This window comes from Mycobacterium sp. NGS66, from assembly GCF_059812225.1.
The window spans coordinates 1-114,157 of sequence record NZ_JCALCG010000007.1; the positions used below are offsets into that span (position 1 = coordinate 1).

111 protein-coding genes, 5 tRNA genes and 1 pseudogene (1 of these 117 cut by a window edge) are annotated in these 114,157 nt (G+C 65.0%); 62 read left to right on the forward strand and 55 right to left on the reverse strand.

Annotation, left to right across the window (positions count from 1 at the left end; translation table 11 throughout):
- Positions 1-893: 893 nt before the first annotated feature.
- The 5 genes from AC5Y2L_RS14660 to AC5Y2L_RS14680 all read left to right on the forward strand — a co-directional run bounded on the left by AC5Y2L_RS14660 (position 894) and on the right by AC5Y2L_RS14680 (position 3,891).
- Entirely contained in the window at positions 894-1,532 is a 639-nt protein-coding gene (locus tag AC5Y2L_RS14660; protein ID WP_499935441.1) for a DUF8017 domain-containing protein, read from the forward strand.
- Positions 1,533-1,749: 217 nt separating this feature from the next.
- A complete protein-coding gene (locus AC5Y2L_RS14665; protein ID WP_499935062.1) occupies positions 1,750-2,130 on the forward strand; it encodes a cupin domain-containing protein in 381 nt (126 codons plus the stop codon).
- On the forward strand, positions 2,070-2,909 hold the full coding sequence (locus tag AC5Y2L_RS14670) for a hypothetical protein (protein WP_499935063.1): 840 nt from the start codon (positions 2,070-2,072) through the stop codon (positions 2,907-2,909). The genes AC5Y2L_RS14665 and AC5Y2L_RS14670 overlap by 61 nt, the downstream gene beginning before the upstream one ends.
- Positions 2,906-3,568, forward strand: a complete 663-nt coding sequence (locus tag AC5Y2L_RS14675) for a hypothetical protein (protein WP_499935065.1) — start codon at positions 2,906-2,908, stop codon at positions 3,566-3,568. The genes AC5Y2L_RS14670 and AC5Y2L_RS14675 overlap by 4 nt, the downstream gene beginning before the upstream one ends.
- Positions 3,569-3,570: 2 nt before the next feature.
- Complete coding sequence (locus AC5Y2L_RS14680; RefSeq protein WP_499935066.1) at positions 3,571-3,891, forward strand: hypothetical protein; 321 nt, start codon at positions 3,571-3,573, stop codon at positions 3,889-3,891.
- A 541-nt stretch (positions 3,892-4,432) separates the two neighbouring features.
- On the opposite strand, the gene AC5Y2L_RS14685 is transcribed toward AC5Y2L_RS14680, so the two are convergent.
- The 3 genes from AC5Y2L_RS14685 to AC5Y2L_RS14695 form a co-directional block, all read right to left on the reverse strand.
- Entirely contained in the window at positions 4,433-4,966 is a 534-nt protein-coding gene (locus tag AC5Y2L_RS14685) for a hypothetical protein (RefSeq protein ID WP_499935067.1), read from the reverse strand.
- A gap of 334 nt (positions 4,967-5,300) precedes the next feature.
- Complete coding sequence (locus tag AC5Y2L_RS14690) at positions 5,301-5,978, reverse strand: RES family NAD+ phosphorylase (RefSeq protein ID WP_499935069.1); 678 nt, start codon at positions 5,976-5,978, stop codon at positions 5,301-5,303.
- On the reverse strand, positions 5,975-6,370 hold the full coding sequence (locus tag AC5Y2L_RS14695; protein ID WP_499935071.1) for an XRE family transcriptional regulator: 396 nt from the start codon (positions 6,368-6,370) through the stop codon (positions 5,975-5,977). The genes AC5Y2L_RS14690 and AC5Y2L_RS14695 overlap by 4 nt, the downstream gene beginning before the upstream one ends.
- 858 nt (positions 6,371-7,228) lie before the next feature.
- On the opposite strand from AC5Y2L_RS14695, the pseudogene AC5Y2L_RS14700 reads away from it, so the two are divergent.
- Positions 7,229-7,393 (forward strand): annotated as a pseudogene (locus tag AC5Y2L_RS14700) (tyrosine-type recombinase/integrase); the annotation flags it as partial.
- Between the two features lie 99 nt (positions 7,394-7,492).
- Here AC5Y2L_RS14700 and AC5Y2L_RS14705 read toward each other — a convergent pair.
- The 3 genes from AC5Y2L_RS14705 to AC5Y2L_RS14715 all read right to left on the reverse strand — a co-directional run bounded on the left by AC5Y2L_RS14705 (position 7,493) and on the right by AC5Y2L_RS14715 (position 7,779).
- A tRNA-Phe gene (locus tag AC5Y2L_RS14705) sits at positions 7,493-7,566 on the reverse strand.
- A 26-nt stretch (positions 7,567-7,592) separates the two neighbouring features.
- A tRNA-Asp gene (locus AC5Y2L_RS14710) sits at positions 7,593-7,669 on the reverse strand.
- A 36-nt stretch (positions 7,670-7,705) separates the two neighbouring features.
- Positions 7,706-7,779 (reverse strand) — tRNA-Glu (locus AC5Y2L_RS14715).
- A gap of 125 nt (positions 7,780-7,904) precedes the next feature.
- Between AC5Y2L_RS14715 and AC5Y2L_RS14720 the strand changes: the two genes are divergently transcribed.
- The 3 genes from AC5Y2L_RS14720 (at position 7,905) to AC5Y2L_RS14730 (ending at position 11,323) form a co-directional block, all read left to right on the forward strand.
- Positions 7,905-7,977 (forward strand) — tRNA-Lys (locus tag AC5Y2L_RS14720).
- A gap of 193 nt (positions 7,978-8,170) precedes the next feature.
- Positions 8,171-10,444, forward strand: a complete 2,274-nt coding sequence (locus AC5Y2L_RS14725) for a serine/threonine-protein kinase (protein WP_499935073.1) — start codon at positions 8,171-8,173, stop codon at positions 10,442-10,444.
- 78 nt (positions 10,445-10,522) lie between these two features.
- Entirely contained in the window at positions 10,523-11,323 is an 801-nt protein-coding gene (locus AC5Y2L_RS14730) for a TIGR04255 family protein (RefSeq protein ID WP_499935074.1), read from the forward strand.
- A 5-nt stretch (positions 11,324-11,328) separates the two neighbouring features.
- Here AC5Y2L_RS14730 and AC5Y2L_RS14735 read toward each other — a convergent pair whose 3' ends face one another.
- Positions 11,329-12,231 (reverse strand): SAM-dependent methyltransferase, encoded by a 903-nt coding sequence (locus AC5Y2L_RS14735; protein WP_499935076.1) that lies wholly within the window; start codon positions 12,229-12,231, stop codon positions 11,329-11,331.
- 108 nt (positions 12,232-12,339) lie between these two features.
- Between AC5Y2L_RS14735 and AC5Y2L_RS14740 the strand changes: the two genes are divergently transcribed.
- Genes AC5Y2L_RS14740 through AC5Y2L_RS14750 form a run of 3 tightly spaced genes read left to right on the forward strand, consistent with a single transcriptional unit; the run spans position 12,340 to position 13,488 of the window.
- Complete coding sequence (locus tag AC5Y2L_RS14740; RefSeq protein WP_499935078.1) at positions 12,340-12,840, forward strand: nucleoside deaminase; 501 nt, start codon at positions 12,340-12,342, stop codon at positions 12,838-12,840.
- 44 nt (positions 12,841-12,884) lie between these two features.
- The gene (locus AC5Y2L_RS14745; RefSeq protein ID WP_499935079.1) at positions 12,885-13,259 is read left to right on the forward strand and encodes an ArsR/SmtB family transcription factor; all 375 of its coding nucleotides are present in this window, start codon (positions 12,885-12,887) and stop codon (positions 13,257-13,259) included.
- A gap of 28 nt (positions 13,260-13,287) precedes the next feature.
- The gene (locus tag AC5Y2L_RS14750; protein ID WP_499935081.1) at positions 13,288-13,488 is read left to right on the forward strand and encodes a zinc transporter Slc39a7; all 201 of its coding nucleotides are present in this window, start codon (positions 13,288-13,290) and stop codon (positions 13,486-13,488) included.
- Between the two features lie 10 nt (positions 13,489-13,498).
- On the opposite strand, the gene AC5Y2L_RS14755 is transcribed toward AC5Y2L_RS14750, so the two are convergent.
- Positions 13,499-14,515, reverse strand: a complete 1,017-nt coding sequence (locus AC5Y2L_RS14755) for an oxygenase MpaB family protein (RefSeq protein WP_499935082.1) — start codon at positions 14,513-14,515, stop codon at positions 13,499-13,501.
- A 67-nt stretch (positions 14,516-14,582) separates the two neighbouring features.
- Between AC5Y2L_RS14755 and AC5Y2L_RS14760 the strand changes: the two genes are divergently transcribed.
- The 5 genes from AC5Y2L_RS14760 (at position 14,583) to phoU (ending at position 20,550) form a co-directional block, all read left to right on the forward strand.
- The gene (locus AC5Y2L_RS14760; protein WP_499935083.1) at positions 14,583-15,224 is read left to right on the forward strand and encodes a TetR/AcrR family transcriptional regulator; all 642 of its coding nucleotides are present in this window, start codon (positions 14,583-14,585) and stop codon (positions 15,222-15,224) included.
- A gap of 127 nt (positions 15,225-15,351) precedes the next feature.
- The gene (locus AC5Y2L_RS14765; RefSeq protein ID WP_499935085.1) at positions 15,352-16,368 is read left to right on the forward strand and encodes an acyl-ACP desaturase; all 1,017 of its coding nucleotides are present in this window, start codon (positions 15,352-15,354) and stop codon (positions 16,366-16,368) included.
- A gap of 16 nt (positions 16,369-16,384) precedes the next feature.
- On the forward strand, positions 16,385-17,518 hold the full coding sequence (dusB, locus tag AC5Y2L_RS14770) for a tRNA dihydrouridine synthase DusB (RefSeq protein WP_499935087.1): 1,134 nt from the start codon (positions 16,385-16,387) through the stop codon (positions 17,516-17,518).
- A gap of 180 nt (positions 17,519-17,698) precedes the next feature.
- Positions 17,699-19,837 carry an LCP family protein gene (locus AC5Y2L_RS14775; protein ID WP_499935088.1) on the forward strand — a complete coding sequence of 713 codons (2,139 nt, stop codon included), beginning with the start codon at positions 17,699-17,701 and terminating at the stop codon, positions 19,835-19,837.
- Positions 19,838-19,893: 56 nt separating this feature from the next.
- Positions 19,894-20,550 carry a phosphate signaling complex protein PhoU gene (phoU, locus tag AC5Y2L_RS14780; protein ID WP_499935090.1) on the forward strand — a complete coding sequence of 219 codons (657 nt, stop codon included), beginning with the start codon at positions 19,894-19,896 and terminating at the stop codon, positions 20,548-20,550.
- 65 nt (positions 20,551-20,615) lie between these two features.
- Here phoU and pstB read toward each other — a convergent pair whose 3' ends face one another.
- The 4 genes from pstB to AC5Y2L_RS14800 form a co-directional block, all read right to left on the reverse strand.
- On the reverse strand, positions 20,616-21,392 hold the full coding sequence (pstB, locus tag AC5Y2L_RS14785) for a phosphate ABC transporter ATP-binding protein PstB (RefSeq protein ID WP_499935091.1): 777 nt from the start codon (positions 21,390-21,392) through the stop codon (positions 20,616-20,618).
- 60 nt (positions 21,393-21,452) lie between these two features.
- Complete coding sequence (pstS, locus tag AC5Y2L_RS14790) at positions 21,453-22,553, reverse strand: phosphate ABC transporter substrate-binding protein PstS (RefSeq protein WP_499935443.1); 1,101 nt, start codon at positions 22,551-22,553, stop codon at positions 21,453-21,455.
- A 131-nt stretch (positions 22,554-22,684) separates the two neighbouring features.
- Positions 22,685-23,608: a mycothiol synthase gene (mshD, locus tag AC5Y2L_RS14795; RefSeq protein ID WP_499935092.1), complete on the reverse strand. Its 924-nt coding sequence runs from the start codon at positions 23,606-23,608 to the stop codon at positions 22,685-22,687.
- On the reverse strand, positions 23,605-24,372 hold the full coding sequence (locus AC5Y2L_RS14800; protein WP_499935094.1) for a winged helix-turn-helix transcriptional regulator: 768 nt from the start codon (positions 24,370-24,372) through the stop codon (positions 23,605-23,607). Before AC5Y2L_RS14800 ends, mshD begins: the two co-directional genes overlap by 4 nt.
- A 165-nt stretch (positions 24,373-24,537) precedes the next feature.
- Between AC5Y2L_RS14800 and lmeA the strand changes: the two genes are divergently transcribed.
- The 5 genes from lmeA (at position 24,538) to AC5Y2L_RS14825 (ending at position 27,683) form a co-directional block, all read left to right on the forward strand.
- Positions 24,538-25,344: a mannan chain length control protein LmeA gene (lmeA, locus tag AC5Y2L_RS14805; protein WP_499935096.1), complete on the forward strand. Its 807-nt coding sequence runs from the start codon at positions 24,538-24,540 to the stop codon at positions 25,342-25,344.
- Positions 25,345-25,413: 69 nt separating this feature from the next.
- Positions 25,414-25,503, forward strand: coding sequence for an Ms5788A family Cys-rich leader peptide (locus AC5Y2L_RS14810; protein ID WP_499935097.1), 90 nt, complete (start codon positions 25,414-25,416; stop codon positions 25,501-25,503).
- A 238-nt stretch (positions 25,504-25,741) separates the two neighbouring features.
- Entirely contained in the window at positions 25,742-26,575 is an 834-nt protein-coding gene (locus AC5Y2L_RS14815; RefSeq protein ID WP_499935098.1) for a sulfurtransferase, read from the forward strand.
- Between the two features lies 1 nt (position 26,576).
- Positions 26,577-26,879, forward strand: a complete 303-nt coding sequence (locus tag AC5Y2L_RS14820; RefSeq protein WP_499935100.1) for a DUF1416 domain-containing protein — start codon at positions 26,577-26,579, stop codon at positions 26,877-26,879.
- Between the two features lie 138 nt (positions 26,880-27,017).
- Positions 27,018-27,683, forward strand: coding sequence for a heme-binding beta-barrel domain-containing protein (locus AC5Y2L_RS14825; protein ID WP_499935101.1), 666 nt, complete (start codon positions 27,018-27,020; stop codon positions 27,681-27,683).
- Between the two features lie 248 nt (positions 27,684-27,931).
- Here the strand turns inward: AC5Y2L_RS14825 and AC5Y2L_RS14830 are convergent, their stop codons facing one another.
- A complete protein-coding gene (locus AC5Y2L_RS14830) occupies positions 27,932-28,810 on the reverse strand; it encodes an aminodeoxychorismate lyase (RefSeq protein ID WP_499935102.1) in 879 nt (292 codons plus the stop codon).
- A gap of 57 nt (positions 28,811-28,867) precedes the next feature.
- Between AC5Y2L_RS14830 and ygfZ the strand changes: the two genes are divergently transcribed.
- A complete protein-coding gene (ygfZ, locus tag AC5Y2L_RS14835; RefSeq protein ID WP_499935104.1) occupies positions 28,868-29,950 on the forward strand; it encodes a CAF17-like 4Fe-4S cluster assembly/insertion protein YgfZ in 1,083 nt (360 codons plus the stop codon).
- A 148-nt stretch (positions 29,951-30,098) separates the two neighbouring features.
- Positions 30,099-30,284 carry a DUF3073 domain-containing protein gene (locus AC5Y2L_RS14840; protein WP_499935105.1) on the forward strand — a complete coding sequence of 62 codons (186 nt, stop codon included), beginning with the start codon at positions 30,099-30,101 and terminating at the stop codon, positions 30,282-30,284.
- A gap of 3 nt (positions 30,285-30,287) precedes the next feature.
- Here AC5Y2L_RS14840 and purM read toward each other — a convergent pair whose 3' ends face one another.
- The 6 genes from purM to AC5Y2L_RS14870 form a co-directional block, all read right to left on the reverse strand.
- Positions 30,288-31,373 (reverse strand): phosphoribosylformylglycinamidine cyclo-ligase, encoded by a 1,086-nt coding sequence (purM, locus tag AC5Y2L_RS14845; RefSeq protein ID WP_499935106.1) that lies wholly within the window; start codon positions 31,371-31,373, stop codon positions 30,288-30,290.
- Positions 31,374-31,436: 63 nt separating this feature from the next.
- Positions 31,437-32,963: an amidophosphoribosyltransferase gene (gene purF / locus AC5Y2L_RS14850; RefSeq protein WP_499935107.1), complete on the reverse strand. Its 1,527-nt coding sequence runs from the start codon at positions 32,961-32,963 to the stop codon at positions 31,437-31,439.
- A gap of 132 nt (positions 32,964-33,095) precedes the next feature.
- The gene (locus AC5Y2L_RS14855; protein WP_499935109.1) at positions 33,096-33,491 is read right to left on the reverse strand and encodes a sterol carrier family protein; all 396 of its coding nucleotides are present in this window, start codon (positions 33,489-33,491) and stop codon (positions 33,096-33,098) included.
- Between the two features lie 12 nt (positions 33,492-33,503).
- A complete protein-coding gene (locus tag AC5Y2L_RS14860; protein ID WP_499935444.1) occupies positions 33,504-34,133 on the reverse strand; it encodes an Rv0804 family intramembrane glutamic endopeptidase in 630 nt (209 codons plus the stop codon).
- Positions 34,130-36,394, reverse strand: a complete 2,265-nt coding sequence (gene purL / locus AC5Y2L_RS14865; RefSeq protein ID WP_499935110.1) for a phosphoribosylformylglycinamidine synthase subunit PurL — start codon at positions 36,392-36,394, stop codon at positions 34,130-34,132. Before purL ends, AC5Y2L_RS14860 begins: the two co-directional genes overlap by 4 nt.
- A 69-nt stretch (positions 36,395-36,463) precedes the next feature.
- A complete protein-coding gene (locus AC5Y2L_RS14870; RefSeq protein WP_499935112.1) occupies positions 36,464-36,811 on the reverse strand; it encodes a VOC family protein in 348 nt (115 codons plus the stop codon).
- A gap of 71 nt (positions 36,812-36,882) precedes the next feature.
- Between AC5Y2L_RS14870 and AC5Y2L_RS14875 the strand changes: the two genes are divergently transcribed.
- On the forward strand, positions 36,883-37,524 hold the full coding sequence (locus AC5Y2L_RS14875) for an acetyl-/succinyl-CoA transferase (RefSeq protein WP_499935113.1): 642 nt from the start codon (positions 36,883-36,885) through the stop codon (positions 37,522-37,524).
- Positions 37,525-37,528: 4 nt separating this feature from the next.
- Here the strand turns inward: AC5Y2L_RS14875 and AC5Y2L_RS14880 are convergent, their stop codons facing one another.
- Positions 37,529-38,791, reverse strand: coding sequence for a M18 family aminopeptidase (locus AC5Y2L_RS14880; RefSeq protein ID WP_499935446.1), 1,263 nt, complete (start codon positions 38,789-38,791; stop codon positions 37,529-37,531).
- Positions 38,792-38,901: 110 nt separating this feature from the next.
- Here AC5Y2L_RS14880 and AC5Y2L_RS14885 point away from each other — a divergent pair, with 110 nt between their 5' ends.
- From AC5Y2L_RS14885 to AC5Y2L_RS14905, 5 genes are all read left to right on the forward strand, one after another.
- Positions 38,902-39,921 (forward strand): Dyp-type peroxidase, encoded by a 1,020-nt coding sequence (locus tag AC5Y2L_RS14885; RefSeq protein ID WP_499935114.1) that lies wholly within the window; start codon positions 38,902-38,904, stop codon positions 39,919-39,921.
- Complete coding sequence (locus AC5Y2L_RS14890; protein WP_499935115.1) at positions 39,918-40,715, forward strand: family 1 encapsulin nanocompartment shell protein; 798 nt, start codon at positions 39,918-39,920, stop codon at positions 40,713-40,715. Before AC5Y2L_RS14885 ends, AC5Y2L_RS14890 begins: the two co-directional genes overlap by 4 nt.
- Before the next feature lie 980 nt (positions 40,716-41,695).
- On the forward strand, positions 41,696-42,379 hold the full coding sequence (locus AC5Y2L_RS14895; protein WP_499935448.1) for a haloacid dehalogenase type II: 684 nt from the start codon (positions 41,696-41,698) through the stop codon (positions 42,377-42,379).
- 77 nt (positions 42,380-42,456) lie between these two features.
- Positions 42,457-42,912, forward strand: coding sequence for a cupin domain-containing protein (locus AC5Y2L_RS14900; protein WP_499935117.1), 456 nt, complete (start codon positions 42,457-42,459; stop codon positions 42,910-42,912).
- A gap of 95 nt (positions 42,913-43,007) precedes the next feature.
- Positions 43,008-43,472 (forward strand): hypothetical protein, encoded by a 465-nt coding sequence (locus AC5Y2L_RS14905; protein ID WP_499935118.1) that lies wholly within the window; start codon positions 43,008-43,010, stop codon positions 43,470-43,472.
- Here AC5Y2L_RS14905 and AC5Y2L_RS14910 read toward each other — a convergent pair whose 3' ends face one another.
- Positions 43,473-44,552 carry an NAD-dependent epimerase/dehydratase family protein gene (locus AC5Y2L_RS14910; protein WP_499935119.1) on the reverse strand — a complete coding sequence of 360 codons (1,080 nt, stop codon included), beginning with the start codon at positions 44,550-44,552 and terminating at the stop codon, positions 43,473-43,475.
- Between the two features lie 147 nt (positions 44,553-44,699).
- Here AC5Y2L_RS14910 and AC5Y2L_RS14915 point away from each other — a divergent pair, with 147 nt between their 5' ends.
- Together AC5Y2L_RS14915 and AC5Y2L_RS14920 are read left to right on the forward strand one after the other, a co-directional pair.
- On the forward strand, positions 44,700-45,512 hold the full coding sequence (locus tag AC5Y2L_RS14915) for a lysophospholipid acyltransferase family protein (protein WP_499935121.1): 813 nt from the start codon (positions 44,700-44,702) through the stop codon (positions 45,510-45,512).
- A 3-nt stretch (positions 45,513-45,515) separates the two neighbouring features.
- Positions 45,516-46,943: a WS/DGAT/MGAT family O-acyltransferase gene (locus AC5Y2L_RS14920; protein ID WP_499935122.1), complete on the forward strand. Its 1,428-nt coding sequence runs from the start codon at positions 45,516-45,518 to the stop codon at positions 46,941-46,943.
- Here the strand turns inward: AC5Y2L_RS14920 and purQ are convergent.
- Together purQ and purS are read right to left on the reverse strand one after the other, a co-directional pair.
- The gene (purQ, locus tag AC5Y2L_RS14925) at positions 46,910-47,584 is read right to left on the reverse strand and encodes a phosphoribosylformylglycinamidine synthase subunit PurQ (protein WP_499935124.1); all 675 of its coding nucleotides are present in this window, start codon (positions 47,582-47,584) and stop codon (positions 46,910-46,912) included. The genes AC5Y2L_RS14920 and purQ overlap by 34 nt on opposite strands.
- Entirely contained in the window at positions 47,581-47,820 is a 240-nt protein-coding gene (gene purS, locus AC5Y2L_RS14930) for a phosphoribosylformylglycinamidine synthase subunit PurS (RefSeq protein WP_499935126.1), read from the reverse strand. Before purS ends, purQ begins: the two co-directional genes overlap by 4 nt.
- 105 nt (positions 47,821-47,925) lie before the next feature.
- On the opposite strand from purS, the gene AC5Y2L_RS14935 reads away from it, so the two are divergent.
- Entirely contained in the window at positions 47,926-48,564 is a 639-nt protein-coding gene (locus AC5Y2L_RS14935; protein WP_499935128.1) for an MBL fold metallo-hydrolase, read from the forward strand.
- A gap of 82 nt (positions 48,565-48,646) precedes the next feature.
- Here the strand turns inward: AC5Y2L_RS14935 and AC5Y2L_RS14940 are convergent, their stop codons facing one another.
- Both AC5Y2L_RS14940 and AC5Y2L_RS14945 read right to left on the reverse strand, forming a co-directional pair.
- Positions 48,647-50,305: an FAD-binding dehydrogenase gene (locus AC5Y2L_RS14940; protein WP_499935130.1), complete on the reverse strand. Its 1,659-nt coding sequence runs from the start codon at positions 50,303-50,305 to the stop codon at positions 48,647-48,649.
- A gap of 27 nt (positions 50,306-50,332) precedes the next feature.
- On the reverse strand, positions 50,333-51,037 hold the full coding sequence (locus tag AC5Y2L_RS14945; protein WP_499935132.1) for a DUF2334 domain-containing protein: 705 nt from the start codon (positions 51,035-51,037) through the stop codon (positions 50,333-50,335).
- 177 nt (positions 51,038-51,214) lie between these two features.
- Between AC5Y2L_RS14945 and AC5Y2L_RS14950 the strand changes: the two genes are divergently transcribed.
- A complete protein-coding gene (locus AC5Y2L_RS14950; protein ID WP_499935134.1) occupies positions 51,215-52,840 on the forward strand; it encodes a DHA2 family efflux MFS transporter permease subunit in 1,626 nt (541 codons plus the stop codon).
- Positions 52,841-52,877: 37 nt separating this feature from the next.
- Here the strand turns inward: AC5Y2L_RS14950 and AC5Y2L_RS14955 are convergent, their stop codons facing one another.
- Together AC5Y2L_RS14955 and AC5Y2L_RS14960 are read right to left on the reverse strand one after the other, a co-directional pair.
- Positions 52,878-54,989: a S9 family peptidase gene (locus AC5Y2L_RS14955; protein WP_499935136.1), complete on the reverse strand. Its 2,112-nt coding sequence runs from the start codon at positions 54,987-54,989 to the stop codon at positions 52,878-52,880.
- Positions 54,986-55,879 carry a phosphoribosylaminoimidazolesuccinocarboxamide synthase gene (locus tag AC5Y2L_RS14960; protein ID WP_499935450.1) on the reverse strand — a complete coding sequence of 298 codons (894 nt, stop codon included), beginning with the start codon at positions 55,877-55,879 and terminating at the stop codon, positions 54,986-54,988. Before AC5Y2L_RS14960 ends, AC5Y2L_RS14955 begins: the two co-directional genes overlap by 4 nt.
- A 54-nt stretch (positions 55,880-55,933) precedes the next feature.
- Between AC5Y2L_RS14960 and AC5Y2L_RS14965 the strand changes: the two genes are divergently transcribed.
- Positions 55,934-56,548, forward strand: coding sequence for a hypothetical protein (locus AC5Y2L_RS14965; protein WP_499935138.1), 615 nt, complete (start codon positions 55,934-55,936; stop codon positions 56,546-56,548).
- A gap of 362 nt (positions 56,549-56,910) precedes the next feature.
- Positions 56,911-58,833, forward strand: coding sequence for a serine/threonine-protein kinase PknD (locus AC5Y2L_RS14970; RefSeq protein WP_499935139.1), 1,923 nt, complete (start codon positions 56,911-56,913; stop codon positions 58,831-58,833).
- Between the two features lie 15 nt (positions 58,834-58,848).
- Here AC5Y2L_RS14970 and AC5Y2L_RS14975 read toward each other — a convergent pair whose 3' ends face one another.
- From AC5Y2L_RS14975 to purB, 3 genes are read right to left on the reverse strand one after another with little or no spacing between them, the layout of a single operon-like run.
- On the reverse strand, positions 58,849-59,835 hold the full coding sequence (locus AC5Y2L_RS14975) for a tellurite resistance/C4-dicarboxylate transporter family protein (RefSeq protein ID WP_499935140.1): 987 nt from the start codon (positions 59,833-59,835) through the stop codon (positions 58,849-58,851).
- Positions 59,832-61,070 carry a cytochrome P450 gene (locus tag AC5Y2L_RS14980; RefSeq protein WP_499935142.1) on the reverse strand — a complete coding sequence of 413 codons (1,239 nt, stop codon included), beginning with the start codon at positions 61,068-61,070 and terminating at the stop codon, positions 59,832-59,834. Before AC5Y2L_RS14980 ends, AC5Y2L_RS14975 begins: the two co-directional genes overlap by 4 nt.
- On the reverse strand, positions 61,067-62,485 hold the full coding sequence (purB, locus tag AC5Y2L_RS14985; RefSeq protein ID WP_499935143.1) for an adenylosuccinate lyase: 1,419 nt from the start codon (positions 62,483-62,485) through the stop codon (positions 61,067-61,069). The genes AC5Y2L_RS14980 and purB overlap by 4 nt, the downstream gene beginning before the upstream one ends.
- Before the next feature lie 113 nt (positions 62,486-62,598).
- Between purB and AC5Y2L_RS14990 the strand changes: the two genes are divergently transcribed.
- Positions 62,599-63,330, forward strand: coding sequence for a DUF429 domain-containing protein (locus AC5Y2L_RS14990; RefSeq protein ID WP_499935144.1), 732 nt, complete (start codon positions 62,599-62,601; stop codon positions 63,328-63,330).
- A 1-nt stretch (position 63,331) separates the two neighbouring features.
- On the opposite strand, the gene AC5Y2L_RS14995 is transcribed toward AC5Y2L_RS14990, so the two are convergent.
- The gene (locus AC5Y2L_RS14995; RefSeq protein ID WP_499935146.1) at positions 63,332-63,949 is read right to left on the reverse strand and encodes a TetR/AcrR family transcriptional regulator; all 618 of its coding nucleotides are present in this window, start codon (positions 63,947-63,949) and stop codon (positions 63,332-63,334) included.
- 72 nt (positions 63,950-64,021) lie between these two features.
- Here AC5Y2L_RS14995 and AC5Y2L_RS15000 point away from each other — a divergent pair, with 72 nt between their 5' ends.
- Positions 64,022-64,933 carry an alpha/beta hydrolase gene (locus AC5Y2L_RS15000; RefSeq protein ID WP_499935147.1) on the forward strand — a complete coding sequence of 304 codons (912 nt, stop codon included), beginning with the start codon at positions 64,022-64,024 and terminating at the stop codon, positions 64,931-64,933.
- A 5-nt stretch (positions 64,934-64,938) separates the two neighbouring features.
- A complete protein-coding gene (locus AC5Y2L_RS15005) occupies positions 64,939-66,528 on the forward strand; it encodes a gamma-glutamyltransferase family protein (RefSeq protein ID WP_499935149.1) in 1,590 nt (529 codons plus the stop codon).
- 7 nt (positions 66,529-66,535) lie between these two features.
- Here the strand turns inward: AC5Y2L_RS15005 and purD are convergent, their stop codons facing one another.
- From purD to AC5Y2L_RS15030, 5 genes are all read right to left on the reverse strand, one after another.
- A complete protein-coding gene (purD, locus tag AC5Y2L_RS15010) occupies positions 66,536-67,804 on the reverse strand; it encodes a phosphoribosylamine--glycine ligase (protein ID WP_499935151.1) in 1,269 nt (422 codons plus the stop codon).
- 152 nt (positions 67,805-67,956) lie between these two features.
- Entirely contained in the window at positions 67,957-68,394 is a 438-nt protein-coding gene (locus tag AC5Y2L_RS15015) for a carboxymuconolactone decarboxylase family protein (RefSeq protein WP_499935153.1), read from the reverse strand.
- Between the two features lie 2 nt (positions 68,395-68,396).
- On the reverse strand, positions 68,397-69,260 hold the full coding sequence (locus AC5Y2L_RS15020; RefSeq protein ID WP_499935154.1) for an NAD(P)-dependent oxidoreductase: 864 nt from the start codon (positions 69,258-69,260) through the stop codon (positions 68,397-68,399).
- 11 nt (positions 69,261-69,271) lie between these two features.
- Positions 69,272-70,018, reverse strand: coding sequence for an SDR family oxidoreductase (locus AC5Y2L_RS15025; RefSeq protein WP_499935156.1), 747 nt, complete (start codon positions 70,016-70,018; stop codon positions 69,272-69,274).
- 84 nt (positions 70,019-70,102) lie between these two features.
- The gene (locus AC5Y2L_RS15030) at positions 70,103-71,569 is read right to left on the reverse strand and encodes an aldehyde dehydrogenase (RefSeq protein WP_499935157.1); all 1,467 of its coding nucleotides are present in this window, start codon (positions 71,567-71,569) and stop codon (positions 70,103-70,105) included.
- A gap of 169 nt (positions 71,570-71,738) precedes the next feature.
- Here AC5Y2L_RS15030 and AC5Y2L_RS15035 point away from each other — a divergent pair, with 169 nt between their 5' ends.
- From AC5Y2L_RS15035 to AC5Y2L_RS15075, 9 genes are all read left to right on the forward strand, one after another.
- On the forward strand, positions 71,739-72,362 hold the full coding sequence (locus tag AC5Y2L_RS15035) for a TetR/AcrR family transcriptional regulator (RefSeq protein WP_499935158.1): 624 nt from the start codon (positions 71,739-71,741) through the stop codon (positions 72,360-72,362).
- Positions 72,359-73,576 (forward strand): cytochrome P450, encoded by a 1,218-nt coding sequence (locus AC5Y2L_RS15040; RefSeq protein ID WP_499935160.1) that lies wholly within the window; start codon positions 72,359-72,361, stop codon positions 73,574-73,576. Before AC5Y2L_RS15035 ends, AC5Y2L_RS15040 begins: the two co-directional genes overlap by 4 nt.
- A 1-nt stretch (position 73,577) precedes the next feature.
- Positions 73,578-74,402: an SDR family oxidoreductase gene (locus AC5Y2L_RS15045; protein ID WP_499935161.1), complete on the forward strand. Its 825-nt coding sequence runs from the start codon at positions 73,578-73,580 to the stop codon at positions 74,400-74,402.
- On the forward strand, positions 74,399-75,754 hold the full coding sequence (gene cyp51 / locus AC5Y2L_RS15050; protein ID WP_499935163.1) for a lanosterol 14-alpha demethylase: 1,356 nt from the start codon (positions 74,399-74,401) through the stop codon (positions 75,752-75,754). The genes AC5Y2L_RS15045 and cyp51 overlap by 4 nt, the downstream gene beginning before the upstream one ends.
- A gap of 11 nt (positions 75,755-75,765) precedes the next feature.
- Complete coding sequence (locus AC5Y2L_RS15055; protein ID WP_499935164.1) at positions 75,766-75,981, forward strand: ferredoxin; 216 nt, start codon at positions 75,766-75,768, stop codon at positions 75,979-75,981.
- 2 nt (positions 75,982-75,983) lie between these two features.
- Positions 75,984-76,529: a nuclear transport factor 2-like protein gene (locus AC5Y2L_RS15060; RefSeq protein WP_499935165.1), complete on the forward strand. Its 546-nt coding sequence runs from the start codon at positions 75,984-75,986 to the stop codon at positions 76,527-76,529.
- Positions 76,530-76,674: 145 nt separating this feature from the next.
- Entirely contained in the window at positions 76,675-77,802 is a 1,128-nt protein-coding gene (locus tag AC5Y2L_RS15065; protein WP_499935167.1) for an NDMA-dependent alcohol dehydrogenase, read from the forward strand.
- Entirely contained in the window at positions 77,799-78,227 is a 429-nt protein-coding gene (locus AC5Y2L_RS15070; RefSeq protein WP_499935168.1) for a nuclear transport factor 2 family protein, read from the forward strand. Before AC5Y2L_RS15065 ends, AC5Y2L_RS15070 begins: the two co-directional genes overlap by 4 nt.
- Before the next feature lie 46 nt (positions 78,228-78,273).
- Positions 78,274-78,678, forward strand: a complete 405-nt coding sequence (locus AC5Y2L_RS15075; protein WP_499935170.1) for an HIT family protein — start codon at positions 78,274-78,276, stop codon at positions 78,676-78,678.
- Positions 78,679-78,753: 75 nt separating this feature from the next.
- Here the strand turns inward: AC5Y2L_RS15075 and AC5Y2L_RS15080 are convergent, their stop codons facing one another.
- Both AC5Y2L_RS15080 and phoP read right to left on the reverse strand, forming a co-directional pair.
- The gene (locus tag AC5Y2L_RS15080; protein WP_499935171.1) at positions 78,754-80,178 is read right to left on the reverse strand and encodes a sensor histidine kinase; all 1,425 of its coding nucleotides are present in this window, start codon (positions 80,176-80,178) and stop codon (positions 78,754-78,756) included.
- 34 nt (positions 80,179-80,212) lie between these two features.
- Positions 80,213-80,932, reverse strand: a complete 720-nt coding sequence (phoP, locus tag AC5Y2L_RS15085) for a two-component system response regulator PhoP (protein WP_499935172.1) — start codon at positions 80,930-80,932, stop codon at positions 80,213-80,215.
- Positions 80,933-81,093: 161 nt separating this feature from the next.
- On the opposite strand from phoP, the gene AC5Y2L_RS15090 reads away from it, so the two are divergent.
- The gene (locus AC5Y2L_RS15090) at positions 81,094-81,816 is read left to right on the forward strand and encodes a hypothetical protein (protein ID WP_499935174.1); all 723 of its coding nucleotides are present in this window, start codon (positions 81,094-81,096) and stop codon (positions 81,814-81,816) included.
- A 185-nt stretch (positions 81,817-82,001) separates the two neighbouring features.
- Here the strand turns inward: AC5Y2L_RS15090 and AC5Y2L_RS15095 are convergent.
- Positions 82,002-82,077 (reverse strand) — tRNA-Thr (locus AC5Y2L_RS15095).
- 201 nt (positions 82,078-82,278) lie between these two features.
- Between AC5Y2L_RS15095 and AC5Y2L_RS15100 the strand changes: the two genes are divergently transcribed.
- Positions 82,279-83,346, forward strand: coding sequence for a cupin-like domain-containing protein (locus AC5Y2L_RS15100; RefSeq protein ID WP_499935175.1), 1,068 nt, complete (start codon positions 82,279-82,281; stop codon positions 83,344-83,346).
- 166 nt (positions 83,347-83,512) lie between these two features.
- Here AC5Y2L_RS15100 and AC5Y2L_RS15105 read toward each other — a convergent pair whose 3' ends face one another.
- On the reverse strand, positions 83,513-84,280 hold the full coding sequence (locus AC5Y2L_RS15105; RefSeq protein WP_499935176.1) for a DUF732 domain-containing protein: 768 nt from the start codon (positions 84,278-84,280) through the stop codon (positions 83,513-83,515).
- 154 nt (positions 84,281-84,434) lie between these two features.
- Here AC5Y2L_RS15105 and AC5Y2L_RS15110 point away from each other — a divergent pair, with 154 nt between their 5' ends.
- Complete coding sequence (locus AC5Y2L_RS15110; RefSeq protein ID WP_499935177.1) at positions 84,435-86,372, forward strand: prolyl oligopeptidase family serine peptidase; 1,938 nt, start codon at positions 84,435-84,437, stop codon at positions 86,370-86,372.
- A gap of 409 nt (positions 86,373-86,781) precedes the next feature.
- Here the strand turns inward: AC5Y2L_RS15110 and AC5Y2L_RS15115 are convergent, their stop codons facing one another.
- Positions 86,782-87,984, reverse strand: a complete 1,203-nt coding sequence (locus tag AC5Y2L_RS15115) for a cytochrome P450 (RefSeq protein WP_499944096.1) — start codon at positions 87,982-87,984, stop codon at positions 86,782-86,784.
- A gap of 12 nt (positions 87,985-87,996) precedes the next feature.
- Positions 87,997-88,656: a TetR/AcrR family transcriptional regulator gene (locus AC5Y2L_RS15120; RefSeq protein WP_499935180.1), complete on the reverse strand. Its 660-nt coding sequence runs from the start codon at positions 88,654-88,656 to the stop codon at positions 87,997-87,999.
- 180 nt (positions 88,657-88,836) lie between these two features.
- On the opposite strand from AC5Y2L_RS15120, the gene AC5Y2L_RS15125 reads away from it, so the two are divergent.
- Positions 88,837-89,610, forward strand: a complete 774-nt coding sequence (locus AC5Y2L_RS15125; RefSeq protein WP_499935181.1) for a spirocyclase AveC family protein — start codon at positions 88,837-88,839, stop codon at positions 89,608-89,610.
- A gap of 1 nt (position 89,611) precedes the next feature.
- Here AC5Y2L_RS15125 and AC5Y2L_RS15130 read toward each other — a convergent pair whose 3' ends face one another.
- The 3 genes from AC5Y2L_RS15130 to AC5Y2L_RS15140 are packed head-to-tail and all read right to left on the reverse strand — an operon-like array spanning position 89,612 to position 92,027.
- A complete protein-coding gene (locus AC5Y2L_RS15130) occupies positions 89,612-90,625 on the reverse strand; it encodes an aldo/keto reductase (RefSeq protein WP_499935183.1) in 1,014 nt (337 codons plus the stop codon).
- Between the two features lie 18 nt (positions 90,626-90,643).
- Complete coding sequence (locus AC5Y2L_RS15135; RefSeq protein WP_499935184.1) at positions 90,644-91,531, reverse strand: MAP_0585 family protein; 888 nt, start codon at positions 91,529-91,531, stop codon at positions 90,644-90,646.
- A gap of 25 nt (positions 91,532-91,556) precedes the next feature.
- A complete protein-coding gene (locus AC5Y2L_RS15140) occupies positions 91,557-92,027 on the reverse strand; it encodes a lipoprotein LpqH (RefSeq protein ID WP_499935185.1) in 471 nt (156 codons plus the stop codon).
- Positions 92,028-92,605: 578 nt separating this feature from the next.
- On the opposite strand from AC5Y2L_RS15140, the gene AC5Y2L_RS15145 reads away from it, so the two are divergent.
- The 4 genes from AC5Y2L_RS15145 (at position 92,606) to AC5Y2L_RS15160 (ending at position 98,397) form a co-directional block, all read left to right on the forward strand.
- Positions 92,606-92,794: a hypothetical protein gene (locus AC5Y2L_RS15145; protein WP_499935186.1), complete on the forward strand. Its 189-nt coding sequence runs from the start codon at positions 92,606-92,608 to the stop codon at positions 92,792-92,794.
- 36 nt (positions 92,795-92,830) lie between these two features.
- Complete coding sequence (locus tag AC5Y2L_RS15150; protein ID WP_499935188.1) at positions 92,831-94,318, forward strand: aldehyde dehydrogenase; 1,488 nt, start codon at positions 92,831-92,833, stop codon at positions 94,316-94,318.
- 80 nt (positions 94,319-94,398) lie between these two features.
- The gene (locus tag AC5Y2L_RS15155; protein ID WP_499935189.1) at positions 94,399-97,416 is read left to right on the forward strand and encodes a patatin-like protein; all 3,018 of its coding nucleotides are present in this window, start codon (positions 94,399-94,401) and stop codon (positions 97,414-97,416) included.
- 144 nt (positions 97,417-97,560) lie between these two features.
- Positions 97,561-98,397: an SDR family NAD(P)-dependent oxidoreductase gene (locus AC5Y2L_RS15160; RefSeq protein WP_499935190.1), complete on the forward strand. Its 837-nt coding sequence runs from the start codon at positions 97,561-97,563 to the stop codon at positions 98,395-98,397.
- A gap of 54 nt (positions 98,398-98,451) precedes the next feature.
- On the opposite strand, the gene AC5Y2L_RS15165 is transcribed toward AC5Y2L_RS15160, so the two are convergent.
- Entirely contained in the window at positions 98,452-99,078 is a 627-nt protein-coding gene (locus AC5Y2L_RS15165) for a TetR/AcrR family transcriptional regulator (protein WP_499935192.1), read from the reverse strand.
- Positions 99,079-99,168: 90 nt separating this feature from the next.
- Between AC5Y2L_RS15165 and AC5Y2L_RS15170 the strand changes: the two genes are divergently transcribed.
- From AC5Y2L_RS15170 to AC5Y2L_RS15180, 3 genes are all read left to right on the forward strand, one after another.
- On the forward strand, positions 99,169-100,374 hold the full coding sequence (locus tag AC5Y2L_RS15170) for a cytochrome P450 (protein WP_499935193.1): 1,206 nt from the start codon (positions 99,169-99,171) through the stop codon (positions 100,372-100,374).
- Between the two features lie 39 nt (positions 100,375-100,413).
- Positions 100,414-101,385 carry an SDR family NAD(P)-dependent oxidoreductase gene (locus AC5Y2L_RS15175; protein WP_499935194.1) on the forward strand — a complete coding sequence of 324 codons (972 nt, stop codon included), beginning with the start codon at positions 100,414-100,416 and terminating at the stop codon, positions 101,383-101,385.
- Between the two features lie 522 nt (positions 101,386-101,907).
- The gene (locus AC5Y2L_RS15180) at positions 101,908-103,458 is read left to right on the forward strand and encodes an LCP family protein (protein WP_499935195.1); all 1,551 of its coding nucleotides are present in this window, start codon (positions 101,908-101,910) and stop codon (positions 103,456-103,458) included.
- A gap of 70 nt (positions 103,459-103,528) precedes the next feature.
- Here AC5Y2L_RS15180 and AC5Y2L_RS15185 read toward each other — a convergent pair whose 3' ends face one another.
- The 5 genes from AC5Y2L_RS15185 to AC5Y2L_RS15205 all read right to left on the reverse strand — a co-directional run bounded on the left by AC5Y2L_RS15185 (position 103,529) and on the right by AC5Y2L_RS15205 (position 106,394).
- On the reverse strand, positions 103,529-104,320 hold the full coding sequence (locus AC5Y2L_RS15185; protein ID WP_499935197.1) for an SDR family NAD(P)-dependent oxidoreductase: 792 nt from the start codon (positions 104,318-104,320) through the stop codon (positions 103,529-103,531).
- A gap of 16 nt (positions 104,321-104,336) precedes the next feature.
- Positions 104,337-105,041 (reverse strand): alpha/beta fold hydrolase, encoded by a 705-nt coding sequence (locus tag AC5Y2L_RS15190; RefSeq protein WP_499935198.1) that lies wholly within the window; start codon positions 105,039-105,041, stop codon positions 104,337-104,339.
- Positions 105,042-105,111: 70 nt separating this feature from the next.
- On the reverse strand, positions 105,112-105,285 hold the full coding sequence (locus tag AC5Y2L_RS15195) for a hypothetical protein (RefSeq protein ID WP_499935199.1): 174 nt from the start codon (positions 105,283-105,285) through the stop codon (positions 105,112-105,114).
- A gap of 145 nt (positions 105,286-105,430) precedes the next feature.
- Positions 105,431-106,234, reverse strand: coding sequence for a glucose 1-dehydrogenase (locus tag AC5Y2L_RS15200; protein WP_499935200.1), 804 nt, complete (start codon positions 106,232-106,234; stop codon positions 105,431-105,433).
- Position 106,235: 1 nt separating this feature from the next.
- Positions 106,236-106,394, reverse strand: coding sequence for a hypothetical protein (locus AC5Y2L_RS15205; protein WP_499935202.1), 159 nt, complete (start codon positions 106,392-106,394; stop codon positions 106,236-106,238).
- 304 nt (positions 106,395-106,698) lie between these two features.
- Between AC5Y2L_RS15205 and AC5Y2L_RS15210 the strand changes: the two genes are divergently transcribed.
- A complete protein-coding gene (locus tag AC5Y2L_RS15210; RefSeq protein ID WP_499935203.1) occupies positions 106,699-108,990 on the forward strand; it encodes a molybdopterin-dependent oxidoreductase in 2,292 nt (763 codons plus the stop codon).
- A gap of 12 nt (positions 108,991-109,002) precedes the next feature.
- Here the strand turns inward: AC5Y2L_RS15210 and AC5Y2L_RS15215 are convergent, their stop codons facing one another.
- From AC5Y2L_RS15215 to AC5Y2L_RS15230, 4 genes are all read right to left on the reverse strand, one after another.
- Positions 109,003-109,833, reverse strand: a complete 831-nt coding sequence (locus tag AC5Y2L_RS15215; protein ID WP_499935205.1) for an SDR family oxidoreductase — start codon at positions 109,831-109,833, stop codon at positions 109,003-109,005.
- An 87-nt stretch (positions 109,834-109,920) separates the two neighbouring features.
- Positions 109,921-110,865, reverse strand: a complete 945-nt coding sequence (locus AC5Y2L_RS15220; protein ID WP_499935207.1) for an enoyl-CoA hydratase — start codon at positions 110,863-110,865, stop codon at positions 109,921-109,923.
- A gap of 2 nt (positions 110,866-110,867) precedes the next feature.
- The gene (locus tag AC5Y2L_RS15225) at positions 110,868-111,689 is read right to left on the reverse strand and encodes an ABC transporter permease (RefSeq protein WP_499935209.1); all 822 of its coding nucleotides are present in this window, start codon (positions 111,687-111,689) and stop codon (positions 110,868-110,870) included.
- Positions 111,686-112,354 carry an ABC transporter ATP-binding protein gene (locus tag AC5Y2L_RS15230; RefSeq protein ID WP_499935211.1) on the reverse strand — a complete coding sequence of 223 codons (669 nt, stop codon included), beginning with the start codon at positions 112,352-112,354 and terminating at the stop codon, positions 111,686-111,688. Before AC5Y2L_RS15230 ends, AC5Y2L_RS15225 begins: the two co-directional genes overlap by 4 nt.
- A 145-nt stretch (positions 112,355-112,499) precedes the next feature.
- Between AC5Y2L_RS15230 and AC5Y2L_RS15235 the strand changes: the two genes are divergently transcribed.
- Positions 112,500-113,981, forward strand: a complete 1,482-nt coding sequence (locus AC5Y2L_RS15235) for a multicopper oxidase family protein (RefSeq protein ID WP_499935212.1) — start codon at positions 112,500-112,502, stop codon at positions 113,979-113,981.
- Positions 113,982-114,000: 19 nt separating this feature from the next.
- On the forward strand, positions 114,001-114,157 hold the 5' portion of the coding sequence (locus tag AC5Y2L_RS15240; protein WP_499935452.1) for an Rv3488 family transcriptional regulator. The gene runs 146 nt beyond the window's last position; 157 of the gene's 303 nt are visible here — the first part of the coding sequence; the start codon lies at positions 114,001-114,003; its stop codon lies off the right edge, out of view.

A 114,157-nucleotide genomic window follows, 5' to 3' on the forward strand; every position in this document is an offset into this window, starting at 1 on the left:
CGCGATAACTGCGCCCACAACGGCTTTTTTAGTAAGGGGGTCCAAGCTTTTGAATTCCGTACAGGTCATAGTCAGAGCATTGGCTGGTGCAGCAGTGGGCGTAGATGCAGGTGTCGTCGTGGGTTCGGTGCCGCTGTCTCCTGCTGTCATGGTGACCGTGGGAGAAGGAATCATGCTCGTGGAGTCCGGCGACGGGCCGCTCGCCCGTGGGATGGGTGGTGTGGCTGTCGGGGAGTGCACACCACAGCCCGCAGCGGAAAGCGCATGCACGCTGAGCAGGATCGGTGCGATGAGACGCAATCGCAGCATAAGCGGGCATGTTATATCAGGCTCCCCGAAGCGAAGGTGGTGCGCAGCGATCACACCCATTCCGATCGCTGCTACCTGACAACCGTCCTCGCCAGACTTCGGCGCGGCCTGGGCGTCTCGATCACAGCGGCCGAGCTGCTAGGGTTCGGCGGCAGCCCGGATCGACTACTGCCCCTGGGCGTGCCGGCGCATGCCTACCACCGCTGTAAGGAGTGACGATGAGTGGCCCGCAGTCGCCGTTTGGTCCGGTGCCCTACCCAGAAAATGCCCCTTTCGGAGGGCATAGCCAGTTTGGCCCGCCGTACGGCCAAGCTGGCCAGGACGGCTTCGCGTATTACCAGCACCCGCCCTTCTACCCGAGTGGCTACCCACCACCGCCACCCCCTCCGCGGTTCCCGCCGCCCAAGCCGGAATACACCCGGTGGGTGATCGCCGGTATTGCCGCTTCCATCGTTGTTGCGTTGCTGGTCGCTGTGTTGGTGTGGAAGCTGGCCACGCGTTCACCGGCTGACACCGAAGCTCAAACGTCGACCACGTGGCCTAGCACGTCCGCGGCGCCAGCACCGAGCTCCTCGTCGCCGTCGATGCCGTCAACCGCGAGCATCCCGGGCCCGGCCGCGCCGCACGCTGGTAGCTGCAAAGGCCGGTCGGCTGGGCCAGGCCCGCAAACACCAGCGGGGTGGTCGACTGTTTTGAGCCCCCGTGGCCTGGTCTATGACGTGCCGCCCGGGTGGAAGGTCAACGAATGTACCTCCCTGGTCGGCTGGGAAAAGAAATGCTCGGACGGTCCGTTCGGCTACTGCCCGATTCGCGCGATGAGCGGCTCCGCCGAGCTTGCCAATCCGGCCTGCAAGGAGAACCTCGCTGTGACCGGTGTGCCGGGGGCCAGCACTGCCGACATCAACGAGGCGGTGCGCAGCGAGGGCGCACTGGTCAAGGACATTTACACCTCTGAGGACGGGGTGGTTCCAACCGTGAATCTCAGTTCACCACGCCCACTAACGGTGGGTGGCACTCCCGCTGTCGAAATCGTGGCGGCAGTGACCAACATCGGCCCGGGCAAGTGCAGCGCCCCGAGTGCACTACATGCGATGGTTGCCACCACGGTGCCAGATCAGCCCGGAACTGTGCTGTTCGTGGTGTCGATGAATCAGGGCAATCCTGGTGACCCGCCTGCGGAACTGGCTGACCAACTGATCGGAACTTTGCGCCGCGCTGCCTGAACGCCACAGCCGTTATTCGACCGTATGCGCTGGCGCACAAGGGACGTCGAAGCTAACAACTGGACCCACGTACACCGAATTTCGGATACTCCCGCGTTATCCCTCGCCGCTGAGTTGTCGGGGAGCGTCGTGCTGCCGGGAGTAGCGCCCTTTGGGCAGTACCGGCTCCTGCACTTGCGCGCCTGAATCGTCGTCTTTGACCTTTTAGGATGGGGTGGTGGTCGACGCGTCGATTCCAGATACTGCTCGGATCCTGGGATTGGTCCCTCACCCGGAGGGCGGCTGGTACCGGGAAACCTGGCGAAGCGACGTCGTCGTTGAGGTTCCTGGCCGGGGACATCAGCGTCCGAGTGGCACAGCCATCTACTTCTTGCTCGCGGCGGGTGAGGCGCGCACCTGCTGGCCAACAACAAAGACTTACTGGCCGCCCACATCCCCAACGGCCACGGCGGCTATGAGGGACTCGGCCAGCTCAACCCCGCACTGGTACAAACGGCGACCAAAAACCTCATCCCCTTCCTGGGCAACCTGGACGGAGTGCCCATCCCGGGCATCCAAAACGACGCGATCCGCGGGTTCACCAACGTCAACGACTTGAGCAACATGATCCAGGTGCTCGACTCCGACCCCGCCTCCGCCGAGGCGATCAACCGCGGCGCCGCGGCGTGGGAACAGCACTTCGCCCATAACTTCGGACTCACCGGTGACCCTGAACTGGGCCGCCACGCCGGCCAACTCACCCAAGCGGTCCATACCGCCGATAACGCCGAACTCGACGCGTTTAGAGCCAACAGCAACTGGGATGCCCTCCGCTCTTACCACGACCGCTCGGCACACTGGGACACCACCAAAGAAATCCTCAATGACGCCGCCGGATTCATCCCCGGCGGAAAGGCCGTCTCCCTCGTCCAAGATCTGGCCAACCTCGCCGCCGGCGAGGCCAAAGACGACATTCTCGGGCTTCCCGCAGACCCCACCAAACTGTCCGACACCGCCTGGGCCAAAGCCCTCGACAACACCAGCACCCTCTTCACCCAACTCGTGGACGGGCACTACCGCCAATTCAACATCGTGCAGGGCTACCTGGATGGACACCCCAGCGCGCTGGCACAATTCCAAAACTTCACCACCGCCGATGGTCGCATCGTCAATTTCGTCGACCCGAACGGAAAACTCAACTGGAACGCCGTAGTTAGAAATCAAGATGATTTCGACAGACTGTACGAGAGGCTTTCTTTGGCTAATGACCCCTCGGTGCACCTAGGTCAGGTGTGGGACAGTAAGGAACACGGCTATCAGAGCGGATTAACCGATCTCACCATCGGTCCCCTCCCTCTGTCCGCGCCCGAAGACGCCCGCCACCCCCCGACCCGATGACACACCGTTTTAAGCTTGCCCGCGAATCTGCGGTCGCGCTGGTCCTGCTGACCGGATGTGGGCATTCACCCCCACCACAGGCATCCACCACTCCCTCCGCCGCCGCCGGTTATCACCTGCCCGACACCATCCACTACTCGACTCACTGGGTCGCCACCCCCGCGCTGGACCTGATGAGCCCGGACGGCACCTTCATCCGCGCCTTCGCGGAAGGCATGCTCGTCCGTCTCTTCAACCTCGACAGCAGCAAAGGCTCCTACCCCGGATTCGTCCATGCCAACCAAACTGGCCGGGGGGAAAACGGCGGCGGCGGCGCCGTCTACGGATACGCCATGCACTGGGTTATCAATTTCACCGTCCAACCCGACAATTCCGTGATCGCCGATGTGTGCAGCTCTCAATCCATCACGCCGGACGGCAGCGAGTCCCCCGGCGGCGGCCTCGACGAAATTCGGTATGTCCGGGTCGGCACATCACCACCGGCCAATCAGAAAGGTCCCGCGCCTGCCCCAGTGGTGTCGGTTTTCGGGGATTGGTATGCCACCTTCTACAGCTATCCCGGCGACCACTACGATCCCAGTCCCTGCTTCCCCAGCGTGCCGCCGGTCGATAAGAGCCCCGTCTCAACACCGGGATGGCCCTCCCAAGAAAGCCTCTAACCGTGGCCGACACCTCTGATTTGCACCCGGACGTGCTCATCGCACTCAAAACCGGCAAACTCCCTGCCGGTGCACGCCGATCAGAAGATGAATCCGCCGATCAGCCAGACACCTCCCGTGCCAGCGAGCAAGAGCGATTCCGGCAGCTGTATCACGACATGGTCGAGGAACGAATCACCGATTGGCTCGACGACCATCCCGCCAACGGCAGAAGCATTCCACCAGAAGAACGAGAACGGATCGAGGACTACTGCCGCTCCCATGTGCAACACCAATGGGCCGCACACCTTCGCCGGCTTATGGACGACGACGAGCTGCTTTAACTGTGTCGTTTTGTTGCGGCTTAACTGTTCAGGCGCTGTTGGGGTGCCGCGCCGGAGCCGCAAACTGCAGCGCCGCCGCGAGCTGGGAGGCGAATCCCGGTCCGTCATTGACGAGCGCATAGCCCCCGGCGAGTCCGCCTTGGCCGCAGAGGAGCCGACGTCGCCGGACTTTTCGGCGGCGTGCCTCTCCGGTCGCGGTGTCCATTAGCTGGACGAGCTGGTGCGCTGTCCGTGGCGCGACACTGGTTAGCACTTCAAAGAAACGCGAGTTACCACAGACTGTCGATGACCAACGGCGATCCGCGCTCGTGGAAGCAATAGATAACGCCGTGGACAGACGGCGCGCAGGCGTCCTCGCATTCCTGCTTTAGGCCCGCTATTCCTACTTCTGCCTGCCATCGCCCTAGGAGTGAGCGCTGCCGTGGCGCTCGGCTCATTCCAGCGGCATTTCAGCGTGGACGAGTTCGAGGCAGTACAGGACTATAAACAAAATCCGAGCGGCCAACCGTAGCTTCACCATGGCCCTGCGTGGTCGTCTTCTCTACCGGGGCATGGCGGGAGACACGCCAGCCGCCATCGGCCGCAGCAAATCACATGCCGGGGTCGTGGACTGCTCCGAGCGGGTGCTTGCGTTAATGACAATGACATTGCCGTTTTGCAGATGGAACTCAAGACGGCAGTCGTGATCGGTCTTGTATGACTGATTGGCCTGCCGTCCATCGATGGTCACGACGCTGGCGTTCGGGTAGGGGGCTGATCCGAGCCCATGTTTCGCTGCGTAAGCCGCCCCGCTCCAGGTGGCGAAGGTGAGAGAGAGGTCTTTCGTGACCCGGTCACATGAGCGTGGATCGTCTCCCGATCCGTTTTGACTGTAGCCTCTCTCGAGTTCGTCCTTGCTAGGACTGACAAAGCCGGCTCGATGTTCAACGTCGGCCGAAAGACCGCCGCATACATCCCACTGCCCGTTCCTCATCGGTGTCGGTGGCGGGGAGGTGTTGGATGAGCGCCCGGGATGGCAGCCTGCGGCCACGGCGATGGCGATGATGGCGGCGGCGACACGGACGGTGCCTCTCATTTGCTGTGGCCGCCTTGGCCGTTCGTTGGCTGCAAGCAGACATGAGCCGTCGATCCGCATTGGTTCTCAGTCACTCTTTGGCCGTCCTGAAATCATGTGCTGGAAGCGGTGGAGATTGACTAACCTAACCCGGAACAAGATTCACTCCGTCGTGGACACGCGATTGCGCGTGTTGGTGGGATACGTACGGCAAAGGCGGGATCCAATGCCGAGTCGACTTCTTCCCTTGTCATCCAACAAACTTCGCGCGCTCGTGTGCTCGCCTCCCCTCCGCAGGATGCAAGCGGTCAACCTCAGCACATTGGATGTTCGTTAGCTACGCCACCCATGGAACTCAGTTGTCGCGGTTGGCCGCGGATGCGGGCTCGAGCTTGAGCCCCCACGTCTGTGCGACCGTTGTGAGCGCTTCGGGCGGCGGGTCGGTGAGTGGCATGGGGTCGCCCGCCGCGTTGACGGTGCCGCGCTTTTCGAAAAGCGCGACGCATGGATTGCCATCCAGGCGAGATGGAAAGCGCACGGCACTGGCGCCTCGGTCGAATAGGTCTGCGGCGATCGTCTGGGTGATCACGCGACGGCTGGTGGTGATCTCGTGCAGATCGAGGTGTTCCAATCCGTGCTCGACCAGCAACTCGACGTGACGTTCCTCGACCTTCTGGCGGGTGGGCACGTCGGTGAGATCGATCAAGGCGCCGTCGAGCCGCAAGTCGACGGGAACCAGGACGTGCTGTGCGCGCCACCGAGCGGTCACGGCCGCCGGGGCGAAGTCGTCGGCGCCCTCGGGCCCATAGCGCTTAACGTGGCGGCGCATCGCGCCGAGGTTGGGCCGAAAATCAGCGAGCACCTCGCGCAGACACGTTTCTGGCAAATCGGCGCAATAGAGCGTGCGGAAGCGGCGGTGAATGTCGTCAAAGCGGTGGTTGAACGAGTAAAGATCCAGCGGGGTGAAGCCGAGCGGATCGGCGTAGTAGCCCACCCGCCATCGAGCTGGCAGGTCGCTGGCCTTTTGGGTCACGACTGGAAGCTGGCGACCTGCCGCGCGGCGCGTACAACCATGGCGAACTGCGCGGTGTCGGATGCGGCGCCGAGTACCTCGATCGGAGCGCGGTCGTCGAGCCGAGTGTTGGTGCCGAACAGCCACGCGCGCGCTGTCTTGGCGTCGTAGGCGTCGACGATCATTTTCACGACCTTGTAGCCTTCGCGCAGCCGGCGTTCGGTCGCGCCGTGCGGCTCAGGACCGCTCTCCCGGGCGTAGCGGCCGATTTGCTTGGCGTCGGCCAGCCCCCCAATGGCCGCAGCTACCCGCTGACCAACCGCGTCCTGCAAGTACGCGGCGACCTCGCGAATCGAACGCGTCGCCGCCTCATCGTCGAGGCGCTGCGCTGCTGAGACTGTCAAGACGGGCATCGCACATCTCCAACTTCGCAATTCATCGCCTGGTCTTGCTGCAGACACTACCACGGACCTAGCCAATTATTCACCTAAAAACTACACCATAAAGCCTACCCAGACGCCCCAATCCTGGCAGGGTGCGATACCTCCGGGGCCTTGTCATTACGCAGGGTCACATTGGCGCAGACGTCTCTGCGACTGCCCTGTCGTTGTTATCAATCCACTCCATCAACCGGAGGTCGGGTCGGTTCCGGTGGATGAACCGATTCGGGTTCGTATGGCGCGAATGCGAGCCACATCTACTCCTGGGCATGCCGCCCGTCGATGACAGACCACAACCCGAGATTCCGTCGGACAGAGACAGCGGCCACATGCGTCAGGCAGTAGGACCACTATGGGCTCGGTACTCGAAAATGCCATGCTCGCAAAGGGACTGGGAGCGATGGCCATCGACGCACTGAGTCTTCGGACCCTGATCGCCAGGTCGGCATGACAAGCAGATGCACTGCGCGTGAGCTGATAGAGCTCTACAACGACGTTGTCTGGAGCCAACGCACCTTCGACCTCGGCAATCAATTGGTCGCCGACACAGTGATTCGCCACAACGCCTGTGAGGCGGTCACGCTGACACGCGAACAAAACCGACAACATGTCGAAGACACCTGCGCAAGCGGGACCGGATAGCTTTCTGCACAAGACCATTGGGAGTTCTGAGCCGCCCTGTCAGACCCGGTCATGAAGCGGTACCGGCCGGCTCATCGACATGCAAGAACTGCAGCAACGATCTAAGCTCGGTCCGGCCCAGACATGCTGCACAACGAACTCACCACGCACACACGGTGACTAACGTCTCCAAGATGGAGCGGCACCGCCCTATCGCGGAGGGCCGGCGCCGACCTCAGACTCCTCCAGACGGCGATGGGCCACGCGTCCATCCCCGTAACCGCGCACACGTATGCGGACCTACTTGACGACGAACTGGATGACATCGCCACCGCGCTCGGCTCCCTCGACGACTTTCATAAGTGCGGCGGCTGATCGAGTTTGGCCCCATTTTGGTCCCATACCAACGATTTCCAGCAACGATCGACGCGCCGCCGTAACGAGCTTTACGGCTCCGAACGCGGTAAATCCCGGTGGCCAGGGGCGGGATCGAACCGCCGACCTTCCGCTTTTCAGGCGGACGCTCATACCGACTGAGCTACCTGGCCGGAAGGCAGCGTGTGCCTCGCCGTGCTGGCGACCCTGACGGGACTCGAACCCGCGACCTCCGCCGTGACAGGGCGGCGCGCTAACCAACTGCGCCACAGGGCCTTGCTCTAGCTCCGCTCGGCGTTCCCGCGTCGCGGGTACCCCCTACGGGATTCGAACCCGCGTTACCGCCTTGAAAGGGCGGCGTCCTAGGCCGTCTAGACGAAGGGGGCCAGAACCGAATCTCTCCGGGGCACTCGCAACGTGGTCACCGTTGGGAGCCACGTCAGCTTAGGTTACCGCAGCCCCAATCCTCAAACGAGCGTCGCTGGGCAACGCAGTATCCTTGAGTCTCCGCGCCCCTATAGCTCAGTTGGTAGAGCTGCGGACTTTTAATCCGTAGGTCCTAGGTTCGAGTCCTAGTGGGGGCACCCAGACGCGCGAACGCGCACGAAACCAGTCCCGTGGCAAACGCCCATCAGCCGCAAAAAAGCCCTGCCAGCACATCGGCACGGTGGCAGCAAGCGGTTTAGGATGCCTCTACATTGTCCGCGCGGCAAACGGCGGTCGACTTGTCGTTCGGATGATGGCCGATGAGTGGGCGTCCGGACACAGGAGACGGCAATGAGCGATACAGGCCCGCAAATTGGGACGCAATTCGGGCCCTACCTACTCAAGCGGCTGATCGGCAGCGGCGGCATGGGAACCGTGTACGAGGCCCAAGACACCGTCATGGACCGAGTGGTCGCATTGAAGCTGATTTCCGGAACGTACGCGCAGGACCGGGATTACCGACAGCGACTGCAGCGCGAAGCGCGAATTGCCGGACGACTGCAGGATCCGCACGTGGTGCCGGTCCACTCCGCCGGCGAGATCGACGGACAGCTCTACGTCGACATGCGGCTGATCAACGGCACCGACTTGGACACCATGCTGAAGCAGTCCGGACCACTGCCGCCGGCAAAGGCGGTATCGGTGATACGCCAGGTCGCCTCGGCACTCGATGCGGCCCACGCCGCGGGGGTGCTGCATCGCGATGTGAAGCCGGGAAACATTTTGATCACGGCCGATGACTTCGTCTATCTGGTGGACTTCGGGATTGCCAACGCCGCGACCGAGCAGAAGCTGACGCAGGTGGGCGACACGCTCGGAACGTGGACATACATGGCGCCGGAAAGGTTTGCCGGCGACGAAACCAAGGTGACGCACAGCGTCGACACCTACGCGCTGGCGTGCGTGTTGTTCGAAGCTCTCACCGGATCGCCGCCATTTTCCGGCGACCGGGCAAGCCTGGTGGCCGCGCACCTGACCCAGCCGGTTCCACGAGCGAGCGCGCGCACGGGGCTACCGCCGCAACTGGACGACGTTATCGCGCGCGGGATGGCCAAGCGGCCGGAAGACCGCTATCCATCCAGCGGCGAGTTCGCCCGAACGGCGGAGGCGGCCGTCGCCGCCTTGGGCTCGCCGACTGCCAGCTTCAAGGTGCCGCAGACCGTCGCCCCGGCACCCACTGCCCCCGTGCAGCAGACTCCCCCGGTACAGCACACCCCGCCTGGGCAGCACACGCCGCCGCCCAACTTCGGGCCACCCTCGGCCCCTTACCAATTCGGTCCCGGCACCGGTCCTTTCGGCCCGCCGACCGGACCGCCATGGCCACCTGCACCCGCCCGCGGGAAGCGGGGCCGCTGGATCCTCATCGCCGCGGCCGTGGCCCTCGTCGTCGCCCTGGCCGCTGGCCTCGGCATCTGGAAGCTGACCAGCCACACCTCCCAAGCACACAGTCCCGATCTCAGCAAACTCGACGTGGGACGTTACGGGACCAAGCCGCGGCCTTTGCCAGGCCCGACAACCAAAGACGAGGGCGCGTATCTCGAGGCGTTTCGCCTCGCCGAGGGCATTGCAAATCCGTTCGACGTCGACCCCCAGCTGAGTTACCTCGTCGGACTACCGTCGCCGGACCGAAACAAAACCGCCTCGTTGCTTGCGGGCACCGGCACCCCGCTGGTGCAGCCAGTGCTGGAAAAATACGGCATGATCAGTGCCTATCTGGTCCAAGGCTTTTCAAAGCGCGTCCCCGAGTTTGCCCGGGAAAAGTCCGGAGACACGTTGATGGTCGTGTTGACGAGCTTTCCCAACGATGACGCGGCGGCACGTGCCGCGACCGAGATGGAAGAAATCGACTTCAACTACAACTCGGAAAACCGGCACCTTGCCATCCCGGGATATCCACAAGCCAAGGCGCACTACCGCCCCAATTGGGCTTCGATGTCGGCGACCATGGCCTCGGGCCGGGTGGTCGCCACGATTGCCACCGCAAGCAGCACCAACGGCGACTTGAACTACCTGGTGCAGCGCGTGAAGCGCACCTTCGACCTGCAAAAGCCGCTGGTAGGCAAGCTCATTCCGGCCGAGGACTACTCACTGACCTCGCTGCCGCTCGATCCGGACAACATGCTTAGCAGAATTCTCGTCGCGGGAGAGCTGCCCAAGGTGTCCGCAGAGTTCTGGAGCATGGGTCCGCGGGCGGCCACGCTGTGTTTCAGCGGACAGAGCCTCAAGGACGGGCTGCCCGGCCAGGCCGGGGTGGACCGGTGCGCCCACAGTAAGGACAGTGGATTGCTGCGGGTGAAAGACGAAAGCGCAGCGAGTGCGCTGGTGCCCAAGTGGGCCGAGTCAGATCGAGAGCAATACATCGACCACGACGTGGCAGGGCCCGACGGAGTCCCGAACGCCCGGTGCTACGAGCAGAAGCAAGCAATCTGGTCCGACGACGCCAACGAGCGCTTCGAGTGTTTGGTGTCCTACGGGCGATACGTCGCAGTGGTGTGGAGCAACGAGGAAAAAGACGTCCGCCAGCGTGCGGCGGCGCAGTACGCACTCTTGGTCAACGCCGCGTAGGCCGGTACCCGGCTTGCCGGTTAACCGGTCGTTCAGGCCACAGTTCGGTCGTCGGATCGCTTGGCTAAGCTTCCCGAGATGAATCCCGATGAGGTAAGCCCAACCGCGCCCATCGCCCTGGTCACCATGGAAATCCGCCACCCGGTAACGGATTCGCTGACCGACTCGTCGCGCTCGGAGATCAAACGTCTACTGATCGATCACCTGCCCATCGAACATCAGGCCCAGGACGTGAGTTGGGGCATGGTGGCCCCCGGCGCCGCCCCGCAGCCAACCGCAGAGCGCTTCATCCGTTACGTCAACCGCGACAACACCGTCGCCGCCTCGTTGAGAAGTCAGGCCATTATCGTCGAGACCACCGCCTACCAAAGCTTCGCGACATTCCTCGATACCGTGATGCGGGTCGTCGACGCCAGGGCGCAAGTCTCCTCGATCGCCGGCATGGAACGCATCGGACTGCGGTATGTGCTCGAAATACGTGTTCCGCCAAGCGAAGACGGCGGCATCGCATGGGGCAACTGGATCAACCCGGCGCTGCTCGGACCGCAGGCCATCGCGCCGGCCGGCATGGCGCTCACCGAATGGCAGGGTGCCGCGGTCTTCCGCGACCCGCAGCCCAACAAAGCGGTCATCGTGCGCTACGGCCCGGGTGTCGGTCAGGCGGTCGACCCGAATTACCACCTCCGCCGCGCCACGCCAGTCCAGCCGGGACCGTACTTTCATATCGATATCGACAGCTTTTGGACGCCGCCCGGCGTGATTCCGGAATTCAATCGCGATGCGCTGATGTCGATCCTGCAAGATCTGCACGGTCCGGCCCGCAACACATTTCACGGGATGATCAGCAGTCGTATCAAGGACGATCTGTTACCGCAGTAGGTATCTCACGTATCGCCTAGCACCGCAGTGCTGAAGGTTTGGTCGGCGAACGCCGACGCTATGCCGTCGTCGGGGTAGATAAAACCGTTGGCGGCGTGCAACTCTGCCGTCGTGCGCGACGACGTCCGCCAGCCGCGCTGGTTCAGATACTCGATGATGTGGCCCCGATGGCCGTGGTAGACCAGATCGTTGAAGTCGACTTCGAACCCGAGTTCGGCCATCCGATCGTAGTGGTCGCGCCACAGGTCTTGGGTGAAAACCGTTGTGTCTGGGACGAATTCGAAGGCAAGTCGGCTACCGGGGGCGCTGAGCTCGGTGATGTTGTCGAACAACGCGTCTTGGGCGTCATCCGGCAGGTAGACCAGCAAGCCTTCCGCGCTCCACACCGAACGGGCCCGCGGATCGAATCCCGCCGACCGCAACGCCGTGGCCCAGTCGTCGCGCAGATCGACGCCGACGGTCCGCCACTCCGCCGTCGGCGTGGCACCGAGATCCTGAAGCGTCTGCGTCTTGAACTCGATCACTTCCGGCAGGTCGACCTCGTAGACCACGGTGCCCGTCGGCCACGGCAGCCGGTAGGCGCGGGCGTCCAGACCGGACGCGAGGATCACCACCTGCTCGATGCCGCTGCGTGCTGCGCCGAGGAAATGTTCGTCGTAGAACCGCGTCCGGCAGGCCATCCCCCGGGCCATCCGGTCCGGATCGAACTCCGAGCCCTCAGGACGGGGAATCTCCCCATTCACCAGGCGGACGTAGACGTCCATGCCAACGGCACGCACCAGCGGCGCGGCGTACGGGTCGTCGATGAAGGAACGTTCGGAAGCCAATGCCCGCTGGGCGGCAACCATGGTCGCCGTCGCCCCGACACTCGTGGCGAGATCCCAGCGGTCCCGATCGGTGCGCGCCATCCCTACTCCCGCCCACATCACAAAAGATAGACAACCTAGTTAATAGCACACGGTGACGCACCGCAGGGCTACCGTGGCGAGTTATCGACTTCTCGCACCGGAGGACCCGTGACGGATTTTGCTCAGCGGACCATTGACCTTGCTCGCCAGAACGTCGCCGAGGGTGGTCGGCCGTTCGCGACGGTGATCGTGAAAGACGGCGAAGTCCTCGCTGAAAGCGCCAACAAGGTCGCCCAAACCCACGATCCAACCGCGCACGCGGAGATCCTCGCCATCCGGGAGGCCTGCATGAAGCTCGGCACCGAGCACCTGGTGGACGCCACTATCTATGTGATGGCGCACCCGTGTCCGATGTGCCTGGGATCGCTGTACTACTGCTCGCCGGCGGAGGTGATCTTCCTGGTGATGCGCGAGTCGTACGAGCAGTACTACCTCGACGACCGCAAGTACTTCGAGGTCGCCACCTTCTACGAGGAATTCGCCAAGAACTGGGACCAACGGCGATTACCCATGCGCTATGAGCCCAACGACGCCGCGGTGGACGTCTACCGACTGTGGAACGAGCGCAATGGCGGCCAACGCAGATCCACGGTGGTGCCGCCCGGCTGAAACCGGCGCTGGCCACCCGCCGGCCCTTTGGCTATTATCTGCGTATGCATGCAAATAGTGATACAGGTTGCTTGCCGGCCGACCAGGCCAGCCTGGTGGTCGAGGTGTTCCGCATGCTGGCCGACGCCACGCGGGTGCAGGTGCTCTGGTCACTGACACGTCGCGAGATGTCGGTCAACGAACTTGCCGAGCATGTGGGCAAGCCGGCGCCGTCGGTGTCCCAGCACCTTGCGAAGTTGCGGATGGCCCGGCTGGTGCGCACCCGTCGGGAGGGAACCACCATCTTCTACAGCCTGGAAAACGACCACGTCCGTCAGCTCGTCATCGATGCCGTCCACAACGCCGAGCACGCCGGCCCAGGCGTGCCGCGGCATCACCGCGCCGAAGGCGGACTTCAAAGCGTCACCGACGCCGGTTAAATCACCGCGCCACAGGAGGGAAAAGGAAATGACCGAGCACACCCACGACGTCCCGCACGCACACGAACACCAGCACGGCGACGAGGTTCACACGCACGCGCACACCACGCATGACCACGACCATGTCGCGCATGAGCACCAACACTCACACGACGACGGAACCGAGCACACGCACGAACACGTGCATCAGTCCGGGCTGGAAGACATCCACAGCCATATCCACGGCTGAACCGGGCGGATCAGACCGCCGGGCAGTAGTGCTTCGGGTTGTCGCGCTCGTCGAGCGGGGGCAGGTTACGCGCCGGCGTCTGGACCAGCGGTGCGTCGGCCGGGATCCTGCCCGATGCGCGATCGAAGCCGGCCCGGGCCCGCGGGTGCTTCCGGTACCGGAAGGGCACACAAGCAAAGATCAAGCGCACGACGTCGCCGAAGCGCCGATGCAGCCATTCATCGCGGCGCGACCACCGGTAGCCCATCAACTCGCGAACCGGCGGATCGTAAAGGCCGACGGTCAGCCAGACGAAGAACGGCGCCAGCAGTTTACGCTGCCCGGCCCAGAGCTTCTCCGGAATCCATTGGGCGAACGGCGGTTTGGGCAGTTCGGTCAGATCGAGCACCGCGCGCGCGGCAAAGTTGTCCTCTAACACGTTGCGGCACATGTGATCCCAATAGTCCTGAAACTCCTCCCAGGACGCCGGCACCGGCCGCATGCTCATGCCGTACATGCGATACCACTCCACGTGTTCGTCGAACAGCTGGCGCTTCTGCGCTTCGGTCAGTCCGCCGCAGAACCGCTCGGCCACATGAATGGTGCCGACAAAGAAGGTGGCGTGTGCCCAGTAAAAGACGTCGGGATTCAACGCGTGGTAGCGGCGGCCCTGGGCGTCGACGCCCTTGATCGCGGTGTGATAGTCACGGACCTCGGCGCCGGTAGTCGGGGCCCGGTCGCCGTCGAACACCACTCCGCCGATCGGATACAGCGACCGCATCAGCCGCGGCCAGCGTTCGCGGAAGAACGTCGAATGATCGATGACCGCCGCGCCCAACTGCGGGTGCATGTTCTGCATGGATCCCGCCCACGGCCCCTGCAGCATGCCGCGCCAGTCGCCGAAGTAGCGCCAAGTCAGGGAATCCGGCCCGAGCGGCATCGGCGGGGCGTCGTATCCCGACGGTGATGCGGGACATCCGCCCGCTAGTTCACTGAGGCCAGCTCTGTTGCTGGTCAGCGGGCACGCTGCGGACGTATCTTGAGTCACTGGTCAATTCCCTGTGGATATCGGAGATTCTGACTACATGCGTTGTCACTTTTAGCTTAGGAGCGATGTGCAATCCGGTCAACGACGCGGCCGTTGGTCCGGCGTCCCGCTGGAGAGTCGCCTCGCCCTTCGCCGGGACGATCTTCTGGCCGCCGGCGTCCAGCTGCTCGGCGGCGACGGGGGACCCGCGCTGACTGTTCGCGCGGTGTGCCGCAAGGCGGCGCTGACCGAACGCTACTTCTACGAAAGCTTCTCCGACCGCGACGAATTCGTCCGTGCCGTCTACGACGACGTGTGCTCGCGCGCAATGGCAACGCTGAATTCAGCGAAGACGCCCCGGGAAGCCGTCGAACAATTCGTCGCGCTGATGGTCGACGACCCGGTGCGCGGGCGCGTGCTGCTGTTGGCACCGGCAGTGGAGCCGATACTCACCCGATCCGGCGCGGAATGGATGCCCAACTTCATCGAGCTGCTGCAACGCAAGCTGTCCCGGATCGGTGACCCGGCGCTGCAAAAACTGGTCGCCACCAGCCTGATCGGCGGCCTGACCGGCCTGTTCACCGCATACCTGAACGGTCAGCTGGACGTCACCCGCGAACGGTTCATCGACTATTGCGTGGACATGCTGTTAAGCACGGCGGCTGCCTACGTTCCCCGCCGTGAGCTGCGCGAAGCCGACCAACCGGCGCAGTCCGCGCCCGGCGACTGACGCATCCCACCCCTAGGACGAGCCAGCCATTTGAGGCGCGCCACGCCGGGACCCGGGAAACTTGATGCTACTGGGATACACAGATATATTGACTGCAACCATCAGACACAGATAACTGGAGGGCGCCATGTCAGCCCGGCTGACTGACCTGCAGCTGTTGCACGAGCTTGAGCCGGTCGTCGAGAAGTACCTGAACCGGCATTTGAGCGTGCACAAACCGTGGAACCCGCATGACTACATCCCGTGGTCGGACGGCAAGAACTACTACGCGCTCGGCGGGCAGGACTGGGACCCGGAGCAGAGCAAGCTTTCCGATGTCGCCCAGGTGGCGATGGTGCAGAACCTGGTCACCGAGGACAACCTGCCGTCCTATCACCGCGAGATCGCGATGAACATGGGCATGGACGGCGCTTGGGGGCAGTGGGTGAACCGCTGGACCGCCGAGGAGAACCGGCACGGCATCGCGTTGCGCGACTACCTGGTGGTCACCCGCGCCGTCGACCCCGTCGAGCTGGAGAAGTTGCGTATCGAGGTGGTCAACCGCGGCTTCAGCCCCGGCCAGAACCACCAGGGTGAGTACTTCGCCCACCGGTTGACCGACTCCATCCTCTACGTCAGTTTCCAGGAGCTGGCCACCCGCATCTCACACCGCAACACCGGCAGGGCCTGCAACGATCCCGTCGCCGACCAGCTGATGGCCAAGATCTCGGCCGACGAGAACCTGCACATGATCTTCTACCGCGACGTCAGCGAGGCCGCGTTCGACCTCGCGCCCAACCAGGCGATGGAGTCACTGCACCTGATTCTGCGGCACTTCCAAATGCCCGGTTTCCAGGTGCCCGAGTTCCGCCGCAAGGCCGTCTTCATCGCGGTCGGGGGCGTGTACGACCCGCGCATCCACCTCGACGAGGTCGTCATGCCCGTCCTCAAGAAATGGCGCATTTTCGAGCGCGAGGACTTCACCGGCAAGGCAGCCGAGCTGCGCGACGACCTTGCCGTGCTGATCAAGGAGCTCGAGATGGCGTGCGACAAGTTCGAGGTGTCCAAGCAGCGCCACATCGAGCGGGAAGAACGCACCGGCAAGCGCATGACCGCCCAAGAGCTGCACAAGACCGCGGGCAAGCTGGCGATGAGCCGCCGGTAGCCGGCGCCCAGAAACCTTGCGCATCGGTCCGATCACGCTGGCCAGCCCGGTCGTGCTGGCTCCCATGGCCGGAGTGACGAACGTCGCATTCCGGACGCTGTGCCGTGAGCTGGAGCTGTCGAAGGTCGGTACCGTCAGCGGGCTCTACGTCTGCGAGATGGTCACCGCCCGAGCGCTCGTCGAACGGCATCCGGTCACCATGCACATGACGACGTTCGCCCCGGACGAGTCGCCTCGCTCCCTGCAGCTTTATGCCGTCGACCCGGCCACCACATACGCCGCCGCCCGGATGGTCGCTCAGGAAGGCCTGGCCGACCACATCGACATGAACTTCGGCTGCCCGGTGCCCAAGGTGACCAAGCGCGGAGGTGGGGCAGCGCTGCCCTATAAGCGGCGATTGTTCGGTCAGATCGTCGCCGCTGCGGTGCGCGCCGCCGAAGGCACCGAGGTACCGGTGACCGTGAAGTTCCGCATCGGCATCGACGACGACCACCACACCCACCTGGACGCCGGGCGCATCGCCGAAGCCGAAGGCGCCGCCGCCGTGGCGCTGCACGCCCGGACCGCGGCACAGCGTTATTCCGGCCACGCCGATTGGGACCAGATCGCCGCGCTCAAGCAGCAGGTGCGGACCATTCCGGTGCTCGGCAACGGGGATATCTACGACGCCAGCGATGCACTGGCGATGATGGCCGCCACCGGATGCGACGGCGTGGTCATCGGCCGGGGCTGCCTGGGCCGGCCGTGGTTGTTCGCCGAGCTGTCGGCCGCGTTCACCGGCAGCCCGCCGCCTGCTCCCCCGACGCTCGGCGAGGTCGCCGACATCATCCGTCGGCACGGGAAGTTGCTCTGCGAGCACTTCGGCGAGGACAAGGCCATGCGCGACATCCGCAAGCACATCGGCTGGTATCTGCACGGCTTCCCTGCCGGATCGGATCTGCGGCAAGCGCTGGCGCTGGTCAAGACGTTCGGCGAACTCGATTCGCTGCTGGACCGGTTGGATCGCAGTATCCCGTTCCCCAGCGCGGCGAACGGGCCGCGTGGCCGGCAGGGTTCACCGGCGCGGGTGGCATTGCCGGAGGGCTGGCTGACCGATCCCGACGACTGCACGGTGCCGACCGCGGCGGACGTCATGCACTCGGGTGGCTGAACCGAGACGCTCTCGAAATCGCGTCCGGGCCGATAACTCAGTACGATGTGAGCCTTGCATTGCGTTTCGGTTGCGGTGGTGCAAGCGGCGACGCTGACCCGGTCTGGGGCTGGCACGACACGTGACCGCAGCACTTGGTACCACTGACGTCCGCATCAAAGTTTCGGAGGCCGGCTGGACATGGGTGACGGCGAGTACGACGCCACTCTTGGCCGTCGGCGCACTCCAGGCGCCGGCAGCAATGGCCAACCAATTACTCCTAGTCCGCGGCGAACGCGAGCCCCGGCGCCGTGGGAGCGGTTTCCCGCATCGGAACCCGACAACGGGGCACACCTGTGGCAACCCGAGCCGCCCACCTTCGAGCCACCCGCGGCGGAGGCTGTGCAGCCATCCGCAGAGCCACAACCGGGCACGGAAAGAGGCGCTGCGCATGCCCACGGCGCACTCAGCGTCGCGGACCTGATCGCCAAAATCGGCGCGCCACCGCCGGACCGGCCCAGAAGCCGTCATCTCGCCGCGGATGCCGATACGTCCGATGACTCCGATGGCCTAGCCGACGGTCGGGACGAGTTGCTGGACACCCGCGTCATCGACACCCCGGCGTATTTGCAAGACCTCAGCTCGGAAATTCCCGAGGTCGGTGCCGCCGATTACCCGAACGACTTCGAATACGACGCCGCGTCGAGCGTCGAGCGCACAGCAGAATCGACGCCGGACGCCAAGGCCTCCCCGGCTCCCACAGACCCCGGGGAACAGCGCAAACGCCGCCGTCCGATGCTGCTTGCGGGCCGCTCGCTGGCGGCACTGTTCGCCGTGCTGGCCCTGGTCATGACCGGCTCGGCATGGCATTGGAGCAACTCCAAGAACGACCGCCTCAAAGCAGTCAGCGCGCTCGACCCGCAGTCGGCGGACATCATCGACCCGAACGGGCAGTACGGCGATGAGAACTTCTTGATCGTCGGAATGGACTCCCGCGCCGGCGAGAACGCCAACATGGGCGCCGGTGACGCGGACGATGCCGGCGGTGCCCGCTCGGACACCGTGATGCTGGTCAATATCCCGGCCAATCGTCAACGGGTGGTGGTGGTCTCGTTCCCTCGAGACTTGGCGATCACTCCGATGCAATGCGAAGCCTGGAATCCCGAAACCGGTAAGTACGGCCCGATCTACGATCCGAAGACCGGCAAGACGGGTCCGCGCATGGTCTACACCGAGACCAAGCTGAACTCGACGTTCTCGTTCGGCGGTCCCAAATGTCTGGTCAAGGAAATTCAGAAGCTGTCGGGGCTGAGCATCAACCGGTTCATCGCCGTCGACTTCGTGGGCTTCGCGCGAATGGTCGAGGCGCTCGGTGGCGTGGAGGTATGCAGCACCACCCCGCTGAAGGACTACGAGCTGGGCACGGTGCTCGACCACGCCGGCCGTCAGGTGATCAACGGGGCGACCGCATTGAACTATGTGCGAGCCCGCCAGATCACCACCGAAAGCAATGGCGACTACGGCCGCATCAAACGCCAGCAGCGGTTCGTCTCGTCCCTGTTGCGAACGCTGATCTCCTCGAACACGCTGCTCAACCTGAACAAGCTCAACAACGTCGTCAACATCTTTATCAGCAACAGCTACGTCGACAACGTCAGGACCAAGGACCTGGTCCAGCTGGGTCAATCGCTGCAGCATATAGCGGCCGGACACGTCACCTTCGTCACCGTGCCCACCGGCGTAACCGACCAGAACGGCGACGAGCCGCCGCGCACCGCCGACATGAAGGCGCTGTTCGCCGCCATCATCAACGACGATCCGCTACCACTGGAAAACGATCACAACGCCCAGAGTCTGGGCAGAACGCCCACCACCGCACCCAGTACCAAGGCGCCGGCACCCAGCGCGACGCCCGAAGGACGCCGCGAGCAGGTCTTGACGACCTCGCCGCATGAGGTCACCGTTCAGGTCTCCAATTCGACCGCCCAGGCCGGCCTGGCCGCCATCGCCAGCAACGAGCTGACGCGCAACGGCTTCAACGTGATGGCCCCGGACGACTATCCGAGCTCGCTGCGGGCCACCACCGTGTTCTTTTCCCCCGGCAACGAACAGGCGGCCGCCACGGTGGCTGCGGCATTCGGCACATCGAAGGTCGAGCGGGTCACCGGCATTGGGCCCGTCGTCCAGGTCGTCCTTGGTCCGGACTTCAGCTCGGTGACCGCTCCCCCGCCCAGCGGCTCGTCGGTGACCATGCAGATCGAGCGCAATTCCAGCAGCCCGACGACCCAGCTGCCCGGTGACCTTGCGGTCACCAACGCCGCCGACACCACTTGCGAGTAGGCGTTTCAGCGCGGCCTGACACTCCACTTCGATGCCGAGAACGTAGGCTTTACCGCATGCGGACCGCGTACCATGAGCAACTCTCGGAATTATCCGAGCGGCTGGGCGAAATGTGCGGCCTGGCAGGAATCGCCATGGAGCGGGCAACCCAGGCCTTGCTGCAGGCCGATTTGGTGCTGGCCGAGCAGGTGATCAGCGACCACGAGAAGATCGCTGCGCTCAGCGCGCGCGCCGAGGAGAGCGCCTTCGTCCTGCTGGCTTTGCAAGCGCCGGTCGCCGGCGACCTGAGATCCATCGTCAGCGCCATCCAGATGGTGGCTGATATCGACCGGATGGGCGCGCTGGCCCTGCACGTCGCCAAGATCGCCCGGCGGCGCCACCCCCAGCACGCATTGCCCGAAGAGGTTAATGGGTATTTCGCCGAAATGGGCAGGGTAGCAGTCGAATTGGGCAACAGCGCGCAAGAGGTGCTGTTGTCGCGGGACCCGGAGAAGGCTGCCCGGATCCGCGAAGAAGACGACGCGATGGACGACCTGCACCGGCATTTGTTCTCCGTGCTGATGGACCGCGAATGGCGCCACGGCGTGGCGGCAGCCGTCGACGTGACGCTGCTGGGCCGCTTCTACGAACGATTCGCCGACCACGCCGTCGAAGTGGCACGGCGCGTCATCTTCCAGGCGACCGGCAAGTTCCCGGAGGAAAGCAGCGGCTAAGGCGAGCAGACGCAAAATCCCCCGCACGAACGGCGTGTCGGGGGATTTTCCGTCTGCTCGCCGCACTAACCGAAGCGGCCGGAAATGTAGTCCTCGGTGGCCTTCTGGCTCGGGTTGGAAAAGATCTTCTCGGTCTCGTCGATCTCCACGAGTCGACCGGGCCTGCCCACCGCTTCCAGGTTGAAGAACGCCGTGTAATCGCTGACCCGAGCGGCCTGCTGCATGTTGTGCGTGACGATGACGATGGTGTAGTTCTGCTTGAGATCGCCGATCAGGTCTTCGATGGCCATCGTCGAGATGGGGTCGAGCGCGGAGCACGGCTCGTCCATCAACAGCACGTCGGGCTGCACCGCGATGGCCCGTGCGATGCACAACCGCTGCTGCTGCCCACCGGACAACCCGCCGCCGGGCTTGTGCAACCGGTCCTTGACCTCATCCCACAAATTTGCACCCCGCAGGGCGTACTCGGCGGTCTCATCGAGCACCTTGCGGTTGCGGATCCCTTGCAGCTTCAAGCCAGCCACCACGTTGTCACGAATTGACATGGCCGGGAACGGATTTGGCCGCTGAAACACCATACCGATCGCCCGGCGGACGCCCACCGGGTCGATGCCGGGGGCATAGATGTCTTCGTCGTCGAGCAGCACCGACCCGTCGACCCGGGCGCCGGGGATGACCTCGTGCATGCGGTTGAGCGTGCGCAGCACAGTCGTCTTGCCGCAGCCCGAGGCGCCGATGAAGGCCGTCACGCTACGCGGCAGGATCGACAGCGACACATCCGAGACCGCGTGAAACGACCCGTAATAGATGTTGACCTGTTTGAGGTCCAGTCGCTTAGCCACTAACTGCTCCTGCCCACGCCTCGGCTCCTCCGGTTGACGACACCGCGCAGCATCGTTTGCTCATTGCATTGCGTTGATCGCGGTAATCAGACGCTCCTTGACCTTATCGGGCAGCGGAACGTAGCCGTGCGAGGAAAGGCCGCTCTGACCGTCGTTGGCAGCCGCGGTGAGGAAGGATTTGACCGCCACCGCGGTGTCCGCGTCGTATCCGCCCGAGCAGACAATCTGGTAAGTGGCGAGGACAAATGGGTAGGCGTTCGGCTCGTGGATGCCGTAGACCGCGTACAGATCGAGCACCAGATCATTGCCGGAGGCGACGAACTTGGCGGCATTCGCGCCGTTGCGGGCCGTGTCGTTGGTGAGCGGAACCGCTCCGCGGCCATTGTCGATCTGGGCGTACGGCAGGCCGGCCTGATCGGCAAAGCCCTTCTGCACATACCCGATCGCGCCCGGCGTGGATCGGACCGCCTGGATCACGCCTTCCGGGCCGGCGGCCCCTTGGCCGGCGCCGCCCTGAAATTTGGTGCCGACCCCGTGGGTCCAGCTCTGTGGTGCGGCGACGGTCAAATACCTCTGCAAGTTGTCAGTGGTTCCGGACGGATCCGTCCGATAGATCGGCGTGATCCTGCCGTCGGGCAGGGGAACGCCGCGGTTGAGCGCCACCAGTGTCGGATCGTTCCAGCTGGTGATCATGCCGCTGAAGATCTTGGCCAGCGCGTCGCCGTTGACGACCAGAGTCGTAACGCCGGGCAGGTTGTAGACCAAGGCGACCGGACCGAACAGCAGCGGCAGATCCCATGCCGGATGCCCGTTACAGCGCTTGGCCGCCGGCGCAATCTGCGCCGAGACCAACGGCGAGTCCGCCCCCGCGAAATCGACATGACCGGCGATGAACTGCTCACGGCCCGAACCCGACGCACTTGCCGTGTAGGACACCTTCTTGCCCGGGCACAGCTGCGCCCAGGCCTGGTTGAACAACTCGATCGCCTTCAGCTGAGCGCTCGAGCCCTCGGCGGAGAGCGCACTTTTGCCGCCACAGTCGACCGAGGTGGTGTGTCCCGAGTTGGCGGCCGTCGACGCGCTGCGGCGGTTGCCGTCGCTGCTGCAGCCAGTCAACGATGCTGCAACGACGACGCTGGTGATGACCGCCGGCGCCAGCATCCGGCGGACCGTGTCGACTCTCACCAAACCTCGCTTTCGTCTCGCTATTGGCATGCGCCGGTGGCCGTCTGCCGGAGAGGACCCGGAGAGCACGTTGCCAACTCGACCCAAAGTATGCGTGCGGCGAGGGCTTATCCAGCGGTCGCAGGGATGGCTTGGGCCGCATAGGCGGTATCGACGCTGTAGGTGGTGAAGCCCAGGCGCTGGTAGGTGCGCAGCGCCGCAACGTTGTCCGACTCCACGTAGAGCATGACGGTGGGGTCGGGAAACCCGGACAACCGCTGCGCCAGCGAGGCGAGGCCGATCGAGGTCAGTACCTTTCCCAGGCCGCGGCTCTGCGCCGACGGGTCGACACCCAGCACGTAGACCTCGCCCAGCCCCGGGTGATCGGCGTGGATCTTGGTCCAGTGAAAGCCGAGCAGCCGGTGCGGATCGCCGCTTGCGTCGAACGCCAGAAACAGGCCCTTCGGGTCGAACCATGGTTCGTGACGACGTTCCTCGAGCTGCTCAACGGTCCAACCGCCCTGCTCCGGGTGGTATGCGAAGGCGGCGTTGTTGACCCGCAGCAGCTCGGCATCGTCGGCGGTTCCGGCATAGGTGCGCACCCGCAGTCCGGCCGGTATCGCCGGTTCGGGCGTATCGGTCAGCGAGCGGCGCATCTGAACCAGTTCGCGGACCTTGTGCAGACCCAGCGCCGAGGCGGTCGCGCGGGCCGGCTCCAGCGTGCCGTGTGCCCAGAAGTGGTTGCGCCCGGAGGTTCTGGCCAGTGCCGCGCGTGCCATCGCGATGCCGATGCCGCGGCGACGGGCCTGCGGGTGCACCACCATCTCGGCCATCGCGGCCTCGCCGTCGCGTGCCGGGCTGAGGTTGAGGTAGCCGCTGATCGTCTGGCCCGCTCCGGCGATCAGGTGCGCGGTGCGGTCCTGGCCGAGTTCGCGCAGCACTTGTTCGCCCACCGGCGCAACCTCATCGAATTCCGTTGCCGCGCTGACGAGTTCACGGACTCGTTGTTGCTCGTCAGCGGTCAGTGCGAAGCGCCACTCAAGTTCGGTCACTGAGTGTGCAACGGGTCGACCAGCGGCTCTTCGATACCGTCTCGCTCGGGCCCGGCGTCAGCGTCGTCGTCGGACTGCGTGATCGGCGCACGCCCGCGCGCAGGCCGGACCGCCTTGTACCCGACGTTGCGTACCGTGCCGATCAGGGCCTCGTGTTCGGCGCCCAATTTGGCGCGCAGTCGACGCACATGTACGTCGACGGTCCGGGTGCCGCCGAAGAAGTCATACCCCCAGACCTCATGCAGCAACTGCGCGCGAGTGAACACCCGCCCGGCATGTTGTGCCAGGTACTTCAACAGTTCGAACTCTTTGTAGGTGAGGTCAAGCGGACGACCACGCAGCCGTGCGGTGTAGGTGCCTTCGTCGATCACCAGCTCCCCGAGCGTGACCTTGCCCGCGCTTTCCTGGTCGGCAAGCCCCCCACGCCGGCCGATCACCAGCCGCAGCCTGGCGTCGATCTCGGCCGGGCCGGTGTTGGGCAGCAGGATGTCGTCGAGGCCCCAGTCGGTGCTGACCGCGACCAAACCGCCTTCGCTTACGACGGCTAGAACCGCGACCGATCGGCCGGCCGTGCTCAGCAGCCTGCACAGGCCACGTCCGGCCGACAGGTCCTGGCGCGCGTCGACGATCACCGCGTCCGCGCTCCCCGCCTCCAGCAACGACGACGGCTCCGGCGGCGCCGTCCGCACCGCGTGAGGGAGCAGCGACAACGCCGGCAGCACCGGGTCAGGATGCAGCTCCGAAGTCAACAGCAGTAACTCCAACGAGCCCCTCCAGCGCTTGTGGGGAAGGAATCTCCCGGGTGCACGTCATGCGGCCGTAGTGGCCAGGTCATCTAACGATAACTTGCCACCTGGTGTTTCGCCCTACGACGATGCGGCCGCGCGCTCGCGCAGCGGGCGGCAGGGCGGGTGAGCCACAATATCCGAATGCGCAGGATAGTGGTCGCTGTGACTGCGGTGGCGGTTGTCCTGGCGGTCGTCGTCGGGGGTGCCATCGCCGTCGACTACGGGGCGAGCATTTACGCCGAATACCGCCTGTCATCCAGCGTGCGCAAGGCGGCCAACCTGGGGTCTGACCCGTTCGTCGCCATCCTGGCGTTTCCGTTCATCCCCCAGGCGATGCGCCGCCACTACAACGAACTGGAGATCAAGGCCAACGCCGTCGATCACGCTCAGGTCGGCAAGGCCACCCTGGAAGCCACGATGCACTCGATCGACCTGACCGACTCGTCATGGCTGATCAGGCCGGAATCGAGGCTTCCGGTCGGCAAGCTGGAGAGCCGCATCATCATCAGCTCGACGCATCTGGGCCGCTACCTGGGCATCAGTGACCTGATGGTCGAGGCTCCCCCGCAGGAGACGAACGACGCCACTGGCGGCACCACCGAGTCGGGGATCTCCGGCAACCACGGGCTGGTTTTCAGCGGCACGCCCAAGTCCGCCCACTTCGATCATCGGGTCAGCGTCTCAGTGGATCTGTCCATCGCCCCCGACGACCCGTCCACATTGGTGTTCACCCCAACCGGTGTTCTGACCGGACCCAACACCGCCGACCAAGCCGTTCCGGACGACAAGCGAGACGCCGTACTCCATGCATTCGACGCCCGGCTGCCCGACCAACGGCTGCCGTTTGCAGTCCCCCCGACCACGGTGGGGGCGCGTGGCTCCGACGTCATCATCGAGGGCATCACGCGGGGTGTGACAGTCACGCTGGAAGGGTTCAAGCAGTCCTGAATAACGGCGCCCGTCCGCCGTGGTACCGCTGTTGGCTTCATCACTATGTGATTGGGTAAGCTGTCCGTCGTGTCATCCCGCATCGAGCCCCTGCTCACCAGGCGTCGCGCAGTCGATCTGTGCCGCATCGCGGGATGTTGTTGTTGCTGTAGCTGCTGAGTAGCCGCGCCCCAAAGCGTCGCGCTCGGAGCAGCCCCGGAGTCCTACCCGCGGCCCCGTCTCCCCTTGCGTCCCCGAATCGTCGTGCCACAGGAGTACCTAGGAGTAGCACCGTATCGAGCAATAACACCCCAGCCGCGCTGATCGCCCCGCCGGCAGTTCCATCCCCTGTCGCACGGCTGCACGAGCCCATCCCGCCCCACCAGGCTTAGGAAAGAAATCGAAAGGAACATCTACCATGGCACGCTCCGACGTCCTGGTCTCTGCCGACTGGGCTGAGAGCAATCTTGACGCCGCCGACGTCGTCTTCGTCGAAGTGGACGAAGACACCAGCGCCTACGACGGCGGCCACATCGCCGGCGCGGTCAAGCTGGACTGGCGCGCCGACTTGCAGGACCCGGTCAAGCGCGACTTCGTCGACGCAGAGCAGTTCTCCAAGCTGTTGTCTGACCGCGGCATCTCCAACGACGACACCGTGATCCTTTACGGCGGCAACAACAACTGGTTCGCGGCCTACGCGTACTGGTATTTCAAGCTGTACGGGCACGAGAAGGTCAAGCTGCTCGACGGGGGCCGCAAGAAGTGGGAGCTCGACGGCCGCCCCCTGTCCACCGACCCGGTCAGCAGACCCGCGACCTCCTACACTGCGGCGGCCCCGGACAACTCCATCCGGGCGTTCCGCGACGAGGTCATCGCGGCCATCAACGTCAAGAACCTGGTTGACGTACGGTCGCCCGACGAGTTTTCCGGCAAGATACTGGCGCCCGCTCACCTGCCGCAGGAACAGAGCCAGCGGCCAGGACACATCCCGGGAGCTATCAACGTGCCGTGGAGCAAGGCCGCCAACGAGGACGGCACCTTCAAGTCGGACGAGGAGCTGGCCAAGATCTACGCCGACGCCGGCCTGGACGGCACCAAAGAGACGATTGCGTATTGCCGAATCGGCGAGCGATCCTCGCACACCTGGTTCGTGCTGCAGGAATTACTCGGGCACCGGAATGTCAAGAACTACGACGGCAGTTGGACGGAATACGGCTCCCTGGTGGGCGCCCCGATCGAGTTGGGAAGCTGATATGTGCTCTGGACCCAAGCAAGGACTGACGCTGCCGGCCAGCGTCGACCTGGAGAAGGAAACCGTGATCACCGGACGCGTCGTGGATCGCGACGGCCAGGCCGTGGGCGGGGCGTTCGTGCGCCTGCTGGACTCCTCTGACGAGTTCACCGCCGAGGTGGTCGCGTCGGCGACCGGTGACTTCCGGTTTTTCGCCGCCCCTGGATCCTGGACCCTGCGGGCGTTGTCGGCCGTCGGCAACGGCGATGCTGTGGTGTCGCCTTCCGGTGCCGGCATCCACGAGGTGGACGTCAAGATCGCCTGACGGGCTGCCACGCGAGTCACTGCGGACGAATAGACTCGTCCCCGTGGTGCTCTTCTTCGAGATCATGCTGGTGGTGGCGACCCTCGTCATCACGTGGTTCGCGCTGTACACGCTGTACCGGCTGATCACCGACGAGTCGTGACCTCCGACGAGGGCCCCGTCGAGCCGGTTGGTCCCGCGGTCACCAGTGATGCGGTTCAGGCCGCCGCCGAGCGCGCCAAGGCGACCGCTGCCCGCAACATCCCAGCCTTCGACGATCTGCCACTACCGGCCGACACCGCCAATCTGCGCGAGGGCGCCAATCTGAGTAACGCGCTGCTGGCGCTGCTGCCGTTGGTCGGCGTATGGCGCGGCGAAGGCGAGGGCCGCGCTCCGGACGGCGACTATCGGTTTGGCCAGCAGATCGTGGTGTCCCACGACGGCGGCGACTACCTGAATTGGGAGTCCCGGTCGTGGCGGCTTGATGACGCCGGTGAGTATCAGGAACCGGGTCTTCGCGAGACGGGATTCTGGCGGTTTGTCGTCGACCCCGATGACCCGAGCGAGTCGCAGGCGATCGAGCTGCTGCTCGCCCATTCCGCCGGTTACGTCGAGTTGTTCTACGGGCGGCCGCGTACTCAGTCGTCGTGGGAGTTGGTCACCGATGCGCTGGCGCGCAGTCGGTCCGGCGTGCTGGTGGGTGGCGCCAAGCGGCTGTACGGCATCGTCGAAGGCGGCGACCTGGCCTACGTCGAGGAGCGCGTCGACGCCGACGGCGGACTGGTGCCGCATCTGTCGGCGCGGCTGTCCCGGTTCGTCGGATGATGCGGCCCGTCCAGACATGGAGCGACCCCCGAGCAAAGCTCCTGGTTGGACAAGACCGGAAGCTCGGGGGCCGGGTGGCTGCGGGGAATTCGCCAGCGCGCGTTGGCCGCTAGCTTCTCCGAGCCAGTGCTGCTAGCGCGCAGCCACCTCACATGTCCATGAAGCTAACAATTTCGCGGACCACCTCCTTCCTTGTGTACGGCCGACCGTACCTGTTCGCTCGCGTGGGCTCAACAGGATTCGCGGCCTCAGCGGTCGCTGATGATCGCGGCATCGATCAGTTCGCTGAATTCGGCGGCCATCGGGGAGGGCGGCAAAAGCCGGCCGTCGAGGGTGTGCACACGGGCGGCCAGGGTCATGCTCGATATCAGCCAGATGCCCTGCGCGGCAAGGAGATCCGCTTTCTTGAGGCCACGGTAGTCACAGTCGTACCCCTTGGCCCGGGCCACCTCGAAGAGCGCCTGCTGTGTGGTGCCGCGCAGGATCGGATACCACGGGGGCGGTGTAAACAGGCACGGGGTATCGCCTTCAGTGGTGGCGATCACGACCGTCGAGCGCGGCCCTTCCAGGACGTATCCGTCCGAACTGACGAAGATGACGTCGCCGGCACCCCGTCGGGCGGCATGCCGCAAGGCGGCCATGTTCACCGCGTAGGACAGCGTCTTGGCGCCTGCCAGCAGCCACGGCATTGCGTCGGCGCCGATCGCCGGTAGGCCACGATCCAGCGTCACCGCTGACACTCCGTTGCGCCGCACGGCGGCCACCCGCTCCGGGAGCGCGGTGACCATCACGTAGGCAGTCGACGCTGAGCCACTCTCCCGGCCACGGCTGTAGATCAGCCGCAACGCGCCCTCGTCTGCGGTGCTTGCCGTCCATCGCTGGGTCGCCGTGTCGATGGCGCGCCGCCACTGCGGCAGATCCGGGTCCGGCAGATCCATCAACCTGGCCGATTGGGTCAGCCGCTGCAGATGGGGTTCGATCAGACAGGCCCGGCCGTCGCGCACCAGCAGCGTCTCGAACACACCGTCACCCCGCACGACTGCCAGGTCGTCGGCAGACAACAACGGCGTTCCGGGAGCAACGATCTCGCCCTCGAGCGTGACAACAACGCCCGTGTTACCGGCCATAGAGGATCAGCCTAACCGCGAACGGCAATGCCGGGCACAGCACCGTAGAGTTGCTGTGTGAATGCAGTCCCAGCACCCGATTCCGGACCCGACGCCGGCGCAATCTGGCACTACGGCGATCCGTTGGGCGAGCAGCGCGCGGCAGAAACAGACGCCGTGCTGGTGGATCGCTCACACCGCGCGGTGCTCACCCTGACCGGCGGTGACCGGCAGACTTGGCTACACAACATCTCGACGCAACATGTCAGCGACCTGCCCGACGGCGCCAGCACGCAAAACCTCAGCCTGGACGGCCAAGGGCGAGTCGAGGATCACTGGATCCAGACCGAGCTGGGCGGCGTCACCTATCTCGACACCGAGCCGTGGCGGGGCGATCCGTTGCTGGCCTACCTGCGCAAGATGGTGTTCTGGTCTGAGGTCACGCCGGATACCGCGGACATGGCGGTGCTGTCGCTGCTGGGACCGCGGTTGGCCGACCCGAGCGTGCTCGAGGCGCTGGGCCTCGACGAGCTGCCGAGCGAAGCGGGTGCCGTTGCGTTGCCCGACGGTGGCTTCGTGCGCCGGATGCCCGCGAGCCCGGCCGACCAGATCGAGCTGGATCTGCTCGTGGCGCGTGGCCAGTCCGCCGCCTGGCAGCAACGCTTGGCACGGGCGGGCATCCGCCCCGCGGGCGTGTGGGCCTACGAAGCGCATCGGGTGGCCGCGCTGCGCCCGCGCCTGGGCGTCGACACCGACGAACGCACCATTCCCCACGAAGTCGGTTGGATCGGTGCGGCCGTCCACCTGGACAAGGGCTGCTACCGAGGGCAAGAGACCGTGGCGCGAGTCCATAACCTGGGCAAACCTCCTCGGATGCTGGTATTGCTCCACCTCGACGGCTCGGTGGAACGGCCGTCCACGGGGAATCCGGTGCTGGCCGGCGGTCGGGCCGTCGGGCGGCTCGGCACCGTGGTCGACCACGTGGATCTGGGACCGGTGGCATTAGCCCTGGTCAAGCGCGGACTGCCCGCCGACACGGAGTTGCGAACCGGGCCAGACGCGGGCGTTGCGGCGGCGATCGACACCGAGTCACTGCCGCCCGCCGACACGGTCGGCGCGGGCCGACTGGCTGTTGAGCGGTTGCGGGGTGGTAAGCGATGATTGACCACGAGTTCCGCCACACGGCGGACAGGGGCCACCGACGACCACCCGCGAGGCACGGTAAACTGTCGGCAGGACAATAACGACACCAGAGATCGGAGCCGCCTACTCGTTAGGCCGCTCCGTTATTGCGCGAGGGGGTTCCCCCATGGGCCGCGGCCGGGCTAAGGCAAAGCAGACCAAGGTTGCTCGAGAACTTAAGTACAGCTCCCCGCAGACCGACTTCCAACGGCTCCAGCGCGAGCTGTCCGGAACGGGTGCCGACGACTCCAACGATCTGGATGGCGACGGTCCGGACGACGCCTGGGACGACGAGCAGGACTGGCGCCGCTAACCTTCAGAATCGTGGATGCTGTCCCACCAGCTTGGCCCGAGGGCCTTCTTTTCCACCTTTGGCCACGGTGCCCAGCACCCAGCAGTCCAGGTGCCGAGCGGTCAGGATCGCCAACGCGCGGTCGGTGTCGTCGGGTGCGACGACGGCGATCATTCCGACGCCCATGTTGAACGTCTTCTCCATCTCCTCGCGCGTGACCCGTCCGCGCTGAGCGATCATCGCGAATACCGGGGCGGGCGTCCAGGTGCCGCGGTCGATCTCGGCGACCAGTCCGTGCGGGACGACGCGTTGCAGGTTGCCGGCCACTCCACCGCCGGTGACGTGGCAGAAGGTGCGGACATGGGTTTCGGCGGCCAACGCCAGGCAGTCTTTGGCATAGATGCGGGTGGGTTCCAGCAACTCCTCGCCCAGGGTGCGACCGAACTCCTCGACGTAACCGGCCAGGTTCATCCGGTCGATCTCCAGCAGCACCGAGCGGGCCAGCGAATATCCGTTGGAATGCAATCCCGAAGAGCCCATCGCGATGATCACGTCGCCGGGTTTGACGCGGTCGGGCCCTAGTACGTCGTCGGCCTCGACCACGCCCACCCCGGTGGCCGAGATGTCGTAGTGATCGGGTTCCATCAGCCCCGGGTGCTCGGCCGTCTCGCCCCCCAGCAGGGCGCAGCCCGCACGCACGCACCCTTCGGCGATACCACTGACTATCGCGCTCAATCGTTCCGGCACGGTTCGGCCAACTGCGATGTAGTCCTGCAGGAACAGCGGCTCGGCGCCGCAGACCACCAGGTCGTCGACCACCATCGCGACCAGGTCGAGGCCCACGGTGTCGTGCTTGTCCATCGCCTGCGCCACGGCGATCTTGGTGCCGACCCCGTCGGTGGAAGCCGCCAGTACCGGTTCGCGGTAGTCACCGCGCAGCGCGAACAGCCCGGCGAATCCGCCCAGCCCGCCGCGCACTTCGGGTCTGGTCGCCTTTCCCGCCAGGGGCTTGAACAACTCGACGGCGCGGTCACCGGCCTCGATGTCCACCCCCGCCGACGCGTAGGTGATGCCCTGACCTCTTGCGGAGCTTTTTGCGGGATCCGTCATCGCGATAAAGGCTACCGGGCGGCACGCATCTGCCGGGAGCAAACCAGTTTCAGCGCCAATAGTTCAGCGACTGACCGGCACGTCCTCGGGCGCCAGGTCGTCCATTCCGGCGCCCCGCGCCGCGTTGGCCAGCATGTGCTCGATGACGTTCTTACCCAACGCGGTCTCACTGGGCAGCTCGATGGGATAGGTGCCGTCGAAGCAGGCGCAGCATAGCCGCGAGGCGGGTTGCTCGCTGGCGGCGATCAGGCCACGCAGGGAGATGTAGCCCAACGTGTCCGCGTTGATGGCATGGCGTACCGCTTCGAGCATCTCGCCCTTGTCCTCGACGGCGTTGGCGATCAGCTCAGCCGGCGACGGGAAGTCGATGCCGTAGAAGCAAGGCCACTTCACCGGCGGTGAGGCGATGCGTACATGGACTTCGACGGCACCGGCTTCCCGCAGCATCCGCACCAGCGCGCGCTGGGTGTTCCCGCGCACGATCGAGTCGTCGACGACGATGAGCCGCTTGCCGCGGATCACCTCACGCAGCGGGTTGAGCTTGAGCCGGATACCGAGTTGGCGGATGGTCTGGGACGGCTGGATGAAAGTGCGGCCGACGTAGGCATTCTTCATCAGGCCTTGCCCGTAGGGAATGCCGGCTTCTTGCGCATATCCGACCGCGGCGGGAGTGCCCGATTCCGGCACGCCGATCACCAGGTCGGCGTCGACCGGGCATTCGCGGGCGAGTCGGCGGCCGATCTCCAGGCGGGCAGCGTGCACCGAGCGGCCCGCCAGCGTGCTGTCGGGACGGGCCAGATACACGTATTCGAAGATGCAGCCCTTGGGTGTCGGGTTGGCAAAACGGGTGGACCGCACACCGTCGGCGTCGATCGCCAACAGCTCGCCCGGCTCGATGTCACGAACGAACGAGGCGCCGACGATGTCGAGCGCCGCCGTTTCGGAGGCCACCACCCAACCGCGGTCCAGCCGTCCCAGCGACAGCGGCCGCACCCCGTGCGGGTCCCGGCAGGCGTACAGCGTGTTTTCATCCATGAACGTCAAACAGAACGCGCCGCGCACGGTAGGAAGCAATTCCAGCGCCGCTTGCTCCAGCGTGGAGTCGGCCGCACCGTGGGCCAGCAATGCGCCCAGGATGTCCGAGTCCGTCGTCGCCGGGGCGGGGCAGCGCCTCGCGATCAGCCCCGCGTCGCGGGCGCGTGCAGCGAGCTCGGCGGTGTTGACCAGGTTCCCGTTGTGCCCCAATGCAACACCCGTTCCGGCCGCGGTGTTGCGGAACACAGGCTGGGCGTTTTCCCAGGTGGTGTCGCCGGTGGTCGAGTAGCGGCAGTGCCCGATGGCGACATGGCCTTCCATGGCGGCCAAGGTCTGCTCGTCGAACACCTGGCTGACCAGTCCGAGGTCTTTGAAGACCAGCACCTGCGAGCCGTCGGCGACGGCGATCCCCGCGGCCTCTTGACCACGATGCTGCAACGCGTACAGGCCGTAGTAGGTGAGTTTGGCGACTTCTTCACCTGGGGCCCAGACCCCGAATACACCACATTCTTCGCGAGGCGAGTTCAGGTCTTGCTCGGGTTGCGGGACGGTCACGGCTTGGCGGCTCCCTGGGGCGCGGTTAGTGACGTAACGGAGTCTACGGCCACCACCGGCCCACTGCCGAATCAGGCACGCGTGTTGGGCGCCCAAATATTGGCTCTTTCACCCTAAACCTGCAGTTCAGGGTTATGTTTCGCCGACGTCGAACAGCGGCAGCCAGCGTTCGATTTCACCGGCCCGTGAGCCGGAAAGGGTGAGCGCTCCGGCGGCCTTGGCCGTTGCCGGCGATGACAATCCGGTGGCCAGCAGCAGCCAGGTCCGTGGGTCGGTTTCGACGACGTTGGGCGGTGTCCCCCGAGTGTGCCGGGGGCCGGGTATGCACTGCACCGCGACGAACGGCGGAACTCTGACCTCCACGCTGGCGCCAGGCGCCAGCGCTGCGAGGGTGCGGGCGGTGAGCCGAACCGCGGTCGCCAGCGCATCCCGCTCGGGCGCCGGGCGAGTCTCGTCGTGTAACCACTCCGCTATGGCCAGCACAGCCTGGCGAGCTTTACTCGGGTCGACGCGATCTCGGGCAGCCATAGCTGACGAAGCCTAGGGCTTGACCTGGTGCGCATGCCGCCGCTGCACCGCCACAGCGGCCACCGCGCCGGCTTCGTTGATAGCCAAGTGCACCAGCATGGGAGCGGCGAGGCTGCCGGAGCGCTCGGCCAGCCAACCGAACACCCAGCCCGCGGTACCGGTGACCAGGACGGTAGGCAGCACCGGTGCTCCGGTTGCGCGGGCGTCGGCGATGTGGGACAGACCAAAAGCGATGGCCTGCAACGACCTTCCGGTCGACGCGCCGAAACCTCTCGCGGCCACAGTCGCAAGTGCCGCGCGGAATGCGGCCTCCTCGGCCCAGACTGTGCCGACGGGAATCGACCACCCCAGCCAGATTCGGGCCGATCCGGGCCGGTCACGCGCGGTCATCGACAGCCGAACGACGGGCACCGCGGTGCTCGCCGCGATTGCGGTCGCCGCGAGCGCACCGGCCGCTGACCCGAGGCGCGCCCCCGCCCACAGCCGCGGTCCGGCCAAGCCCAACGGCGCCCGGGTCGCCACTACCAGCAGTCCACCGAGCCCGGCCTGCAGCACCACCCGCCACGACTCCGGAAGCCGTGGCCCGACGAAGCTCCAGCCAACCAGCGCGGCGGCCAAAGAGATTGCGCGAACCCGACTTATCCGAAGAATCGCGGCAACACCGCCTCGGACGTCGCACGCAGTTCCGCCAGGGACACCGTGAACAGTCCTTGGACCTCAAGCTCGTCCGACGCCTGATCGACGACGCCGATGCGGACGGCAGGCAGCCCGCGCGCCTCGCACATCGACCGGAAGCGGCTCTCTTCGGTGCGCGGGACGGCGACCAGCACTCGGCCCGCGGATTCGGAAAAGAGCATCACGAACGGATCTGCGTCCTCGGGAAGTACTATGCGGCAACCGGTTTCACCTGCCAGCGCCGATTCCACGATGGCTTGGGCCAGGCCGCCCTCGGACAGATCGTGCGCCGCCGACACCAGCCCGTCGCGCGACGCCGAGTTCAGCACATCGGCCAGCAACTTCTCTCGTTGCAGGTCGACGGCGGGGGGCAGACCACCGAGGTGGTCGGCGGTGACCTGTGCCCAGACGGAGCCGTCGAATTCGTCGCGCGTGTCGCCCAACAGCATGAGGGTTTCTCCGGGCTCGCTGCCGAACGCCGTCGGGATGCGCCGTTCGACGTTGTCGATGACGCCGAGCACGCCGACTACCGGAGTGGGTTGGATGGCAGTTGACCCGGTTTGGTTGTAGAAGCTGACGTTACCGCCGGTCACCGGAATCCCAAGGGCCGCACAACCATCCGCGAGGCCGCGTACCGCCTGCGCGAACTGCCACATCACGCCGGGGTCTTCGGGCGAACCGAAGTTGAGGCAGTTGGTAACCGCCACCGGGGTTGCGCCGGTGACGGCGACGTTGCGGTAGGCCTCGGCCAGCGCAAGCTGTGCACCGGCGTAGGGATCCAGCAAGGTGTAGCGTCCCGACGCGTCGGTCGACAGGGTGATCCCCCGCCCGGTGGCCTCGTCGACGCGCAGCATGCCGCCGTCGGCGTGCTCGGCCAGCACGGTGTTACCGCGCACGTACCGGTCGTACTGCTCGGTGATGAACGCGCGGCTGCACAAATGCGGACTGCCCAGCAGCGCAAGCAAAGTCGCACGCAGCTCGTCGCCGCTGACCGGCCGGGGCAGCGATTTCGAAGAGTCGGAGTTCAACGCGTCCTGCGATTCGGGACGGGCAACCGGACGCTGGTACACCGGGCCTTCGTGAGCCACCGTGCGCGGAGGCACGTCGACAACCGTCTCGTCGTGCCAGGTGATCCGTAACCGGTCGCCGTCGGTGACCTCACCGATCACGGTGGCCAGCACCTCCCATTTGCGGCATACGGCCAAAAACGCATCCACGTTCTCGGGTGCGACCACCGCACACATGCGTTCCTGCGATTCGCTGCAGAGCACCTCGGCGGGCGTCATCTCCTTGGCCCGTAGTGGGACGGTGTCGAGTTGAATGGCCATACCGCCGTCTCCGGCAGACGCCAATTCGGATGTGGCGCAAGATAATCCGGCGCCACCCAGGTCCTGGATGCCGATCACCAGGCCGTCCGCATAGAGCTCCAGGCAGCACTCGATGAGCACCTTCTCCATGAACGGGTCGCCGACTTGCACCGAGGGCAGCTTCTTACGGGACCCCTCGCTGTCAAAGGTGTCCGACGCCAGCACCGACACCCCGCCTATGCCATCCAGTCCGGTGCGCGCGCCGAACAGGATGATCTTGTTTCCGGGGCCCGAGGCGAACGCCAAATGCAGATCCTCCTGGCGCAATACGCCGACACACAGCGCGTTGACCAACGGATTGCCCGCATAACACGCGTCGAAAACCGTCTCGCCGCCGATGTTGGGCAAGCCCAACGAATTGCCGTAGCCGCCGATGCCGCGGACCACGCCGTCGAGCACCCGACGGGTATCGGGGGCGTCGGCGGCGCCGAACCGAAGCTGGTCCATCACTGCGACCGGCCGCGCGCCCATGGCCATGATGTCGCGGACGATGCCGCCGACGCCGGTGGCCGCACCTTGGTAGGGCTCGACGTAAGAGGGGTGGTTGTGCGACTCCACCTTGAACGTGACGGCCCAGCCGTCGCCGATGTCGACGACGCCGGCGTTCTCACCGATGCCGGCCAACATGCCGGCGCGCATCTCGTCGGTGGTGGTCTCACCGAAGTAGCGCAGGTGAACCTTCGACGACTTGTAAGAGCAGTGTTCACTCCACATCACCGAGTACATGGCCAGCTCCGTGTCGGTGGGCCGACGGCCCAGGATCTCGCGGATGCGCTGGTATTCGTCGTCCTTGAGGCCCAGCTCGTGAAACGGCTGGGGGTGATCCGGAGTGGCTGCGGCGTGCTCGACGGTGTCAATCACCTGGGTGCACCTAGGTGCCACGCGCTCGTCACGCCCGACAGTCTAAGTCGGGCCTTCGACGTGGGCGCGCTACTGCCCGGCCACGCAGAACTGGTTGCCTTCCGGGTCGGCCAGCACCACCCAACGGAAGTTGTCACCGATGCTGTGCCGGTCGACCTCGCTGGCGCCAGCCCCGGTCAGTCGCGACACTTCGGCATCCACATCATCGGCACCGAAATCCAGGTGCACGCGGTTTTTCCCCGGTGTTGGATCGGCCACCTTCTGAAATCCGATACGCGGCCCTTCCGGGCGCATCACCGCGATGAATTCACCAGGAATCAACTCGCGGGTCTCGCCGTCGAACTGTTCGGCCCACCAGCCGGCCAGCTTCGCAGGGTCAGTGCTGTCGAACGTGATCATCTCCACCTTGAGTGCCATAACCGGATGGTAGGTCAGTGCACCGACAGAATCCGATGGCCGCGAGTGTGCACGGTCTCGATAATGGGGCGATGTCGCGTCACTGGCCACTGTTCGATCTGCGCATCACCACCCCGCGTCTGCAATTGCGGCTGCCGACCGAAGAGCTGATGGATCAGCTGATCGACACCGCGCTCGGCGGAGTCCATGCGCCGGACCAGCGCCCTTTCCCGCGGCAATGGACGCTTGCGCCGCGCGAGGAATTGCCCTTCAACACCCTTTCGTATCTGTGGCGGACGCTGGCCGGATTCCAGCCGCACGATTGGAACTTGCCGCTGGCCGTCGTCATCGACGGGATGGCGGTAGGAGTTCAGGCGCTGATTGCCAAGGACTTCCCCATCACCCGTGCGGTAAAGTCCGGCTCCTGGCTGGGACTGCCCTATCAAGGTCATGGGTATGGAAACGAGATGCGTTCGGCTGCACTCTATTTCGTGTTCACAGCGTTGGGTGCGGAAGTGGCGACCTCAGAGTCGTTCGTCGACAATCCGGCCTCGATCGCGGTGTCCCGTCGCATGGGTTACCAAGAGAACGGCATCGAACGGCTGGTACGCGACGGCACGATGGCTGAGGTAATCCGGTTCCGGCTGACCCGCGACGACTGGCAGCGAAACCCCGCGCCCAATGTACAGGTACACGGGTTCGACAGATGTCGGCCACTATTCGGCCTGGACTAACGAATCACGCAATTTCGGGTGCGAGGAACGCGCGCATCGCAGCCGAGTAGGCGGCCACATCGTGTGCGCCCATCAGCTCACGCGCGGAGTGCATGGCCAGCTGGGGAGCGCCGACGTCGACGGTCGGGATGCCGGTGCGGGCCGACGCCAACGGGCCGATCGTCGTTCCGCAGGGCAAATCGGCGCGATGTTCGTAGCGCTGCAACGGAACACCGGCTTGCCGACACGCCAACTCGAACGCGGCCGCCGTGCGTCCATCGGTCGCATACCGAAGGTTCGGATGCACCTTCAGCACCGGCCCCGCGTTGACCTCGATCAGGTGGCCAGGCTCATGCCGCTCCGGGTAGTTGGGATGCGTCGCGTGCGCCATGTCCGCCGAGGCCAGCAGCGAAGCCGGAACCCGTCGCAGAAAATCTTCCCGAGAGCCGCCGGCGGCCAGCACGATACGTTCCAGGACGGTGCCCAACAGGTCCGACTGCGCGCCGTGGTCCGAGGACGAGCCGACCTCCTCATGGTCGAACAGCGCGAGCACCGGCAGTTCAGCGCGCGGCTCGGCGTCCAGCAGGGCCTCCAGCCCCGCGTAGCAACTGGCCAGGTTGTCCAGCCGCGGTGCGCTCAGCAGGCTGGCGTCGGCGCCGACCACCCGCGACGGCGTCAGATCGTGCGTCATCAAATCGGCGGCCAGCACGTCGGCGGCAGCCACGCCGGTGCGCTCGGCGACATAACCGAGGAAGGACTCGTTTTCGGCGCCCACGCCCCACACCGCGTTGACGTGCCGCTGCGGGTCCAACGTCAGCGACTTGCGGTCCTCGGCCAGATGGATGGCCAGCTGCGGCACCCGCAGTATCGGATCGTCGATCCGGAGCAGCCGGTGAGCTACGCCAGCACCATCCCGTACGGATAGCCGTCCGCTGATGCCCAGATCGCGGTCCAGCCAGGAGTTGAGCCACGCTCCTCCGTACGGCTGCAATGCCACCACCCGCCAGCCTGCGACCAGCCGATCCGGATGCTGCTTCACCCGCAGGTTCGGGCTGTCGGTATGTGCCCCGACGATCCGAAACGCGCCGTCTGGACGCTCGCTGTTCCAGGCCACCAGCGACCCGGCGCGGACGGTGAAGTATCGACCCGGCTGGTCCGGCCAGCGGTCGGCCTCGTCGAGTTCGGTGTAGCCGGCCTTTTCGAGACGGGCCGCGACCGTGGCACAGGCATGGAACGGCGACGGGGAGGCGTCGATGAACTCGCAGAGACCTGCGGCGCTGGCCGACATGTCCAACATCATCGCTGCCGGGGCCTGGCCTGGTCCACGCTGGGTCTGGCGCATGCCCGCTTACTCGCGCCGCTTCCGGCGCTCGCCGTCGCCACGCTAGGGTCTGCAGAGTGCCTCCGGTTCAGCCGCAACCCATCCTCGCGCCTTTGACGCCTGCCGCGATCTTCCTTGTGCTCACGATCGACGAAGGCGGCGAGGCGACCGTGCACGACGCATTGGGCGACGTATCCGGTCTGGTCCGCGCAATCGGCTTCCGCGACCCGACCAAGCACTTGTCAGCGATCCTCTCGATCGGTTCTGATGCCTGGGACCGGCTGTTCTCCGGTCCACGACCCGCCGAGCTACACCCGTTCATCGCGCTGACCGGACCGCGGCACACCGCTCCGGCCACGCCCGGCGACATCTTGTTGCACATCCGCGCGGAGTCCCTGGACGTCTGTTTCGAGCTGGCCGGCCGCATCCTCAAGGCGATGGCCGGTGCGGTGACCGTTGTCGACGAGGTGCACGGTTTCCGCTACTTCGACAATCGCGACCTGCTTGGTTTCGTCGACGGAACCGAGAACCCCGACGGCCCAATTGCCGTCAGCGCCACCACGATCGGCGACGAAGATCCCGACTTCGCGGGCTCGTGCTATGTGCACGTGCAGAAGTATGTGCACGACATGGCGTCCTGGGAATCGTTGTCGGTCACCGAGCAAGAACGCGCGTTCGGCCGGAGCAAACTCGAAGACATCGAGATGGACGATGACGTAAAGCCCGCCAACTCGCATCTGGCGCTCAACGTGATCACCGACGACGACGGCACCGAGCTGAAGATTGTGCGGCACAACATGCCATTTGGCGAGCTCGGAACCGGCGAATTCGGCACTTACTACATCGGCTATTCGCGCACGCCGCGGGTAACCGAGCGGATGCTGAGCAACATGTTCCTCGGTGATCCGCCGGGAAACACCGACCGCATTCTGGATTTCTCCACCGCGCTGACCGGCGGCCTGTTCTTCTCCCCGACCGTCGACTTCCTCGACGATCCACCACCCCTGCCCCAATCACCCTCGCCCACAACGACAGCCGCGTCCGATTCCGCGGACGGCTCACTCTCGATCGGCAGCCTGAAAGGAACCTCCCGATGAACAACCTCTATCGCGATCTGGCACCGGTCACCGAAGCAGCCTGGGCCGAAATCGAAGAGGAGGCGACCCGCACCTTCAAACGCCACATCGCTGGGCGGCGGGTGGTTGACGTGAGCGGTCCCGGCGGGCCCGTGACCGCGGCGGTCGGCACCGGGCGGTTGATCGACGTGCAGGCACCCACCCACGGTGTGGTGGCGCACCTGCGGGCCAGCAAGCCCCTGGTCCGGCTCCGGGTCCCGTTCACCTTGTCGCGCAACGAGATCGACGACGTCGAGCGTGGTGCGCAAGACGCCGACTGGGATCCCGTCAAGAAGGCCGCCAAGAAGCTGGCGTTCGTGGAGGACCGCACCATCTTCGAGGGCTACAGCGCCGCGTCGATCGAGGGCATCCGCAGCTCCAGCTCCAACCCCAAGCTGACCCTGCCCGAAGATCCGAAAGATATGCCTGACGTCATCTCGCAAGCGCTGTCCGAGCTCCGTCTGGCCGGCGTCGACGGCCCCTACTCGGTACTGCTGTCCGCCGACGTCTACACAAAGGTCAGCGAGACCACCGCACACGGATATCCGATCCGTGAGCACCTGAACCGGCTGGTCGACGGGGACATCATCTGGGCGCCCGCGATCGACGGCGCGTTCGTGTTGACCACTCGCGGTGGTGATTTCGACTTGCAATTGGGCACCGACGTCGCGATCGGTTACACCAGCCACGACGCGGAAACCGTCGATCTTTACATGCAGGAGACGCTGACCTTCCTGTGCTACACGGCGGAAGCTTCGGTCGCGCTCGGTTCGTAACTAGCGGTCTAACACCTGATCGCTTTGCGGGGCGGCTGAGGTGGTCAGCAGTTCCCCGCTGGCGGGATGTCGAAACGACAAATCCTAAATCCACTGCGGGATTGTCTCGGACGGTGTAGAACTTTGATGGCGGTCCGCCGCTGGAAGACACGCTGTCTTTGCGAAGTCAGAAAGCATTTACAGTGAAAGAGTCGTTGAGCAGGGGAATTATATTACTTGTGGCACTGGGGGTTACGTCGTGGGTAATCCTCGATTCCCCCGTGGCCTCGGGCGCGCCGGGGGGCAACGTTCCAGGCCCCGGTGTGTGCGACTATCCCGGTGTCGGCGGAAGTACTTTCGAGGCGGGGGCTTCGACGTACTACTGCGATTTTCCTATCGAAGAGAACAGCACCCATTGGCACTGCGAATACGGCGGATGGAACCTGGGTGGTCCAGCCGGAAACGGGCCCATCGGTGGAAGTTTTATGGGTTTTGGGTTAACCCTTCCCGCAGGGGATTTCGGGGGTGCTAGCGGTAGTTGTTCATGGCGCTGGCCGGATAACACTATTGGCCCTGCGCCGAATCCACCGGGCGCGTGGAAGAACTATTTGGTGCCGAAGCCGCCCCCGCCTGAACATCGGGGACCCCCGGCTCCACCGGAAGAGCCAGAGTCTGGACCACCACCAGTGGTGAATCCTAATCCCGGCGGTGAGCCACAGACACCGGCTTACACTAACCCATCGTTTCCGAATCCTGGCAGGACTCAGAACCCGCAAAGGTAGGCTGTGTCGCGGCCGTCTTCTAGTCTCTCTTGTTCGGAGACATAGATTGTTTCGGATGAGATCGTTCATCACCGTCGGGGTCTTTCTGACTGCCGCACTCGTGGCCCTCAAATGGCCGGCGATAGGAATGGTATTGATCTGCCTATGTCTGATCGCATACTTGCGGCCGGATATCCCCGAGCCGCGGAACGCTCACGAGTAGCCACGCCGGTGGACACCGTGCGAGCCCCCTCGGTGCTGTTATTCGACGTGAACGAGACGCTCGTCGACATCTATTGGATAGCACCGCTTTTCGAGGAGCTATTCGGTGATGAACGCGTGCTGCGGGAATGGTTCGGCCAGCTGATCACGTACTCGATGACCGCCACCCTGGCCGAACACTATGTGGACTTCTTCACGCTCGGCCAAGGTGTGTTGCACATGTTGGGCTCGATCCACGAGGCGGAAATCACCGACAACCACTTATTTCAGCTGGGCGAGCTGATGCGCACCATGCCGGCACATCCCGACGTCGTCGATGGGCTCACAGCGTTGCGCGACAACGGCTTTCGCCTAGCCACGCTGACAAATTCGCCGCGCCGTCCTGGCGTGCCGACGGTGCTCGAGAACGCCGGGCTGGCAGGCTATTTCGAGCAACAGCTGAGCGTGGATGCATGCCACGCCTTCAAGCCCGCGCCAGTTGTATATCGATATGCATGTCAGGTCCTCGATGTCGCGCCCACTGATTGCATGATGGTGGCCGCGCACGCGTGGGACACCCTCGGGGCGCAAGCTATCGGCTTCAGCTCTGCGCTGATCACCCGGCCCAGCAATGCGCCGCTGCCGGTCGATGCCCTGCCGCAACCGACACTGGTGGCAACCGATCTGCGCGACCTCGCCGGGAAACTCATGAGGCCACAATGAACACCGACGAGCCGACGCAAAATCCCCCAGTAAGGCGCTTTTCGGGCGATTTTGCGTCTCACCGGAGAGGAGGACCAATGGCAACCTCGGACGGATTCCATCCTGACTTCGACGACGCCAACCGCCAAGCGGCACGCAATCGCGTCCACCACATCAAGGCGTCGGAAATCAGCTCCGACACCGCGCAAACCGAGGGTCTGCGACGTTTCGCCGCGCTGAGTGGTCGCTCCGTTGGCGCAGAGAAGCTCTGGATGGGCGAGACACACGTCGCGCCCGAGACGGCGTCGGCCAATCATCATCACGGCGAGTCGGAGACGGCCATATATGTACGAAGCGGCAATCCGCAGTTCGTCTTTCACGACGGCAGCGGCGAAGTTCGGATCTCGGCACAGCCCGGAGATTACATCTTCGTCCCGCCGTATCTACCCCACCGTGAAGAGAATCCCGACCCGGACAACCCGGCGGAGGTGGTGATCGCGCGCAGCACCCAAGAAGCGATCGTGGTCAATCTGCCGGAGCTGTATCCGCTATAGCGGCCCGGTCACTCAGCAACTTCTCAACAGATTCTTCGGTCCGAGCCAGCTCGGCTCCAAGGATTCATCAAGGCAGAAGCCGCACCATAGCTCGCATGAACGAGCCACAGCCCCCGCTCGCCGACCTGATCGAACGCTACGTGCGTCAGCGCGGGCGCCGGTACTTTTCCGGCCAGCACGACGGCGAATACTTCTTCATCGCCAACGCCCATCCCGAGCGCCTGTATGTGCACCTCGGGATCTCCCGTTGGCACTCCGACGTGTTCACCATTCGCATCGCGCCCGCCCATTTCTTCCCGGCTGCCGCCGACACCCGACTGGCACAACTCACCGATGCGTGGAACCAGCAGAACCCCGAAGTCACGGCCGTCGTGCACGGCTCTTCCGACCCGCTGCGCGTCGGTGTCTACGCGACCAGCGCCCGGCGGATCAAAGATCGCATTCCCTTCGAGGATTTCGCGGCTTACGTGAATCGCACAATCGCTGCAGCAATCGAGTTCTTCAGCGAGCTCGCGCCCATCAGCGAGACGCAGCAGCCGTTGCTGCGCGACGCCGGCTAGTCACACGACCGCCAGACGCTTCTGCCTGACGTCTGGGCGCGGGTCGCCCATCCGGGACCCGATGGCGGCCCAAGGATCGGCGTAGCGTCCTGGTGCATTGCGGTACGCGGCACGACGCTTGAGCACGGCGCGGGCAAGCGGAGCCACCAACTGCATCGGATAGCGGCGCCAGCCGGTGGCGGCGCGCATCTCGTCGAGCATGTCCGGCCAGGAGTGACGCTGAAACGACAAGGCTTGCTGCGCGCGCGTGGTGTCCATCCAGTCGGTGACGAACCAATCGTCGTCGCTGTCGGGGTCACCCGGCCTGCCCTCGGGCAACACGTCGACCAGACCCCTGGCGGCGGCCAGCGCCTTACCGACCTCTCCCTGCCGCAACAAATGCGTCTCGTCGCCGCCGATCAACAGGATCTCGCCGACCACATCGGCCGTCGTCGCAGCGGCGAACGCGGCCGCGACATCGCGGACATCAACACTGTGCATGCGCCCATCGGTCGGCAGCGCGCTCTCGAAGTACAGCGCATCGAGACTAAGCGGCATGGCAGCGGGATCGACCGTCATCACCCCACCCAGACGCAAAATCACCCACTGCAGACCGGAGGACCGGACATGTTCTTCGGCTTCGGCCTTGTGGGCACCGTACAGATCCGACGGCCGCACCGGGGTGTCGTCGCGCAACAGCTCATGGTGCCGATGCGGGTTGCGGGAACCGTGCACGGCGTTGCTCGACGCGAGGATGAAGCGTGGCGGCCGCGGGCGTGCCGCTGCCGCACGCAGCAACGCCGCGGTGGCGTCGACGTTCACCCTGCGCGCCAGGTCGGGCTGGCGATAGATCACCGGGGGTATCACAGCGGCCAGGTGGATGATGACCGTCGGCGCGGTGTCGGCCAGCAGGCGGTCTACTTCACCAGGATTGGTCAGGTCGGCCCAGCGTGCCTCGACGCCGTCGGGCAGAGGCGCCGCCCGCTGCCGCTCGGTACCAAGGTCAGAGGCGATCACCTGGTGGCCATCCGCAGCAAGCCGGCGCACAGTCTGCGACCCGACCAGACCGAACCCGCCCGTCACAAGAATCTTCTCGGTCATCTGTTTCCCCTGACTGTGGGCTATTCCACAAGACTGGATATGGCATTCTCTTTATTCGAGAGTACCGTATTCTCTACGGATGTAGAGCGCCAAACAAGGTAATCTTCATCACCTGCGTACCGGCACGACGACCAACCGGAGAGAACCATGAACGGCGACCCGCCCGACAACCACGAGATCGCCAAATGGGATCCGACGTTCGTCAGGCAAGTCGCGAACACGGCCGGCTTCGTGGTCAAGCGCTGGTTTCGCGCCGAGGTCCGCAACGTCGAAAACGTCCCGCCAGTGGGCGGCGCGTTGTTGGTGTCAAACCATTCGGGCGGCATGACCACACCTGACGGGTTCATCTTCGTGCCGCCGCTTTACGAAAAGTTCGGGTATCAGCGTCCCGTTTACGTCCTGGCGCACTACGGGTTGCTGAAGCTCACCGGCCCGCTGCGCAGATATCTGCTGCGGCTTGGAGTCGTCGATGCGACCCGCGAAAATGCCGCGGCGGCACTGAATTCGGATGCTCTGGTGCTGGTATTTCCGGGCGGCGAGTACGACTCCTTCCGGCCCACGGTGGGCGCCAACACGGTCGACTTCAACGGCCACACCGGCTACGTCAACACTGCCATCGAAGCCGCTGTGCCGATCGTGCCGATGGTGTCGATCGGCGGACAGGAAACCCAGCTGTTCCTGGCCCGCGGCCACACCCTGGCGCGCCGGCTGGGCCTGACCAAGATCCGGCTCAACGTTGTGCCGTTGACCTTCGGATTTCCATTCGGCCTGACGCCGATCGTGCCGCCGAATTTCCCACTGCCCGCCAAGATCGTCACCGAAATTCTCGAGCCGATCGACGTCATCGCCATGTTCGGCGAAGACCCCGACATCGATGAAGTCGACGCGTACGTGCGGTCGGTGATGCAGCGCGCTCTCGACCGACTGGCCCGTCAACGTCGCTTCCCCTTCCTGGGCTGAGCCGTGAAGCGGCTCAACGGCATGGACGCCATGCTGATCTACAGCGAGACACCCAACCTGCACACGCACACGCTGAAGGTGTTGGTCATCGACGCGGCGGAGTTCCCCGAGTTCGATTTCGAGGCGTTCCGCGAGCATCTGCGCCGACGACTGCACCTGCTGGAACCGTTGCGCTACCGGCTGGTCAACGTCCCCGGGCGGCTGCATCACCCGGTGTGGCGCCCAGACTGCGCGGTCGACCTGGACTACCACCTGCGGCGCGTGCAGGTGCCGGCCCCGGGCGGTCGCCGGGAACTGGACGAGGTCATCGGGCGGGTGGCCTCGACACCGTTGGACCGCAGCCATCCGCTGTGGGAGTTTCACTTCGCCGAGAAGCTGGCCCAAAATCGGTTCGCGGTGATCGGCAAGGTGCACCACGCCTTGGCCGACGGCGTCGCGTCGGTGAACTTGCTGGAACGCTTGCTGGACCTGTCCGACGCCCGGATCAGCGACGAGCGCGCGGACCAGGTCGAGTCGACGGCCGATTTGGTGCGCGCCGCCTGCCGCGACCACGCCCGGCAGCTGGCCGAACTGCCCCGGCTGGTGCGCGATGCAGTGGTCGGCATGAGGCGGGTGCGCCGCCGGGCCAGGCAACGCGGGGAGCACCCGGAGCTGGCCGCCTCGTTCGACGCGCCGCCCACCTTCCTCAACCATGTGGTGTCGCCGCAACGCCGGTTCGCCACCACCATGCTGCCGCTGGGCGAGGTCAAAGCCACCGCCAAGGCGCTGGGTATCACGCTCAACGACGCGATTCTGACGATCGCGGCCGGCGGCTTGCGGAAGCTCTTGTTGGCCTACGACGGTAAGGCCGACCGGCCGATCATCGCCTCGGTGCCGACGGCAACCGACAAATCGGATCGCGTCACCGGCAACGAGATCAGCGGCCTGTCGGTGTCATTGCCCGTGCACATCGCCGACCCAACCCGGCAGGCGCGGCTGGTCGCGCTGGCGACCCGAACGGCCAAGGAGGACCACGAAATCCTCGGCCCAGCCCTCTACGGGCGACTGATGGCCTACCTGCCGCCGGCGATCGCGCCGGCCGCGTTTCGCTGGCTCGGCCGTCGCGACGCGCCGAACAAGATGATGAACGTGGCGGTGTCCAGCGTGATGGGTCCGCGCAAACGCGGCCACGTGGCAGGCGCACCGATCAGCGAGATCTACTCGACCGGGGTGCTCTCGCCCGGGGCGCCCGTCAATATCACCGTCTGGAGCTACGTCGACCAACTCGGCGTCGCTGTGCTCACCGACGATCAGACCTTCAACGACGCCCATGAAGCCACCGACGCGCTGCGGTCCGCCTTCGCCGAATTACGCAGCGCTGCTGGGGTTTACCGGTTGATCGGCTCGGGCGGCCGGCCTCACGCCGCCAAAACGGCGTCAAGGGCTGAGTAGAACAGGCCCAGTCCGTCGTCCGACGGGCCGGTCAATGCCTCGATGGCGTGCTCGGGATGCGGCATCAGCCCGACGACGCGGCCGTTGGCTGAGCTGATGCCGGCGATATCGTGCATCGAGCCGTTGACGTTGTCGTGGTAGCGAAACACCACCCGGCCCTGGCTCTCCAATTCGTCGAGGACATTCTTCGGCGCCACGTAGCGTCCTTCGCCGGACTTCAGCGGCACCAGCAGGTCGGCGTCGGGCTCGAAGCGCGATGTCCACGCCGTGGCGGTCGACGTCACCCGCAGCCACACATCGCGGCAGATGAAGTGCAATCCGGCGTTGCGAGTCAGGGCGCCGGGCAACAGTCCGGCCTCGCACAGCACCTGAAAACCGTTGCAAATACCCAAGACCGGCATGCCTCGGCTAGCCGCAGCGACCACTTCGCCCATCACCGGCGCGAATCGGGCGATGGCCCCGGCGCGTAGGTAGTCGCCGTAGGAGAACCCGCCCGGCACCACCACGGCATCGACACCCTTCAGGTCGGCGTCGGCATGCCACAGGTTGACCGCTTGCGCTCCCACCCGCCGGGCTGCGCGCGCGGCATCCACGTCGTCGAGGCTGCCCGGGAAGGTGATGACGCCGATCCGGGCCGTCACTGGGGTTCCCTGCTTATCGTCCAGTCCTCGATCACGGTGTTCGCCAGCAGCGATTCGGCAATTTCGGCCAGCTCGGAATCGTCGACGGCGTCGTCGACCTCCAATTCGAATCGCTTGCCCTGACGCACATCTGAGATGCCGGCATGTCCCAGCCGCCCCAGCGCCCCGACAATCGCCTGACCCTGCGGGTCGAGAATCTCCGCCTTGGGCATCACATGCACGACCACCCGGGCCACCGGCGCTCCTCCTCAAGTTCGGATTGCTCCACCCAGCGAGCGGGTCCGCGCCAACTCTACCGGCGAGCGCCGCCGCGACGTCAGATCAGGGCACAATCTATAGCCATGCAACTGACACATTTCGGCCATTCCTGCCTGCTCGCGAAATTCGGCAATACCAGGCTGCTCTTCGATCCCGGTACGTTCGCGCACGGCTTCGAGGGCATCACGGGCCTGTCCGCGATCGTGATCACCCACCAGCACCCCGACCACATCGACGCCTCGCGACTGCCGGCGCTGCTCGAGGGCAACCCCAATGCCGCGCTATACGCCGATCCGCAGACCGCCGAGCAACTCGGAGCGCCGTGCCAGGCGGTACGCGTCGGCGACACGCTGCCGGTCGGAGAATTGACCATCCGGGCGGTCGGCGGCCGGCACGCCGTGATTCATCCCGAAATCCCAGTGGTAGACAACATTTCGTATCTCGTCGGCGACGGCGAGCATCCCGCCCGGCTGATGCATCCCGGTGACGCGCTGTTCGTGCCCGGCGAGCCGGTCGACGTCTTGGCCACTCCGGCGGCGGCACCGTGGATGAAGATCGCCGAGGCCGTCGACTATCTGCGCGCGGTGGCACCCGACCGTGCGGTGCCCATCCATCAGGGCATCATTGCGCCGGACGCGCGCGGCATCTATTACGGCCGGCTCGCCGAGATGACCTCCACCGACTTCCAGGTCCTGCCCGAGGAGGACGCGGTCACCTTCTGACCGCGAGCTGGGGGCACCTCCCGCTTGCGGGGGAACGCAAAATCCCCTCTGACACGGCGTGTCGAGGGGATTTTGCGTCTGCTCACCCCCTTATGTCCCCGGCTGCGCCGCGGCCGGCGGCCCGCCCGGAGAAGATGCACCCACCCAGGAACGTTCCCTCCAGCGCCCGGTAACCGTGCACGCCGCCGCCCCCAAACCCGGCGGCCTCCCCGGCCGCGTACAAGCCGGCAAGCGGGGTGCCGTCGTCCGTGAGCACCCGCGAATCCAAGTCGGTCTCGATGCCGCCCAACGTCTTTCGGGTCAGGATATGCAACTTGACGGCGATCAGGGGCCCGGCCTTCGGGTCGGTCAACCGGTGTGGTGCCACCACCCTGGTGTAGCGGTCACCCAGATAACCGCGAGCCGCCCGGATCGCGGTTATCTGGCCATCCTTGGTGAACCGGTTGGCCACCTCACGATCGCGGGCCGTGACCTCGGCCTCCACCGTCGCATAGTCCAGCGGCGCCACGTCGGGCAGCTTGTTCATGCCAGTCACCAACTCACGCAACGAGTTTGCGCTGACGAAGTCCACACCCCGCTCGACGAATGCCTGCACCGGCCCGGGCGGCCCGCCCCCGACCCGCGACCGCAACAGCCGAACTATGCTCTGCCCGGTCAGATCGGGGTTCTGCTCTTGGCCGGAAAGCGCGAACTCCTTCTCAATGATCTTGGCGTTCAACAGAAACCAGGTGTAGCCATAACCGGATTTGGTGATGTACTCCAAGGTTCCCAGGGTGTCGAATCCGGGATACAACGGAACCGGCAACCGGCGGCCGGCTGCGTCGAGCCATAGCGAAGACGGTCCCGGAATGATCCGGATGCCGTGGTTCGGCCACACCGGGTCGTAGTTGGTGATGCCTTCGGTGTAGTGCCACATCCGGTCGGGGTTGATCACGCGAGCGCCCGCCCGCTGGGAAATGTCGATCATCCGGCCGTCCACATGGGCGGGCACCCCGCAGAGCATTTGCTCGGGAACACGACCCATCCGCTCGGGCCAGTTTTTGCGAACCAGCTCATGATTGCCGCCGATGCCACCGCTGGCCACGATCACCGCAGATGCCCGGAACTCGAACTCGCCCAGTGGCTTTCGTGACGAAGCCACGCCGCGCGGCGCAGCCGACGGCTCCAGCACAGTGCCGCGCACACCCGTCACCGCGCCACCGTCGACCATCAACTCGTCGACCTGGTGCCGGTGGACAAACCGCACGGTTGAACGGTCCCGAAGCTGACGAGCGAAGATCTCGACCAGCGCGGGCCCGGTACCCCACGTGATATGGAACCGCGGCACCGAGTTCCCATGCCCTCGAGCGCCGTAACCGCCCCGTTCGGCCCAGCCCACGAAGGGGAACAATCGCAGCCCGCGGGCATGCAACCAGCTGCGCTTTTCCCCGGCGGCGAAATCGACATAGGCGTGCGCCCATTGCCGCGGCCAATGGTCTTCCGGCCGGTCGAAACCCGCCGTTCCCAGCCAGTCCTGCAGCGCGAGTTCATGGCTGTCTCTAATGCCGAGACGCCGTTGCTCGGGGCTGTCGACGAAGAACAGACCGCCGAACGACCAGAATGCCTGCCCTCCGACGTTCGCGCTGTTCTCTTGGTCGACGATCAGCACCCGCAAACCGCGATCCACCAATTCGCACGCCGCCACCAGACCCGCTAAGCCGGCACCGACGACGATGACGTCAGCCCGCAACCCCTCGTCCATGTCGGACAGGGTAACGAGGCCCTTGAATTACGCTGCGTCGAGAATCGCCTTGTCGGGCCGCCAGTTGTAGACGGTCGGAGTGCAACCGTGCATGCAGGCCAGGTCGACGGCATCCAGCATCGCCTGCAGTGGGCCGGGCTTGCGCAGGTGACGGGCTGCGACGGCGACCCGAACGATGCCGCCACGACGGGCGATCCGCTCGGCGGACAACACCACCATTCGGCACCACCACGGCTCCGACAGAAAGCCTTCTCCGATGCCCAGCACGCGGGCGCGCACGGTGGTGTGCCGCACCAGGTCGGTGATTCCGTGCAGGTCGGCGAGTAGCCGAAAGCCATTGCGGGGCAGAGCCTTTACGACGCCCGGTGATACCACCCATCCTGGGGCCGCGAACAGCCGGGTGCGCAGGCCGAGGTGCTCGAGCACGCGGTCGGCGGCCATCAGGCGCAAGTTCGCCTCGTGCGCTGGTAGCAGGGCGAATTCGCCGCGCCGCTTCTTGGTGGCCGCGTCGTCGTAGCCATGTAGGACGATGGCGTCGCCGCCTGCGCGCCGGGCCGTCAGCCACTCGACGGTGCGCGGGTCGTTATCCAGCCGGTAGTTACCCGACAAGCGAGGAGCCACCAGCAACGACACCGGCACCGAACGGGCATCCATTTGTGCGCAAAACGCCTCGACGTCGGCCAGGGTGCGATCCCCAATCCCCGAGACCGAGACGATCAGTTTTCCAGACACACCTGTAGTGTGCCGATCCCACATGTCGGGATAGTGAAGTCCACGCAGACGGCAGGCATACTTCCGATCGCTACGACGCTGGGCGCGCGAGCAGACGCAAAATCCCCTATTTCGGCACCCAAATAGGGGATTTTGCGTCTGTTCGCCAGCCAACGCGACCGAGCTAATCGGTTCGATATGCTAAGCAACGCTATGGAGAAGGCCCATCCCGCAACGGCCGATGCCTCGCCGCCCACCCTGCAGTCAGGCGCGGCTGACCACGTCTACCCCGACAAGCTGGATGCCCGACTGCTGCGCATCTCCGGGGTGTGCATCTTGGCCACGGTGATGGCGATCCTGGATGTCACGGTCGTCAGCGTCGCGCAGCGCACCTTCATCGATCAGTTCGGCTCGACACAGGCCATTGTCGGCTGGACGATGACCGGCTATACGCTCGCGCTGGCAACCGTGATCCCGATAACCGGCTGGGCGGCCGACCGGTTCGGCACCAAACGTCTGTTCATCGGCTCGGTGCTCGCCTTCACGGTCGGTTCGTTACTGTGCGCGGTCGCGGCGAACATGCCGCAGCTCATCCTGTTCCGCGTGGCGCAGGGCATCGGCGGGGGCAGTTTGCTGCCGCTGAGCTTCATGATCCTGACCCGCGAAGCCGGTCCACGACGGCTGGGTCGCCTGATGTCGATCCTCAGCATTCCGATGCTGCTCGCTCCCATCGGCGGGCCGATCCTGGGCGGCTGGCTCATCGACACCTCCAGCTGGCGGTGGATATTTTTGATCAACCTGCCTTTCGGGCTGGCAACGGTGGTGCTTGCGGCCGTCCTCTTTCCGAAGGACCAACCTGCCCGCTCGGAGAGCTTCGACGTCGTCGGCGTGCTGTTGCTCTCACCGGGTCTGGCGACGTTCCTGTTCGCGGTGTCGTCCATTCCCCGCCGCGGAACCGTGGCAGATCGCCACGTCCTGATACCCGCGATCCTCGGCCTCGCGCTGATCGCCGCGTTCGTCGTGCATGCGCGACACCGTGCCGACCACCCGCTGATTGATCTGCGGCTGTTCAGCAACCGGGTGCTTACCAACGCCAATGTGACGATGGTGGTGTTCGCGGTCGCCTTCTTCGGCGCCTGCCTGGTGCTTCCGAGCTATTTCCAGCAAGTGCTCCACCAGACGCCGATGCAGGCTGGCATGCACATGATCCCCCAAGGACTGGGTGCCATGTTGACCATGCGACTGACGGGACCACTGGTCGACAGGCAGGGGCCAGGCAAGATCGTGCTGGTCGGCATCGTGCTGATCACCGCTGGCCTAGGCACTTTCGCCTGCGGTGTCGCGTGGCAGGCGCGATACCTGCCCACCCTGCTGGTCGGGCTGGCGATCATGGGTCTGGGTATGGGCTGCACCATGATGCCGCTCTCGGTGGCATCGGTGCAGTCGCTGGCCCCCCACCAGATCGCCCGTGGGACCACGCTGATCAGCGTTAGCCAGCAGGTGGGCGGCTCCATTGGGACCGCACTGATGTCGATGATCCTGACCAATCAGTTCAACCGAAGCGAAAACATCACTGCGGCTAGGACACTCGCTGTTCTACAGCAGCAGGCCGTCACTACGGGAGTGCCGGTTCAGCAGTCGGCGATACCCCGGCAATCACTGGCCCCGGGCTTTGCGGCTAACCTACTGCACGACCTTTCGCACGCTTACACAACGGTATTCGTGGTTGCGGTCGTCTTGGTGCTGTCGACGATCATCCCGGCGGCGTTTCTGCCGAAGACGCCCGCCAGTGAAACGGCACGAGAAGACGCAAAATCCCCTTAAACGGCAATGATTTCGGGGATTTTGCGTCTGCTCGCGCTCAGCTATAGCGGTCGCTGTCGGCTGCAGCCAGCAACCAGGCGTACTGGTATGCGGCTTCCTTCCAGGCTCGATAGCGACCACTGACCCCGCCATGTCCAGCCGCCATCTGAGTCTTGAGCAGCACCGGATTTCCGTCGGCCTTGGTATGACGCAGCGCCGCAACCCATTTAGCGGGCTCCACATAGTAGACTCGGGTGTCGTTGAGTGACGTCATGGCCAGGATCGCCGGGTAGTGCTTGGCCTCCACATTTTCGTAGGGCGAGTACGACTTCATGTAGGCGTAGACCTCGCTGTCGCTCAGCGGATTTCCCCATTCGTCCCACTCTGTGACGGTCAACGGCAGCGAGGGATCCAGGATGGTGGTCAATGGGTCGACAAAGGGTACCTGCGCGAGGATTCCGGCGAACAGTTGTGGTGCCATGTTTGCCACGGCGCCCACCAACAGCCCGCCCGCGCTGCCACCCAACGCCACTAGCCGATCCGGTCGCGTCAGTCCCGAGGCGACCAAATACTTTGCCACCGCGATGAAGTCGGTGAAGGTGTTCTTCTTTTTCAGCAGCTTGCCGTGCTCGTACCACAGCCGGCCCATCTCGCCCCCGCCGCGAACGTGTGCGACGGCGAAAACCATGCCGCGATCCAGCAGCGACAACCGGGCGATGGAAAAGCTCGGGTCTGTACAGATCTCGTACGCGCCATAACCGTAAAGCAGTGTCGGCGCCGGGAATTCGACACCCGCGCGGTGCACGATCGACACCGGGATGCGGGTGCCGTCGTCGGCGTGTGCCCAATCGCGCCGTTCCACATAGTCCGACGGCCGGTAGTCACCCAGGACGGGCTGCTCGCGTAGCAACGTGCGTTCGCCGGTCTCGAGGTCCACGTCGTAGATGCGCGGCGGAATGAGGAAGGAATCCGCCCTGATTCGCAGCTTGGGCGAATCCCAATTCGGGTTGGCTCCCAGCCCCGACGCCATCAGCTCGGAGTCAAACGAAATCTCTTCTGGCTCTGCGTAGTTGCCGTTGGAGTCGATAGGCCATAATTGGATGCGCGGCAATGCCTCACGCCGGTAGCTGATGACCAGATGTCTGGCGAACGCGTCCACATAGTCCAGCCGCACGTCATCGCGGTGCGGAATGAGGGTGCGCTGCCGGGTCGGATCGCTTACGGGCGCCTCGACGAGCGTGAAGTTCACTGCGCCGTCGTTGTGCAGAATCAAGAACCGGTCTTCTCCGCCGATAATTGCGTGCTCCACCGAGTACTCGACGCCGTCGCGCCGCGGCAGCACCACCGTGAACTGCGCCTCGGGATCGGCCGCGTCCGCGTAGCGCACCTCGGAGGTGATTGCCGACCCCGACGCAACAACGACGTAAGATTCGCTGCGGGTAAGGCCCACGCCGAGCCAGAAGCGTTCGTCGGCCTCGTGATACACCTGCTCCGGTGGCTCGCCGGAGCCCAGTCGGTACCGCCAGACCTTGTCCGGGCGGCGGGCCTCGTCCAAGGTCGTGTAGTACACGGTGCGGTTGTCGGCGGCCCATGTCACTCCGGCGCCAACCGGTGTGATTTCGTCCGGAAACATGTCGGCTGTGCGTAAGTCTTTGAAGCGCATCGTGTATCGTTCGTCGCCCACGACGTCGACGGAGTATGCCAGCAGATTGCCGTCCAGGTTGACCAGACAGGCGCCCAACGCAAAGAATTCATGGCCTTCGGCCTCGACGTTCGAGTCGAGCAGGACTTGTTCGCCCGGGATTTCGGTTTGCTCGTCGAGGGCTGGCGGACGCCAATCGCCGGGATCGGCTACCGGACAACGGCATTGGACGCGGTATTGCTTTCCCTCGAAGGTCCGGCCGTAGTACCACCAGTCGCCCTGCCGAACCGGCACCGACAGGTCGGTCTCCTTGGTCCGTGCCTTGATCTCGTCAAATATGCTCTGCCGCAATGGTTCGAGGTGAGCTGTCGTGGCGTCGGCGTACGCGTTCTCGGCCTCGAGGTAGGCGATGACTTCCGGATCAGCCTTGTCGCGCAGCCATTCGTACGGGTCGACGAAGACGTCACCGTGGTACTCGCGCTTGGTGTCGACTCGTTTGGCGACGGGTGGGTTAAGTCCGTCGCTCATGCGCCCGGGCCAATCCAGTCGTCGAAGCTCAAGCCGGAAATCCGTTCGTAGGCATTGATATAACGATCGCGGGTGGCATCGATGATGTCGTCGGGAAGCGGTGGGGGTGGCTGTGTGCCGTTGCGGTCCCACCCGGAGGCGGGACTGGTGAGCCAGTTGCGGACGAACTGTTTGTCGAAGCTGGTCTGCACCACGCCGGGCCGGTAGTCTTCGGCCGGCCAGTACCGTGACGAGTCCGGCGTGAAGATTTCGTCGGCCAGTAGCACGTTGCCGTCCCGGTCCATACCGAACTCGAACTTGGTGTCGGCGATGATGATTCCCTTCTTCAGGGCGTGATCGGCTGCTTGGACGTAAATCTGAAGCGTGCGATCGCGCAACTGGTTGGCGTGCACCGCGCCAACCAGCTCGATCACCCCGGCGAACGAGATGTTTTCGTCGTGGGTTCCCAGGGCGGCTTTGGTCGCCGGCGTGAACAGCGGCGTATCGAACTTGCTGGCCTCGACCAGTCCTGGGGGCAACACGATGCCACACACTTTCCCGGTTGCTTGGTAGTCCAGTAGCCCCGAGCCGGTCAGATACCCGCGTGCCACGCATTCCACCGGGAACATCTCCAGCTGTCGCACCACCAGGGCGCGGCCCAGCACCTCGTCGGGTATTCGTGGGTCGTCGGGCGGCCCGGCCAGGTGGTTGGGGGCATCGACGAGGCCGAAAAAGAACACGCTCATCGCGGTCAGGATGCGGCCCTTGTCCGGGATGGTGCTGTCCAAGACGTAGTCGTACGCCGAGATCCGGTCGGAGGCGACCAAGAGCAGATGCTCGTCATCGACCCGGTACAGCTCACGAACCTTGCCGCTGGCCAGATGCTGGTAGTCGGACAATGCGGGGCGCAGCATCGGGCCAGCCTATCCGGCGAGCAGGGCACAAAGTGTGCTGGTATCAGTGCCATGAGGTTTCTGCCGTACTCCACCAAGCCCCTTCGCCTGTTCGTCCAACTGATGAGCGATATCACCGTCTCGTTGTGGACGACGATATGGGTGTTCATCGGTCTCGCGGTGCACAGCGCCATCTCGACGATCGCCGTTGCCGGCCGGCAGGTCGAGAGCGGCTCGAAAGGAGTTGCCGGCAACCTCGAGTCGGCAGGTCATGCCGCGCAGCACATTCCATTGGTGGGCGACGCGGTCAGCAAGCCGCTCACCGCCGCCAGTCAGGCCGCTCTGGACATCGCGGGCGCCGGCCATGACCTGGACACCACGGCGACGTGGCTGGCGGTGGTGCTCGCGCTGGCCGTCGCCGCGACCCCGATCCTGGCGGTGACCATGCCGTGGCTGTTCCTGCGGGTGCGGTTCTTTCGGCGCAAGTTGGCGGTGACCGCATTGGCCAGGACCGCGGCCGGTCAACAGCTACTTGCGCTGCGCGCGTTGGCCAACCGAGCACCGGCCAAATTGGCCTCGGTCAGCGAGGATCCGGTCGGCGGGTGGCGAAACGAGGATCCCGTCGTCATCCGCGGTCTGGCGGCGCTCGAATTGAAAGCGGCAGGGATCAGGCTGCGGATGCCTTAGTAGTTCACGCGGCGGTTGCCCACCTCGTCACACCAGCCACACCCGCACCCGAAAAGCTGGCCATAGTACGACTTGCGGTTCGATATCGCGGGCGACATCACACCGGCAGCCGGCCATCCATGGTGTGCTGCTGCGCCGCACGTCGGACCAGGCGATCGGCTTGTTCCCGTCGGTAACCGGATACAGCCGCGTAGCAACACATTTCACCGCAGCGCCGCCCTAGACTGCCAGCCGCTATCGAGTGGACACGCTCACGGTGCCATAGCTGGTTGCCCCGTCCGCGCCGCCGCGAACTGGGGTCCAGGGGCGCACAAGCGTCATGGGCCTTATCGTGTTGTGGACCACACCGGGGGGAGGCTGACGTGGACGGCACGCCGTTTGGCCGCTATCGGCTGGTGGAGTTGCTGGGCCGGGGCGGCATGGGTGAGGTGTGGCGTGCCTACGACACCGAAACCGACCGCAACGTGGCCATCAAACTCCTACCCGCCCAGTGGTCGAACGACGAGGACTTTCAGCGGCGATTCCGCCGAGAAGCCCACACAGTGGCGCGCTTGAACAATCCGCACATCATCCCGATCCACAACTACGGGACGATAGACGGCCGCCTTTACCTCGATATGCGCCTTATCGAAGGCCACGACCTGCACACCATCCTGGCCAGCGGCCCCCTACCTCCCTCCCGCGCCGTCCACATCATCGATCAAATCGCCAAAGCCTTGCACGCCGCGCACAAGGTGAACCTGCTGCACCGCGACATCAAACCGTCCAACATCTTGATCGACAGCGAAGACTTTGCCTACCTGATCGATTTCGGTGTCGCGCGCGCCGCCGGCGATTCCCGGTTGACCGGATCGGGCAAAGCGGTCGGCACCTTCCAGTACATCGCACCCGAACGGTTCGGGACTCTGGATCACGAGGAGGACGCCCGCGCCGACGTCTACTCGCTCGCCTGCGTGCTCTATGAATGCCTGACCGCCCACCCGCCTTTTCCCGGTGCGGACATGGCGCAGCTGGTTACCGCACACCTGAGCCTCCCGCCGCCTCGCGCCTCGCTGATCCGACCCGACGTGCCCCCACGACTCGACGACGTCATTGCGCGCGGTATGGCCAAAGACCCCAGCCGCCGATATGCGACGACCATTGGGTTGGCCCAACACGCACGCCAGGCGATCACCGCCCCATCCCAGCTGCCACGCGCTTCACTGGCGCCGAGCCTTGTCTCCGCACCAGTGACCGCATACCGCACACCACCCAAACCGCCCTCCAGCCCGTGGGCACGACCGGATGGCCAACCCGGTCCTTCACCGCTCGCGGCCCCCGCTGCGCGCTATTACCTGCCCGCGAAGCAACCACAGCTGAGCCCCAGGATCCCCCCGGCCAAGCCCATCGCCAAGACGAAATCGATCGCTCGAGTGCTTCGGCGCCCCAAATACCTACTAGGCGTCGCCGTCACAGCGAGCGCCGTCGTCATCGGCGCCGCTGCAGGAATGGCCATCCCTACCGCGGCGCACCACGACTCTGCCCCATCACAGACCGTTCTGCCGTTCCCGACGCTTGATGACCCATGGGGTGTGGCGGTGGATTCCGCCGGCACCCTCTACGTCTCCGACAGCCGAAACAACCGGGTACTGAAGCTGGCATCGGGCTCGACCACCCCGACCGTGCTCGCCTTCACCGGGCTCGCCGACCCCTTCGGCGTGGCGGTGGACAACAGAGGCAACGTCTACGTCACCGACAAAGGCAACAACCGGGTACTGAAGCTGGCGACCGGTTCGTCCACCCAAACCGAGCTGCCATTCACCGGACTCAACGGACCCTGGGGTGTGACGGTGGACGACAAAGGCAATGTCTACGTCACCGACTACTTCCACGACCGGGTGCTCGAGCTGGCCACGGACGCGTCCACCCAAACCGAATTGCCCTTCACCGGACTGCGTCTTCCCCACGGTCTAGCGGTGGATCCCGCCGGCAATCTCTACATCACCGACACCGGCAACGACCGGGTTCTCAAGCTAGCTGCAGGCGCATCCACCCCGACCCAGTTGCCCTTCAACGGACTCAACGGACCCTTTGGTGTAGCGGCGGATCATGCGGGCAATCTGTACGTCGCCGACTACTTCCACGACCGGGTGCTCAGGCTAGCCGCGGGATCATCGACCCCGACCGTGCTCCCCTTCACCGGACTCAGCAATCCCGCGGGTGTGACAGTGAGCGACAGCGGCGCCGTCTATGTCGTCGACGGCGACAAGAACAACGGCAGGGTTGTGCAACTCACGACGGGGTAATCGCATGCTGGGCCTCTAGCGCCTGCTCGCGACGCGCCCCAACCCACGCAAGAAACCCGCGACAACCACAATCCCCCACGCCACCAACGCATCCCAGAAGAAGACCAGTGAGACCGTCGCCAGCGACCGCTGACCGATCTCCACCGACATTGCATAGCTGGCCGCGGAATACATGCCCAACGGAAACACAAAGGCCCACCACACTCCGGCGAAGTGCAGCATCTCGGGCCGGCGGCTGACGCGGTGCAGGCCAAAGTAAATCAGCGGCGGTATCCACAACGAGGCCGCCACCCAGGTCACCACGGTCACCGCACGGATCGTCGGAGCCAGCCAGCCCGGCGCCAGGCCATGGATAACGTCACCGGCTAGAGTCGCAATCGCCAAGGCGCCCATCAAGATCCAGGTATCGGGCTCGAATCCATCGCGATCCTGCCGCTCGGTGATGGCCCGCCACAGAATCAGCCAGGTCATCACGCCGTAGATGCCCAACGCCGCCACCCAAACGGGCACCGCCACCCACAGCCACCAGTGCACATGCCGCCCCACCGTCGCAGTCACGATCGAAAGTCCCGAAGTGCCAACGCTGCCCAGTTCCCACGCGCCGTGCGCACCGTCACGCAGCGCCGCCCACGACCGTGACCACATGTTGCGCACCGTCAATGCGCTCAACGCCAGCCACGACGACACGGCCACCACCCCGAGAACCTGCAACACCACACGATGGGACGCCAGCCGACTGTCCAGCACCGCACACGCCGCGACAAAGGTGAACATGCGCAGGGTTACGTCGGGATCCTGCAGATCCCAGACCGTGCGCCTGGCGACGCCGAAAGCGATCACCAGCACGACGAGGGCCACCAGGCCAACCGTGGCCAGTACGCCCAACGCGTCGCTGATCACACGATAGTGGTGGTTGCGCGCGGCGATCGACATAATCCCGGTCGCCATCACCGCGGCGAACACATCGGGTGACGGCTCGACATCGGCGAGCCGGCTACTCACTGCAATTCCACGACCAGATGCCGAATACCGGTGTGCCGGTTGCTGCGTGTCCATTCGACGGGCTCCACCACACTGACCGATCCGAACCGTGACAAAAGCTCCTCGTAGAGCACTCGCAACTCCAGTCGAGCCAGGTTGGCACCCAGGCAGTAGTGCACGCCTTGACCAAACCCAAGGTGCGGGTTCGGCTTTCGGGCGATATCGAATTGATCGGGATGATCGAAAACACTGGAGTCGCGGTTGGCCGAACCTTCCCAGATCTGCACCTTCTGCCCCGCTTCGATCGACTGACCGCCGAGCGTGACATTGCAGGTGGCGGTCCGCCGCTTGGACGGTGACGGCGACGTCCACCGAACAATCTCTTCGATCGCCGTCGGCAATAGCTCGAAATCCTCACGCAGCCTCCGCAATTGCAGCGGATGCTCGGCCAGCGCCAGTAGCCCGCCGGCGACCGCGTTGCGCGTCGTCTCCGCGCCGGCGCTGAACAGCAGGCTGAAGAACAAATACACTTCGAGATCGGACAGCGCAGCCGACTCGGCGTCATCGACCATGGCATTGGCGACCACCGACAGCATGTCGTCGGTGGGAGACGCACGTTTCGACGCGATCAGCTCCTGGCCGTAGGCATACATCCGCGACCCGGCCTCTTCCACTGACAACTGCGATAACGCAGCCTTGCGCGAGCCGCCGAAGTCGAACTGTGGCTCGATTGCCTCGAACAGCCAATGCCGTTCGGACTCAGGCACTCCCAGCAAGATACAGATCATCTGCATCGGTAGTTCAGCCGCGATGTCAACGACGAAGTCGAACGGTTTCCCCGGCACCACCGCGTCCAGCAGCCGTCGCGCACGGGCCCGCAGATCGTCCTCGACGCGACGGATCATTCGCGGCGTCAGCCCGGAGCTGACCAGGCGGCGAATCTGCGCGTGTCGCGGGTCGTCCATCATGTTGAGCACCTGGCCCGCGATGGCCAGATCCTGCAGCAGCGTGCCGCCAAACGGTCGCGAACCTCCGGAAACCGAAGAATATGTCACCGGATCTCGCAGCACCGCAAGCGTTTCCGGGTATGTCGCGACCGACCAAAACCCCTCGCCATCCGGCGTATTGGCGGTAGGTTCGTGCCAGTAGACCGGGGCCTCGCGTCGATGGATGGTGAACAGCTCGTGCGGAAATCCGTTGGCGAAGTTGTCCAGATCGGTGAAGTCGATCTCCGAAAGAGCGCTGGCGAGAGTCACAGGATCGCACCCGGCGTGTACTTGGCGTCCTCCGGGTAGCGGCCCACCAAGGTGTCCACCATCGCGGCCACCTCGTCGACCTGATCTCCGGCGGCACCGACGAACGCCGTCTTGTCGGCCAGCGCGGCATCCAACGCATCCCGGCCCAGCGGTAGCCGCGGATCGGCAGCCAGCCGGTTCAGCAGGTCAGGCTCGGCGCCTTGCTCCCGCATTGCCAGCGCGGTCGCCACCGCGTGTTCGCGTATCACGTGATGCGCGGACTCACGGCCCATGCCGGCCCGGACCGCGGCCATCAGCACCTTGGTGGTGGCCAGGAACGGCAGATACCGGTCCAGCTCGCGCTGGATCACCGCCGGGTAGGCGCCGAACTCGTCGAGCACCGTCAGAAACGTCTCGATCTGACCGTCGATGGCAAAGAAGCTGTCCGGCAACGCGACCCGGCGCACCACCGAGCAGAAGACGTCGCCCTCGTTCCACTGCGCGCCGGCCAGTTCCGCCGTCATCGAGGCATACCCGCGCAGCACCACCTGAAGGCCGTTGACCCGCTCGCAACTGCGGGTGTTCATCTTGTGCGGCATTGCCGACGATCCCACCTGTCCCGGCGCGAAACCTTCGGTGACGAGCTCGTGGCCGGCCATCAACCGGATGGTGTGCGCCAGCGAAGACGGGCCCGCGCCGAGCTGAACCAGCGCGGACAGCACTTCGTGGTCCAGCGAGCGCGGATACACCTGCCCCACGCTGGTCAAAACCGTTGAAAACCCGAGGAACTCGGCCACCCGTCGCTCCAGGGACGTCAACTTCGCCGCGTCGCCACCCAGCAGGTCGAGCATGTCCTGCGCGGTTCCCATCGGCCCCTTGATGCCGCGCAAGGGATACCGGTCGATCAGCTCCCGCAGCCTCGTCAAGGGAATCAGCGTCTCCTGGGCCGCCGAAGCGAACCGCTTGCCCAAAGTCGTTGCCTGCGCGGCGACATTGTGGCTCCGCCCGGCCATCACCAGATCGCGATAGGACACCGCTCGCTCGGCGAGCCGCGCGACCACCGCAACCGAGTGGGAGAAGACCAATTCCAGCGACCGCCGGATCTGCAGTTGCTCCACATTCTCGGTGAGGTCGCGACTGGTCATGCCCTTGTGCACGTGCTCGTGACCGGCCAGGGCGTTGAATTCCTCGATGCGGGCCTTGACGTCGTGGCGCAGCTCTCGCTCTCGGGCGGCGATCGAGTCCAGGTCGACGTCTTCGAGCACCCGCTCGTAGTCGGCGATCGCGTCGTCCGGCACCGCCACGCCCAATTCCGCTTGCGCCTTCAAGACCGCCAGCCACAGCCGCCGCTCTTCGACGACCTTGGCCTCCGGCGACCAGATCGCCACCATGTCGGCGCTCGCGTACCGGGAGGCCAGCACGTTGGGAATGCTCACAGACAATCAGCTTACGGTCGGCGGGCAGCCTGGCATCGCGAAAGTGCGACTGGCGACGCATTCCCCGAGTAGCGCCGTCGGTGGTTGCACCCTCCCGGCGCTACTGTGGGCCGATGTACTTCGCCGGCGTGGACCTCGCCTGGGGAGTGCGCAATCCGACCGGTGTGGCCATCGTCGACGCCGACGGCCGGTTGGTCGAAGTCGGCGCCATGCGTCACGACGCCGACGTGCTGGCCGTGTTGGATCCGTACGTCCAGGGCGCTTGCCTGGTCGGCTTCGACGCGCCGCTGGTAGTGACCAATCCAGCCGGGCAGCGGCCCGCCGAGGCCGCGCTCAACCGCGACTTCCGCAGGTTCGAAGCGGGCGCGCACCCGGCCAACACGGGCAAGCCAGAGTTCGCCGACGGACCCCGCGGAGGTCGCTTGGCGCGCACGCTGAATTTGGACCTGGATCCATGGTCGAACGCCGCACGGCGCGCCATCGAGGTCTACCCGCACGCCGCTACCGTGGCCCTGTTCCGGCTGCCCCGGACGCTCAAATACAAAGCCAAACCCGGCCGTAACGTCGACCAGCTCAAGTCGCAGCTGCTATTGCTGATGGACGGCGTCGAGCACCTCGCACACGCCGCCGTGCCGTTGCACGTCACCTGTCACAACGGCTGGCTCGAACTACGTCGGAAGGTCGAAACCGCCCAGCGTAAATGCGAGCTGCGCCGCGCTGAGGACCCGATCGACGCCGTCGTATGCGCCTATGTGGCGTTGTACGCCGAACGCTGCCGGGCCAACGTCACCATTTACGGCAACCTGGCCACCGGTTACATCGTGACGCCGACGCTATCCGCCTGACTCATATCCGCACCGGTCGTTGGTCGACGGGGGCCAGCACGTCGATGAGGTCGACGACGGTCGCCAACGCCGCATCGCGGGGGTCCCGCCCTTCGACGAGGGCAGACACCACCGAACCGTCGACCGCGCAGATCAGCGTGCACACCAACTCGATGCGGACCGAACGGCCCGAACGCTCGATCGCCTCGGCCACCGCCTCGGCCCGCTGCCGCAAACTGCGACGCATGCTTTCCCGCAACGCCGGCAGACGGGTACAGGCGATATGGCGCTCATAGCGCGAGATCAGTTGCTCGGCCAGGCCCGGGCCGGAGACGTCCCCGACCAGAAGTTCGACGAGCACCTCGGCAGTGGTCTCCGGACCGCGACGCCGCCGGGACAATGCATTGACCCGAGCCCGTAACTGAGCGACCTCGAGCATGCCGATGTGTTCGACCGCGCGGACAATCAAATCGTCGAGAGACGAGAAGTAATAAGTGGTAGACGCCAGCGGCAGTCCGGCGCGCCGGGCAACCGCCCGGTGTCGCACCGCTTCGAACCCGCCTTCGCCAAGCAGCTCGGCGGCCGCGCTCACAAGCGCGTAACGCCGACGTTCTCCTTTCGGAGTAACCGCTGCAGTCACGCCTGTTTATGGTGCCAGTGAAAGTGGTACCGCATTGCCATTTCGGCCAAACGGCCATGGCATGATATCCGGATGCCCGACTTGAGCCGCCGCGCGGTGCTCGGTCTCGGTGCCAGCGCCGCTGTCGGCGCGGTGAGTGCTTATGCGCTTAACGTACTGATCCAGCCCCGCACCTCGCATGCCACCCCGGTGTCGTGGACCGGATCTCAAGCACCGTTGGCGCCGCCACCGCGCGAGCCGGCTCCGGCCGAGCCGGCTCCGGCGACTCAAGCCGCCCCGACCATGGTGACCGGATCCTTCGTGTCGGCCGCACGCGGCGGGATATCGACCAACTGGGCGATCGCCCGCCCGCCGGGCCAGACCAAGCCGCTGCGACCCGTCATCGCGCTGCACGGGAAGGGCAGTGACGCGTCCACCGTGATGGCCGGCGGCGTGGAGCAGGGGCTGGCCCAAGCGGTCAACGCGGGACTACCGCCGTTTGCCGTGGTAGCCGTCGACGGCGGCGGAAGTTATTGGCACAAAAGGGCTTCCGGCGAAGATTCCGGAGCGATGGTGCTCGACGAACTCATCCCGATGCTGGGCACCCAGAACCTGGATACCTCGCGGGTCGCGTTCTTGGGCTGGTCGATGGGCGGCTACGGCGCCCTGCTGCTGGGCAGCCGACTGGGCCCGGGCCGTACCGCAGCGATCTGCGCGGTGAGCCCGGCACTGTGGCTTTCCCCGGGTGCGACGGCACCCGGCGCGTTCGACGGCGCCGACGACTGGTCGGCGAATTCGGTGTTCGGACTTCCCGCATTGGCGTCTATTCCCATCCGGGTGGATTGCGGCGACAGCGACCCGTTCTACGCCGCCACAAAGCAATTCGTGGCGCAACTGCCCAACCCGCCTGCGGGCGGCTTCTCCCCCGGCGGCCACAACGCTGGTTTCTGGAGCTCACAGCTGCCCGCCGAGCTGACCTGGATGGCGCCGCTGCTGACGGCCTGAGTGTTATGCCGAGCGCCACACCTTTCGGTTGGGACCTGCCTTACGCCTGGCCCCGCAAACCAGTTCTGGCGAGCAACGTTGTCTGCACATCGCAACCCCTTGCCGCTCAAGCAGGGCTTCGCATGCTTGCCGAGGGCGGCAGCGCAGTGGACGCGGCCATCGCCGCCGCCATCACGCTGACCCTGGTCGAACCGGTGTCCAACGGAATCGGCTCGGACGCCTTCGCAATCGTGTGGGATGGCCGGCAATTGCACGGGCTGAACGCATCCGGCCGATCTCCGGCAGCATGGACACCAGAGTACTTCGGCGGCAAAGCCGTTCCCGCGCTCGGCTGGAATTCGGTCACCGTACCCGGAGCGGTGTCTGCCTGGGTGGAGCTGCATGCCAGGTTCGGCAAGCTGCCCTTCGACAGACTCTTCGAACCCGCTATCTCATACGGCCGCAACGGTTTTCTCGTCTCGCCGACCGTGGCATCGCAGTGGGCCGCGCAGGTGCCGCTGTTCGCCGCCCAGCCGGGATTCGCCGAGGCGTTCATGCCGCGCGGAAGAGCGCCGAAAGCCGGTGAGCTGTTCCGCTTCCCGGACCATGCGGCCACCCTCGAAAAAATCGCCTCCAGCGGCGGCGAGTCCTTCTATCGCGGGGAACTGTCCGCGACGCTCGAAGCACACGCGAGCGCCAACGGCGGCGCCATGCGCGTCAGCGACCTGGCCGCCCATCGCGCCGACTGGGTCGGCGCCATCAGCGGAACCTACCGCGAGTACACCGTCCATGAGATTCCACCCAACGGCCAGGGAATCGTGGCTCTGATCGCACTGGGGATACTCGATCAGTTCGACATGTCTTCGTATCCAGTCGATTCCGCGGACAGTCTGCACCTGCAAATCGAGGCAATCAAGCTCGGCTTCGCCGACGCCCAGGCTTATGTCGCCGACATCGATCACATGCCGTTTGATCCAAAGAGCTTGCTGGACAAGAACTATCTTGAGCAGCGGGCCGCGCTTATCGATCGCGGTCACGCGAGGCCCGCGGTAGCGGGCACCCCGGGCGGAGGCACCGTATATCTGACCGCGGCCGACGCATCGGGGGTCATGGTGTCGATGATCCAGTCGAACTACATGGGCTTCGGGTCTGGTGTGGTAGTGCCGGGCACCGGTATCGCCCTGCAGAACCGTGGTGCGGACTTCGTTGCGACCCAAGGACATCCGAATCAGATCGGGCCGAGCAAGCGTCCGTACCATACCATCATTCCGGGCTTCGTCACCAAGGACGGCGCGCCGGTGATGAGCTTCGGCGTGATGGGCGGACCGATGCAACCTCAGGGCCATGTGCAGGTGCTGACCCGCATCGCCGACCACGGGCAAAACCCGCAGGCAGCCTGCGACGCCCCGCGATTCCGCTGGATCAACGGTCTGCAGGTGAGCTATGAAAAAGGCTTCCCCGACTCAACGCTGGACGAGCTACGCCGACGCGGGCACGACTTGGTCGCCGTGGACGACTACAACCAGTTCGGTAGCTGCCAGGCGATCTGGCGGCTCGACGACGGGTATTTCGCGGCGAGCGATCCGCGTCGCGACGGCCAAGCCGCAGCGTTTTGAGGTTTTTCTAGACAACGATTGTCCCCTGCGCCGCCTTCAGGCCGATATCCCTTCGAAAATGGCTTCCCGGCAAGCGAATTGAACTAAGGATGCGGTAAGCCTGTGCGCGCGCCGCGGCCAGGTCGACGCCGGTGCCCACCACCGACAGCACCCGGCCGCCCGACGAGACGATCGCGCCGTCGTCGCGCCGCGCCGTCCCCGCGTGCAGCACCCCTTCGGCTTCGGACCCGACCACGACATCTCCCACGCGCGGACGTCCGGGATAGTTTTCCGCCGCCAAGACCACCGTGACGGCCACGCCGTCGCGCCATCGCAGCGGACCGAAGTCGGCCAGCACCCCGGTGGCCGCCGCATACAGTAGCTGGCCGAGTGGTGACTCCAGCAGGGCCAGCACGGCCTGCGTCTCGGGATCACCGAAACGGCAGTTGAATTCGACCACAGCCGGCCCGTCCGCGGTGATGGCGAGACCAACATAGAGCAGTCCGCTGAATGGCGTTCCACGCCGAACCAGCTCGGCCGCAACGGGTTCGGCGATCCCGGCCACCATCTCGCGGTAGACCTCGTCGGGCAGCCAGGGCAGCGGCGCGTACGCACCCATGCCGCCGGTGTTCGGCCCGCTGTCGCCTTCACCCACCCGCTTGAAGTCCTGAGCAGGCAACAGCGGCACCACCGTGGCACCGTCTACGACGCAGAACAGTGACACCTCCGGCCCGTCGAGATAGGACTCCAACAGCACGGGGTGGCCGGCCTCGAGCAAGCCGGCGGCGTGCGCGCGGGCGGCGTCGCGGTCCGGCGTCACCACCACGCCCTTGCCCGCGGCCAAAAGGTCGTCCTTCACCACCCAGGCCGGCTGCCCGACAGCCATCCCGAACCGATCCAGGGCGGCGTCCAGATGCGCTGGGCTGTCCACTATTTCGCTGACCGCGGTGCGCACACCGGCGGCCGCCATGACGTCCTTCGCGAATGCCTTGGAGCCCTCGATACGGGCGGCAGCCATACTGGGGCCGAAGCATACGATCCCGGCCGCGCGCAGGGCGTCAGCCACCCCGAGCACCAGCGGTACCTCGGGACCGACGACCACCAGGTCAGCCCGCACCTTGCGGGCCAGCGCGACAACGTCGTCGGCAGAGGTGACATCGACATCGTGCTGCTCGGCCACCCGCGCGGTGCCGGCGTTGCCCGGAGCAATGATCAGACCGGTGACCTGGGGGTCTTTGGCCAGCGCCAGCAGCAGGGCATGTTCACGGGCACCGGAGCCGATCACCAGGACGCGCACGAGACGCAACTCTATCGGGCGGCCGGCCCTGAACGCGCCCGGTTGTTCCGGCGGGCCGCCCCCTCTCGGCCCGCCGGGTCACGACTCGGAAGAATTGTAGAACCTCCATCGCAAACAATTCGGCGGGCTTGGGTGCTATGGGGGCCACTGGCTCAGTCCGACTTCGTACCCGAGTGCATCCTCAACGCGTCGCCGACGTTGGCTTTCTTGTCCTCGCCGGTGCCCTTGGCCGCGGCCTTCTTGCGCTTCGCAACGACGGTGTCGACCGCGCCGTTGAGCCCAGAACCGCGCGGGAACCCGAGATAGTGGGTCAGGAAGACGGCCATTTCCTTCAGCTCGGTTTCGGTGAGCTCTCCGTTGAGCAGGGCGGCATTGATCTGGATCTCGGCCAGGTCGCGATTTCCGGCCGCCGTCACCGCCGTCAACGTCATGATCCGCTTGTCGCGCATCGACAGTCCCGGTCGCGTCCAGATGCTGCCGAACAGGTGATCGACGGTCAGGTCGAAGTACGCGTCGCCTTCGATGTTGGGCATCTCCCAGCCGTAGACCTCGTTCATCTTCTCCAGGCCCTTGCGGCGCAGTTCGTCCATGTTCACTCCTCCGTCGACGCTGTGTGCGGAACGCCGAGGCCCTCGGCCAGTCGTTCGAGCGCTACCCGCGCCAAGGGCAGGTCTACCGACACCTCCTCGCCCAGCGCCAGCGCCAGGCTCAGATCCTTCTCACCGAGTATGCGCGCGTGTAAAAACGGTTGATACAGGAAGCTGTCCGGTGGAATGGGTTTAGTGTCATCGCGGAACATGATCGAGCCGGCGCCACCCGTGATGGCATCGGAGTGACGTACCACCTGGCCGAGGTCTTGCAGGTTCAGACCACATTTTTCTGCCAACTTCGATGCCTCACAGGCCGCCGCGAAGGAGATATTGTGAAGCATGTTGCGGGCCAACTTCATTCGCGTTCCGGCGCCCGGCTTACCCGCGTGGACCACTAGCGATGCCCACCGCGAGAACGGCTCCTTGACTAGTGCGAACGCCTCGTCGGTGGCACCCACCATGGCGGCCAACTCACCCTTTTTGGCCGCCCGCCCACTACCGCTGACGGGCGCATCGACGATGTGAATGCCTTGCGGCTCAAGTTCTTGGGCTAACTCGGAGGCGGTGGTATCGCTGATCGTGGAATGAATCGCGATCACTGTGCCGTGCTTGACATTCGGGCTCAGCGCGCCCACCACCTCGCGCACTTGTGCGTCGTCCAGCACAGTGATGCTGATGATGTCGGCCTCCGCGACGTCGGCGACGCTGTCGGCCAGTTGTGCTCCCTTCTCGGCGAACGGCGTCATCGCCTCGGTGCGGATGTCGAACACGATGAGGCCGCCGGGCCAGTCGATCAGCCGCATGGCCATCGGTGCGCCCTGCTTGCCTAGACCGATGTACCCCAGTTTGGGTTGGTTTTCAGACACGCGTTGCTCCTCTACGATCGGATGATCTGTCCGCCGTCGACATTGAAGATCTGGCCGGTGATCCAGGAGGCCTGGTCGCTCAGCAGGAACAAACACATTCCCACCAGGTCCTCCGGCGTCCCCATCCGGCTCAGCGGGATCTGCTGCACCATGGTCTTGACCAGCTCGCCGGGCGTGACGGTCTTGGTGGCTTCGGTGTCGATCGGCCCGGGCGCTATGGCGTTGATCCTGATCTTCTGACCGCCCAACTCCCGGGAGAGCTGCTGGGTCAGCCCGTTGACGCCAACTTTGGCCAGGCCGTAGAAGTTTGAATACAGCCACGCCGCGGTCGACGACTGGTTGACGATCGCACCACCGCCCCTTTTGGCCATGTGCTTGTACACCGCGCGCGTGCACACCAGCACCCCGTCGTGGTTGACGCTCATGAATTTCCGGTAGTAGTCCAGCGGCACGGTCAATAACAAGTCGAGCTTCATACCGCCGTAGATCGCCGCGTTGTTGACCAGGTAGTCGATGCCGCCGAATTCGCTGACTGTGCGATCGGCCATCGCCTTCGCGGACTCCTCGTCGGAAACATCAACGGGCACATGGATTGCCGTGCCACCGTCGGCGACGATCTGCTTGGCCGTCTTTTCGGCGGCGTCGGCGTTGATGTCGGCGACGACCACCGAGGCGCCCTTCCGGGCCAGGGCGTCGGCGTACGCCTGCCCAATGCCCTGCGCGGCTCCGGTGACGATGGCCACCTTGTTTTCGAACATGGCTTCCCTTCAGTTATTCGTGCGTCGAATGTGTACTGGCTGCGATATTTTCGCCAAATTTTCGCAGTGAGTTCACGCTCGACGTCATACCGCCGTCGCAATGAGCTTGGCTTCCAAATACTCTTCGAAACCAAGCAAACCCATCTCGCGGCCGTTGCCGGATTGCTTGTAGCCGCCGAACGGCGCGTCCGCGGAGTACCACACACCGCCGTTGACGTTGACGGTCCCGACCCGCAGTCGTGCGGCGACTCCTGCGGCCCGGTCGGGATCGGCGCTGAACACGGTGCCGGACAAGCCGTATGGCGAGTCGTTGGCGATCCGCACGGCATCGTCGTCGCCGTCGTGGGCGATCACCGTGAGGACCGGGCCGAAGATTTCCTCGCGCGCAACCCGGGCGTCGTTGCCCAGGCCGGCGATGACGGTCGGCTCGATGAAGAACCCGACGTCCCTGTCGGCCGGTCGGCCGCCACCGCACGCAAACGTCCCGCCCTCGGCGATCGCCGAGTCGAGGTAGTGCTGCACGCGGTCCCGCTGTCGCGCCGAGATCAACGGGCCGCAAACAGTTTTGGCGTCATTGGGATCACCGGGCTTGATCGATCCCATGGTGCCCGCCGCGATGGCCACGGCCTCGTCATAACGAGGTCGGGGCACCAGCAACCGGGTAGTGATCGCGCAACCCTGTCCGGCGTGCATGGAGGCGGTGAACGCCGAAACCGCGCACGCTCCCGCCAGATCCGCGTCGTCGAGCACCAGGAACGCCGACTTTCCGCCGAGTTCCAAAAACACCTTTTTGATGGTCGCGGCGGCATCGGCCATCACGCTGCGTCCCGTGGCCGTCGACCCGGTGAACGAAATCATGTCTACCCGAGGGTCTTTCGCCAGCAAGGCTCCCACGCTGTGGTCACTGGACGTGACGATGTTGACGACACCGGGCGGGAAGTCGGTGTGCTCGCCGATGAGTTCGCCCAGCACCGCGGCACACCAGGGCGTATCGGGTGCCGGCTTTAGGACGATGGTGTTGCCCGCGGCCAGCGCAGGACCCAGCTTGGCCAGGTTGATCTGATGCGGAAAGTTCCACGGAGTGATCGCGCCGACGACACCGACGGCTTCCCGAACCAGGGTGCGCCGAGTGGGGATTCCCATCGGCGACGCATCACCGAGATCCTGGCTCCAGGAATAGGATTCGGCGGTGTCAGCCGAGAACGCCAGGTCGTTGACCGGACCTTCCAATTGAGCGGCGGCGGTGAGCATGCGCGGCGCCCCGACTTCTGCGATGGTGATCTCCCGCAGTTCCTCGGCGTGTTGCCGCATCGCGTCCCGCAGCTGCCGTATACACCGCACCCGCAGTTCGGTGTTGCGCGACCAGTCGGTGTCGTCGAAGGCGCGCCGTGCGGCGTCGATGGCTCGGGCCATGTCGTCGGCGTCGGCGTCGGCGGCGACGCCCAGCACTTCCTCGGTGGCCGGGTTGATCGTCGGGAAGGTGCCCGCACTGCCCGGACCGGGCTTGCCGTCGATGAACAGTGCGCTAACGCCGTCGGCGAGCAACGCCATATTTTGCTCCAATCGAATGGACAACTGTCCGATATCGCTCTGTGCAGACCATAGCGGTGTGGTCGTCGGGGGTGCAAGGGCCGATCGCTAAGAGTACCCGGAAGCGCGCCTTAGCTGCGTTTTACCGCCGGGGTTGCTTCATCACCGGATCATCCTCTAGCTTGGACATGTGTCCAGCGATGCACTGGTTACCACCGACCCCAAACACCAGGGCGGCGGGGCGCCACGCAACCGCCGCCAGGAAGAGACCTTCCGCAAGGTGCTGGCGGCCGGTATGGAGACGCTGCGCGAGAACTCCTACGCCGACCTGACGGTGCGCATGGTTGCGGCCCGCGCCAAAGTGGCTCCGGCGACCGCCTACACGTACTTCTCGTCGAAGAACCATCTGATCGCCGAGGTCTACCTCGACCTGGTCCGGCAGGTGCCTTATTTCACCGATGTCAACGACCCGATGCCCACCCGGGTGCATCAGGTGGTGCGGCACTTGGCGCTGGTGGTCGCTGACGAGCCGGAGGTTGGCGCGGCGTGTACGGCGGCGTTGCTCGGCGGCGCCAGCGATCCTGCTGTGCGCGACGCCCGCGACCGGATCGGCGCGGAGATCCACCGCCGCATCACCTCTGCCATCGGGCCCGGCGCGGACCCCAGCACGGTTGCGGCGCTCGAGATGGCCTTCTTTGGCGCACTGGTCCAAGCCGGCAGCGGGGAATCGACGTATCACAAGATCGCGGACCGGTTGGCCGACGCAGTACGGCTCATCCTGGCCGGCGCCGAGAAAACGCGGAGCGAGCAATGACGGTTCAAGTTGGCGGCCCCGAGCTGGTGCTCGATCCCTACGACTACGACTTCCACGAAGACCCCTACCCGTACTACAAGCGGCTGCGCGACGAGGCCCCGCTGTACCACAACGAGAAGCTGGGCTTCTGGGCCCTGTCGCGGCATCGTGATGTGCTGCAAGGGTTCCGCAACAGCACCACGCTTTCCAACCGCGACGGCGTCTCGCTGGATCCGGTGTCGCGCGGACCGCACGCTTCCAAAACGATGTCGTTCCTCGCCATGGATGACCCGGACCATCTGCGGCTGCGCACGCTGGTGTCAAAAGGCTTCACCCCGAGACGGATTCGCGAGCTCGAGCCAAGGGTGACCCAGCTGGCCGTCCAGCACCTGGACACCATGCTGGAGAAAGCGGGTTCGGGAACCGTCGACTATGTGGCGGAATTCGCCGGCAAGCTGCCCATGGACGTGATCTCGGAGCTGATGGGTGTGCCGGTAGCAGACCGTGACCGCATCCGGGCGATGGCTGATGGCGTGATGCACCGCGAGGACGGCGTCACCGACGTTCCGGCCTCGGCGATCGAGGCGTCGATCAATCTGATCGTCTACTACCAGGCGATGATCGCCGAACGCCGTAAGAAGCCGACCGACGATCTCACCTCTGCGCTGCTCGAAGCCGAGATCGACGGTGACCGGCTCACCGATCAAGAAGTCCTGGGCTTCATGTTCCTAATGGTGATCGCCGGCAACGAGACGACCACCAAACTCCTTGCCAATGCTGCATTCTGGGGCTACAAGAACCCCGACCAGTTGGCCCCGATCTACGACGACCTGTCCAGAGTGCCGCTGTGGGTCGAGGAGACGCTGCGTTATGACACCTCAAGCCAGATCCTGGCCCGCACGGTCTCCGGAGAACTCACCCTCTACGACACCACGATTCCCGAAGGGGACGTTCTGCTGCTGCTTCCGGGTTCCGCACATCGCGACGAGCGGGTGTTCGACCGTCCCGACGATTATCTGATCGGGCGCGACATCGGGTCCAAACTCATGAGTTTCGGCAGCGGCGCGCACTTCTGCCTGGGCGCGCATCTGGCCCGGATGGAAGCCCGGGTCGCGCTCACCGAGCTCTTCAAGCGAATCCGCGGGTATCAGGTCGACGAGGCCAACGCCGTCCGCGTCCACTCCAGCAATGTCCGCGGGTTCGCCCACCTACCCATCGCCGTGGAGGTCGCCTGAGATGCCCCGCTTCGAACCACATCCGGCCCGCAGACCCGCGATCGTCGCCGGCGCCTCGTCGGGCATCGGAGCGGCCACCGCCATTGAGCTTGCCGCCCACGGCTTTCCGGTGGCACTGGGCGCGCGCCGGCTGGACAAGTGCCAGGAGATCGCCGAAAAGATCCGCGCGGACGGCGGCGAGGCCATCGCATTGCCGCTCGACGTTACCGACGCGGACTCAGTCAAGGGATTCGTGCACCAGGCCACCGAGCAGCTCGGCGACATCGAGGTGCTCGTCACAGGCGCGGGCGACACTTATTTCGGCCGGTTGCACGAAATCGACACCGAGACTTTCGAATCACAGGTCCAGATCCACCTGATCGGGGCAAACCGATTGGCCACCGCCGTGCTGCCGGGCATGATCGAGCGCCGCCGTGGCGACCTCATCTTCGTCGGCTCCGATGTTGCGCTCCGGCAGCGTCCGCACATGGGCGCCTACGGTGCGGCCAAAGCCGCACTGGTGGCGATGGTTACCAACCTGCAGATGGAGCTCGAGGGCACCGGGGTTCGCGCGTCGATCGTGCACCCGGGACCGACGAAAACCGGGATGGGCTGGAGCCTGCCCCTCGAGTCGATCGCCCCCGCGCTGGAGGACTGGGCCAAGTGGGGTCAGGCGCGCCACAACTATTTTCTGCGGGCATCCGATCTTGCGCGAGCCATCGCGTTCGTCGCCGAGACGCCCAGAGGCGGCTTCGTGGTCAACATGGAGCTCCAGCCCGAGGCGCCCTTGGCCGAAACGAAAGAGCGCCAACAACTGAAAGTCGATGAGAAAGAGCTGAACTCATGACGGTAACAGCTGTCGTGCCACGGGTTTCCGGCGGCGAGGAAGAGCACGGCCACCTCGAGGAATTCCGCACCGATCCCATCGGCCTGATGAAGCGCACCCGCGAGGAGTGCGGGGACGTGGGCTGGTTTCAGCTGGCGGACAAGCACGTGATCCTGCTGTCCGGCGCGGAAGCCAACGAGTTCTTCTTTCGTTCCGCCGACGAGGAACTCGACCAGGCCGAGGCATACCCCTTCATGACGCCGATCTTCGGCAAGGGTGTGGTTTTCGATGCCAGCCCCGAGCGGCGCAAGGAGATGCTGCACAATTCCGCGCTGCGCGGTGAGCACATGAAGGGTCACGCCACCACCATCGAGGGCGAAGTAAAGAAGATGATCGCCGACTGGGGCGACGAGGGCGAGATCGAATTGCTGGACTTCTTTGCCGAATTGACCATCTACACCTCGACGGCGTGCCTGATCGGTCGGAAATTCCGCAACCAGCTCGACTCCCGATTCGCGCACTACTACCACGAGCTGGAGCGCGGCACCGACCCACTGTGTTACGTCGACCCCTACCTGCCGATCGAGAGTTTCCGTCGCCGCGACCAAGCTCGGGTAGAACTGGTGGCGCTGGTCCAGGAAATCATGGACCAACGGATCGCCAACCCGCCCAAGGATAAAGGCGATCGCGACATGCTGGACGTGCTGGTGTCCATCAAAGATGAGAATGGCAACCTTCGGTTCTCCGCCGACGAGATCACCGGCATGTTCATCTCGCTGATGTTCGCCGGGCACCACACCAGCTCGGGTACCTCGGCGTGGACATTGATCGAGCTGATCCGCCACCCCGACGTCTATCTCGAGGTGGTCAAGGAGCTCGACGACCTCTACGCCGACGGCCAAGAGGTGAGTTTCCATGCGCTGCGCCAGATTCCGAAGCTGGAGAACGTGCTCAAGGAGACGCTGCGGCTGCACCCTCCGCTGATCATCCTGATGCGGGTGGCCAAGGGCGAGTTCGAGGTTCAGGGCTTCCCGATCCACGACGGCGACTACGTCGCCGCGTCTCCGGCGATTTCGAACCGTATTCCCGAGGATTTCCCGAACCCCGACGCGTTCGACCCGGATCGCTACGAGAAGCCTCGCCAGGAGGATCTGGTGAACCGGTGGACCTGGATTCCCTTCGGGGCCGGCCGGCATCGATGCGTGGGAGCCGCCTTCGCCCAGATGCAGATCAAAGCCATCTTCTCAGTCCTGTTGCGCGAGTACGAATTCGAGATGGCGCAGCCCGCCGACAGCTATCACAACGACCACTCCAAAATGGTCGTGCAGCTGGCCAAGCCGGCGAAGGTCCGGTATCGCAGGCGCGGTGCGTAAGGATACGGCCAATGAGCTCACAACGATTCACCATCAAGGCGGACCTGGATTTGTGCCAGGGCCACGCCATGTGCGAGCTGGAGGCGCCGGACTACTTCCATGTGCCCAAGCGAGGCAAGGTACAGATCATCGACCCTGACCCGCCGGAGGACGCCCGCGACGAAGTCGAGCGGGCCGTCGAATCATGCCCGACCCAAGCACTATTCATCCAACAGAAAGAGGACTGACAATGGCGTCCCATCCGCGAGACGAACTGGAAGCCTGGGTCGAACGCTGGCTTGAGGCCAACCGAGCGGCCGAACGGTCCGGCGACTGGAAGCCGCTGGCCGATTTCTACGCCCCCGATGCCACCTACGGATGGAACATCGGCCCGAAGGAGGACGTGATGTGCGTCGGCATCGACGAGATCCGCGATATCGCGTTGGGCCTCGAGATGGAGGGCCTGGAGAACTGGCAGTACCCGTATCAGAAGGTCATCATCGACGACAAGCAGGGCGAGATCGTCGGCTTCTGGAAGCAGGTCGCCACCGACGCCGACGGCTCGCAGTCCGAGATCTACGGGATCGGCGGCAGCTGGTTTCGGCTCAACGCCGACGCCAAGATCGAGTGGCAGCGAGACTTCTTCGACTTCGGCCACGTGCAGGCGCTCTACCTGGACTTGATGAAGGCCGGGAAACTCTCCAAGGGCATGCAGAAGCGCATCGAGCGCAGTCTGGCGGGTGAGCGGCTGCCCGGGTACTACCCGCTGGGCAAGGCACCCGTCCCGATCTGGTGAACCGATCGACAGCGACCCAACCAAGCATTTGTTTCGTCGGGCGGTTATGCTGACCGGCAAGAGTGCCATGTGGCACTCGTCACTACCGTGCCCGGCATGATGGGGCCAGGCACTCTTTCAAAGGCGAAATGAGGTCAGGTCCAACGTGAAGACAAAAGGCGCACTGATCTGGGAATTCAACCAGCCGTGGTCCATCGAGGAAATCGAGATCGGCGACCCCGTCAAGGACGAGGTCAAGATCCAGATGGAAGCGGCGGGCATGTGCCACTCCGATCATCACCTGGTTACCGGTGGCATCCCGATGGCGGGCTTTCCGGTGCTCGGCGGGCATGAGGGTGCCGGCATCGTCACCGAAGTTGGACCCGGCGTAGAAGACCTCGCCCCGGGCGACCACGTGGTGCTCTCGTTCATCCCGTCCTGCGGGAGTTGCGCGACGTGCCAGGCGGGCATGCGCAACCTGTGCGACCTGGGGGCCGGGCTGCTTGCCGGCGCGGCGGTGAGCGACGGGACGTTCCGCATCCAGGCCCGCGGCCAGAACGTGTTCCCGATGACGCTGCTGGGGACCTTTTCGCCGTACATGGTCGTGCACCGCAGCTCGGTGGTGAAGATCGACCCGACGGTCCCGTTTGAGGTGGCCGCGCTGGTCGGCTGCGGTGTCACCACCGGCTACGGGTCGGCGGTCCGCACCGCCGACATCAGACCGGGCCAGGACGTGGCGATCGTCGGCGTCGGCGGGGTCGGCATGGCCGCGCTCCAGGGTGCCGTCGCCGCCGGTGCTCGCTACATCTTCGCGATCGACCCGGTCGAGTGGAAGCGCGACCAGGCCCTGAAATTCGGCGCCACCCACGTCTACCCCGACATCAACGCCGCGCTGATGGGGATCATGGAGGTCACCTACGGCTTGATGGCGCACAAAGTGATCGTTACCGTCGGGGAGCTGCATGGCGCCGACATCGACAGCTACCTGAACATCACCGCCAAGGGCGGCACCTGCGTGGCGACCGCCATCGGCAGCCTGCTGGACACCAACGTCACCCTGAACCTGGCAATGCTCACCCTGATGCAGAAAAACTTGCAGGGCACCATCTTCGGCGGCGGCAACCCGCAATACGACATCCCGCAGCTGCTGGCGATGTACAAGGCCGGCAAGCTCAATCTGGACGACATGGTCACCACCCAGTACCGACTCGAGCAGATCAACGAGGGCTATCAGGACATGCTGGACGGCAAGAACATTCGCGGCGTCATCCGGTACACGGACGCCGACCGGTGACGGCAACCGTCGAATCGCCCGCGCTGACCGCATCCCAGTCCTCGTGGCGCTGCGTGCAGGCCCACGATCGGGAGGGCTGGCTGGCGTTGATGGCCGACGACGTCGTCATCGAGGACCCGATCGGCAAGTCGGTCACCAACCCCGACGGCACCGGCGTTCGCGGGAAAGACGCCGTCGCCGGCTTCTACGACAAGACCATCGGGCCTAACCAGCTCACGATCACCTGCGAGGAGACGTTCCCGTCCAGCTCACCGCATGAGATCGCCCATATCCTGGTGCTGCACAGCAAGTTTGCGAATGGCTACAGCAGCGAGGTCCGCGGCGTCTTCACCTATCGCGTCAACGACGCCGGGCTGATCACCAACCTGCGCGGGTACTGGAACCTGGAAATGATGAAGTTCAGCAAGGCGCAGCCGCACAGCTAGCGGCGCGGGCGTCGGCGGCGATGTCGGCGCACCTATGCTTGAGCGCATGCCGTCGATCTTCACCAAGATCATCAACCGTGAACTGCCCGGCCGCTTCGTTTACGAGGACGACGACATCGTCGCCTTTTTGACGATCGAACCCATGACGCAGGGACACACGCTCGTCGTGCCGCGCGCCGAGATCGACCAATGGCAAGACGTCGACAGTGCGACCTTCAACCGCGTCATGGCGGTCAGCCAGCTGATCGGCAAGGCCGTGGTGCGAGCGTTCCGAGCCGAGCGCGCCGGCGTGATCATCGCCGGCCTGGAGGTGCCTCATCTGCATGTTCACGTGTTCCCGACGCGCAGCCTGAGCGACTTCGGTTTCGCCAACGTCGACCGCAATCCGTCGCCGGAATCGTTGGACGAGGCGCAGGCCAAGATCAAGGCGGCCCTGGCTCAACTGACCTGAGGGCCGTTGTCGAGCGTGCACAGATGTACGCAAATTCCCCGCCAAAGGCGTACATCTGCGCACGCTCGCCGCGGCTCACACGTGGGCGGCGACATCGCTGACGCGCGGCATGCTGACCCGGAAACAGCAACCTTCTCCGGGCGCTGTCGTCACGGTGACAACACCGCCGTGCGCGCGCACCAGCGAGTCGACGATCGACAGGCCCAGCCCGGTGCCGCCGCTGGCCCGTGCCCGCGACGAGTCGGTGCGATAGAACCTTTCGAACACCCGCTTCGCGTCTTCTTCGCTCATGCCGGGGCCTTTGTCAGCGACCTCGAGGACGGCGTCGTCGCCGTCGGTGCCCACGCGGACAGTGATCTCGGCGGTCTCCGGCGTGTGTTGGATGGCATTCACAATGAGGTTGCTCAGCACCTGACGCAACCGCGCCTCGTCGCCGAGCACTTCTGGGGTCCCCGGCCCGTCGAGTACCTCCATCGTGATCCCGCGCTTGGGGTCCATCGCCTCCGCGTCGTGCACGGCGTCGCTGGCGAGCGCCAGCAGGTCCACCCGATGGCGTTCAAGCGGGCGCTGCACGTCGAGCCGGGCCAGTAGCAGCAAATCATCGACCAGCAGACCCATTCGGCTGGCTTCGCTTTCGATGCGCGACAGCAACATGGCCACGTCGCGCGCGGCGCCCTGACGATACAACTCGGCGAACCCGCGAATGGTCGTCAACGGGGTGCGCAGCTCGTGGCTGGCGTCGGTGATGAATCGTCGCATCCGCTCCTCGGAGCCACGCGCCTTCTCGGCCGAAGACTCCGAGGACGCCAGCGCTTGCTGAATCTGCGCAAGCATGCCGTTGAGCGCCAACGAAAGTCGGCCCACCTCGGTGCGTGGGTCACGTTCTGGAACCCGGCGATCCAATTGGCCCGCCGCGATCGCCGCGGCGGTCTTTTCGACTTCGGCCAGAGGCCGCAGACTGCGGTGTACCACCGCGTAGCCGACAAGGCCGACCACGATCAGCACCGCCACCCCAATGCCAAGTTGCAGCCAGACCAGTGACCGGACAGTGTGCTGGACGTCGGACAGATCGATCGCCACCGTGGTGAGCCCGTGTGGCCCACGCACCGACACGGCCCGCCATTGAATGTTCGAGCCATTCACAGACGGCAGCGTCGTCGGGACGGGGCCGACGTCATTGCTGGACGGCAGGGCCGGTTCGGCGTTGCGGTCGTTGATGGCCGTGAAGGTGGTGCCATCGACACCGATGCCGCGCACGTAGAACTTCGACGGCGGGCGGCCCGGGTCGGGACCCTCGTAGGGCGGCGCCGACTGCCGCCGCGGGGCTTGCGCCCAACTGCGCGAGGCCTCGAGCAGCGTGGAATCGATGCGGCTGATCAGGCTGTGGCGCAGGATCGAGGTGACCGCGATCCCGGAGGTTGCCAGCCCGCACGCCACCAAGACCAGGGTGCCGGCCACCAGGCCCACCCGCAGCGGCAATCCGCGTCGCTGTTTGGCCATATCCGCCTATCTCGCCGGGTGCGCGCGCGGTTGCTCAGCGCGGCTCACGCAGGACATAACCGACTCCGCGCAACGTGTGCAGCAGCCGCTTTTCCCCGGTATCGATCTTGCGGCGCAGATATGAGACATAGGACTCCACGACATTGACGTCGCCGCCGAAGTCGTAACGCCACACATGGTCGAGAATCTTGGGTTTGCTCAGCACGGTGCCCGCGTTGATCACGAAGTATCGCAGCAGTGTGAATTCGGTAGGCGACAATGAGACCGGTTCACCGGCCTTCCACACCTCGTGGGTCTCCTCGTCGAGCTCGATGTCGGCGAACGTCAACCGGGCGTTGCGCGGTTGGGTGCTGCCCTTGCCGGCCCGCCGCAAGATCACGCGCAGCCGGGCCACCACCTCTTCGAGGCTGAACGGCTTGGTCACATAATCGTCGCCGCCGAGGGTCAGGCCGGCGATCTTGTCCTGCAGGGAGTCGCGGGCGGTCAGAAACAACGCCGGCGCGTCGATGCCGTCGGCGCGTAGTCGGCGCAGCACCCCGAAGCCGTCCATCCCGGGCATCATCACGTCGAGAATCACCGCGTCCGGGCGGGCTTCACGAGCTCGATCCAGAGCCTGGGCGCCGTTGGTCGCCGTGTGGACTTCAAACCCCTGGAATTTGAGGCTCACCGAGAGCAGTTCGACGATGTTGTCCTCGTCGTCGACGACCAGGACCCGAGCCTCCGGCGTGGATTCGCGTTGGGTTGCTGCAGTCATGAGGTCAGTTCTCTCGCATTTAGTTGAACGGTACCTTCACAATGGTTGTGTAATTGCTGTGAGGTCGGTACCAACGGTCTGACAGTATTCTGCCAGTCCTCATTGTGTCCGCTTGGCGCCTTCCTGCGCTATTCAGGCGCACCGCGCATACACTTCGCAGCATGAATCTGGGCAAAAGCATCGTGGCTCTTGCGACTGCTCCGGCGCGAATCGGAATCGCCACCACCGAGGCGAGCCTGAACCTCGCACGGGCGGGCCTCGGCCTGGCCAAGCAGGCGCTGGGTGACAACGGCGGCAGCGGCTCGCATGCGATGGCCAACATGCTCGGGATCGACGACGCGCTGGCGCGGGCTAACCGGCTGGCCAGATTGCTCGACGACGACATGCCCCTGGGACGCGCCGTCGCCCCCGACGGGCCGATGGACCGGTTGCTTCGTCCGGGCGGTCTGGTCGACCTGGTGACGGCTTCCGGCGGATTGCTTGACCGTCTGACCGCAGAAGGCGGGAGTCTGCAACGGGCGCTTCAGCCCGGCGGGCTGGCCGACCGGCTGCTGGCCGAGGACGGGATGATCGAACGCCTGCTCGCCGAGGATGGGGTGGCCGAACGGTTGCTGGCCGAAGGCGGACTGGTCGATCAGCTGACGTCGAAGAACGGACCGCTGGAGCAGCTCACCGACCTCGCCGACACCCTAGCCCGACTGGCACCCGGGATGGAGGCGCTGGAGCCTGCCATCGCCACCCTGCAAGACGCGGTCACCGCGCTCACCCTGGTGGTCAACCCGCTGAGCAATATCGCCGAACGCATCCCGTTGCCCCGGCGCCCACCGCGGCGCCCGTCGACGCGGCCGGTGCGTTCGCAACGCATCATCGACAGCGACGAGTGAGCAGCTCGGCTGGCACCGTTTCACACTCGCCGGTGTCGAGCCATGCCTCCAGGAGCGAACGTCGACGGTGTGACCGCTGACATGCATTGGTGCAGAACACCTTTGGCCGAAGCCCTCAAAATCGACTCCGCACCTAAGACAGGTCATTGACATAGGACGACGCTATCCCCCAGCGCCGACAGGAATGGAGCCGCGTGAGAGACTCGAACTCTCGACATCCGCTTTACAAGAGCGACGCTCTACCAACTGAGCTAACGCGGCCGGGGCCGGCTCGATGAGCCATGACGATTCTACGACGAGGGTGCTGCCGTCGTAGCTGCGCGCCGAGTCGACCCGCGGAGATGCAAGCCGGCCGCGGTCGGTTCATCCGATCGGTGGACGCTGACGGAAGGAACAGCTTGGTGAGCGAAGGTCGTCAGTTCCGCTGACAGGGGGCTCCACGCTGTCGATCGGCTGGCGGCAGTGCGGATAGCGGAACTGGATCAGCTCAAAAAAGCGGAAGGGAAATGGCCGTCATCGCTCGGCCTCTCGACCTGGCGTGGCGTCGAATGCCGACGTCTGAACCGGTTTTTGCATATGAGCCCGCACAGCTTGACGGCTTGCTACTCTGCAGTGGCGCATGGTCTGTCCACGGCTCAGGGGGATGGCTCTTCTATGAAGATCTACGACCGCATCCGCTCGAAAGAGCAGTTCCAAGAATACGTCGAAGCGGGAATCCCCGTCGTGATTGAGGGCGTCGTAGAGACTTGGAAAGCATTCAAGTTGTGGGATCTCGATTACCTCAAAGACGTATTCAAAGATCGTGAGCCGTTTCAGCTCGGAGGATTTACGTTCACGTTCGCACAATTCGCCGATCAATTGGCGTCCAGCGAGAATCCTCAATTGTTCCTGCCCCAGCTCGGTATTGGTCCGAATCATGGGTCCGCGTCGGTAACAGAGCTAGCTGCGGACGTGGAGTATCCCGACCTGCTCGACGCATCCAACTTCGACGAAGTCAACATCTGGATAGGTCAGGGCACGACGTCTACGCATTTCGACATATACGACAACCTTTTATGCGTGATCCGCGGACAGAAATTCGTCCGCCTCTACGAACCGAAGTGGTTCCCGAACATGCATGTTGACCAAGGTCAATGGAGTCAAGCTTTTGCTCCGGGAGCGGATCGATCGTCATTTCCGGGCGCATCAGAAGTACCGCCGCCACACGAGATCACGCTCCAGGAGGGCGAGATCCTCTATATTCCGCCATTCTGGTTTCACGAAGTCAGCGTCCCGTCCGGCTTCGCGATCGCGCTCAATTATTGGTACCACCAGCAGCACGGCATCACGAGCAGCGGCGCACTCGGACGCGTCGAGAACTTGATTTATGTGATCCTGCTCGACGAAGTTCTGGACTTGAACCCCGCCGAGCGAAAGTACATCGCCAGGAGACTCGTCGACGTCGCACAGCAGTTGGAACAACGTCCCGACGTAAAGCGCCCGCACAGGTCATGGTCCTCGCGAGGCGTTAAATCTCCCTATCGCTACTAGAGGTCGTGCGTTCGATCCTGCGAGGCCATCTTGGACCCGCGACGTCGTTTCGATTGCGCATAGGTACCAGGTTTTTTCACAGTTTCGGAGCCGAGGTTGATACTGCGTTCAGGGTGCAGAAGTACGAGTGGACCGGACCCTCAGCGCAGAGTCAACCCCAGGCGACCTACTGGCCGAGTACGGGCGGCAGACCATCGCGGATGCCCTTCAGATCACCCTGGATCCGCTGCAGATCGCGTTCGATGGCTTCCAGATCCGGAAGAGCAGACTGTACGCCCGGCCGCACCGGCTCCAAACTCGCAGATTCATACTGCGGGCAGTAGGAGACGACGGCACCGGCCGTGAACTTGGCGCTTTGATCGGCGTCCCAGATCGACGACCCCTGCACGAAGCGGACGGCCTCCGCGAAATTGGTTTGGTGGGCGAGGAAATCGCACACCGCATGCCCGTGGGTCGTGACGTATTCCTGGCTGGGAACTGGGACGCCGTCCTGCTTCAACACGTTGATGAACGCCGTGTCGATGATGTAAGACGGTGCGGGTCGCGCCGTGGTACCGGCCGAGTCGTGCGGCCCAGCCGGGTTAGCTGGCGCAGCTGACGGGGGCGACGCCTGCGCCTGCTGCGCTTCCGCCGGTTGTGTTGGAGTTGATCTGTGCATCCAGAACATCACCACTAACGCGGCGGCGACGGCGAGCAGAGACAACGGCAACGCCGCGCCCGGCAGATAGCGCAGCAGCAGACTCTTGCGTTTCTTAGGGGCGATGCGGCCGGTCTCCCCCGGCACGACCGCTTCGGTTTCGGGCAACTCCACAAGATGGCCCAGCCGCTCATCGAGCAGTGCGTCGACCTCTCGGGACGAGAGTTGCATGCCCTGCTCACGGCGGCGCTGAGCGATGAGCCGCAATTCCGAGTCGATCGTCTCCCGATCGCGCATATCAGTCAGTTTGAGGCTGCCACGACGATGTTGACAAGTGCCGGTAACCACCGTGCCCGGGCCGGCATAACCGAAAGGTACTAAATCAACGTGAAGTTCCGCCGTCGGCGTCCCGGCAGCCGGAAGCGAGTCGGTCCGGCTAGCGTACGGAAACGTGACGACCGCACCCTATGGCTCTTGGCCCACACCGTTCACGTCTGCGTCGGTGGTAGCCGGCGCGGTACGCCTCGGAGAGCTGATCCTCGACGGCGCCGACGTCCTGTGGGCAGAGGGCAGGCCCACCGAGGGCGGCCGCACCCAGCTGGTACGCCGTGGCCCCGGCGGCAGTTCGACCGATCTGCTCCCCGACGGGTACAACGCGCGCACCGCCGTCCATGAATACGGGGGCGGCGCGTGGTGGGCCCGCGACGGCGTCGTGTGGTTCGCCAACTGGGCCGACCAACGCCTTTATCGGCTGGCACCCGGCGAAGCACCGGTGCCGCTCACCCCAGAGCCCGTGACCCCACGGGCCGATCGGTTCGCCGACGGCGACCTCGCCCCGGACGGCGGTTCGATCGTCTGCGTGCGCGAGCGTCATCGCGGGTCGTCGGCCACCGAGGTCGACAACGAGATCGTCCGGCTCGATGCGCACACCCCATCCGAACCGGAGATGTTGGTCACCGGCTCCGATTTCGTTGCGGCGCCGCGACTCTCGCCGGACGGCGCCACCTTGGCGTGGCTGCGCTGGAACCATCCGTCGATGCCGTGGGACTCCACCGAGCTCGTCATCCGCGACCTGGCGACGGGCAGCGAGCTGGTGATCGCGGGCGGGCCGGAGGAGTCGGTGCTCGAACCCCGGTGGGATGCCGACAATGCTCTTTGGTTCCTGTCCGACCGCACCAACTGGTGGAACCTGTACAGCTGGGCTGCGGGCAGCGGTATCACGGCCGTCGTGCAGAGCGACGCCGAAATCGGTTTCCCGCCATGGCAATTCGGATCTACGCGGTATGCGATGCTCGCCGATGGGTCGGTGGTGTTCGCATGGACGCGCGACGGATACGACAGGCTTGCCCGCCGCGCTCCGGACGGCACGGTCACCGATCTGGACACGCCGTTCTCCCGGTTCACGGCGCTGCGCGCGGCCACCGACGACACGCTGCTCGTCGTCGCGGGGTCACCGACCCAAGAGCCCGGGGTGCATCGCCTCGATCCCAACGGCACCGTCGTCGAGACGCTGCGGGCCCCACGCAACCTCGAGGTAAACCCCCGGTTTATCTCGGTGCCCGAGCACATCAGCTTCCCGACTGGCGGCGGCCGTGCAGCGCACGCGCTGTTCTACCCGCCCGCGCACGCAGACCTGGCCGGGCCGGAAACCGAGCTACCACCGTTGATCGTGGAGATCCACGGCGGTCCGACGGGTTCGGCGTCGCCGGTATTCTCGACGGCCGTGCAGTACTGGACGAGTCGCGGATTCGCCGTTGTCGACGTCAACTACCGCGGCTCCACGGGCTACGGTCGCGCGTTCCGCGAGGAGCTTGTCGAAAACTGGGGGATCGTCGACGTCTCCGACTGCCTCGCCGCCGCCCGGCACCTCGCGAGCATGGGACGCGTCGACGCGGAACGTCTCACCATCCGTGGCGGCTCGGCGGGCGGATTCACCACGCTCGCGGCGCTGGCCCGCGACGACACGCCGTTCGCGTTGGGAGCCAACCACTTCGGCGTCGCAGACCTCGAAGCGCTGGCCCGCGACACCCACAAGTTCGAGAGCCGGTATCTCGACCGGCTGGTCGGCCCCTACCCGGCGGCCCGGGAGCGCTACGTCGCGCGGTCACCAATCCACCATGTCGACCGGCTCACCCGTCCGCTGATCGTGTTGCAGGGCAGCGAGGATCCGATCGTGCCGCCTGCGCAGAGCGAAACCATTGTCAACGCCCTGCGCGCGCGGCACGTCCCCGTCGCCTACCTGCTCTTCGAGGGTGAACAGCACGGCTTCCGGCGCGCGGAGAACATCCGTCGGGCGCTCGACGCCGAACTTTCTTTCTACGCACAGGTTTTCGGCTTCGCCCTGCCCGAAGGTGAAGACATCGAGCCGGTGACGGTCAAAAACCTGTGACGCGCAGAGAATTACAAATACAGTCGACCTTCGCCCTTTTCCTCTATGCCCTCGGCGGCCGGGCGGGCTGTCGCGTCGGCACTACCGGCAGCAAGCCCTGGGGCCGGCGAGGTATCGCCTGAGGTGGCCGCCGCCGGCGAAGACATTGCAGTTGCCTTCCCGATCGGCCGGTGGATTGCCGCAGGGGTTTCGCTGACCTCGCATACCCCGACGCCATGTACTCGCGCCAGCCGAAGAAATACCTCTCTGGCGTGCTCTTCTTTGGACCACCTGAATGCCGTTGACGGTGGCTTTGCATTGTTCTCTGGTGAACCCACCGGCCTTCGTTTTCGGCTTGGTACTTCTTGATGCCTTCGGACTCGGGGCTTCTGACAGCAATCTGGGACCTTGGCGGCGCAGCAGCCGCGGCTCATCCGATGAAGACGGGCAACCGCGCCCACCCGCGCACGCTCGAGGTGTGTGCCCGTTCGGCGTTGTCGTAGTCGACGTCCCATTCCGGCCATCGTTTGAGGACCTCCTCGAAGGCCACCCGAGCTTCCATTCGCGCCAGCGCCGAGCCGAGGCAGAAGTGCAAACCCTGCCCGAAGCTGAGGTGGCTGCCTTGACGATGGATGTCGAAGCGGTCGGGATCTGAGAACCTCCGGTGGTCGCGATTGGCAGATCCGTCGAGCAGCAACATGAACGAGCCTTCCGGAACGACGCGGCCGTAGTGCTCGGCGTCTCGTGCGACGTAGCGGGCCTGTACCGGCGAGGGTGGTTCGTAGCGCAATGTCTCCTCGACCGCACCGGGAATCAGGGACGGGTCGGCGACGAGTTCGCGTCGCTGATCCGGATGATCGGACAGCAGTTGTCCCATGAAACCGATTAGCCGGGCGGTGGTCTCGTTGCCGGCGCCGGCGATCATGGCGGTGTAGGCCAGCACCTCGGTACGCGACAGCGGCCTTCGCGTACCGTCGGGTTCCTCGATCTCGGCCTGCAGCAGATCTGTCATCAGATCATCGGACGGATGGTTCGCTCGCCATTCGATGTACTCCGCGAACAGAAGTATGGTGTCCTGGAACAGGTTTGGGTTGACCTCGCCGAGCTTGCGTGCCTTGTCCATTTCGATGAAGGACCCGTTGCAGTCACGGATGTTCTCCTGATCCGCTTCCGGGATGCCCAGCAGATAGCCGATGGTGCGCATCGGCATCATCGCTCCCAGGTCCGCGATGAAATCGAAACCGCCGGCACCGATGAGCGGATCCAGCTCGCGCACACAGAATCCCCGCACCAGAGATTCGACGGCAAGCATGCGCCGCGGCGTGAAGACCCGGGACAGCAGCCGGCGGTGCAAATCGTGCAGCGGCGGATCCTCGAACAGCAGAATGCCCGGCGGCACTTCGATGTTGTTGAACAAGATGTCAGCGGTGGTCCCGCGACCGGATCGGTAGGTTTCCCAGTTCGGCAGCTCGCGCGCCACGTCCTCGTAGCGACTCAGCGCATAGAAGTTGAACTTTTCGTTGTAATACAGCGGCGCTTCTTCGCGCATGCGCTTCCACACCGGGTACGGATTGTCGTCGATGTCGAAATCAAAAGGGTCGTAATATAATTCGATCGCACTGGTCTCGGTCAATCTCACGTCCTCTCACTCGTTGCGGTGCAGGAAGCCGTGCAGGGTCGCCTGGACGAGTTCGTCGACGATCGCCTCCCTCAACGGCTGCCCGGGTCCGAAGAACGTCGAGCGCAGCGCGGCCATGCCGGCGATCATCGCCACCGTCGAGTGGGCCGGCAGGTCCGGTTGCCCCGACTGCAACCCGCGCATCTTCATGCCCTCGGCGCTGATCTGGCCGAGCACCGTGAGCGCACTCCTGATGTCGGCGATGCCGGTCTCGATCACTTCGTCGTCGCTGAGCGCCTCCGAGGCCATCAGCGTCATCAGCAGCCCCTGGTGTTGCACCAGCACGTCGTAAAGCTGCCCGACGAAATGCCGGGCCAATTCCTCCTCGCCGGTCTCCTCGGGAATCACCGCTTGCCAGGTCCGTCCGAATTCGTCGACGAAGTTGATGAACGGCAAAACGAGGGCCTCCCGGAACAGCGCCGCCTTGGAGCCGAAATTGCGGAACAGCAGATGTTCGGTGACGCCGGCCGCCTGCGCGATCTCACGCGTCGTGGTGCTGCGATAGTCCTTGCGGGCAAACAGGTTTCGAGCTGCGTCCAGCAGCAGTCGGCGCGGCTCGCCACGGGGCCGGCGCACAGCCGGGGGCTGCGGCCGGGCTCTGCTCTGCACCGAAGGTCGCTGGGGCACCGTTCACTCCTCAAACTGGCTTTAAGATAGTATGCACTATCTTACGAACGTCGAAGGGACTGCAGACGTGGGCGCCGTGATCATGCTTGGCACGCTGTTCGGTCTGATCGCGCTGGTATTCGGCCTGGTTCTGCGCTACGACCCCGAAGCGCGCCGCGCTCCGAAGCAGGAGCGCGACGGATGACGCCCCTGCTGAAGGCGGGCGTTGCGTTCGCGTACGTCGGCGGCATCTCGTTCATCGCAATCGGCGTGTATCTGAGCTACCGGCAGCGCCGCCTGCACCCGTTGCTGCTGCTGTGCATCTCGGCGGTCTCGTTCTCCTGGATCGAGGCGCCCTACGACTGGGCGATGTATGCGCAGTTCCCGCCCGCGCTCCCCCGCATGCCGTCATGGTGGCCGTTGAACATGACGTGGGGTGGGCTGCCGTCGTCCGTGCCCATCGGTTACATCGCCTACTTCGTGTTGCCCGCCATCATCGGCGCCGCACTTGGGCGTCGGGTGAGCGCGAAGTTCCACTGGCGCAGGCCGATCACCCTACTCACCGTCGGACTTGTCGTCGGCTTCTGCTGGGCCTTGTTCTTCAACGCGGTCCTGGGGGCGCGGCTCGGCATCTTCCACTACGGCTACGTGATACCCGGCCTGGCGATATTCGAGGGCACGCCGCACCAATACCCGCTCTACGACTCGCTCGCCATGGGTGTGCAGATGATGGTCTTCACCTATCTGCTGGGCCGCACCGATGCCGAAGGCCGAAACGTCATCGAGATGTGGGCCGACAAGAGATCGAGCAGCCGCCTGCAGGCATCGATGCTGTCCATCATTGCGGTTGTGGTCGTCGGAAATGTACTCTACGGCGCGGTTTTCGCGCCGCATCTGGTCACGAAGCTGGGCGGTTGGGTGACCTCGGGTCCCACGACGCAGCACTTCCCGGGCGTGCCGAACCAGCCCCGCTAAGCTACTCCCGCCCGGCCGACACCCAGCTGAGGTCCGCGAAGCGATCACCGGCGACCGCCGAGCCCGCCGCGTCCAGCGCCGCCATTTGTTCGGCGGTGAGGGTCAGCGCCAGCGAGCCGATGTTCTCGTCGACCCGTGCCGCGCGCCGGGTCCCGGGAATGGGCACGGAGCGCACGCCGAACGCTTCGCCACGCTGCCGCAGCCAAGCCAACGCGACCTGCGCGCCCGTCGCTCCTTGCTGCTCGGCGACCGACATGACCACATCCACGACGGCGAGGTTGGCGTCCAGCGTGCCGTCGGCGAACCGTGGCATGGTCCGCCGGAAATCACCCGGCGATAGGTCGGCGCCAGAACGGACGGTTCCGGTCAAAAAGCCCCGTCCCAGCGGTGAATACGGCACGAAGCCCACACCCAGTTCGGCCGCGGCCGGCACCACCTTGCGTTCCACGTCGCGGCTCCAGATCGACCACTCGCTTTGCACGGCACAGATCGGGTGCACCGCAACGGCGTCTCGCAACTCGTCGGCGGTCACCTCGGACAATCCCAGGTGACGCACCTTGCCGGCGGCCACCAGTTCGGCCATGGCGCCGACGGTCTCTTCGATCGGCACCTTCGGGTCGTGGCGGTGCAGGTAGTACAGGTCGACGACATCGGTGTTCAGCCGACGCAGGCTGTCGTCGATGCACCGCCGGACATAGGGTGCATCGCCGCGCAGCGGTGTTCCACCGGCCGTGCGGTCCCTGGGATTGCCGGCGATGCCGAATTTCGTTGCAAGAGTTACCTCGTCACGGCGATCCTGCAGCAGCTTGGCGATGAGCCGTTCGTTCTCACCGCCGCCGTAGATGTCGGCGGTATCGATGAAGTTGACACCGACATCGAGGCAATGGTGAAGGGTCGCAAGGGATTCGGAGTATTCGACTGCGCCGTAGATCGACGTCAGTGACATCGCACCAAACCCGATCGCGCTGACTTGCAGCCCGTCACCGAGTTCCACGGTGGGAATCGGGACGGTCATGGGTGCGCCCGTTGCTCCCTAGTACAGGGGGACCCAGACGCCGAAGAGCCAGTAACCCCAACCCCCGTACTGCCAGTTGAAGACCGGTAAGACGGTGAAGTTGTTGTAGTTGAACGGCGAGAAATAGCGGCGCCCGTAATCCACGTCGCGTGGCGGCCCGCTCCACGGGCGGTTCCACCCGCCGGGAGGCGGCGGGCCGTCCCACCCGCCCGGAGGTGGCGGGCCTTCCCAGAAGGGCGGCTTACGACCGGGAGCGGGACCGTCGTTCCAGTACCAGACTCGCTGCGGCGGCGGAGGCGGCGCTCCCTGGCCGACGATGTTGAAGCTGATGTTGATCGGGCCGCCGATTTGAGCGCTGGCCCTTGTCGTTGCCCGCGGGATGAACGGCTGATGCGGAGGTTGAGTGCTCGGCGGGTTGAGCACCACCGTTATACCCGGAGAGGGCGTCGTCGACGACGTGCCCGCCGGCGTGGTTTGTCCGGTCGACGGAGTCGACGACGGCGTGGTCGACGAACTCGCAGCCGGCGTAGACGACGGCGTCGAGGAAGGCGTGGAGGACGGCGTGGTCGACGAACTCGCAGCCGGGCTGGACGACGGGGTCGCGGAAGGCGTGCTCGACGGCGTCGACGCCGGCGCGCTCGAGGGTGTCGACGCGGGCGCACTTGACGGCGTCGAGGCAGGCGCGCTCGAGGGTGCCTGCGACGGCGTCGACGCGGGTGCCTTCGATGGCGTCGAGGCTGGACCGGTCGGACCGGTCGGACCGGTCGGACCGGTCGGCGGCTTGGTTGGCCCAGGTGGTTGCGTGGGCGTCGGGTCGGAATAGGCCAATCCTGCGTCGAGCATCACGGCCGACAAGCTGATACCCACCGCTAGCGCCGCCGCGGCGACGACACGATTCCTTGACATAGCTCGTCCCCTCTTTCGGCCCGCGCTACGGGCAGGTCACGGTCATTTCGAACGGCTTGGACACCGGCTTGGGGTCATTCGGGTTGGTGATGTCGCTACCGCTCGCGGTGCCCTTGATCGCGTAGGTCTTGTCCTTGCGTTCGGCTCCCGCTTTATCGTTCTGGCCTGGTGCGGCGTCCGAGAAGCCCAGCGTGACGCCGTTGATATTGCCCAGTCCGACGGCATGCACGATCGGCGGATTGGCGTTGCTGACCACCGCGCCGACTCCGCTGGACGGATCGCCGATGCCGATCTTGATGTTGTCGCCGTCTGGAGTGCAGGTGACCTGACCGGTGATGTTTTGCCGCTGACCGTCGACAATGATCTGCGGCCCGGCCGGAGCCGGCGGAGCCGACGAACTCGACGCGCCCGTCTCCGACTTCTTGTTCGAACAGCCGACACAACCCGCAACCACGACGGCTGCGGCGGTTACGCCGACGACGATGCCACGCTTCACCACTGCTCTCCTTCGTGTCGCTAGGTCTCGTTACTCTATTTATTTCCCGGTGGCCAGGGCAATACGGCCGACCACTTTCGATCGGCCAAGGCAACGAGACACCCGCGAAGGCATGTACCCAACCGCTTGGTTTGCTAACCGCCGGCCATTGTCATGCTTGGTCATGCTCAGCTCTTTGATGACTATCTGCATGGGCGGCGAGTAATAGGAGATCCCCCGCGATGCCGCCTTAGATGGCGAGGGGCTCCCGGATGCGAACCTCGTCGCGGGCCGGTTCGAACACGCCGAATGATACGAACTGCCGATGCACTCTTTGGCGCCAACCAGTTGTGACAAGGGAGTCCAGACCGACTGCCCGCCGGCGACTCTGGCGGCAATGACGTCCAAGTCGAACCGCGGACGCCATCCAAGCTCCTGTCGAGCCCACCCAATATCGTTCTGGTGGTGAGCTTTCGGGGTCTGCAAGGATTTGGCGGTGGCATGCTGATGCCCTCAATCCAGATGAAGTCGTCTACGGCTCAACGCTATTCAATGTCAACCACAACACGGCCGCGTCCGTCGGCGCGGCGGTGATTTCGGTGATTCTGACCAGCCGGTTGCACGGCAACGACTTGTCGCACGCCGATGCGGGGGTGTTCGTAATCGTCATCATCATGGTGGCCGCCACCGCTATTCCGGCAAATATTGCCACCCGCCGCGGTAGCACTGCCCGAGATCGGTATCGGTCGTTGGACCAGGATCGCATTCCTTCTGACGAGGGCCTATAGTCAGCGAAATATGTGCATGCCGCAGGAGGCGAAACAATGACGTTGGCCACCGACCATCAGGTACCGCTACGCCACACGGACCGGTTCTTCATCAACGGCCAATGGGTCAAGCCGAGTTCGGACACGGCGATCCACGTCTTCGACTCGAGTACCGAGGAACTGTACTTCCGGGTTCCGGAGGCTCAGGCCGCCGACATGGATTCGGCCATCGCAGCCGCCAAGCACGCCTTCGACCGCGGTCCATGGCCACGCATGACGCATGCCGAGCGCGCCGGTTACCTACGCTCGATCGCGGCCCAACTCGAAGCCCGGACCGCCGACTACGGCCAGATGTGGCCCCGCGAGTCCGGCACCCTGTTCTCGATGGCGAAGTACTCGGCCATCGGCGATGCCGGGGTCTTCAAGTTCTACGCCGACCTCGCCGCTGAATATCCCTTCGAAGAACCATTTCAGCCTCCCGCAACGGGATTGGCGCGTGGCGGATTCGGTCTACTGGTCCGCGAGCCGGTGGGTGTGGTAGGCGCAATCGTCCCGTGGAATGCGCCGCTGACACTCATCGTCAACAAAGCGGCTCCGGCGCTGCTGGCCGGCTGCACGCTGATCATCAAGGTCTCGCCCGAAGCGCCCGGCGCCGGTTACCTGATGGCCGAGATCGCCGAAGACATCGGCCTGCCGCCCGGGGTGCTGAATGTCGTGACCGCCGACCGCGAAGTCTCCGAATTGCTGGTCCGCGATCACCGCGTCGACAAGATCGCCTTCACCGGATCCACCGCAGCGGGACGCAAAATCGGGTCGATCTGCGGTGAGCGGGTCGCGCGGTGCACTCTCGAACTCGGTGGCAAGTCCGCGGCTGTGATCCTCGACGATGCGGACATCGAGACCGCAGCAGCGACGCTCGCCCGTGCGGAGTGCCTGATGTCGGGCCAGGTTTGCGCATCGCTCACCAGGATTGTGGTACCGCGCAGCCGGCACGACGAATTCGCCGAAGCGCTTGCTGCCGAATTCTCGGCGGTCCAAGTCGGCGACCCGTTCGACGGCGCGACCCAAATGGGTCCGCTCGCAATGGAACGTCAGCGTGATCGCGTCGAGGGCTACATCGCCAAAGGCATTGAAGAGGGAGCCACCCTGGTCACCGGCGGCGGCCGGCCCAAGCATCTCAAGCGCGGCTACTACATCGAGCCGACGGTGTTCGCCAATGTGGACAACCGGCAAGTCATCGCCCAGGAGGAGATCTTCGGCCCAGTGCTCAGCGTGATACCGGCCGACGACGACGGCCAGGCGATCGATATCGCCAATGACACGATCTATGGCCTCAACGCTGCGGTGTTCACCCCGGACACCGCTCGGGCCCGGGCGGTGGCGGCCGAACTGCGCTCAGGAACGGTGGGCCACAACAACTTCCGCATGGACATGAGTACGGCGTTCGGTGGATTCAAGCAATCGGGCATCGGACGCGAGGGCGGCCGGGAAGGATTGTTGCCCTACCTGGAGACCAAGACTGTGCTGCTCGACGAAGCACCCTGACTCGGCGCGTCCAGCGTGGACTTGATGAACGCTGATTCGCGGTTGGCGTAGCGCAACGCCACATTCGGAGCCAGAAGACCATGCAATCGGTGACGGATTTGACGCAGGAACTCCGGCTGGCTACGACCATGACAGGCGGAGTCAGCCTGGCCATCTGGATGGCCGGGGTTGCGCGGGAGATCAATCTGTTGGCGCAGGCGTCCCAATGGCGCAGGCGGGGCGGTCCATTTCCGACCGACAACCCACTCCCGACCGCGTCCGCCGAGTCGCTGCGGCTCTACGCCGAACTCATCGACCTGCTCGACACCGTCGTGGACGTCGACGTCTTATCGGGAACGAGTGCCGGCGGCATCGGCGCGGCTCTGCTCGCCTCGTCGCGAGCCACCGGTTCTGACCTCGGTGGCCTGCGCGACCTTTGGCTCGACCTCGGAGCTCTCACCGACCTGCTGCGCGACCCGGCAGACAAGAACACACCGTCCCTTTTGTACGGCGACGAGCGCATGTATGCCGCGCTGGCGCAGCAGATCCCACAACTCGGGCCCGGACCGTTCCCACCCCCGGCGGATGCTTTGCCCTCCACCACCCTGTATGTCACCACGACGCTGCTGACCGGCGAGACGAGCAGGTTCACCGACTCCTACGGCACGCTCGTTCAGGATGTGGACCGGCGGGGGATCTTCACCTTCACCGAAACCGATCTCGCCAACAACGACAATTCAGCCGCCCTGGCTTTGGCCGCACGCAGCTCGGCGTCGTTCCCGCTGGCTTTCGAGCCTTCGTTCCTGCCCTTCACCAGCGGCACGCCCAGGAAAGGAGCCGTACCGGCTCGACCACCGATGGCGCCCTACGCCAACATCACTCGCCCGCATTGGGCCGCCGACGGCGGCCTGCTGGACAACCAACCCATCGACGTGCTCCTCCAGCGCATCTTCGACCGTCGAGCCCGACGGGCGGTCCGCCGGGTGCTGCTGTTCGTCGTGCCGTCGGCCGGACCCGCTCCGGACGTTACGCAGCAGGCTCCGCAGGACGACGTCAACGAGCCACTCGGGCTGGTCGGCGGGGTGCTCAAGGACCTGGCCGCGGTCACGACGCAATCGATCGCCGCGGACCTGCGCGCGATCCGGGCTCATCAGGACCGGATGGAAGCGCGCACTGACACCAAACTGCACCTCGCAGAGCTGGGGGCGACGGCGGGATCGCGACTGCTGAACGCGTCGCTGCTGGCGGACTACCGGAAGCGCGAGGCCACCAGGCGCGCTCACGCCCTCACCGCCACGTTGTTACGCCAGCTGAGCACGTGGCTGCCGACGTCGGACGGGTCGAACGAAGGCATTCCAAGACACTGGCAATCCGAGTTGGCGATCGGGGGTGATGCCGAGCGGGTGTGTCGTCGACGAATCACCGACTCCATCCAGCAGCACTGGCCGCAATCAATTCCGGAGACTACGGCCGAGCTTGCTCGATTCGGCCGACCGTCGTACGACCTCGCGAAGGCATGTGCCATTGCCGTCGCGCGGGCGGCATACCAGCTCGTCACATCCGCGGACCACATGAGCGCGCTGGCCAAACTCACCGAAGATATCCATGCGGCATGCCCAAAGCCCGCGCCGCTCGATCTGGCCGTGCTGGTCCACGAGGTATGCACCGATGACCAGGTGCGGAACGGGTCGCTCGAGAATGCAGCCACCACACTCGCCGAGCGCTACCTCGCCAAGCGTCAGGTACCGGAAAGCGCGTGGGACGGACTGGGCGCAGCACTGGTGAACTGCGGCGCGACCATGACGACACTGGCCGGCAACCAACCCGGTCCGCTGCTGACCTACCTCAGATACCTCGAACCGCTCCGCGAGCCGCAGGTCGTGGCGCGAAAGTTGTTCGACCTCGCCACTACCCAGCGGGCCATGCTCCCGGCCGAGGCAGACATCGAGCAGCCCCTCGAACTCGTCCAAGTGAGTGCCGATACGCGCAGTCTGCTCGCACCCGACTGGAAGACGGCCCAGGACAAGCTCACCGGCATGCAGTTCCACCATTTCGGCGCCTTCTACAAACGGTCGTGGCGAGCCAACGACTGGATGTGGGGCCGCCTCGACGGGGCAGGCTGGCTCGTTCACGTGGTGCTCGACCCACGCCGGGTGCACTGGATCGTCCAGACGCACGCCGCTGAATACCAGAACACCGGCGAGACGCAACCCGCGGCGCGTTGGTTTCTCGGGAAGCTGAAAGCACTTGGGAACCTTGACTTTCCATCCTCAGGCAGTCTGACTGAAGCGGCGCTGCTGAATGAGCTCGGATTCCTGGATGATTCGGGGCAGACATTGCCGCCCAGTATCCCGCTGACCGCGCTGTGGCTGGCACAGGCCTGGCAGCGACGGATCCTTGACGACGAGCTCGACGGACTGGCCAAGGCGGTCGTCGACCCGCAGCCGGGAAAGCGGCCGGACTGGAGCCCGACAAAATCCCTAAGCTGGGCCGAGCAAGTCCTGGCCACGCCCGAGGGAGCTGCGAAGTACCGGCTGTTGAATTCCAATCCCGTTGCCCGTGAGACATTTTCGACCGACAAGGGCTCGCCGCTGATGGCGCGAACCGTCACCAAAGCCGCCGCGACAGCATCGTCGGCGGCCGGCTCCATCCGACAGCTCCCCGGTGTGTTGAAGCCCGCCCTGATCACTCTGCGAACCCTGACACTCGCCGGATACCGTGTGGTGTCGTTGACCAAGGGTGTGGCCAAGTCGACGATCATCGCCGGCGCGGTGCTCCTGGTTCTGGGTGCTGCGGCCGCGATTCAATGCGAAGGACATCTCGGCGCGGTCGGACTGCTCGTCGCCGCGGTCGGGGGCTACCTGGTCGTCTTGGGAACCTGGCAGCGTTCCAGCAGAACGCTTTTCGCACTGCTGGCTTTCACGCTTGTCGGCGCGGTACTCGCGCTCGCGACACCTTGGGTACGCAGCCAGCTGTTCGGCACCGACCAGGATCATCCCGGCCTGGTCGGCACGCATGTTTACTGGGTCGGCACCCAGTGGTGGCATCCGCTGATCGTCGTCGGGGCGATCGTGTTGGCTCTCTGTTTGGCTGCGGTCGCCAATCCACGCCGAAAGTGACTGCGCGCCAAGGCCGCGGCGACGCAGTTAGCCGTGCACCGCAGCGCGGACGGTGCCGGTCCAGTGCGAACTGGTCGGGTAGGCGCTAAGTTCACCAGAACACCCAGCAGAATTCGAATACAACACGATTCAGCGGAGATACAGATGTCCACAAGCTCACCACGAACGATTGTGATCACCGGTGCGAGTGACGGCATCGGTGCCGTAGCCGCACGAGCCCTGGCGGGCCCCTCGGTCGACCTAGTTGTCGTCGGCCGGTCTGCCCAGAAACTCGCAGCGGTTGCCGCCGACGCCGGGGCCACCGCACTGACCGCCGACTTCGCACGCCTAGACGACGTCCGCGCACTCGCCGAACAGATCCGTGAGCATGCCGGCAAGATCGACGTTCTGATGAACAACGCAGGCGGCACATTCGCGCCGAGGCTGCGCACGCCCGACGGCCACGAACCCAATTTCCAGATCAACCACCTGGCGCCGTTCCTGCTCACCAACCTGCTGCACGACCGGCTCGCCGCGGCCGATAGCGCACTCGTGCTGAACACCGCGAGCGTCGCGAATCTCTTTGGCCGGGTCGACCTGAGCGACCTGGACTATCACCGGCGCCACGCATTCGAGACGCGTGCGTACGCATCAAGCAAACTCATGAACATCCTATTCACCCGCGGCATCGCCAAACGGTGGTCCGACGACGGAATCGTCTCGGCCGCAGTGCATCCCGGTCCCGCCGCGTCGAGCTTCGGTAGAGACTCACGCTTCGTCGGCCTGCTGTATCGCACTCCGCTGCGCCACCTCGCAACGATCACACCCGAGCAGGGAGCCGCGCCGCTGATCGCGCTGGCTGAACGTGGCGCCGACCCCGCTATCAACGGCGTCTACTTCCACCGCCACCGCGCGCGAGGGCCCGAGGCCCGGCAAGCCCACGACCCAGCGCTGATCGACGGATTATGGACCATCTCGGCCGATCTCGTCGGACTCGACTAAGCGATCCAGCGTGTTTTGACCAGACGTCATCCCCGAAGGCCGAGCGGCCCTGCATCACATGGGCCAGGCAGTCTCGGGTGCGTAACAGACGGGCGCAGCCGGGGGTAGCGGGCGTCGTTCGCCGGTCGATATCGCGTCGATGATCAGCGCCACGTAGCGTCGCCACCCTTCGCTGCTCAACTCCATCGTCCAGAGCACGCTGTGCAGCATCGCGATGATGCGTGGTAGGTCGTCGGCAACCAGGTCGGCACGAATCAAGCCGGCTTGCTGGGCCCGGCGGGCAAGTTCGTCTAGCGCCTCGTCCAGCGATGTCGAGATGTCGGGAGTCAGTGATCCGGACCGGTACGCGGCAGTCAACAGATTGTGCTCGCGGGCGGCCAGCGATATGGCGGCTGCGATCAATTGGGCCAGGCCGTGCAACGGGTCGGTACTGCGCAGTGCGTCCTCGATCGCCGGGGTGAGATCCTCGGCGATGCTCTGATCCAGAGCGGCGCGGACCAGGTCGCCCTTCGTCGGGAACCGGCGGTACAGCGTTCGTTCCGCGACACCCGCGCGACGGGCGACGGCCTCGACGGGTGCCTCGGCGCCCGAGTCGGCATACACGGCGCGCGCCGCACGCAGGATGCGTTGGACGTTGCGCGCCGCGTCGGCTCGCAACGGCCGGTCGGCAACAGCTGACACCGTGCCAGGCTAACTGACGGTTGACGGGCCGTCAGGGAGGTTCTACGCTCGTCTAATTGACAGCTACCTGACATTTAATGGGAAATGCCGGTGACAGCAACGATTTCCGATGCAGAGCTTCCCCTCATACCCGTGCCGCGCGATGCGCAATGCCCGCTCAAACCCCCAGCCGACTTCGCGGATTGGCGCCAAGAGCCGGGGCTTCGGCGGGTGATGTACCACGGCAAGCCGACGTGGATGGTGAGCCGCTACCGAGACATCCGAGCGGCGCTGGTGGATCCGCGCCTGTCGGCCGACACGATTCCGGCCGCCATCAGGCCGTCGGGCCCGGGTGGGACGGCGCCGGTGATGTTCGCACGCGTCGACGATCCCGAGCATCACCGGTTGCGGCGCATGGTGACCGCCAGCTTCACCTTCCGCCGGTGCGAGGCGATGCGGCCGACGATCCAGGAATTGGTCGACCACTATCTCGACGAGATGATCGGCATCGGACCGCCGGCAGACCTCGTGCGGCACTTCGGCTTGCCGGTGCCGTCGATGGTGATTGCGTTGCTGTTGGGCGTACCGCCGGACGACCTCGAGCTTTTCCAGCACCACACCACGGTCGGATTGGACACCAGGTCCACCGACGCCGAGAAGGCGGCCGCGTTCGGGGCGATGTATGCCTATATTCAGGAGTTGGTGCGCCGCAAAGAGCGCCAGCCCGGCGACGACTTGATCAGCCGCCTGGCCACCGAATACATCGCGACGGGTCAGCTCGACCATGAGACCGCCGCCATGACAAGTGTGATCATGATGCAGGCCGGCCACGAAACCACCGCCAACATGATTTCGCTGGGAACCGTTGCGCTGCTGCAACATCCGGAGGTGTACGAGCGACTCGGGCAGACCGACGATGGCGCCGTCGTCGCCAACATCGTCGAGGAGCTGATGCGCTACCTCAGCATCGTGCACAGCCAGGTCGACCGGGTGGCTACCGAAGACCTCACCCTGGGCGGTCAACTGGTCCGCGCCGGGGACTGGGTCTTGATGAATCTGCCCGCCGGAAACTGGGATGCCGATTTCGTCGAACATCCCGAAGTGTTCGACCCGGAACGAAATCCGCGTGGGCACTTGGGTTTCGGCTATGGAGTGCACCAATGCATCGGGCAGAACCTGGCACGGGTGGAGATGCAGGTGGCATTCGCGACGTTGGCGCGGCGACTACCTGGACTCAAACTGGCGGTAGCATCGGATCAGCTCAGGTTCAAGGAAGCCGACATCTACGGCATGAAGGAACTGCCGGTCAGCTGGTAGCCGTTCGACGCGTAAAAGCAACGCAGCCTTGGAGATTCAGTGACAGCCAGCGACGATCTGCGGTTCGACGAGCAGGTTGCCGTGATCACCGGCGCCGGCGGCGGCTTGGGCCGGCAGTATGCCCTGCTATTCGCATCGCGCGGCGCGCGCATCGTCGTCAACGATACCGGCGCGTCGGTCACCGGGGACGGCTCGAACTTCGAAGCCGCGAGTGATGTCGCCGCCGAGATTCGCCGACTCGGTGGTGAGGCCGTCACCGACACCCATAGCGTGACCAGCCCGGCAGGTGGACAGGCGATCATCGAAGCCGCACTTCACGCCTGGGGACGCGTGGACATCGTGATCAACAACGCGGGCATCGTCCGCGACTCGGCGTTTCAGGACATGACCGCCGATCGGCTGGAACCCGTCTTGGACGTGCACCTGCGGGGCGCCTTCCATGTCACGCGGCCGGCCTGGACCGTGATGCGCCCGCAACGCTATGGCCGGATACTCAACACCTGCTCGGCGGCGGGAATTCTTGGCGCCGAAGGCATGAGCAACTACGGTGCGGCCAAGACCGGATTGATTGGTTTCACCCGGGTGTTGGCCGCCGAGGGAGCCGAGCACGGAATCAAAGTCAACGCGATCGCGCCGATCGCCTACACCCGGATGTTGACGCACTCCATCGAAGAAGCCGGCCGACCCGACGACGCGTCGGATCGAGCCGTATTGGATGACCTTGCAAGTCAATACCTCGAGAAGCTCGACCCCGCCCGGGTAGCGCCGGTGGCCGCCTTCCTGGCGCATCGGGACTGCCCGGTTTCCGGCGAGATCTACACAGTTGGCGCCGGACACGTCGCGCGCTTCTTCATCGGCAGAACAAAAGGCTTCTACAGTCCCACGCTGTCCATCGAGGAAGTCCGGGACCATTTCGCGGAGATCCGCGACGAAGCCGACTACACGGTGCCGGCCGGACCGGGCGACGAGATAACCACGCTCTTCGCCACCATCACGGCGAACGCACCATAGGGGGCGCGACGCCACCATTCTGCGGATCGGATATTTCGTCAAAGAACTCATCATAATTTGTATTTCCGGCGGCGAGGGCGGTGACAAAAATCGGTTAAACGCCGCCGGAAATTGGGCCTGCTATTTCGAAATTGCCGTCATCGGCCATTTGCTACCCTCACCAGGAGCCGCGCCGTCTTGTCGCCCGATGTACGCCCGAGAGCTCGACTGTGACGGATTCGTGACCGGCTGGCATCGAAACTTTCGCAGACCTGCCGCGCCGCGAAAACGTGCTGGTAGCGGCCCGGACCGCGACGTGAATTTGGGCGCGATCGGTCGTGTGAGCCGGCCTGACTCGACAATCTTGATTGGGGCGTTCACCGCAATCTGCCGCATACTTGACGTCATGCGACAAACGACATCACCGCAAACCGCGGATGCGGTAATCGGTGATGCGCGCCGCGAGCAGACGCAAAATCGCCCGATTTCGCCCCAAATTGGGCAATTTTGCGTCTCTTCGCGGGTAATCGGCCGAGGCTCAGCATGGCGCGCCCGGCCCATCTAAAGCGCCACCGCGCCGTCCGTCAGCCCTCGCGGATGCGAAGGGCTGTGACGCGCGGCTTCATGGCGCTGGTGTCCGTGGTGGCGGTGCTGCTCACCGGTGCCGGGTATTGGGTGGCCCACGGCGCGCTGGGCGGCATCACCATCTCGCAAGCTTTAAGTCCCGACGACCCGCGATCCAGCGGCAACCAGATGAACATCCTGCTGATCGGGCTGGACTCGCGCAAAGACCAGGACGGCAACGACCTGCCGTCATCGATCCTGCGGCAGCTGCACGCGGGCGATTCCGACGACGGCGGCTACAACACCAACACGCTGATCCTGGTGCACGTCGGCGCCGACGGCAAAGTCGTCGCCTTCTCGATCCCCCGCGACGACTGGGTGGCGTTCAATGGTGTCCCCGGCTACAACCACATCAAGATCAAAGAGGCCTACGGCCTTACCAAGCAATACGTTGCGCAGAAGCTGGCGAACCAGGGTACGAGCAGCCGTAAGGAACTGGAGAGTAAGGGCCGCGAAGCAGGCCGAGCCGCAACGCTGCGTGCGGTGCGCAGCCTCACCGGGGTTCCGATCGACTATTTCGCCGAGGTCAACCTGGCCGGTTTCTACGATTTGGCCCAGACGCTGGGCGGCGTCGACGTCTGTCTGAACCACGACGTCTACGACTCCTATTCCGGGGCCAACTTTCCCGCCGGACGGCAACGGTTGAACGCCTCGCAAGCGCTGGCATTCGTCCGGCAGCGTCACGGCCTGGAAAACGGCGACCTGGACCGCACACACCGGCAACAGGCGTTCCTGTCGTCGGTCATGCGGGAGCTTCAGGATTCGGGCACCTTCACCAACCTGGACAGGCTGAACAGTCTGATGGCTGTCGCCCGCAAAGACGTCGTGCTGTCCGCCGGCTGGGACCAGGACCTGTTCCGCCGCATGGGTGACCTCGCCGGCGGCAACAACGTGGAGTTCCGGACGCTGCCGGTGGTCCGGTACGACAACATCGACGGCCAGGACGTCAACATCGTCGACCCGGCCGCGATCAAGGCCGAGGTGGCCGCGGCGATCGGCGCCGCACCGCCGACGGCCACTCCCACTACCACGGTCAGCAAGCCGGATCCGTCCACCGTCGTCGACGTGATCAACTCGGGGAGCTTGACCGGCCTGGCTGGCGAGGTGTCGCGAGCGCTGCAGAAGCAGGGCTACACCATGGGCCAGGTCCGAGATCGCAAATCGGGCGAACCGACGGCTACGACGATCACGTACGGCGCGGGCGCCGACACCGACGCGCGCAATGTTGCGACACTGCTCGGGATCGACGGCCCCAGGCAGGCCGATCCCACCGTCGCGCCGGGACACATCCAGGTGGTCGTGGACACGAACTTCTCACTGCCCGCACTCGAAGAGTCCACCACCACGACGACCACCACTACGACAACCAAGTCCAGCACCTACGGGTCTTACGGCTACACCACCAGCACCTACCCCACACCCGATCGAGGAAAACCGATCGACGGCGGCGGCGTGCCCTGCGTCAATTAAGTCGCTGAGCAGACGCAAAATCCCCCATTTTGGGGCACGAAATAGGCGATTTTGCGTCTGCTCGCCCCAATTAGGCGTGCGTTCCGCCGTCGATACGGATCTCGGTCCCGGTGATGAACGCCCCGTCCTCGGACACCAGCATGGCCACCACGCCGGCGACGGCCGACGGGTGCGCCATTGCGGCGCCGCTGGATGTCTCCGTCGTGGGCAGGACCGGTGTCAGCCTGGCGAACAACGACCAGTCGGCATCCGGCGGAATGTATCCACCGGTGGCATCGGTGATCCCGGACTTGATGCTGCCGGGCGCGACACACACCGCGCGCAAACCCTGGCGGGCGTATTCGAGCGCCAAAGCATGGGTGAAGGACTGGATTCCGCCCTTGCTGGCCGCGTAAGCCGCCATGTACGGGTGCGCGAAGGACGCCGACGTGGAGCTGAAGTTCACGATCGTGCTGCGCGGATTCGCCAATAGCGTTGGCAGCGCTTCACGCACCACCAGAAACGTGCCGGTGAGGTTGACGGCGATGATCTGATTCCACTGCTCGATGCTGGTCTGGTGGGTGTGCATCGCACGCAGCATTCCGGCCGCGTTGACCAGGGAATCCAGCCCGCCAAGTGTTTCGACGGCAAAGGACACGCCGTCGATCACCGACCGCTCGTCGGCGACGTCCATCGCGCAGGTGGTGAGGCGGTCACCGGTCGCGGTGTCGTCGGCCCGGGCCTGCGTTTTGACCAATCCGTCCGCGGCGATATCTGCACCCACCACGGCAGCACCCTCGTCCAGCAGCCGCAGCACGGTGGCTTGACCGATACCGGATCCCGCTCCGGTGACCAGGATCCGATTGCCCGCTAGCCGGTTCATGTCCTCTCCCGTCAGCTCACTGGCCCATAACGTATTGCATCGACGGCCGCGCTGTACAGCCGCCACCGGCAGCGGTCGCCATTGCCGAGCCGTTACCCGCGCCGGATATGAACCCGCCTGTGCCAGAATGGTATTCAGGTCTGTCACGTTGTAGCAGGAAGGACAGGACGACGTTCTCGACGGCTTCCCGTTGCTCGGTCATGGGCCGATGGCCGCAATCCGGGAACACGTGCAATTGCGCGTTTGGGAAGCCGCTGACGGTGGCGATCGCCATGTCCAATGGCGTCACCCGATCGTCGCGGCCCCATACCAGTAGGGTCGGTGTCTGGACCGGCAGCCAGCGGGTGGAATTTCCAGAGCCGGGCACGTTTCTATCGATGCCGCCGATGATCACCAAACGGTGCACGCTGCCTGGATGGCGAAGCGCATAGTCGGCGGCGGTATGTCCGTTGACCGAATCACCCACTATGCCAAAGCTTTCCAGTTCCAGGGCCGCGATGAAGCGGGCCAGGGCGTCCCGGCCGGCGCGGATCGGGCCGCCGCCGTCGCCATCAATGCCGGGCAATTCGAGGATCAGGCAACGAAAGAATTCAGCGAAGGCCGGGACCGTATCCCGCACGGCGGCCCACCCCGTCGCGCCTCGCCCGTTGCCGTGCAGGAACACCAGCGGTGGTCCATAGCCCGCCTCGTGATAGCGCAGGATGCCGTTGCCGGAGAACAATGTCCGCGCGGTGCACTCGCAACTCAAAGTTGACGGCATAACCCGTGCTCCTTGACCCACTCGGCGACGGTCATCGCCGCACCGCGGCCGATGGGGCCATTGCGCGTGCGCTGCGGCTTCGGCGCCCGAGCGCTTGGTAGCGCTCATAGACGCAGCGCATCCCATGCACCAGTGCCGGCAGCAACGGGGTCAAGATGATCAGGAAAAAGGCGATCGCAGGGGCATACTGCATGGCTTCACTCACAGTTCACCGCAAAGCGGATAACTAGAAATCGGTAATCGGTCCCAAACAGGCTCACCCAGGTGCGACGCCGGTGTGGACCGAGTTCCCGTTCAGCAGGACGGTTTCGGTGACGATGCGCGCGAGCTGACGCAAAAACAGGTTTATATCAAGAACTTTCGTGCCTGCTCGCCGGGTCTGTCGGCGGCTGAACGGGTATCCGCCCCGCGCTGGCACCACCATCGACGGCGAAGTCGGCGCCGGTGACGTAAGACGAACCATCCGAGGCCAGGAAGGCGACCAGCGGGGCGACCTCCTCCGGCGCGCCGACTCGACCCAGGGGTGCGCCCGGATGGCCCCCTGGCCCCCGGTGCACGTTGAGGTGCTCGATCATCGGCGTGTCGATCATCCCGGGATACACGGTGTTGACCCGTATTCCGTACGGTCCCAGCTCAATAGCCGCAACCTTGGTAAGGCCGCGAAGGCCCCATTTGGACGATCCGTAAGCGCTGTAACCGGCGAGTCCTTGCAGTCCGGCCTGGGAGGAGACGTTGACAATGGAGCCCCCGCCGGCGGCCTTCATGGGCGCGGCAACGGCCTGGATCCCGAGGAAGGGCCCGATCAGGTTGACGCGCAGCATCCTCTCGAACTCGTCGACCCCCTGATCCAGGATCGGCGTCGCAGTGCAGATCGCCGCATTGTTCACCAGCACATCGAGGTGACCGAATGCATTGTGCGCAAACGCGATTACTTCCGCCCACTGGTCCGGACTACTGACGTCATGGCGGATGAACCGGGCCGATGCTCCGATCGACGACGCAACTTCACGACCCAAGTCTTCGAGGATGTCGGTGATCACCACCTGGGCGCCCAGCGACGCGAACAACCTGGCTTCTGCGGCTCCCTGACCGCGGCCGCCACCGGTGATGATGGCGACTTTGCCGGACAGGTCGGCAAGTTCGTTGGCCGCCATATCAATCGGCGTCCTCGGTGTCGACGAGCATGGTCGGGGTCATCAGCGCCGGAGTCTTCACGTCACTTTCCTTAGCATCGAGATGTCGCGGCAACCCTATAACCGGTTCTGGAAAGGTGGCCGACGCCATCCCGATGAATGAGATATCGCTTCGCCGCACTGTCGCGAGGGTGCGCATATTGCCGGCAATTCGCTGGTGTCGTGTACAAACGCGCACGCTCGCGGACGATCAACGTCAGGTGGTCGGGGCGCCCTGGCCCTGGATCATCTGATCCAATATGTAGCGCCCCGACCGGCGTCTACCCTAGCTATCTTCGCGGCCGGCAAGGCATTGGTTCCCGATGAGTGAGATATGGCGAACAGATCTGGCTCACCTCATCCGATTGTGGTAGGCACTATCTGACCGGTGCGGGCAATAACAGCCACCTGAAACCGGCGCGGCACGTGAACGCTGAGGTGTACCGATGATCGACAAACCACTGGCCGCCACCGGCGAAGACGGCCGTCACCTCTATACCTGCCCGCTGTGTGAAGCCATGTGCGGCTTGGAAATCCACGTCGCCGGCGGCAAAGTGAGCAACATCCGCGGCAACCGCGACGACACGTGGAGCCACGGACATATCTGTCCAAAGGGCACCACACTCGGCGCCATCCACGAGGACCCGGACCGCATCCGCACGCCGATGATCAAAACCGACGGGCGCTGGCAGCAGGTCAGCTGGGATGTGGCGTTTCGCCGTTGCACCGAACTACTGCAGCCCGTGATTGCGAAGTACGGCATCAGAGCTGTGAGCGCCTACAACGGAAACCCACTCGCGCATACGTTTTCGCTGGGCCGCTACGTCGGTGTGCTTCTCGGCTTGTCCGGCATCCCCACCAGTTATTCCTCTGGCACCGTCGACCAGTGGCCCAAGAACTTGACGTCGCACCTGATGTACGGCGGCTGGTGGACCATCCCGGTACCAGACATCGAGCGCACTGACCTATTGGTCGTGATGGGCGCCAATCCAGCGGTTTCGCAAGGCTCGCTGCTTGCCGCGCCCGACGTCATGGGCATCATCGGTGAGATCCGCAAGCGCGGCACGGTCATCGTCGTCGACCCGGTGCGCACCGCCACCGCCGCCAAGGCCGACGAATGGCTCGCGATCACTCCCGGCACAGACGCCGCCCTGCTGCTGGCGGTGGTACACGTCCTGTTCGACGAAAACCTCGTGCGCCTGGGTGCCGCCGGGCCGCATATCGGCGGTCTCGATGACTTGGCTGCGGCAGCCGCCGAGTGGCCGCCGGAACGCGTGGCCACGGCGACGGGAATCGCAGCCGGCCGGATCCGGAGGCTGGCCCGCCAGTTGGCCGACGCCGAGCGTGCCGTGGTGTACGGCCGAATCGGGTTGTGCAACCAGGAGTTTGGCAGCTTGGCCAGTTGGCTCGTCGACGTCGTCAACATTCTCACGGGGCATTTCGACACCCCAGGCGGGGCAATGTTCCCCCGCGCGGCCGCGTGGTCACTCACCACCCAGCCGTTACCGGGCCTGGAGGGGGGCCTGCCGGAGTTCGGCCGTTGGCGCACCCGGGTGCGCGGCGCCAAGGAGGTCCTCGGCCAGACACCGGTGTCCTGCCTGGCCGAAGAGATCGCCACGCCTGGCGAGGGCCAGATCAAGGGGCTCATCACCGTCGCCGGCAACCCGGTGCTGTCCAGCCCGGCCGGGCACCTCCTCGATGAGGCGCTGCCCCAACTCGAGGCGATGATCTCCGTGGACTGCTGGCTGAACGAGACCACGCGTCACGCCGACGTGATCCTGCCCGGCCTCTCCCCACTGGAACAGCCGCACCACGACGACCTGATCCTGCAATTCGCCGTCAACAGCGTCGCCAACTACTCGCCGCCGGTGTTCTTCCCCGACGACCCGGACCGGCCGCAGGAGTGGGAGATACTGATCCGGCTCACCGGGCTGTGCGCGGGGACCCCCGCCGAGGACGTTGATGTCGCCGCCTTGGACGACGGCTTCTTTGACATCCTCTGCTTCACCCAGAATCTCGACGGGGCGCAGATCCGCAAGCACTACGAAAAGGGCGGCCCAGAAAGGATTCTCGACCTGACCCTGCGCACCGGCCCGTTCGGCGACCGGTACGGAGAGAACCCCGAGGGGCTCACCCTGGACAAGCTCAAGGCCGAACCGAACGGCATCAACTTCGGCCCGATGGTGCCGCAGCTGCCCGGCATCCTGGCCACACCCGAGAAGAAGATCCGGCTGGCCCCGCAGTATCTGCTCGACGACCTGCCGCGGCTGGCCGCGCGCATCGACCGCAAGCCCGACGACTTGGTACTGGTCAGCCGGCGCCATCTGCGTTCCAACAACTCCTGGATGCACAACGTGCCGGCCCTGATGAAGGGCAAGGACCGCTGCACCATGCTCATGCATCCCGACGACGCCGCGACGCGAAACCTGCGCTCCGGCGACCTCGCCGTCGTCGCGTCATCGACTGGGCGCGTGCAGGTTCCGGTCGAGATCACCGACGCCATCAAACCCGGCGTGGTGTCGATGCCGCACGGGTGGGGTCATGGCAAGCCCGGCACCCAAATGGCCGTGGCCAACGGCTCTCCCGGGGTTAACAACAACATTCTGGCGCCGCCCACGTTCATCGACGAGCCGTCGGGCAACGGCGCCGTGAACGGTATCCCGGTGACTGTCAGTGCGTTGTGTTCGGCCGCTGAATCAGCTGGCATGCCCATGAAAACCATTGCGGCACAACACTAAACGACGACCGCCCTAGACCACGCCGCGCAGGCCGTCGGCGCCGAACGCGGGCTCGAGCATCGCGGAGAAGTCGGGGCCGCGTCGCAGCATGTGTCCGCCGTCGACGTTGATGCATTGTCCGGTGATCCAGCTGGCGGCGTCGCTGAGCAGGAACATGGCCAGGTTGGCGACGTCCTCCACCTCACCCGGCCGCGGCAGCGGCGTGCAGTTGGCGTAGTCGGAGCTCAGCTCCGGTGACTCGGTGATGGGTGCGACGAGTTCGGTGCGGATCAGCCCCGGACGGATGCTGTTCACCCGCACCCACGATGCGCCGAGTTCGTCGGCCGCCAATTGCATCAGGTGGTCGACGGCTGACTTGGTGACACCGTAGGCGCCGAACCAACGGTGGGTGTTGCTGGCTGCGATCGACGAGATGCCGACAAACGAACCGCCGCCGCCGCGCACCAGTTCCCGCGCCGCGTGCTTGAGCACGTACATGGTGCCGTTGACGTTGAGGTCGACGGTGCGCCGCCAGGCCTGCGAATCGACCTGGGTGATCGGCCCGATGGTCTCTGACCCGCCCGCACAATGCACCACGCCATGCAGCCGCCCGTGCCACGCCGTTGCCGCATCGACCGCGCGAGCGGTCTCTTCCTCGTTGGTGATGTCGGCGGGCTCGTAACGAATGGAGCCGGCGGGATCTAGCGCTTCGATTTCTTTGACAGCGCCCGCCAGGCGGTCCGGGTTGCGGCCGATGATCATGACCGAGGCGCCGGCGACGACCAGCCCGGTGGCAACACCTTTGCCGATTCCGCTGCCACCGCCGGTGACCAGATACGTCCGGTCTTGGAATGAAAGCTGCATCGTGCATCCCTTCTCTCCCCTCGGCGAGCAGACGCAAAAGCTCCCTATTCCGGCCGGAATCAGGGGCTTTTGCGTCTGCTCGGCATATTACGGCGTATCGCGGCGAGCGACCTTCGTCGGCTTGGCCGTGCGCCAGTCTTCGACATCGGGCGGCAGGCCGACCGGAAACCTGTTCTCGTTGTGTGCGGCCCAGTGCGCGTGACCCAGCTCGTGCACATGAAATGCGTGCCGCAGCGCCTCGGTGAATCCCATTGCATCGGAGGCGGCGTTGACCGATGCCTTGACCAGAAGCGCTGCCATCGTGGGCCGTTCGGCGATGCGCCGGGCGAATTCCAGAGTCTTTTCTTCCAGCTCGTCGAGCGGAAAAACCTTGGATACCATGCCGAGTCGATGGGCCTCGTCGGCGTCCAGCGAATCACCGGTCAGCAGTAGCTCTTTGGCTTTGCGGGGACCGAATTCCCAAGGGTGGGCGTAATATTCGACACCCGGCATGCCCAGCCGCACCGCGACCACGTCGCTGAACTTCGCATTGTCGGCGGCGACGATCAGATCGCAGGCCCAGATCAGCATCAGCCCTGCCGAAATGGCGTTGCCCTGCACCTGCGCGATGGTGATCTTGCGCAAATCGCGCCAGCGGCAGGTATTTTCGAAGAAGAAGTGCCATTCCTGGTGATAGAGCTTCTCGATGATCGGCTCGAGGGTGGCGCCATGCGACCGATAGGTCGGGTGCTGATTGGGTCCGGGTTTGCGCTCCAGCAGCGCCGCGTCCGAGCCGAGATCGTGGCCCGCGGAGAAGTTTTTACCGCGCGCCGCAAGGATCACCACCCGTACGGTGTCGTCGGCCTCGGCGCGGGCGAACGCCTCGTCGAGCTGGACGAGCAGGGTGCGATTCTGCGCGTTGTGCTCGTCGGGCCGGTTCAGCCAGATCCGGGCGATTCGGCCGTCGTCGAGGGTTTCGTAGACCACCGGCCCCTCAGCGTTGCCGTCCGCGTTGGAAGCGGCCTGGGTGCCGGCCTTGTCGGAGAGTGTCATGTTTACACATTACGGCCGGTGTGTAAGCGCTTCCGCGGCGGGTTCGTGACCGGCCGCTGACGGAGGGGCAGCAACCGATGGTCGCGGGTGAAGGCCAAGCGCATCGTGCCGAGGCCGACGACAACCGTGGTGGCCGCCACCGAGCCGAGGATCAGGAACATCACCACCGCCTGGACGAGCACGGCCTGCACCGGCGGCACGCCGGCCAAGATTAGCCCGGTCATGGCACCCGGTAGGAAAACCAGGCCGGTGGCCTTGGTGGTTTCGATCTGCGGGGAAATGGCGGACCGCAACGCGATCCGCAGGTAGGGCGCGGCGGCCCGGCGAGACGGTTGGCCCAGGGCGAGCCGGGCTTCCACCTCGGCGCGTTTGTCTCGTAGCTCGTCGACGAGGCGTCGGGCCACCAGCACCATGGCGGTCATCGAGTTGCCGATCATCATCCCGGCGATCGGCACCAGGGTGCGGGCCTGCAGCGGGAACACCCGCAGACCGAAGAGCGCGCCCAGTGTGATCGCCGACGCGGCGGTGAACGCGGCGATGGCCAGCAACGCCAGCCGAGGCACCTCCGGCGCCCGTCGGCGCGCGACGTCCCCCGCGTAGGCGATCATGGCGGCCGTCCACAGCCACGACCACCACAGCGACCGGCCAGGCGCCAGCAGCAACGTCAACGCCCCGCCCACCAGCAGCAACTGGACCAGGGCCCGTGCCGCCGCCCACAGCACCTGACGCTCCAGACCCAATCGCTGCCACACCGATATCGCCGCCGCGAACACCACCAAAACCAGCGATGTGGCCAGGCCGATCCAGCTGACTTGCCCGTTCACGACGGCGTCTGCCCGGTGCAGCGGCCCCGCTCGATGTGCAGGATCCGGTCGGCGGCCCGTTCGGCTTGCGCCCGGTCGTGTGTCACCCACAGCGCGGGAATGCCGTCGTCAGCCAGCTGGCGCACTGCGCGCTCGATCACCCCGGCGGCTTCGGCGTCGACGGCGGAGGTCGGCTCGTCCAGCAGCAGCACTTGTGGTTGTGCCATCAGCGTGCGGGCCAGGCAGACTCGCTGCGCCTCGCCGCCCGACAGCGCGGTGGCGTCGCGGTCCAGCCACGACTGGGCCCCTGATTCAGTCCCCGATGCGGTCAGGGCAACCCGCGCCAGCGTTTCTCGCATCTGTGCTTCGGACGCGTGCGGCTCGGCCTCCCGCAGGTTGTCGGCCACGGTGCCGGGAAACGGTGTCGGGCGCTGAAAGCACATGCCCACCTGGCGCCGCAGCCGCAATGGGTCCAGGCCGGCGATGTCTGTGCCGCGGTACAGCACCCGCCCACTCGTCGGCACGTCTAGTCGATTGCATAGCCGCAGCAGGGTCGACTTGCCTGCTCCCGACGGCCCGAATACCGCGGTCACTCCGCTTCCCGGGATCGTGGCGGTGAACCCGTCCAACGCTCGCAGCCCGTTGCGCTCGACGACGACATCGACGAAGTCGAACACCGAGTCCATTGCGATGCCTCCATCTACCGAATCGGCCGCGCCCTCGACGGTTGCGGTAGGCTCTGCGAGAACTTTCGGAACACGATATCGGAGTCCGATTTGTTGTATTACGCATCGACCGGCCCATCGAACCCTGGATTGATCTGGCCAGTGAATGCGTGGCGGCCCAGTGCCCGTTGATCGGCGCGAGTTTTTGACATTGGGTGGTCTGGCGGCCCTGGCCGCCGGCGGCGTCGTGGCCAGCTGCTCGAGCGACCCGCAGCACACCCAAGCCGGTCAGAACGCCGACTACACCTTGCGCATCGCGCAAACGGAGTTCGAAGTCGCGCCGGGGAAACTCGTCAAGACCACCACGTACAACGGCCAATTCCCCGGCCCGCTACTGCGGCTCACCGAAGGCCGGCAGATCTCGGTGGACGTCCACAATGACACCGCCACGCCACAGCAGCTGCACTGGCACGGTCAACGGCTGCCGGCCGACGTCGACGGCTCCGCCGAAGAAGGCACCCCGCCGATCCCGCCACACGGCATGCGCCGGATCTCCTATGTGCCCGGACCGTCGGGGTTTCGCTTCTACCACACCCACCTCAATCCCGGCGCCGACCTGACCGGCGGCCAGTACAGCGGCCTGGTAGGCCCGGTGTACATCGAACCCAAACGCGAGCCAGGAGCTTACGACCGCGAGGTGTTCCTGACACTCAAGGAATTCGCACCCAAGCTGAGCCAGGAAGCCGACATGCCGGGCGGCTTCCTGGCCGGCGAGGAGGTCGCGGAGCTGCGCGAGCGGGGTGAGCGGGCGATGAACGCCTCGCGGGCAGCGGGCGCCCCGCACGGCTACGAGGTCGGCTACGACATCTTCACGATCAACGGCCACAGCCTCGGCCACGGTGAGCCGATCCGGGTGAAGACAGGCGAACGGGTCCTCCTGCACGTGCTCAACGGCAGCGCCACCGAGAACCGGAGCCTCGCCCTGCCCGGGCACTCCTTCACCGTCGTCGCGCTGGACGGCAACCCGGTGCCCAAGCCCGCCGCGGTGCCGGTGCTGTGGCTGGGACCTGCCGAACGCATCTCAGCGATCGTGGGGATGAACACCCCCGGCGTCTGGATCCTGGGCGACCTGTCTGACGACGATCGCCAGGCCGGCATGGGCATCGTCGTGGAATACCCCGGCCGTACCGGCGACCCGCAGTGGGCGCCACCGCCACCGTTCCAATGGGATTACCGCTTGTTCACCGACGGCGGCGCCGCTCCGGCGGTCGATCACGTCATCGACATGCTCATCGAGGAACGCAACGCCGCCAGCAACGGGTTCAACATCTGGACCATCAACGGCACCCCGTACTCGATGGACGCCAACCAACCCGTCCTCGACATCGTCCACGGGCAGCGTTACCGGCTGCGGTTCCGCAACGCCAGCGACGACATTCACCCGATGCATCTGCACCGGCACATCTTCGAGATCACCCACGTCGCCGGTACCCCGACCGCCGGAATTCGCAAAGACGTCGCCATGCTGGGCAGCTACCAGGTCATGGAGGTCGACTTCCTGGCCGACCAACCCGGTCTGTCACTGTTGCACTGCCACCAGCAACTCCACATGGACTTCGGTTTCATGACGTTGCTGCGCTGTTCGTGAAGGGGCGACGATGCGGGAATTGCGGGCATTTCAACGGGCGGCGATACGGCTGCACATCCTGCACCACGCCGCCGAGGACGAGATCCACGGCGCGTGGCTCACCGATGAGCTGAGCCGACACGGATACCGGGTCAGCCCCGGCACGCTGTATCCGACCCTGCACCGGCTCGAAGCCG

Excerpts from the sequence above, each read along its gene's own strand:
- AC5Y2L_RS15185 (WP_499935197.1), bottom strand. The coding sequence starts at position 104,320 with ATGAACCGGCTAGCGGGCAATCGGATCCTGGTCACCGGAGCGGGATCC.
- AC5Y2L_RS15200 (WP_499935200.1), bottom strand. The coding sequence starts at position 106,234 with ATGGCGGCCAACGAACTTGCCGACCTGTCCGGCAAAGTCGCCATCATC.
- AC5Y2L_RS14695 (WP_499935071.1), bottom strand. The coding sequence starts at position 6,370 with ATGCCCGTCTTGACAGTCTCAGCAGCGCAGCGCCTCGACGATGAGGCG.
- AC5Y2L_RS14955 (WP_499935136.1), bottom strand. The coding sequence starts at position 54,989 with ATGAGCGACGGACTTAACCCACCCGTCGCCAAACGAGTCGACACCAAG.
- AC5Y2L_RS15150 (WP_499935188.1), top strand. The coding sequence starts at position 92,831 with ATGACGTTGGCCACCGACCATCAGGTACCGCTACGCCACACGGACCGG.
- AC5Y2L_RS15135 (WP_499935184.1), bottom strand. The coding sequence starts at position 91,531 with ATGTCAAGGAATCGTGTCGTCGCCGCGGCGGCGCTAGCGGTGGGTATC.
- AC5Y2L_RS15030 (WP_499935157.1), bottom strand. The coding sequence starts at position 71,569 with ATGGCGTTGCTCGCCGACGGCGTTAGCGCACTGTTCATCGACGGCAAG.
- AC5Y2L_RS15015 (WP_499935153.1), bottom strand. The coding sequence starts at position 68,394 with ATGGACGAACTGCGCCGCAAGGGCCTGGAGAAGATGAACGAGGTCTAC.
- AC5Y2L_RS14950 (WP_499935134.1), top strand. The coding sequence starts at position 51,215 with ATGCTAAGCAACGCTATGGAGAAGGCCCATCCCGCAACGGCCGATGCC.
- lmeA (WP_499935096.1), top strand. The coding sequence starts at position 24,538 with ATGCGCAGGATAGTGGTCGCTGTGACTGCGGTGGCGGTTGTCCTGGCG.
- AC5Y2L_RS14905 (WP_499935118.1), top strand. The coding sequence starts at position 43,008 with ATGAACGAGCCACAGCCCCCGCTCGCCGACCTGATCGAACGCTACGTG.
- AC5Y2L_RS15105 (WP_499935176.1), bottom strand. The coding sequence starts at position 84,280 with ATGCGCGATCGGGAGACGATCGACTCGGAATTGCGGCTCATCGCTCAG.
- AC5Y2L_RS15075 (WP_499935170.1), top strand. The coding sequence starts at position 78,274 with ATGCCGTCGATCTTCACCAAGATCATCAACCGTGAACTGCCCGGCCGC.
- AC5Y2L_RS14910 (WP_499935119.1), bottom strand. The coding sequence starts at position 44,552 with ATGACCGAGAAGATTCTTGTGACGGGCGGGTTCGGTCTGGTCGGGTCG.
- AC5Y2L_RS15060 (WP_499935165.1), top strand. The coding sequence starts at position 75,984 with ATGGCGTCCCATCCGCGAGACGAACTGGAAGCCTGGGTCGAACGCTGG.
- AC5Y2L_RS14870 (WP_499935112.1), bottom strand. The coding sequence starts at position 36,811 with ATGGCACTCAAGGTGGAGATGATCACGTTCGACAGCACTGACCCTGCG.
- AC5Y2L_RS14735 (WP_499935076.1), bottom strand. The coding sequence starts at position 12,231 with ATGGCGCGCACCGATCGGGACCGCTGGGATCTCGCCACGAGTGTCGGG.
- AC5Y2L_RS15125 (WP_499935181.1), top strand. The coding sequence starts at position 88,837 with ATGACGCCCCTGCTGAAGGCGGGCGTTGCGTTCGCGTACGTCGGCGGC.
- AC5Y2L_RS15130 (WP_499935183.1), bottom strand. The coding sequence starts at position 90,625 with ATGACCGTCCCGATTCCCACCGTGGAACTCGGTGACGGGCTGCAAGTC.
- AC5Y2L_RS15000 (WP_499935147.1), top strand. The coding sequence starts at position 64,022 with ATGCCCGACTTGAGCCGCCGCGCGGTGCTCGGTCTCGGTGCCAGCGCC.
- cyp51 (WP_499935163.1), top strand. The coding sequence starts at position 74,399 with ATGACGGTAACAGCTGTCGTGCCACGGGTTTCCGGCGGCGAGGAAGAG.
- AC5Y2L_RS14900 (WP_499935117.1), top strand. The coding sequence starts at position 42,457 with ATGGCAACCTCGGACGGATTCCATCCTGACTTCGACGACGCCAACCGC.
- AC5Y2L_RS14830 (WP_499935102.1), bottom strand. The coding sequence starts at position 28,810 with ATGGCCGGTAACACGGGCGTTGTTGTCACGCTCGAGGGCGAGATCGTT.
- AC5Y2L_RS14965 (WP_499935138.1), top strand. The coding sequence starts at position 55,934 with ATGAGGTTTCTGCCGTACTCCACCAAGCCCCTTCGCCTGTTCGTCCAA.
- AC5Y2L_RS15155 (WP_499935189.1), top strand. The coding sequence starts at position 94,399 with ATGCAATCGGTGACGGATTTGACGCAGGAACTCCGGCTGGCTACGACC.
- AC5Y2L_RS14725 (WP_499935073.1), top strand. The coding sequence starts at position 8,171 with ATGAGCGATACAGGCCCGCAAATTGGGACGCAATTCGGGCCCTACCTA.
- AC5Y2L_RS14775 (WP_499935088.1), top strand. The coding sequence starts at position 17,699 with ATGGGTGACGGCGAGTACGACGCCACTCTTGGCCGTCGGCGCACTCCA.
- AC5Y2L_RS15090 (WP_499935174.1), top strand. The coding sequence starts at position 81,094 with ATGAATCTGGGCAAAAGCATCGTGGCTCTTGCGACTGCTCCGGCGCGA.
- AC5Y2L_RS15055 (WP_499935164.1), top strand. The coding sequence starts at position 75,766 with ATGAGCTCACAACGATTCACCATCAAGGCGGACCTGGATTTGTGCCAG.
- AC5Y2L_RS14840 (WP_499935105.1), top strand. The coding sequence starts at position 30,099 with ATGGGCCGCGGCCGGGCTAAGGCAAAGCAGACCAAGGTTGCTCGAGAA.
- AC5Y2L_RS15005 (WP_499935149.1), top strand. The coding sequence starts at position 64,939 with ATGCCGAGCGCCACACCTTTCGGTTGGGACCTGCCTTACGCCTGGCCC.
- purM (WP_499935106.1), bottom strand. The coding sequence starts at position 31,373 with ATGACGGATCCCGCAAAAAGCTCCGCAAGAGGTCAGGGCATCACCTAC.
- AC5Y2L_RS14820 (WP_499935100.1), top strand. The coding sequence starts at position 26,577 with ATGTGCTCTGGACCCAAGCAAGGACTGACGCTGCCGGCCAGCGTCGAC.
- AC5Y2L_RS14855 (WP_499935109.1), bottom strand. The coding sequence starts at position 33,491 with ATGGCTGCCCGAGATCGCGTCGACCCGAGTAAAGCTCGCCAGGCTGTG.
- AC5Y2L_RS15220 (WP_499935207.1), bottom strand. The coding sequence starts at position 110,865 with ATGACACTCTCCGACAAGGCCGGCACCCAGGCCGCTTCCAACGCGGAC.
- AC5Y2L_RS14750 (WP_499935081.1), top strand. The coding sequence starts at position 13,288 with ATGACCGAGCACACCCACGACGTCCCGCACGCACACGAACACCAGCAC.
- AC5Y2L_RS15045 (WP_499935161.1), top strand. The coding sequence starts at position 73,578 with ATGCCCCGCTTCGAACCACATCCGGCCCGCAGACCCGCGATCGTCGCC.
- AC5Y2L_RS14660 (WP_499935441.1), top strand. The coding sequence starts at position 894 with ATGCCGTCAACCGCGAGCATCCCGGGCCCGGCCGCGCCGCACGCTGGT.
- AC5Y2L_RS14675 (WP_499935065.1), top strand. The coding sequence starts at position 2,906 with ATGACACACCGTTTTAAGCTTGCCCGCGAATCTGCGGTCGCGCTGGTC.
- AC5Y2L_RS14890 (WP_499935115.1), top strand. The coding sequence starts at position 39,918 with ATGAACAACCTCTATCGCGATCTGGCACCGGTCACCGAAGCAGCCTGG.
- AC5Y2L_RS14730 (WP_499935074.1), top strand. The coding sequence starts at position 10,523 with ATGAATCCCGATGAGGTAAGCCCAACCGCGCCCATCGCCCTGGTCACC.
- AC5Y2L_RS14915 (WP_499935121.1), top strand. The coding sequence starts at position 44,700 with ATGAACGGCGACCCGCCCGACAACCACGAGATCGCCAAATGGGATCCG.
- AC5Y2L_RS15080 (WP_499935171.1), bottom strand. The coding sequence starts at position 80,178 with ATGGCCAAACAGCGACGCGGATTGCCGCTGCGGGTGGGCCTGGTGGCC.
- AC5Y2L_RS14685 (WP_499935067.1), bottom strand. The coding sequence starts at position 4,966 with ATGAGAGGCACCGTCCGTGTCGCCGCCGCCATCATCGCCATCGCCGTG.
- AC5Y2L_RS14990 (WP_499935144.1), top strand. The coding sequence starts at position 62,599 with ATGTACTTCGCCGGCGTGGACCTCGCCTGGGGAGTGCGCAATCCGACC.
- AC5Y2L_RS14745 (WP_499935079.1), top strand. The coding sequence starts at position 12,885 with ATGCATGCAAATAGTGATACAGGTTGCTTGCCGGCCGACCAGGCCAGC.
- AC5Y2L_RS15160 (WP_499935190.1), top strand. The coding sequence starts at position 97,561 with ATGTCCACAAGCTCACCACGAACGATTGTGATCACCGGTGCGAGTGAC.
- AC5Y2L_RS15230 (WP_499935211.1), bottom strand. The coding sequence starts at position 112,354 with ATGGACTCGGTGTTCGACTTCGTCGATGTCGTCGTCGAGCGCAACGGG.
- AC5Y2L_RS14880 (WP_499935446.1), bottom strand. The coding sequence starts at position 38,791 with ATGTCGGCCAGCGCCGCAGGTCTCTGCGAGTTCATCGACGCCTCCCCG.
- AC5Y2L_RS15025 (WP_499935156.1), bottom strand. The coding sequence starts at position 70,018 with ATGTTCGAAAACAAGGTGGCCATCGTCACCGGAGCCGCGCAGGGCATT.
- pstS (WP_499935443.1), bottom strand. The coding sequence starts at position 22,553 with ATGCTGGCGCCGGCGGTCATCACCAGCGTCGTCGTTGCAGCATCGTTG.
- AC5Y2L_RS15215 (WP_499935205.1), bottom strand. The coding sequence starts at position 109,833 with ATGCAGCTTTCATTCCAAGACCGGACGTATCTGGTCACCGGCGGTGGC.
- AC5Y2L_RS15210 (WP_499935203.1), top strand. The coding sequence starts at position 106,699 with ATGATCGACAAACCACTGGCCGCCACCGGCGAAGACGGCCGTCACCTC.
- AC5Y2L_RS14935 (WP_499935128.1), top strand. The coding sequence starts at position 47,926 with ATGCAACTGACACATTTCGGCCATTCCTGCCTGCTCGCGAAATTCGGC.
- AC5Y2L_RS14765 (WP_499935085.1), top strand. The coding sequence starts at position 15,352 with ATGTCAGCCCGGCTGACTGACCTGCAGCTGTTGCACGAGCTTGAGCCG.
- AC5Y2L_RS15235 (WP_499935212.1), top strand. The coding sequence starts at position 112,500 with ATGCGTGGCGGCCCAGTGCCCGTTGATCGGCGCGAGTTTTTGACATTG.
- phoU (WP_499935090.1), top strand. The coding sequence starts at position 19,894 with ATGCGGACCGCGTACCATGAGCAACTCTCGGAATTATCCGAGCGGCTG.
- AC5Y2L_RS15040 (WP_499935160.1), top strand. The coding sequence starts at position 72,359 with ATGACGGTTCAAGTTGGCGGCCCCGAGCTGGTGCTCGATCCCTACGAC.
- AC5Y2L_RS15180 (WP_499935195.1), top strand. The coding sequence starts at position 101,908 with ATGGCGCGCCCGGCCCATCTAAAGCGCCACCGCGCCGTCCGTCAGCCC.
- AC5Y2L_RS14815 (WP_499935098.1), top strand. The coding sequence starts at position 25,742 with ATGGCACGCTCCGACGTCCTGGTCTCTGCCGACTGGGCTGAGAGCAAT.
- phoP (WP_499935172.1), bottom strand. The coding sequence starts at position 80,932 with ATGACTGCAGCAACCCAACGCGAATCCACGCCGGAGGCTCGGGTCCTG.
- AC5Y2L_RS14875 (WP_499935113.1), top strand. The coding sequence starts at position 36,883 with ATGTCGCGTCACTGGCCACTGTTCGATCTGCGCATCACCACCCCGCGT.
- AC5Y2L_RS14940 (WP_499935130.1), bottom strand. The coding sequence starts at position 50,305 with ATGGACGAGGGGTTGCGGGCTGACGTCATCGTCGTCGGTGCCGGCTTA.